95 protein-coding genes, 1 tRNA gene and 21 pseudogenes (1 of these 117 running past the window's edge) are annotated in these 111,855 nt (G+C 61.3%); 64 read left to right on the forward strand and 53 right to left on the reverse strand.

The genetic code is table 11. From position 1 onward, the window contains the following. Positions 1-320: 320 nt before the first annotated feature. The 6 genes and pseudogenes from ACOCMH_RS13665 to ACOCMH_RS13690 all read right to left on the reverse strand — a co-directional run. Positions 321-488 (reverse strand): annotated as a pseudogene (locus ACOCMH_RS13665) (catechol 1,2-dioxygenase); the annotation flags it as partial. 25 nt (positions 489-513) lie between these two features. Then, entirely contained in the window at positions 514-1,431 is a 918-nt protein-coding gene (locus ACOCMH_RS13670; RefSeq protein WP_427308815.1) for an SDR family NAD(P)-dependent oxidoreductase, read from the reverse strand. 36 nt (positions 1,432-1,467) lie between these two features. Continuing rightward, positions 1,468-2,351 (reverse strand): annotated as a pseudogene (locus ACOCMH_RS13675) (alpha/beta fold hydrolase). A gap of 224 nt (positions 2,352-2,575) precedes the next feature. After that, entirely contained in the window at positions 2,576-3,511 is a 936-nt protein-coding gene (locus tag ACOCMH_RS13680) for an MBL fold metallo-hydrolase (RefSeq protein ID WP_427308817.1), read from the reverse strand. Between the two features lie 131 nt (positions 3,512-3,642). Then, positions 3,643-4,518, reverse strand: a pseudogene (locus ACOCMH_RS13685) (ISNCY family transposase); the annotation flags it as partial. A 233-nt stretch (positions 4,519-4,751) separates the two neighbouring features. Then, a pseudogene (locus ACOCMH_RS13690) lies at positions 4,752-5,476 on the reverse strand (SDR family NAD(P)-dependent oxidoreductase). Positions 5,477-5,872: 396 nt separating this feature from the next. On the opposite strand from ACOCMH_RS13690, the gene ACOCMH_RS13695 reads away from it, so the two are divergent. Beyond that, positions 5,873-6,565 carry an MBL fold metallo-hydrolase gene (locus tag ACOCMH_RS13695; RefSeq protein WP_427308819.1) on the forward strand — a complete coding sequence of 231 codons (693 nt, stop codon included), beginning with the start codon at positions 5,873-5,875 and terminating at the stop codon, positions 6,563-6,565. A 781-nt stretch (positions 6,566-7,346) separates the two neighbouring features. Here the strand turns inward: ACOCMH_RS13695 and ACOCMH_RS13700 are convergent. The 5 genes from ACOCMH_RS13700 to ACOCMH_RS13720 form a co-directional block, all read right to left on the reverse strand. Then, positions 7,347-7,781, reverse strand: a complete 435-nt coding sequence (locus ACOCMH_RS13700) for an HU family DNA-binding protein (protein WP_427308821.1) — start codon at positions 7,779-7,781, stop codon at positions 7,347-7,349. A gap of 97 nt (positions 7,782-7,878) precedes the next feature. Next, the gene (locus tag ACOCMH_RS13705) at positions 7,879-8,127 is read right to left on the reverse strand and encodes a hypothetical protein (RefSeq protein ID WP_427308823.1); all 249 of its coding nucleotides are present in this window, start codon (positions 8,125-8,127) and stop codon (positions 7,879-7,881) included. Next, entirely contained in the window at positions 8,124-9,041 is a 918-nt protein-coding gene (locus tag ACOCMH_RS13710) for a tyrosine-type recombinase/integrase (protein WP_427308825.1), read from the reverse strand. The genes ACOCMH_RS13705 and ACOCMH_RS13710 overlap by 4 nt, the downstream gene beginning before the upstream one ends. Positions 9,042-9,131: 90 nt before the next feature. Further along, positions 9,132-9,464, reverse strand: a complete 333-nt coding sequence (locus ACOCMH_RS13715; protein ID WP_427308827.1) for a hypothetical protein — start codon at positions 9,462-9,464, stop codon at positions 9,132-9,134. Continuing rightward, positions 9,461-10,246, reverse strand: a complete 786-nt coding sequence (locus ACOCMH_RS13720) for a DUF6884 domain-containing protein (protein WP_427308829.1) — start codon at positions 10,244-10,246, stop codon at positions 9,461-9,463. The genes ACOCMH_RS13715 and ACOCMH_RS13720 overlap by 4 nt, the downstream gene beginning before the upstream one ends. 546 nt (positions 10,247-10,792) lie before the next feature. Between ACOCMH_RS13720 and phaZ the strand changes: the two genes are divergently transcribed. Then, the gene (gene phaZ / locus ACOCMH_RS13725) at positions 10,793-12,031 is read left to right on the forward strand and encodes a polyhydroxyalkanoate depolymerase (protein WP_427308830.1); all 1,239 of its coding nucleotides are present in this window, start codon (positions 10,793-10,795) and stop codon (positions 12,029-12,031) included. A 185-nt stretch (positions 12,032-12,216) separates the two neighbouring features. Here phaZ and ACOCMH_RS13730 read toward each other — a convergent pair whose 3' ends face one another. The 5 genes and pseudogenes from ACOCMH_RS13730 to ACOCMH_RS13750 form a co-directional block, all read right to left on the reverse strand. Further along, positions 12,217-12,420, reverse strand: a complete 204-nt coding sequence (locus ACOCMH_RS13730) for a cold-shock protein (protein WP_427308832.1) — start codon at positions 12,418-12,420, stop codon at positions 12,217-12,219. 128 nt (positions 12,421-12,548) lie between these two features. Beyond that, positions 12,549-12,958: pseudogene (locus tag ACOCMH_RS13735) on the reverse strand (PHA-granule associated protein 4). Positions 12,959-13,235: 277 nt separating this feature from the next. Then, positions 13,236-13,565: an RES family NAD+ phosphorylase gene (locus tag ACOCMH_RS13740; protein WP_427309219.1), complete on the reverse strand. Its 330-nt coding sequence runs from the start codon at positions 13,563-13,565 to the stop codon at positions 13,236-13,238. A gap of 124 nt (positions 13,566-13,689) precedes the next feature. Continuing rightward, positions 13,690-13,810: pseudogene (locus ACOCMH_RS13745) on the reverse strand (IS5/IS1182 family transposase); the annotation flags it as partial. Further along, positions 13,798-14,430: a TetR/AcrR family transcriptional regulator gene (locus ACOCMH_RS13750; RefSeq protein WP_427308834.1), complete on the reverse strand. Its 633-nt coding sequence runs from the start codon at positions 14,428-14,430 to the stop codon at positions 13,798-13,800. The gene ACOCMH_RS13750 and the pseudogene ACOCMH_RS13745, both read right to left, overlap by 13 nt. A gap of 61 nt (positions 14,431-14,491) precedes the next feature. Between ACOCMH_RS13750 and ACOCMH_RS13755 the strand changes: the two genes are divergently transcribed. The 5 genes from ACOCMH_RS13755 (at position 14,492) to ACOCMH_RS13775 (ending at position 18,331) form a co-directional block, all read left to right on the forward strand. Then, positions 14,492-14,680: a hypothetical protein gene (locus ACOCMH_RS13755; RefSeq protein ID WP_427308836.1), complete on the forward strand. Its 189-nt coding sequence runs from the start codon at positions 14,492-14,494 to the stop codon at positions 14,678-14,680. Between the two features lie 34 nt (positions 14,681-14,714). Continuing rightward, positions 14,715-15,608, forward strand: a complete 894-nt coding sequence (locus tag ACOCMH_RS13760; RefSeq protein WP_427308838.1) for an NAD(P)/FAD-dependent oxidoreductase — start codon at positions 14,715-14,717, stop codon at positions 15,606-15,608. Positions 15,609-15,704: 96 nt separating this feature from the next. Beyond that, complete coding sequence (locus ACOCMH_RS13765) at positions 15,705-16,568, forward strand: class I SAM-dependent methyltransferase (RefSeq protein ID WP_427308840.1); 864 nt, start codon at positions 15,705-15,707, stop codon at positions 16,566-16,568. A gap of 467 nt (positions 16,569-17,035) precedes the next feature. Then, complete coding sequence (locus ACOCMH_RS13770; protein ID WP_427308842.1) at positions 17,036-17,383, forward strand: type II toxin-antitoxin system VapC family toxin; 348 nt, start codon at positions 17,036-17,038, stop codon at positions 17,381-17,383. Between the two features lie 702 nt (positions 17,384-18,085). Then, positions 18,086-18,331: a hypothetical protein gene (locus ACOCMH_RS13775; protein ID WP_427308844.1), complete on the forward strand. Its 246-nt coding sequence runs from the start codon at positions 18,086-18,088 to the stop codon at positions 18,329-18,331. A gap of 137 nt (positions 18,332-18,468) precedes the next feature. Here ACOCMH_RS13775 and ACOCMH_RS13780 read toward each other — a convergent pair whose 3' ends face one another. Next, positions 18,469-18,738 (reverse strand): Txe/YoeB family addiction module toxin, encoded by a 270-nt coding sequence (locus ACOCMH_RS13780; RefSeq protein WP_427308846.1) that lies wholly within the window; start codon positions 18,736-18,738, stop codon positions 18,469-18,471. Further along, positions 18,735-18,998 (reverse strand): type II toxin-antitoxin system Phd/YefM family antitoxin, encoded by a 264-nt coding sequence (locus ACOCMH_RS13785; RefSeq protein WP_427308848.1) that lies wholly within the window; start codon positions 18,996-18,998, stop codon positions 18,735-18,737. The genes ACOCMH_RS13780 and ACOCMH_RS13785 overlap by 4 nt, the downstream gene beginning before the upstream one ends. A gap of 874 nt (positions 18,999-19,872) precedes the next feature. Between ACOCMH_RS13785 and ACOCMH_RS13790 the strand changes: the two genes are divergently transcribed. The 3 genes from ACOCMH_RS13790 (at position 19,873) to ACOCMH_RS13800 (ending at position 24,237) form a co-directional block, all read left to right on the forward strand. Beyond that, positions 19,873-20,523 (forward strand): response regulator, encoded by a 651-nt coding sequence (locus tag ACOCMH_RS13790; protein WP_427308850.1) that lies wholly within the window; start codon positions 19,873-19,875, stop codon positions 20,521-20,523. Next, positions 20,523-23,438, forward strand: coding sequence for an ATP-binding protein (locus ACOCMH_RS13795; protein ID WP_427308852.1), 2,916 nt, complete (start codon positions 20,523-20,525; stop codon positions 23,436-23,438). The genes ACOCMH_RS13790 and ACOCMH_RS13795 overlap by 1 nt, the downstream gene beginning before the upstream one ends. A 301-nt stretch (positions 23,439-23,739) precedes the next feature. Further along, positions 23,740-24,237 (forward strand): glycine zipper domain-containing protein, encoded by a 498-nt coding sequence (locus ACOCMH_RS13800; RefSeq protein WP_427308854.1) that lies wholly within the window; start codon positions 23,740-23,742, stop codon positions 24,235-24,237. A gap of 183 nt (positions 24,238-24,420) precedes the next feature. On the opposite strand, the gene ACOCMH_RS13805 is transcribed toward ACOCMH_RS13800, so the two are convergent. After that, positions 24,421-24,777 carry a hypothetical protein gene (locus tag ACOCMH_RS13805; protein ID WP_427308856.1) on the reverse strand — a complete coding sequence of 119 codons (357 nt, stop codon included), beginning with the start codon at positions 24,775-24,777 and terminating at the stop codon, positions 24,421-24,423. 268 nt (positions 24,778-25,045) lie between these two features. On the opposite strand from ACOCMH_RS13805, the gene ACOCMH_RS13810 reads away from it, so the two are divergent. From ACOCMH_RS13810 to ACOCMH_RS13835, 6 genes are all read left to right on the forward strand, one after another. Beyond that, entirely contained in the window at positions 25,046-25,375 is a 330-nt protein-coding gene (locus tag ACOCMH_RS13810; protein WP_427308857.1) for a hypothetical protein, read from the forward strand. Between the two features lie 53 nt (positions 25,376-25,428). Continuing rightward, positions 25,429-25,923, forward strand: coding sequence for a DUF3302 domain-containing protein (locus ACOCMH_RS13815; RefSeq protein ID WP_427308859.1), 495 nt, complete (start codon positions 25,429-25,431; stop codon positions 25,921-25,923). Next, on the forward strand, positions 25,924-27,102 hold the full coding sequence (locus ACOCMH_RS13820) for an HlyD family secretion protein (RefSeq protein ID WP_427308861.1): 1,179 nt from the start codon (positions 25,924-25,926) through the stop codon (positions 27,100-27,102). Between the two features lie 45 nt (positions 27,103-27,147). Continuing rightward, positions 27,148-28,533, forward strand: a complete 1,386-nt coding sequence (locus tag ACOCMH_RS13825; protein WP_427308863.1) for an efflux transporter outer membrane subunit — start codon at positions 27,148-27,150, stop codon at positions 28,531-28,533. 701 nt (positions 28,534-29,234) lie between these two features. Further along, complete coding sequence (locus ACOCMH_RS13830; protein ID WP_427308865.1) at positions 29,235-29,477, forward strand: antitoxin; 243 nt, start codon at positions 29,235-29,237, stop codon at positions 29,475-29,477. Further along, a complete protein-coding gene (locus ACOCMH_RS13835; protein ID WP_427308867.1) occupies positions 29,474-29,878 on the forward strand; it encodes a type II toxin-antitoxin system VapC family toxin in 405 nt (134 codons plus the stop codon). Before ACOCMH_RS13830 ends, ACOCMH_RS13835 begins: the two co-directional genes overlap by 4 nt. 230 nt (positions 29,879-30,108) lie before the next feature. On the opposite strand, the gene ACOCMH_RS13840 is transcribed toward ACOCMH_RS13835, so the two are convergent. From ACOCMH_RS13840 to ACOCMH_RS13850, 3 genes are all read right to left on the reverse strand, one after another. Further along, the gene (locus ACOCMH_RS13840; RefSeq protein ID WP_427309220.1) at positions 30,109-30,426 is read right to left on the reverse strand and encodes a DUF1294 domain-containing protein; all 318 of its coding nucleotides are present in this window, start codon (positions 30,424-30,426) and stop codon (positions 30,109-30,111) included. After that, the gene (locus ACOCMH_RS13845; RefSeq protein WP_427308868.1) at positions 30,359-30,688 is read right to left on the reverse strand and encodes a cold-shock protein; all 330 of its coding nucleotides are present in this window, start codon (positions 30,686-30,688) and stop codon (positions 30,359-30,361) included. The genes ACOCMH_RS13840 and ACOCMH_RS13845 overlap by 68 nt, the downstream gene beginning before the upstream one ends. A gap of 857 nt (positions 30,689-31,545) precedes the next feature. Beyond that, on the reverse strand, positions 31,546-32,049 hold the full coding sequence (locus tag ACOCMH_RS13850) for a cysteine peptidase family C39 domain-containing protein (protein ID WP_427308870.1): 504 nt from the start codon (positions 32,047-32,049) through the stop codon (positions 31,546-31,548). 264 nt (positions 32,050-32,313) lie between these two features. On the opposite strand from ACOCMH_RS13850, the pseudogene ACOCMH_RS13855 reads away from it, so the two are divergent. The 3 genes and pseudogenes from ACOCMH_RS13855 to ACOCMH_RS13865 all read left to right on the forward strand — a co-directional run. Continuing rightward, positions 32,314-32,410, forward strand: a pseudogene (locus tag ACOCMH_RS13855) (catechol 1,2-dioxygenase); the annotation flags it as partial. A gap of 685 nt (positions 32,411-33,095) precedes the next feature. Continuing rightward, positions 33,096-33,491, forward strand: a complete 396-nt coding sequence (locus ACOCMH_RS13860; RefSeq protein WP_427308872.1) for a PRC-barrel domain-containing protein — start codon at positions 33,096-33,098, stop codon at positions 33,489-33,491. A 147-nt stretch (positions 33,492-33,638) separates the two neighbouring features. Further along, positions 33,639-33,805, forward strand: a pseudogene (locus tag ACOCMH_RS13865) (IS6 family transposase); the annotation flags it as partial. A 166-nt stretch (positions 33,806-33,971) separates the two neighbouring features. Here the strand turns inward: ACOCMH_RS13865 and ACOCMH_RS13870 are convergent. Next, on the reverse strand, positions 33,972-34,472 hold the full coding sequence (locus ACOCMH_RS13870; RefSeq protein WP_427308874.1) for a hypothetical protein: 501 nt from the start codon (positions 34,470-34,472) through the stop codon (positions 33,972-33,974). Between the two features lie 376 nt (positions 34,473-34,848). Continuing rightward, positions 34,849-35,037, reverse strand: a complete 189-nt coding sequence (locus ACOCMH_RS13875; protein WP_427308876.1) for a hypothetical protein — start codon at positions 35,035-35,037, stop codon at positions 34,849-34,851. Between the two features lie 528 nt (positions 35,038-35,565). Between ACOCMH_RS13875 and ACOCMH_RS13880 the strand changes: the two genes are divergently transcribed. After that, positions 35,566-37,164, forward strand: coding sequence for a SagB/ThcOx family dehydrogenase (locus ACOCMH_RS13880; protein WP_427308878.1), 1,599 nt, complete (start codon positions 35,566-35,568; stop codon positions 37,162-37,164). A gap of 542 nt (positions 37,165-37,706) precedes the next feature. Here ACOCMH_RS13880 and ACOCMH_RS13885 read toward each other — a convergent pair. Continuing rightward, positions 37,707-38,024, reverse strand: coding sequence for a hypothetical protein (locus tag ACOCMH_RS13885; RefSeq protein ID WP_427308880.1), 318 nt, complete (start codon positions 38,022-38,024; stop codon positions 37,707-37,709). A gap of 405 nt (positions 38,025-38,429) precedes the next feature. On the opposite strand from ACOCMH_RS13885, the gene ACOCMH_RS13890 reads away from it, so the two are divergent. Beyond that, positions 38,430-38,594, forward strand: coding sequence for a hypothetical protein (locus tag ACOCMH_RS13890; RefSeq protein ID WP_427308882.1), 165 nt, complete (start codon positions 38,430-38,432; stop codon positions 38,592-38,594). On the opposite strand, the pseudogene ACOCMH_RS13895 reads toward ACOCMH_RS13890, so the two are convergent. Then, a pseudogene (locus tag ACOCMH_RS13895) lies at positions 38,586-39,404 on the reverse strand (IS5 family transposase). The gene ACOCMH_RS13890 and the pseudogene ACOCMH_RS13895 sit on opposite strands and share 9 nt — an antisense overlap. 671 nt (positions 39,405-40,075) lie before the next feature. Here ACOCMH_RS13895 and ACOCMH_RS13900 point away from each other — a divergent pair. Both ACOCMH_RS13900 and ACOCMH_RS13905 read left to right on the forward strand, forming a co-directional pair. After that, positions 40,076-40,297: a DUF2188 domain-containing protein gene (locus tag ACOCMH_RS13900; protein ID WP_427308883.1), complete on the forward strand. Its 222-nt coding sequence runs from the start codon at positions 40,076-40,078 to the stop codon at positions 40,295-40,297. 140 nt (positions 40,298-40,437) lie between these two features. Next, on the forward strand, positions 40,438-40,653 hold the full coding sequence (locus ACOCMH_RS13905) for a DUF2188 domain-containing protein (RefSeq protein WP_427308884.1): 216 nt from the start codon (positions 40,438-40,440) through the stop codon (positions 40,651-40,653). Positions 40,654-41,377: 724 nt separating this feature from the next. Here the strand turns inward: ACOCMH_RS13905 and ACOCMH_RS13910 are convergent. Further along, positions 41,378-41,614 (reverse strand): annotated as a pseudogene (locus ACOCMH_RS13910) (ATP-binding protein); the annotation flags it as partial. 31 nt (positions 41,615-41,645) lie between these two features. Continuing rightward, the gene (locus ACOCMH_RS13915; protein WP_427308885.1) at positions 41,646-42,665 is read right to left on the reverse strand and encodes a hypothetical protein; all 1,020 of its coding nucleotides are present in this window, start codon (positions 42,663-42,665) and stop codon (positions 41,646-41,648) included. A 297-nt stretch (positions 42,666-42,962) separates the two neighbouring features. Between ACOCMH_RS13915 and ACOCMH_RS13920 the strand changes: the two genes are divergently transcribed. After that, positions 42,963-43,100 (forward strand): hypothetical protein, encoded by a 138-nt coding sequence (locus ACOCMH_RS13920; protein ID WP_427308886.1) that lies wholly within the window; start codon positions 42,963-42,965, stop codon positions 43,098-43,100. 125 nt (positions 43,101-43,225) lie between these two features. Next, positions 43,226-43,612 (forward strand): hypothetical protein, encoded by a 387-nt coding sequence (locus tag ACOCMH_RS13925; protein WP_427308887.1) that lies wholly within the window; start codon positions 43,226-43,228, stop codon positions 43,610-43,612. A 23-nt stretch (positions 43,613-43,635) separates the two neighbouring features. On the opposite strand, the gene ACOCMH_RS13930 is transcribed toward ACOCMH_RS13925, so the two are convergent. From ACOCMH_RS13930 to ACOCMH_RS13940, 3 genes are read right to left on the reverse strand one after another with little or no spacing between them, the layout of a single operon-like run. Then, positions 43,636-43,812 (reverse strand): hypothetical protein, encoded by a 177-nt coding sequence (locus ACOCMH_RS13930; protein ID WP_427308889.1) that lies wholly within the window; start codon positions 43,810-43,812, stop codon positions 43,636-43,638. Positions 43,813-43,823: 11 nt separating this feature from the next. After that, entirely contained in the window at positions 43,824-44,096 is a 273-nt protein-coding gene (locus ACOCMH_RS13935; protein WP_427308891.1) for a CBS domain-containing protein, read from the reverse strand. A 35-nt stretch (positions 44,097-44,131) separates the two neighbouring features. Beyond that, positions 44,132-44,854 (reverse strand): helix-turn-helix domain-containing protein, encoded by a 723-nt coding sequence (locus tag ACOCMH_RS13940; protein ID WP_427308892.1) that lies wholly within the window; start codon positions 44,852-44,854, stop codon positions 44,132-44,134. A 239-nt stretch (positions 44,855-45,093) separates the two neighbouring features. Between ACOCMH_RS13940 and ACOCMH_RS13945 the strand changes: the two genes are divergently transcribed. Next, entirely contained in the window at positions 45,094-45,507 is a 414-nt protein-coding gene (locus ACOCMH_RS13945; protein WP_427308894.1) for a hypothetical protein, read from the forward strand. A gap of 43 nt (positions 45,508-45,550) precedes the next feature. Here ACOCMH_RS13945 and ppk2 read toward each other — a convergent pair whose 3' ends face one another. Then, on the reverse strand, positions 45,551-46,468 hold the full coding sequence (ppk2, locus tag ACOCMH_RS13950) for a polyphosphate kinase 2 (RefSeq protein ID WP_427308896.1): 918 nt from the start codon (positions 46,466-46,468) through the stop codon (positions 45,551-45,553). A 403-nt stretch (positions 46,469-46,871) separates the two neighbouring features. Between ppk2 and ACOCMH_RS13955 the strand changes: the two are divergent. From ACOCMH_RS13955 to ACOCMH_RS13965, 3 genes and pseudogenes are all read left to right on the forward strand, one after another. After that, positions 46,872-47,925: pseudogene (locus ACOCMH_RS13955) on the forward strand (DUF3300 domain-containing protein). After that, a pseudogene (locus ACOCMH_RS13960) lies at positions 47,922-48,843 on the forward strand (DUF2950 domain-containing protein). Before ACOCMH_RS13955 ends, ACOCMH_RS13960 begins: the two co-directional pseudogenes overlap by 4 nt. A gap of 108 nt (positions 48,844-48,951) precedes the next feature. Beyond that, positions 48,952-49,224: a hypothetical protein gene (locus ACOCMH_RS13965; RefSeq protein ID WP_427308897.1), complete on the forward strand. Its 273-nt coding sequence runs from the start codon at positions 48,952-48,954 to the stop codon at positions 49,222-49,224. 49 nt (positions 49,225-49,273) lie between these two features. On the opposite strand, the gene ACOCMH_RS13970 is transcribed toward ACOCMH_RS13965, so the two are convergent. Continuing rightward, positions 49,274-49,612, reverse strand: coding sequence for a hypothetical protein (locus ACOCMH_RS13970; protein WP_427308899.1), 339 nt, complete (start codon positions 49,610-49,612; stop codon positions 49,274-49,276). A 240-nt stretch (positions 49,613-49,852) separates the two neighbouring features. Here ACOCMH_RS13970 and ACOCMH_RS13975 point away from each other — a divergent pair, with 240 nt between their 5' ends. After that, complete coding sequence (locus ACOCMH_RS13975) at positions 49,853-51,607, forward strand: SulP family inorganic anion transporter (RefSeq protein ID WP_427308901.1); 1,755 nt, start codon at positions 49,853-49,855, stop codon at positions 51,605-51,607. A gap of 33 nt (positions 51,608-51,640) precedes the next feature. On the opposite strand, the gene ACOCMH_RS13980 is transcribed toward ACOCMH_RS13975, so the two are convergent. Then, entirely contained in the window at positions 51,641-52,192 is a 552-nt protein-coding gene (locus ACOCMH_RS13980; RefSeq protein WP_427308903.1) for an N-acetyltransferase family protein, read from the reverse strand. Between the two features lie 367 nt (positions 52,193-52,559). On the opposite strand from ACOCMH_RS13980, the pseudogene ACOCMH_RS13985 reads away from it, so the two are divergent. Next, positions 52,560-53,621 (forward strand): annotated as a pseudogene (locus ACOCMH_RS13985) (AMP-binding protein); the annotation flags it as partial. A gap of 123 nt (positions 53,622-53,744) precedes the next feature. On the opposite strand, the gene cax reads toward ACOCMH_RS13985, so the two are convergent. Together cax and ACOCMH_RS13995 are read right to left on the reverse strand one after the other, a co-directional pair. Then, entirely contained in the window at positions 53,745-54,851 is a 1,107-nt protein-coding gene (gene cax / locus ACOCMH_RS13990) for a calcium/proton exchanger (RefSeq protein WP_427308905.1), read from the reverse strand. Between the two features lie 323 nt (positions 54,852-55,174). Then, positions 55,175-56,353: a hypothetical protein gene (locus ACOCMH_RS13995; protein WP_427308906.1), complete on the reverse strand. Its 1,179-nt coding sequence runs from the start codon at positions 56,351-56,353 to the stop codon at positions 55,175-55,177. Positions 56,354-56,529: 176 nt separating this feature from the next. Here ACOCMH_RS13995 and ACOCMH_RS14000 point away from each other — a divergent pair, with 176 nt between their 5' ends. Beyond that, the gene (locus ACOCMH_RS14000; RefSeq protein WP_427308908.1) at positions 56,530-57,690 is read left to right on the forward strand and encodes an IS30 family transposase; all 1,161 of its coding nucleotides are present in this window, start codon (positions 56,530-56,532) and stop codon (positions 57,688-57,690) included. Here ACOCMH_RS14000 and ACOCMH_RS14005 read toward each other — a convergent pair. After that, positions 57,666-58,040 carry a hypothetical protein gene (locus tag ACOCMH_RS14005; RefSeq protein ID WP_427308910.1) on the reverse strand — a complete coding sequence of 125 codons (375 nt, stop codon included), beginning with the start codon at positions 58,038-58,040 and terminating at the stop codon, positions 57,666-57,668. The two genes, ACOCMH_RS14000 and ACOCMH_RS14005, sit on opposite strands and share 25 nt — an antisense overlap. Here ACOCMH_RS14005 and ACOCMH_RS14010 point away from each other — a divergent pair. Then, a protein-coding gene (locus ACOCMH_RS14010) for an IS3 family transposase (protein WP_427308559.1) occupies positions 58,039-59,408 on the forward strand; the annotation gives its coding sequence in 2 pieces (ribosomal slippage) (positions 58,039-58,522 and positions 58,522-59,408; 1,371 coding nt in all). The genes ACOCMH_RS14005 and ACOCMH_RS14010 overlap by 2 nt on opposite strands. Positions 59,409-59,624: 216 nt before the next feature. Here the strand turns inward: ACOCMH_RS14010 and ACOCMH_RS14015 are convergent. Together ACOCMH_RS14015 and ACOCMH_RS14020 are read right to left on the reverse strand one after the other, a co-directional pair. Continuing rightward, positions 59,625-60,929, reverse strand: coding sequence for an MFS transporter (locus tag ACOCMH_RS14015; protein ID WP_427308912.1), 1,305 nt, complete (start codon positions 60,927-60,929; stop codon positions 59,625-59,627). A 124-nt stretch (positions 60,930-61,053) separates the two neighbouring features. Beyond that, complete coding sequence (locus tag ACOCMH_RS14020; RefSeq protein ID WP_427308914.1) at positions 61,054-61,647, reverse strand: TetR/AcrR family transcriptional regulator; 594 nt, start codon at positions 61,645-61,647, stop codon at positions 61,054-61,056. A gap of 152 nt (positions 61,648-61,799) precedes the next feature. Here ACOCMH_RS14020 and ACOCMH_RS14025 point away from each other — a divergent pair, with 152 nt between their 5' ends. After that, positions 61,800-62,567: an SDR family NAD(P)-dependent oxidoreductase gene (locus tag ACOCMH_RS14025; protein WP_427308915.1), complete on the forward strand. Its 768-nt coding sequence runs from the start codon at positions 61,800-61,802 to the stop codon at positions 62,565-62,567. 36 nt (positions 62,568-62,603) lie between these two features. On the opposite strand, the pseudogene ACOCMH_RS14030 reads toward ACOCMH_RS14025, so the two are convergent. Beyond that, positions 62,604-63,531: pseudogene (locus ACOCMH_RS14030) on the reverse strand (GlxA family transcriptional regulator). Between the two features lie 835 nt (positions 63,532-64,366). Between ACOCMH_RS14030 and ACOCMH_RS14035 the strand changes: the two are divergent. The 3 genes from ACOCMH_RS14035 to ACOCMH_RS14045 all read left to right on the forward strand — a co-directional run bounded on the left by ACOCMH_RS14035 (position 64,367) and on the right by ACOCMH_RS14045 (position 67,890). Further along, positions 64,367-64,597: a hypothetical protein gene (locus ACOCMH_RS14035; protein ID WP_427308916.1), complete on the forward strand. Its 231-nt coding sequence runs from the start codon at positions 64,367-64,369 to the stop codon at positions 64,595-64,597. Beyond that, positions 64,598-66,130 (forward strand): CHAD domain-containing protein, encoded by a 1,533-nt coding sequence (locus ACOCMH_RS14040; protein WP_427308917.1) that lies wholly within the window; start codon positions 64,598-64,600, stop codon positions 66,128-66,130. It abuts the gene before it with no gap. Between the two features lie 599 nt (positions 66,131-66,729). Beyond that, complete coding sequence (locus tag ACOCMH_RS14045; RefSeq protein WP_427308918.1) at positions 66,730-67,890, forward strand: IS30 family transposase; 1,161 nt, start codon at positions 66,730-66,732, stop codon at positions 67,888-67,890. A gap of 214 nt (positions 67,891-68,104) precedes the next feature. Here ACOCMH_RS14045 and ACOCMH_RS14050 read toward each other — a convergent pair whose 3' ends face one another. Continuing rightward, positions 68,105-69,289 (reverse strand): FAD-dependent oxidoreductase, encoded by a 1,185-nt coding sequence (locus tag ACOCMH_RS14050; RefSeq protein WP_427308919.1) that lies wholly within the window; start codon positions 69,287-69,289, stop codon positions 68,105-68,107. Between the two features lie 135 nt (positions 69,290-69,424). Then, positions 69,425-70,402, reverse strand: a complete 978-nt coding sequence (locus ACOCMH_RS14055; protein WP_427308920.1) for an AraC family transcriptional regulator — start codon at positions 70,400-70,402, stop codon at positions 69,425-69,427. 229 nt (positions 70,403-70,631) lie between these two features. Between ACOCMH_RS14055 and ACOCMH_RS14060 the strand changes: the two are divergent. From ACOCMH_RS14060 to ACOCMH_RS14070, 3 genes and pseudogenes are all read left to right on the forward strand, one after another. Further along, a pseudogene (locus ACOCMH_RS14060) lies at positions 70,632-70,877 on the forward strand (chromate transporter); the annotation flags it as partial. A 44-nt stretch (positions 70,878-70,921) separates the two neighbouring features. Further along, complete coding sequence (locus ACOCMH_RS14065; protein ID WP_427308921.1) at positions 70,922-71,479, forward strand: hypothetical protein; 558 nt, start codon at positions 70,922-70,924, stop codon at positions 71,477-71,479. Between the two features lie 246 nt (positions 71,480-71,725). Beyond that, positions 71,726-71,815, forward strand: a pseudogene (locus tag ACOCMH_RS14070) (DUF2188 domain-containing protein); the annotation flags it as partial. Between the two features lie 235 nt (positions 71,816-72,050). On the opposite strand, the gene ACOCMH_RS14075 reads toward ACOCMH_RS14070, so the two are convergent. Then, complete coding sequence (locus ACOCMH_RS14075) at positions 72,051-72,344, reverse strand: hypothetical protein (protein ID WP_427308923.1); 294 nt, start codon at positions 72,342-72,344, stop codon at positions 72,051-72,053. Positions 72,345-72,656: 312 nt separating this feature from the next. Then, positions 72,657-73,004, reverse strand: a pseudogene (locus ACOCMH_RS14080) (cyclase family protein); the annotation flags it as partial. A gap of 330 nt (positions 73,005-73,334) precedes the next feature. Here ACOCMH_RS14080 and ACOCMH_RS14085 point away from each other — a divergent pair. The 4 genes from ACOCMH_RS14085 to ACOCMH_RS14100 all read left to right on the forward strand — a co-directional run bounded on the left by ACOCMH_RS14085 (position 73,335) and on the right by ACOCMH_RS14100 (position 76,087). Further along, positions 73,335-73,970, forward strand: a complete 636-nt coding sequence (locus ACOCMH_RS14085) for a nitroreductase family protein (RefSeq protein WP_427308924.1) — start codon at positions 73,335-73,337, stop codon at positions 73,968-73,970. Positions 73,971-74,155: 185 nt separating this feature from the next. Then, positions 74,156-74,701 carry a carboxymuconolactone decarboxylase family protein gene (locus ACOCMH_RS14090; protein ID WP_427308926.1) on the forward strand — a complete coding sequence of 182 codons (546 nt, stop codon included), beginning with the start codon at positions 74,156-74,158 and terminating at the stop codon, positions 74,699-74,701. Positions 74,702-74,842: 141 nt separating this feature from the next. Next, positions 74,843-75,541, forward strand: coding sequence for a glutathione S-transferase N-terminal domain-containing protein (locus ACOCMH_RS14095; RefSeq protein ID WP_427309222.1), 699 nt, complete (start codon positions 74,843-74,845; stop codon positions 75,539-75,541). Positions 75,542-75,616: 75 nt separating this feature from the next. Then, a complete protein-coding gene (locus ACOCMH_RS14100; protein WP_427308928.1) occupies positions 75,617-76,087 on the forward strand; it encodes a pyridoxamine 5'-phosphate oxidase family protein in 471 nt (156 codons plus the stop codon). A gap of 31 nt (positions 76,088-76,118) precedes the next feature. Here the strand turns inward: ACOCMH_RS14100 and ACOCMH_RS14105 are convergent, their stop codons facing one another. Then, positions 76,119-76,331: a hypothetical protein gene (locus ACOCMH_RS14105; RefSeq protein WP_427309223.1), complete on the reverse strand. Its 213-nt coding sequence runs from the start codon at positions 76,329-76,331 to the stop codon at positions 76,119-76,121. 120 nt (positions 76,332-76,451) lie between these two features. Between ACOCMH_RS14105 and ACOCMH_RS14110 the strand changes: the two genes are divergently transcribed. Continuing rightward, entirely contained in the window at positions 76,452-77,408 is a 957-nt protein-coding gene (locus ACOCMH_RS14110) for an AraC family transcriptional regulator (protein WP_427308930.1), read from the forward strand. A gap of 418 nt (positions 77,409-77,826) precedes the next feature. Here the strand turns inward: ACOCMH_RS14110 and ACOCMH_RS14115 are convergent, their stop codons facing one another. Then, positions 77,827-79,929: a TonB-dependent receptor family protein gene (locus ACOCMH_RS14115; protein ID WP_427308932.1), complete on the reverse strand. Its 2,103-nt coding sequence runs from the start codon at positions 79,927-79,929 to the stop codon at positions 77,827-77,829. Positions 79,930-80,055: 126 nt separating this feature from the next. Here ACOCMH_RS14115 and ACOCMH_RS14120 point away from each other — a divergent pair. Together ACOCMH_RS14120 and ACOCMH_RS14125 are read left to right on the forward strand one after the other, a co-directional pair. Further along, a pseudogene (locus tag ACOCMH_RS14120) lies at positions 80,056-80,874 on the forward strand (IS5 family transposase). Position 80,875: 1 nt separating this feature from the next. Beyond that, on the forward strand, positions 80,876-81,682 hold the full coding sequence (locus ACOCMH_RS14125) for a hypothetical protein (RefSeq protein WP_427308933.1): 807 nt from the start codon (positions 80,876-80,878) through the stop codon (positions 81,680-81,682). A gap of 127 nt (positions 81,683-81,809) precedes the next feature. Here ACOCMH_RS14125 and ACOCMH_RS14130 read toward each other — a convergent pair whose 3' ends face one another. Then, positions 81,810-82,475, reverse strand: a complete 666-nt coding sequence (locus tag ACOCMH_RS14130; protein ID WP_427308935.1) for a L,D-transpeptidase — start codon at positions 82,473-82,475, stop codon at positions 81,810-81,812. Positions 82,476-83,663: 1,188 nt separating this feature from the next. Between ACOCMH_RS14130 and ACOCMH_RS14135 the strand changes: the two genes are divergently transcribed. The 9 genes and pseudogenes from ACOCMH_RS14135 to ACOCMH_RS14175 all read left to right on the forward strand — a co-directional run bounded on the left by ACOCMH_RS14135 (position 83,664) and on the right by ACOCMH_RS14175 (position 100,445). Further along, positions 83,664-84,509, forward strand: a complete 846-nt coding sequence (locus ACOCMH_RS14135) for a hypothetical protein (RefSeq protein WP_427308937.1) — start codon at positions 83,664-83,666, stop codon at positions 84,507-84,509. Between the two features lie 219 nt (positions 84,510-84,728). Next, complete coding sequence (locus tag ACOCMH_RS14140) at positions 84,729-85,040, forward strand: hypothetical protein (protein ID WP_427308938.1); 312 nt, start codon at positions 84,729-84,731, stop codon at positions 85,038-85,040. 65 nt (positions 85,041-85,105) lie between these two features. Then, positions 85,106-90,970, forward strand: a complete 5,865-nt coding sequence (locus ACOCMH_RS14145; protein WP_427308939.1) for a hypothetical protein — start codon at positions 85,106-85,108, stop codon at positions 90,968-90,970. Then, on the forward strand, positions 90,967-95,316 hold the full coding sequence (locus ACOCMH_RS14150) for a hypothetical protein (protein WP_427308940.1): 4,350 nt from the start codon (positions 90,967-90,969) through the stop codon (positions 95,314-95,316). The genes ACOCMH_RS14145 and ACOCMH_RS14150 overlap by 4 nt, the downstream gene beginning before the upstream one ends. Positions 95,317-95,410: 94 nt before the next feature. Next, positions 95,411-95,824: a hypothetical protein gene (locus ACOCMH_RS14155; RefSeq protein WP_427308942.1), complete on the forward strand. Its 414-nt coding sequence runs from the start codon at positions 95,411-95,413 to the stop codon at positions 95,822-95,824. Then, positions 95,808-96,067, forward strand: a pseudogene (locus tag ACOCMH_RS14160) (H-NS histone family protein). The gene ACOCMH_RS14155 and the pseudogene ACOCMH_RS14160 overlap by 17 nt, the downstream one beginning before the upstream one ends. A 160-nt stretch (positions 96,068-96,227) precedes the next feature. Beyond that, positions 96,228-96,722: a MerR family transcriptional regulator gene (locus tag ACOCMH_RS14165; protein WP_427308943.1), complete on the forward strand. Its 495-nt coding sequence runs from the start codon at positions 96,228-96,230 to the stop codon at positions 96,720-96,722. A gap of 2 nt (positions 96,723-96,724) precedes the next feature. Then, positions 96,725-99,802, forward strand: a complete 3,078-nt coding sequence (locus tag ACOCMH_RS14170; RefSeq protein ID WP_427308945.1) for an HsdM family class I SAM-dependent methyltransferase — start codon at positions 96,725-96,727, stop codon at positions 99,800-99,802. Then, complete coding sequence (locus ACOCMH_RS14175) at positions 99,786-100,445, forward strand: hypothetical protein (RefSeq protein ID WP_427308947.1); 660 nt, start codon at positions 99,786-99,788, stop codon at positions 100,443-100,445. Before ACOCMH_RS14170 ends, ACOCMH_RS14175 begins: the two co-directional genes overlap by 17 nt. Here ACOCMH_RS14175 and ACOCMH_RS14180 read toward each other — a convergent pair. After that, positions 100,435-100,593, reverse strand: coding sequence for a hypothetical protein (locus tag ACOCMH_RS14180; protein WP_427308949.1), 159 nt, complete (start codon positions 100,591-100,593; stop codon positions 100,435-100,437). The two genes, ACOCMH_RS14175 and ACOCMH_RS14180, sit on opposite strands and share 11 nt — an antisense overlap. A 467-nt stretch (positions 100,594-101,060) precedes the next feature. Here ACOCMH_RS14180 and ACOCMH_RS14185 point away from each other — a divergent pair, with 467 nt between their 5' ends. Continuing rightward, the gene (locus ACOCMH_RS14185) at positions 101,061-101,276 is read left to right on the forward strand and encodes an IS1096 element passenger TnpR family protein (protein ID WP_427308950.1); all 216 of its coding nucleotides are present in this window, start codon (positions 101,061-101,063) and stop codon (positions 101,274-101,276) included. Positions 101,277-101,523: 247 nt separating this feature from the next. On the opposite strand, the gene ACOCMH_RS14190 is transcribed toward ACOCMH_RS14185, so the two are convergent. After that, positions 101,524-102,246: a hypothetical protein gene (locus ACOCMH_RS14190; protein ID WP_427308951.1), complete on the reverse strand. Its 723-nt coding sequence runs from the start codon at positions 102,244-102,246 to the stop codon at positions 101,524-101,526. 761 nt (positions 102,247-103,007) lie between these two features. Between ACOCMH_RS14190 and ACOCMH_RS14195 the strand changes: the two genes are divergently transcribed. Next, positions 103,008-103,250, forward strand: a complete 243-nt coding sequence (locus ACOCMH_RS14195; protein WP_427308953.1) for a hypothetical protein — start codon at positions 103,008-103,010, stop codon at positions 103,248-103,250. 660 nt (positions 103,251-103,910) lie between these two features. Beyond that, a complete protein-coding gene (locus ACOCMH_RS14200; RefSeq protein ID WP_427308954.1) occupies positions 103,911-105,488 on the forward strand; it encodes a hypothetical protein in 1,578 nt (525 codons plus the stop codon). A gap of 243 nt (positions 105,489-105,731) precedes the next feature. Here ACOCMH_RS14200 and ACOCMH_RS14205 read toward each other — a convergent pair whose 3' ends face one another. From ACOCMH_RS14205 to ACOCMH_RS14220, 4 genes and pseudogenes are all read right to left on the reverse strand, one after another. Then, entirely contained in the window at positions 105,732-106,691 is a 960-nt protein-coding gene (locus ACOCMH_RS14205) for an IS5 family transposase (protein ID WP_427308955.1), read from the reverse strand. A 186-nt stretch (positions 106,692-106,877) separates the two neighbouring features. Then, a pseudogene (locus tag ACOCMH_RS14210) lies at positions 106,878-107,470 on the reverse strand (NYN domain-containing protein); the annotation flags it as partial. Positions 107,471-107,801: 331 nt separating this feature from the next. Beyond that, positions 107,802-108,113 carry a hypothetical protein gene (locus tag ACOCMH_RS14215; protein ID WP_427308957.1) on the reverse strand — a complete coding sequence of 104 codons (312 nt, stop codon included), beginning with the start codon at positions 108,111-108,113 and terminating at the stop codon, positions 107,802-107,804. 97 nt (positions 108,114-108,210) lie between these two features. Further along, the gene (locus tag ACOCMH_RS14220; RefSeq protein WP_427308958.1) at positions 108,211-108,600 is read right to left on the reverse strand and encodes a hypothetical protein; all 390 of its coding nucleotides are present in this window, start codon (positions 108,598-108,600) and stop codon (positions 108,211-108,213) included. Positions 108,601-108,812: 212 nt separating this feature from the next. Between ACOCMH_RS14220 and ACOCMH_RS14225 the strand changes: the two genes are divergently transcribed. The 5 genes and pseudogenes from ACOCMH_RS14225 to ACOCMH_RS14245 form a co-directional block, all read left to right on the forward strand. After that, positions 108,813-109,277 carry a fumarate hydratase gene (locus ACOCMH_RS14225; RefSeq protein ID WP_427308960.1) on the forward strand — a complete coding sequence of 155 codons (465 nt, stop codon included), beginning with the start codon at positions 108,813-108,815 and terminating at the stop codon, positions 109,275-109,277. A 142-nt stretch (positions 109,278-109,419) separates the two neighbouring features. Beyond that, positions 109,420-109,498, forward strand: a tRNA-Ile gene (locus ACOCMH_RS14230). A gap of 450 nt (positions 109,499-109,948) precedes the next feature. Further along, complete coding sequence (locus tag ACOCMH_RS14235; RefSeq protein ID WP_427309225.1) at positions 109,949-110,260, forward strand: H-NS family nucleoid-associated regulatory protein; 312 nt, start codon at positions 109,949-109,951, stop codon at positions 110,258-110,260. Positions 110,261-111,271: 1,011 nt separating this feature from the next. After that, a pseudogene (locus ACOCMH_RS14240) lies at positions 111,272-111,374 on the forward strand (single-stranded DNA-binding protein); the annotation flags it as partial. A gap of 304 nt (positions 111,375-111,678) precedes the next feature. Continuing rightward, on the forward strand, positions 111,679-111,855 hold the beginning of the coding sequence (locus tag ACOCMH_RS14245) for a hypothetical protein (protein WP_427308961.1). It continues 447 nt past the right edge of the window; only the first 177 of its 624 coding nucleotides appear in the window; it begins with the start codon at positions 111,679-111,681; its stop codon lies beyond the right edge, outside the window.

Below are 111,855 nucleotides of genomic sequence, written 5' to 3' on the forward strand. Positions count from 1 at the left end.
GTTCCAACGCTGGCCAAGCCGCATCGGCAGGGGCGCAGGCAGGCCTATGCGCCACATTCCGCGCCTCCGCATGCACCTAGGGTTTCTCCTGAAGCGCCTCCGTACCCCCTTGTTTGGATTGGGTTTGTGGTTGAACGGAGCCGTTGCACGTTGTGGCGGTGACCCACTTCAACCTTGACCATCCATCGAAACCGCCGATAATGCAAACGTTTGCAAAGGAGACAAAACATGGAAATTTTTAGCGAGCGGCAGGCGCCACAAGGCGAGCGTCTGGCGCTGATCATGCTGTTGCGTTGGCCGGTGAATCTACAGCCAGTTTCGCAGCCGCGCAGGTTGCGATCGGGCTGGGTCGGGTCCTGGTTGTCATACAGCCCCACCGGTGACGCCTGCCAGATCTCGACCAGCGCGCCAGGCAACGGCGTGCCATCGGTCGCGCGCACGGTGCCGCTGACCAGCAGCGGCAAGCCCGGCGCGTCGTCCTGCACGACGCCGGCGTTGTAGCTGACCCAAACCTTACTCGATCATCTCAAGCGTCATATCCCACAGCCGCATCGCATTTGCAGGATTGACCGCATAGTGCGCTACGCCACGGTAGTCATCCGGGCGGCGAAACATAATCTCGGCTTCGTTGCAGTCTTCGAAATAATGTCCACCGACATTTTCGAGTAGCGGGGAGGCCGCCAGTAGCACGGATGTCGCTGCACCTTGCGCAGGACTCTTGCGCCGCTCCACCGGCGTGCGCAGGCCTCCGGTGTGCCGCTGGAGGTTGGTCGCGATGGCGCCAGGATTCAGCGCGTTCGCGTAGATCCCGTCGTAGCACCAACGGCGTGTCGCTTCAATCGCCAGGAGTGCGCACGCTGATTTGGACTGGCCGTAAGCGACGAATGGATCGTAGGGCAGAAAATTGAAATGAGGGTCGTCGAAAATCACAGGCGCGAGCAAGTTGCCACTTGAGCTGACGGAGACAATTCGCGCGCCGTGTGCCGCTGTTAATGCGTCGTGCAATCCAATTGTGAGTGCGAAATGGCCGACGAAGTTCGTGGCGTACTGCATTTCCCATCCTTCTCTAGTCCTGAGGAGCGTGGGAAGCGCCATGATTCCAGCATTGTTTATCAAAATGTCCAGGGGTCGGTGCCAGGAGGCGACAAAGTTTCGTACCGACATCTGGTCACTCAGGTCCAAATAGGCCGCCGTCACCTGATGGTTATTGGTCTGGGCCTGCAGGTCCGCGGCAATCCTATTTCCTGCCTCCAGATTACGCACGGCCAAGGTAACTTGAGCGCCGGCGCTGGCGAGCGCGCGTGCGGTGTCAATGCCGATACCCGAGGAGCCACCAGTGATAATGGCGCGCTTGGAGGACAAGTCGACGCCACTCAACACTTCGTCTGCAGTCGAATTGAATCCGAAAGGTGTACGAATCATGGTATTCATCGATGTCTCTGCATTAGCCGTATGCGTCAATAGGCGCTATGATTGGAGAGCCGCCAACAGATCCTCATTGAGTCGCTCCTTGTGGGTTGCTGGTAGCCCATGAGGATCGCCTTCGTAGACAATCAGTTTTGCATTCGGAATCAGTTTGACCGCGGCCTTGGCTGCAGCGTCGAATGGCACGATCTGGTCGTCGCTGCCGTGCAGGAAGAGGGTATGGGCGTTGATTTTCTTCAGATCTTCGGTGTAATCGACTTCAGAGAATTGCTTGACGCAGTCGTAAGCCGCTTCGATCCCGCATTGCATGCCCTGTGCCCAGAACGTGTCGCGTAAGCGCTGGGATACTTTGGCATCTTTGCGGTTGAGGCCGTAGAAGGCCATACTGAGATCTTGGAAAAATTGGGACCGATCGGAGGGTACGGCCTCGCGAATGTCATCAAACACTGACATGGGTAAGCCAGCTGGATTAGCCGCGGATTGCAGCATCAATGGCGGCACGGCAGCTACGAGAACCGCTTTCGCGATACGGCTGGTTCCGCGCTGTCCCATATAGTGGGCAATTTCACCGCTACCCGTAGAATGGCCAACCAATACTGCACCTTTCAAGTCCAAAGCATTGATCAGAGTCGCCAAATCATCCGCATAGGTGTTCATGTTGTTGTTGTTGTTGTTGTTGTTGTTGTTGTTGTGCCAGGGCTGGCCGGATAAACCGTGCCCGCGGCGGTCATGGGCGATTACGCGATAGCCCCTGTCGGCGAGAAAGAACATTTGATCTTCCCAGGCTGCGCCTTGAAGAGGCCAGCCATGACTAAACGCTACTGGGGTGCCGGATCGCAGTCCCCAAAATGAATGCGTGTGCCGTCTTCAGTGATTACATTGTCGGCAGACAATTTGCCAGGAAAGCCGTGATTTGAGGTATTCATACGATATCTCTTATTTAGTGTGGGATCCGGGCGTTTTCGATCCGTCGCGATCTGGCCAGGGAGGCACAGATACCGCGATCGGATCACTGGATGGGAAGGTTTCTCGCAACGCCTCGTCCAAGGCTTCTTCCTGGTGCTGCTCGTCAGTGGGGTGTCCTGCGGACTCTGCAGGATGACCGAGTTCAGGTGCGGGCATCGTGGCCACTTTGCGATCCCCCTTCGATTCACAAGCCGTCAAAGACAAGTTTTGTGAAGAAGTTGCCGTCAATAACAAAGCCTCCGTATTTTGCGTCGTACGCGGAGGTGGGTTTGGTCGCCTGAATTTCTTCGAGGGACTTGCCTTGTTTCTTCATCGCTGCGACCTTATCGCGTATGTCGGCCAACATGGCTCGCCATTGCTTCAAGTCGGTCTTGTTACTGGCCACACCGTGGCCCGGCACGATAATGGTCTTATCAGTGCTGGCCTCGATGGCCTTGTCAGCCCATTTGATGGCATTGTTAATGCTGCCACCATGTTTATTATCGATAAAAGGATAATATGGATGCCAGTACGTATCGCCCAGTATCAGCACGTCAGCTTTCTGGGCATACACCCACAAGTCACCGTCGGTGTGGCCGTTGCCGAAATTCTGCATGTGAAAAGTCTCACCGCCGAATTTAATGGTCTTGCTACCCTTGACCAGGACTGTGGGCCGACCTGCTGCCGGCAACGGCTTGAAAGTGTAATTCCAGTCCTCAACACGGGTTTGTTCCCCCAAATGGTGTGCGGTCTGGGGGGCGCCGACGATTGTCGCGCCAGCCTCATGCATCCAGACGTTGCCGTCCGAATGGTCCCAGTGGTAATGGGTATTCACCAAGTATTTCAGGGGTTCTGGGCCGATCGCGCTCAGGGCAGAAAGGATCTTATCCTTGGACACCGAAATTCCTGAGTCGACGACAAACTTGCCCGCGGGGCTGTTGTAGACGATGATGTTGCCGCCAGAACCGGAGAGCATCGTCAGGTTTCCCCTCAGTTTGTCCGACTTGACCTCGGCCTTAGCAGTGGCCTCATTGATTTTAATGACGGGACTATCTGCTCCGGAAGAAGGCTGCATCGTGAAGAGTCCAATGCACACTAAAGCGGTTCGAGAGGCATATCGCAAAGTCTGCTGATTGTTCATGGCAAGCGCTCCGTCGGATGTGTTCTGTGAGCAACCAGAATAGGCGGGCGGGTGCTAATTGACGCGTTAAATCTTGGTAGGAGTTGTTAGCCATATTGACGGTCCAGTCTCATCGAATTGAGTCTCAGCGCGTTGAAGTCAGCGATGAAGTAGGGCGCAAAGGCGTTGGCGGCGGCCATCGCGCTGATCCTGCGCAGCCGCAGTTCCTTGACCAGCCGGTCCTGCAGCGTGCCGTTCATGCGCCCCACGCGGCCCTTGGCCGGGCTCGAATTGGCACACAGGATGTCGATATTGAGCTCGAACAGCGCGCGCCCGAACTGGGTGTAGCCGCGGCCTTCGGCGCTGTCCTTGGCGTTGACGCGGAAGATGCCGGCCTTGTCGGAATAGAACGCCAGTGGCTTGCCGTGACGCTCGACATAGGCCCGCGTGGCGGTGAAGTACGCCGGCGTCGATTCGGTCGGCACGAACAACAACTGCATCAGCCGGCCCGTGGCATCGTCGACATAGACCTGCAGCGTGCACGCCGGCGCCCGGTCCTCGAACCAGGCGTGGTCGCTGCCATCGATCTGCACCAGCTCGCCCAGGCAGGCGCGGCGGTTGCGCGGCTGGTGCACCTTGGGCGGGCGCAGCTTCCTCGGGACCCAGAAGCCGGCGTCGATCATGATCCGGCGTACCGTCTCGGTGGCCAGGTCGATACCATGGCGCTCCCTGAGCTTCTCGGCCGCTAGGGTCGGACCGAAGTCGGCGTAGCTGTCGCGGATCAGGCCGCGGACGCGCGACTCCAGCCCGGGCGGCAACTGGCGATGACCCGGAGCGCCTTGCCGGCCATTCTGTAAGCCTGGCGCACCTTCGACCTGGTACCGACGAAGCAAGCGCAACGTTTGCCGTGTGCTGAGTCCCAGCCGAGCCGCCGCAATCCCGGTCTTCAGGTGACCGTCTGCCAGGGCCTGCAAGACCTTGAGCCGGTCCAATTGGCGCATCGTCATGGTGATCGTGTCCGATCGCATGGCGGCTCCCTGGCTGGCTCAAGGCCGTACAGGTTACTCGGGTCAACTCGGACATTTGAATCTGGCTATAAACGGACATTAGAATCTGGCGCCAACATCCACTGTCCAGGCGGTTTTGAAAGGTCGTCCCTGCCGCTAAATTCAATCTATGGTCAGCCCTTTTTGTGCGGGGTTGAATGCACCATTCCCACCGCGTGAGACTGATGCATCACAATTTCACCATGCCCATGCCGTCATTGCTCGGCATAGTTCCACAGTAATCCGCCGTCGCTATATAACGTGGCACCCGTGATGTAGTCAGCTTCTTTGCTTGCCAGGAAGGCCGCCAAGCCAGCAACCTCTTCCGGCATGCCCAGCCGACCAAGCGGGATGTTTTCCAGAAGCCTCGTCATTTCGGCGGTATTGCTTTGCAGTTGACGATTCATCGGCGTGCCGATCGCTCCCGGCGCGATGTTGTTGACAGTGATTCCAATCCTCCCTTGCTGGCGCAATAGCTTGTGAAGTGCGGGAATGGCAAATCTTCGTGGACAGAACTGATATTAATGATCTTGCCCCCGGCGCCGGCCTCGCGCCTGTGGCGGGCGAACGCTTGGGCGAGAAAACAAGGTCCTTTCAGGTTTGTGTCCATGACGCGGTCATAGTCGGCCTCGGTCATGTCCAGGAGCCCGGCTCGAATCTCGATCCCGGCATTGTTGACCAGCACGGATAGGTGGCCTGCTACGTTCAGGGCTTCTTCGATCATGTGCCTGGCATCGACAACCTTACTGACATCCCCTGCCACTAACCATGCACTGGCGCCGGCATCGCGAACCGCTTGTGCAGTCTGCTCCGCGCCTTCGTTCAGCGTATGCACGGCCAGCACCACGCCGGCCCCTGCCTGGGCCAGCCGCAAGGCAATCGCGCGGCCGATGCCGCCGTTACTGCCCGTAACGAACGCATTTTGACCTGATAGCTTCATTGGATCTCACTCCCATGTGCCAACCGACGACGGGCGTATGACGGTAGGAGCTACCAGTGTCGCGTTAGTTCGGAACTGCATACGGGTCGTGGTGTGTCCCGCCGCCCTTTCAGATCCGAGAGACCGTAGCGGCCGGCTCCGACGGGCAACCGTGGTATCCCCCTGGGCAAACTCGCGGCACGCCCCAGGTCGGCACCCAGGCACCCGGCTACTACCGGATGAAATTAGGCAAGTTCGAGGTCCGCACTGTCGGACGGCACCGTCAACGTACCGATCGGCAAGCTGCTCAAGCATGCGTCGCACGAGCACATCGCGTCGCTGCAGGCGCGGAGCTACCAGTCCACGGAGCCCGAAACCTCGATCAACGCCTTCCTGATCAACACCGGCCAGCAGCTGGTGCTCGTCGATGCCGGTGCGGGCAGCCTGTTCGGTCCGGGCGTCGGCGGCAAGCTTCCGGACAATATCCGCGCCGCCGGCTACCAGCCCGAGCAGATCGATGCGGTGCTGTTGACTCATATCCACGTGGATCACTCCGGCGGGCTGGCGGTCGACGGCAAGGCCGTGTTCCCGAACGCCGTGGTCTACGTCGACCGCCGCGATGCCGATTTCTGGCTCAACCCCGCCAACGCCGCAAAGGCGGCATCCGGTCAGCGGCATAACTTCGCGCAATCGGAAGCGGTATTCGCGCCATACCTGAAGGCTGGAAAGGTCCGGCCCTTCGACGGGGAGCAGGAACTGTTCCCCGGCATCCGTCCGGTGCGCATGCCGGGCCATACGCCGGGCCACGCGTTCTACGAGATCAGCAGCGAAGGGCAGCGCCTGCAACTGTGGGGCGACACCATCCACGCGCAGTACGTGCAGTTTCCGGAGCCGGGCGTGGCCATCTATTTCGATGTGAATGCCACCGCGGCGGTGAAGATGCGCAAGCGGGCGATGGCTGACGCCGCGGCTAAGGGCTATTGGGTGGGCGCGGCGCATATCTCGTTCCCGGGCCTCGGGCATGTGCGGCGCCAAGGCAAGGGCTACGCATGGGTGCCGGCCGAGTACAGCATGGGACGAGAAAAGGCGGAGGTGGGCGCGTCGCACTGACACCCGCGCCTGGCGCGGCGAATCGAGGGGATGGCGACGATGATGCCGGATGACGGCAGGCGCAAGCCGTCACATCGCTCCCCTCGCCAGTTGCCGACCGCCTCCCCTTGCCGTTCCCCATGGGTCCCGCAAAGCACCATGAATGCAGCACGGTCGTGCTCCGGACAAGCAGGCCTGCAATTGTTGGCACTGGTGTGTCATTGCCAAACAGCACCGAATAGAAATAGGCTATCGAGGCGGCCCCAGTCCGACCAGCACAAAGGAGTTCGATCTGCCCAACCACAAGGCAAAGCCAAAGGCGTGGGGTCGCCTGAGTAGACCGATAGTCGGACGAGGCAAATGCTACACAGTCAACGAGGGACGCCTTCCAGATAAGGCCGTTCCGGCTTGGGAGCAGTCCGTAGTGGGCAGGGCGGCTCGAAGGGCGATTCAGGGGGCGTAAGGCGCTATCTCGGTAGGGGCGATCCTCCGATCGCACCGCGGTTTGTCGCGCCGAACTGCGAACAGAGCAGGGGCCGTGAGAAGAGCTCTTGGATCATGTACTGGCTGCTGCGGGTGGTAACGAACCGCAAGCATGGTCGCTGTAACGCAGATACGGAACCGACTAACAGGGCAAGCGGCCAGACCATGACAGGCCTAAACAATGACGCCACCGTAAGTTGTGGCCTATCATCACCTAGTCTTGCTGCCTTCCACGAGGAAGCGTGAGCAGTTCCGACACACGTTACCAAAGGAAAAGCCTGGCATTGCCAGGCTCTCTGCTTGAGGGGCTGGGCCCGTATTACAGGGCCGCGTCCTTCAGCTTCTTCAGCGGGCGAACCTTTACCTTGACCGACGCCGGCTTGGCCGCGAACCACTGGTCCTGGCCGGTGAATGGATTCTTGCCAAAGCGCTTCTTGGTGGCGGGGACCTGGATGGCCGAAACCTTGAACAGGCCCGGCAGGGTGAACTCGCCCGCGCCCTTCTTGTGGATCGCGCTGACCATGGTGTTCTCCAGATGAGCCAGCACGGTTTGAACGGCCTTCTTGTCCAGCTGGGTCTGCTCGATCAGGTGTGCCAGCAGGCTCGACTTGTTGAAGGTGTCCTTGATCGGCTTCGCGATCGGAGCGCCGTTGGTTGCAGCCTTTTTGGCAGGAGCAGCTTTCTTTGCCGGCGCAGCCTTCTTCGCTGCGGCCTTCGTTGCAGTCTTTGCGACGGGTTTCGCTTTCGTGGCCATAGTTCGTATAGGTTAAAGGTGTGCGTCTGCACAGATTGCGGCGCGGCGCACCGTCGAAGAATATCAAAAGCGGCCACGCATGCAAGTGGATTTTGCCTCAATACGCCTTCGAACGTGCGGCGCGACGGATGCGTGCGGCCGCAGCCCGCGGGCTGTCCGCCACCTGGCTCCAATCATGGTGCCACCAGGCAATGACGGCTGCCGCCGCCGCGGCGTCCCTGGCGCTCAGGACCATATTGACCTCGTCGGCGACGGCAGCCCACCACGCCTCGCCTTCGCGGTCGCTCGCTCTGGGGTCGATCGCGCGTCGATAGATGGCTTTGGCGGCGTCCAGCGGGATGCTCATGGTTGGTCTGCGTCTTCCGATTCGATAGTTGCCGCGATGCGGTCGCAGGTGCGGCGGCTCGCCAGCCCCAGCATGCGGCGGACATTCTCACGGGACAGACCCGCTAGCAGCTGGCGCCGGCAGAAGGTATTACGCAGGGTGCGCGGGCTCGGCTCCGCGCCGGTGAATCCGATGGCTTCAAGCGCTGCGGCCACGATCCGGCCAAAGCTCATATCCGTGATAGGTCGGCCTTCCGGCGTCAGCGTGAAGAGTAGGTCGCCCTCGATGGGCAGTGTCGCACGCCGGGCCAGCCAGGCGCGCAGCAGCTGCACGGCGAATTCTTGCAGATGCACGGTGCGGGCATCCCGCGGCCCATGCGCCGGTACGAAAAGATAGGGCGGACTTGCGTCGAGCTGCAGATCCACCACGCGTGCGGCCCGGGCCTCTGACGCCGTGATGCCTGTCGCGAGAAGGATGGCGACGATCGCGCGCGAGCGCAGGCTGGCCAGGTCCTCGGCAGGCGCCTCCAGGAAGGCCTGCAGGCGCGCATCCTGGGCCGCGTCCAGGTACTGCGGCGTTGGCTCCCGATCAGGCCATCGCTCGGCAGCAAGCAGCGCGGCCGCCGGGTTGTCGTGCCGGACACTGGAAGAGACCAGATGCCGGCACAGGCGATCCAACAGCTTGACGTATCGCACCCGGGTTGCCTGGGAGTAGGACCGCGCCTCGGGGCTCTGCCAGAACGCGTCGATATCGTCGGCGCCGAATGAGGGGATGCTGGCCCCGCGCGAAATGAGGTGCCTGCGGAAGTGCTCGAACATCGCCTGATGCTGGACGATTGAGCGCGCAGCGAAGGGCCGACGATCTGCGCCGGCGGCTTCCCTAGCTTGCCAGTCGCTATAAGCCAAGGTGGGGTTGGTGAGCCAGAGGAGGTCCATTGGTTCCATGCCTGTTGTTATATACTGAAATCGGCTTCGCCCATACCCCTGCCGCCTCCTCGAGGCGGGTAAAGCCTGCAGAGAAGGGCGTCAGAACCGTATCCGACCATACCGGTTGCGCCGTTCCTCGATCCTCGCGCGCGTGCGCGCGTACCGCGGATAGCTGCCGTCGAGCATGTCGGCAATCTTCTGCAAGGCATGGTCTCTGGAGAAGCAGCAGGCGCAAAGGCTTTCGTCTGCGCAAAAGCGCAAGACCTCCTGAAGCAGCTCGTAGCGCCGCTCTGGTGGAAAGCTCAAATTGCCCACCTTCGCCCAAGCACGGAAGCCGGTGTAGGTGAGGGCGAGTAGCTGTGCCGGCTTATCGTGGCCCACTTGGCTCAGTTCGTTGGCCAGGGCTTGAAGTTGGCGATCAAATTCATTCATGCCGGCATCTCCGTCGGATTAGAACGCAGATTGCACACGGCGACCCAGCGTGGATAGACCTTTGTGCGGCCGCCGATGACCTCTTCGACCACGACTTCGGCAGTGGGCCCCCTCGGTCCGTCAAAGAGTGCCAGGACCTGGGCCTCGCGCACGGGCAGATGTGGTGCTGCCCGGTAAACCACGTTGACGGTGGCGCCTGCTTCGATCCAGCCGTAGCGGCGATAGAGTGGGGGGCCGTTGGGATGCTGGCCGATCCGATCGCAAAGCGTCGGTGTTAGGCCGTCGAGGAGGGCGCCGAGCTGGGAGCGCTGCGTGCCGATGCCGCCGGTGGTTTCCTTCAGGTCCGGCAGTGCCACGCCATACCGGCGGGCCAGCGCGGCGTGCATGACGCGGCTGACGCGGCTGACTCGGCTGACTCGGCTGACTCGGCTGGGCCAGTCCTCCGGCCGCAGGTAAATCTGCAGGTCGTTCCACATCTGGTCGGGACGCTGGGGCGTCATGCGCTGATCGTAGGGCACGATCTCGGTGTGCGCCGCCAGAAAGCCGTGGCGGGCGGACAGTATCAGGACGGTCGGTGCCTCATTGCCGCGAACATGTGCCCGGTACGATTCGTACATCACGCCGCGGTATAGGTCGATGGCGCGCGCATCCCGATCGAGTTTCGTGCCCGAGCAGGCCATCAGGAGCAGGGCCGGCTCGCCGGCATCGTTACGGGGTTTGGGGGCGAGGGGCAAGAGGGAAAGCTGAGTGGTCAAAAGCATGGGCGTGGAATCGCGTTGCATGCTTTTCACTTTACAGACCCACCACCAATGTCAAGGCAACCGCGCGCCACCGCTCCGCCGACTGCGCCTGGCCATGGTGCCCACCCAGTCAAACGCTTCCTTATCGAAGGGTACGCAACCTGGTATTGATTGCGTTCACGTCGAATCCCGCCGGATCGAAGATTCCAACGAGCCACGTTCGACCAGTGGTGTCACGTCCGGCAGTTCGATTCGTAGGGTGAGGCAGGCTCTTCAGCATGGTTTACAAGGCCACTGATGGCAACGAGGTCATCTCGACGTCAGCATCCGTTCGTTGGAGCCGTTCTCGGCAAGAATCTTTTCAATCGTGCCGAGCACCTCGGCCGTTTGGATTGCAACGGCTTGGTCGATGGTCTTTGGCGACCCCTGTCCAACGAGATAGACCGTACCCCAGCATTGCCAAGACGACGTATATTGAAACTCAGCCCAGCCCCGTCACTCCACCGTCAGCAGCATTGTTGCCGCGGCTCATGGCGGCAAGGCAACGTCGGGTAGCAATGCCCATTTGGCATTTCCGCTGGAGGTTTCATGCTGCTGTATCAGTTTTTCGAGTACCAGCGCACACTCCTTTCGCCGTTCACCGCCTGGATGAAGAGTTCGGCGAAGGCGTTAAGCGATTCTGACAGCCCGCTGGCTCAACTCCCGGGCGCTTCATGCTTTGCCGCTGCGTATGAAATTTTGTACCGTCTCGGGGACACCTGGGAGAAGCCGACGTTCGGTATCTCCGCAATCCAGCGTGACAACCATGTCATTCCTGTGGTCGAGGAAGTAGTGCTGGACGCGCCGTTTTGCCGCTTGCTGCGCTTTGCAGCCGCCCCTGTCGCGGCCGATGACGCCTTGCAGTCGTCAACGCCGCTACTGGTTTGTGCGCCATTGGCCGGGCATCACGCGGTCATGCTCCGTGACGTCGTGCAGGCATTTCTGCCCGAGCATGTGGTGTATGTGACGGACTGGCAAGATGCGCGCGACGTGCCGATTGCGGAGGGGCCATTCCGCCTTGAGGACTATGTGACGCAAGTACAGAGCTACATCCACTGGATTGGCGCGGAGCCGCTACATGTCCTTGCAGTTTGCCAGGCGACCGTGCCAACTTTGGCCGCGGTTTCCCTGCTGGCGAGTGGGGGTGAGCCGACCCCGACCAGCCTGACTTTGATCGGCGGCCCGGTCGATGCGCGCCGCAATGCCTCGGCCATTGACCGGCTGGTTGCGTGCCACCCCCTTGCGTGGTTTCAACGGAACCTGATCCACACGGTGCCCGATCCCTATCCCGGGGCAGGCCGTGACGTATACCCAAGCTTTCTTCAACTCGCTGGCCTTTGGGGAGCGCAGCCGTGTCGTCTGCTGCAGGTCCATTACGACTACTACTTGGATCTCATGCGGGGTGAGGCCGAACATGCCGCGATGCACCGGCGTATTTTCGAAGCGAATCTAGCCTTGCTTGACATCGCGGCCGAGTTCTACATTGACACCGTCGAGATCGTGTTCCAGGAGTTTCGTTTAGCGCGCGGCGATTGGCGCATACACGGCGAGGCCGTACGACCGCAGGATATTCGCACCACCGCACTGCTGACAATCGAAGGCGATCGGGACACGATTTCCGGCCGCGGCCAGACCCAGGGCGCGCACGATCTATGCCGACGGATCTCCGCCCATGACCAACGGCATGTGATGGCGCGTCAGTGCGGCCATTACGATCTGTTCAGTGGGCCCCGATGGCGCACGGAAGTTTATCCCCACATCCGTGCCATGATCAGAGAGGGAACTTGAGGGCCGCCTCAATGAATAGATGGCGCAGTAGCTCCGCGGGGTGGCCACATAGCCGAAAATCCGGATTGTGGAATCGGGCGGGTACTCACCTGAACGGGCCAGTGGGCAGACCGCATGGGAACGACGTATCTCACGCGCTGGCACGAAAGCTCCAGCGCTGTGCCTGATGGCCAGGGGCGCTGCGCTTATAGTTTGCGGATCTTTGCCGCTTGCAGGCCTTTGGGTCCTTGCTTGACTTCAAATTCGACCTTTGCGCCTTCATCTAACGACCGGTATCCCGAACCTTGGATTTCCGACTGATGGGCAAACAAGTCTGCGCCACCATCATCTGGCGTGATAAATCCAAAACCCTTTTCGTTGTTGAACCACTTCACAATACCAGTCGCCATTTCGTCCTCAAATTTTGGTGAACAAAGGCTTGCTGAAGAGCCCCCTCGGGGTCGCTGCCAAGATATGGCGGAATGCACTACGGCGCAGCGAACTGTCAGCATAGCCGAGGAGAAGCGCATGCTGCATCTTAGGGTTTACCTTTGGGCCAGAGGCCGATGGTGAGACAAGGCAGCAAGACGGCAACTGCGCTCGTGCTTCGCTCACTGGGCCAAACGGTATCGACGTCCCATAGTAAATGCCCAGCCAGGATGTAGTCTCCGAACTTCATGGCCTTTGTCTCCAAGGCCGTCAATTCGACACCGGTCATTGCTTCCAGCGAGAATAAGCAATAAAGATTCGCTGCCGAAACGACACCTTGGGGCGACGCAGGCCTGCAATGAGTGCGGCGAGCGACTGCACAGCGATGTTCTCATGCCTGCGATATGTCACACGTACGCCGATCTTCTGCCCTAAGCGTCCGAGGTCATTAGCATCTTGCCAACCAGACTCATAGTCGAGTTAGACTAGCGCTACCCCCTGAATATCCAAGAGTCTAATGGCTTAACGGGCCTTGCAACGGCCAGTACCGTCCGGTGTGTACTACTCGAAGGGCTGCCTCTGGAAGGGCAGGAGCTGACGCTGCCGCCGCTCGGTGCCACGGCGACGCGGTCCGGCTTTTCGCATCCCCGGCCTTGCCGGCGATCAGTTGTCTTCATCATCGAAGCGGCAGGCCGGTGGAGGAGGTGGTCACGAATCTTGTACCGTTGTCCGTCAGTCTTCTCCCGCTTCAACGGCTCTTTAAAGCTACCTTATTTCGACGGGTGGACTTGCCCATTTAAATACGGGATCTTTGCTCGCTGGGTAGCGACAGGATGCGTGGATCGTGGTCTACCCGTCGAGCGCTTACGATGCGTGCCGCTTCCGCGTCTGGATGCGCGGGATTGAACAGATAGTTAGATGCAAATGGCACAAGCACGCTGGGCACTTTCAGCAGCACGGTCGAACGCGATGCGAGCCATTCTGTGCCTGCGTTTCTGGACCAACTATTGTCGCTTTTCCAGTCTGCGGGGAAGTCCGGGATTTCAGCGACAGGGATGGCGTCGCCTACCTCAATCTGGAGCAGTTGATACTGCTTAGGGAGATCTCCTTTCAGGTGAAGGGAGATTCAGTTTGCGCCTGCTGTAACGGTCGCTGTCCCGACCCTTCTCTGTCGTTCCACTTGGGCCGCCATAGCGGCCGCTATCGTGTGTAAAGCGGCCTCTGCCTGCCCGCGCGGACGGCTTTTGCGCTCATGCAATGGTCTCGCCCATCAGTCGTCCACGCATCATCCATAGGTTGCTCAAGGGCGAACAGCGTATACAACTGCTGCGTGTTCTTCATCGGCCGCGATGGCATCTTTAGATGCCACCGTGCGCGGCGATGAACATGGCGACGGCCGACCGGCAATAGGATTCGATTTCGTTGTCGTCCTCTGCTCTCGCCTCGTCGAAGCGGGCGATAAGCAGGAGATCGGATCCTTTGAAAAGCGCGGCAAACAAGCGGGCGGACTGGCGAGCATCGGGTACATTCAGAATCGCTTTCGCGTGCAACTGACGCAACACCGCCTCGATTTGGGCGATGACATGGGCGGGCCCTGCTTCGTAATGGAGCTTGCTTAACGACTTTTGGTTCGTCTTGTCGGCCAAAACCATGGCTTCGACACTGCGGACGTCCGGGCTCAACAGCGTGCGAAGCAGCGATGACCCCACCGCCATGAGCTGATCTTCGGCCGAACCGTCGACGCCTTCAAAAAGAGCCTGCGGTGCAAACTGCTCGCAGCGGGCCGTCATGGCCGCGCTGAACAGCGCCTCCTTGTTCTCGAAGTGCCGATAGATGCTTAGCTTGGATATCTTCGCCCGCTGGGCGACCTTGTCCATGGTCGTCGCTTGAAAATCCAGTTCCACGAAGAGTTCGCAGGCGGTGTCGACTATCGTTTGGCGAAGCGCCTCGTTGGCGGGCCGGCCGCGCCGGCCTTGGCTGTTTTCGGTCACGACAATTCCGGTACTTGACAGTATTTAAATTCTTGTACTCCGATACCACGGAGTATCGTAAATGTGCAAGCCAACGGTAGGTTTTAACCGGTTGTCCAAATCAGCTTTCCACTGGCCGCCCGGCGATAACGAATGCGGCATTGTCCGGCCGGTCAATACAGCCATGGGCAACTTTCTAGCCAATGCCGAAGCCCTGCTCGCTGACCGTCTCAAGCGCTTATCTCCGGACGTTATTGCGCAACAGGCCTAGCCGCCCCTCTATCCGCAACACGGAGCCCATCACCATGAATGACGTCATCATCATCGGCGGCAGCTTTGCCGGCCTCGCCGCCGCCCTGCAGCTCGGCCGTGCCCGCCGCAAGGTCACCGTTCTCGATACCGGCCGGCCGCGCAACCGCTTTGCCGGCCACTCGCATGGCCTGCTCGGCCACGATCACAAGCCGCCGCTGGACATCCTAGTCGAGGCGCGGCAGCAGCTCGCACGCTATCCAACGATCAGGCTGGTCAATGCCCGGGCCGAGAGCGTGTCTGGCGCCATCGACGATTTCTGCGTCGTCACTGACGATCACGAAAGCCTAAGGGCGCGCCGCCTCATCCTGAGCTATGGCGTAGCCGACCAGATGCCTGATGTTCCGGGCTTTGCCGAAAGCTGGGGCACGTCCATCGTGCCCTGCCCCTATTGCGACGGCTTTGAAGTCGCCGGCCAGCATTGGGGCCTCCTCTGGTCCGGCCCACAGTCGCACCAGTCTGCCAGGCTGTTCCGCGATTGGACTGACAAGTTGACTGTCTTCGCCGATGGTCATGACATTGCGGCCGATATCCAGGCCGATCTGGCGCACCGCAACATACCTGTCGTCGATGGCCGGATCGTCGAGATCGCCCATCACGAGGGCCATATCACCACCGTCAATCTCGATACCCGCCGCAATGTCGCGGTCGACGTCCTGTTCGCTCATCGGAGCAACAAGCCGTCCGCCAGCCTGCATGAATCACTGGGCCTCGCCACGGTCGATACGCCCACTGGCATCGTCCTCAAAGTCGACGAGCGCCGCCAAACCAGCATCCCCGGCATCTACGCCGCTGGCGACCTCGCCACGCCCTTTTTGCCGTCGGTCACCCAGGCATCATCGCAGGGCGCGATGGCGGGTATCTTCGCCCAGCAGTCGATGGTTGTTTGAGAGCACAAATTCCTTTCTCCCGTTGCGTCGTCGCCTTCGATAACTTTGGCGTAGATCGGCGCGGTGAAGGACGGATCGTCGAGTCAAGGAGATGACATGGCAGGCCAAAGTGCAGACCAGGTCGGTGACTGGAATGGTCAAAGCGGGGAGCGCTGGGTCGCCAACCAGGCCCGGCTCGACGCTATGGTGGCGGTGTTCGGCCAGGCCGCGATAGAAGCCGCCGCGCCCGCGACGGTTGAGCGCGTGCTGGACATCGGCTGCGGCGCGGGCGCGTCGAGTCTGGCTCTCGCAGCCCGCGTCGGCGCAGGGGGCCAAGTGCTGGGCGTTGACATATCCGAGCCGCTGATCGGCCGAGCGCGCGCGCTTGCGCAACAGGATACGCCGGCCCTGTTTCAGGTGGCCGACGCCAGCAGCGCAGAGCTGCCCGAGGGCGCGTTCGACATCCTGTTCTCGCGTTTCGGGGTGATGTTCTTCGATGATCCGATAGCGGCGTTCGCCCACATGCGACGCGCGCTCCGGCCGGGCGGGCGGGTCGCTTTCGTCTGCTGGCGCGGCGCGGCCGAGAACGATTGGGTGCGCCTGCCGATGGGCGCGCTCAAGGGTATCGTCCCGCCGAGCGCGCTGCCCGATCCCGAAGCGCCCGGCCCGTTTTCGTTCGGCGACCGGGGGCGCGTGGCAGGCATCCTGACGGCGGCCGGCTTCACCGATATTGCTATCGCCCCCTTCGACGCTTTCGTCCCGTTCGGCGAGGGCGGGACGCGGGACGCTGCGATCGACGACGCGGTGAAGATGACACTCGAGGTCGGCCCGTTGTCGCGTGCGCTCGCTGATCAGCCCGACGACATCCGCGCCCGCGCCTCGGCCGCAGTTCGTGCCGCCTTCGCGGGCCTCCCCGGCGAGCGGTCGGTGATGATCAACGGCGCGGCGTGGATCGTCATGGCACGCAATCCGGTAGGCTGACAGGGATTAAACAGGGAGACGCCCCGCTCGGTGGATTGGGGGTTTTTGGCCGGCCAAATTGATGTGCCTCCAAGCTTGGAAGCCGCCATTAGTAGCAAGAGGCCTCGATGGCGAGGTACAGGCCGCTTCTGGCCGGTCTCGATCCGCTGACCATTTGGGACCGGACTCTGCAGCTTCAGAAGCGACTTCCGACCCGTCTCTGCCGTCCAGCGACTCAACGCCGAACGGCCGGAGTGGTAGATTTTCCGTCAATCGGTAGCGTTAGACTGTCCCCGTGCGCGGCCCGAATGACCGTTCGCGGGCTGCTCAACGGACTGATTATTGCCGATGCCCAGGGGCGGATTATCCGTACACGCACTGGCGCCGGCATGGCTTACCCCGCTGATCGGACCGGTTGATGCCGATTTCGAGTCGGCAGCGGTCACCCAACCTGCGGGACAGGACCGCCCAGGACTGGATGTGTTCGAATGAAATATCTGCTCGATGCTAACGCAGTGATTGCGATGCTCAAGGGAGAGCCGACCATGCTTGAACGACTGCGTGCGCACCTGCCATCCGATTTCGGGCTGCCCTCAATTGTTGCCCATGAGCTGTTCTATGATGCCTACAAGAGTCAGCGGACAGCTGCGAACCTGGCACGCATCGAAGCGTTGCAGTTCGAGGTGGTACCGTTTGATGCTGAGGACGCTCAGCATGCTGGAGAGATTCGCGCCCCGCTGGCGGCGGTCGGTACGCCGATCGGCCCTTATGACGTCTTGATTGCAGGGCAGGCGAGGGCGCGTAACCTGATTCTCGTGACGCACAATATCAGGTAGTTCGCCCGCGTCGCGCAACTGACGGTCGAGGATTGGCATATCGGTCACTGATTCGCACGCTGTCTCCGACCGGGAATCCCGTACTTAGCAATCTCTCTGCTATCCATCAGAGCGATGGCAATGCGCTGGGGCTGCGCATGAGGAACGGGTTCATTCATAAGGTCCAGTTGCGCCTTGGCAGATGCCCACAACGAAGGGCAGGCCACGCGGCGGCTATTTAAACATAACGCCCGTAGTGAAATTTTGCCGGCTGCTGGGGCGTTATATTTGATGGAGAGGCGAGCCGGCTGCGGTTGCAGCCAGTGGCTCACTCCGCCGTCGGCGCGCGGACGCTGGGGGCAGGAGCAAAGTCGAAATGGGCCGCGGCATACATGGCATTGCACGCCCAAACCTCTTCGCCATGCTTATAGAAGGCGACCCATTTGCCGTCGCTGACGCAGAAGGCGCCAGGGAAGACTTCGGCATGGCCGTTCGGACCGTCTAGCGGAAAGGGCGCGTGCGGCGTGGCCCAGTAATGGCCGCGTGGTAGGGGCGCAATCGTCTTTGGCATCTCATCAGGCCCGGTGTGGTGTCACAGGCGAGGCGGTCCCGCCTCGCTATGGCGAAATCGCGGCGCTGTCAATCCTGCAACGGCGTAGCATCACGCAGCGGCATCTTGGTGTAGTCTCGCCAGCCAACTACTCCTGCTATCCGGCAATTCCCATGGCGCGACACCTTCAATTCCTGGCCCGTGCATTCCTCGTCGGCGCCATCATTGTGATCGTCGCCATTGTCTCCCGACAAGTATATCTGCGCAGCGAGGCAGAGCCTGATGTGGCCGATGCGGATGCGGAACCTGCAACATTGATGCTGATTCGCTGCGAGACGATGCACGATCGCCTGCAGAGTGAGCACAATTTCGCTGTAGAGGCAGACACGCGGCCTCGTGCGCGTTGTCGGGAGTCCTGAGTTCGGCGAACGAAGATCTAAAGCACCCAGTGAACAAAGAAAAGCCCGCTGCGAGCGCGGGCTGGAATCCCTTGGGTGAAAGGGAGGAGATGGGAGCGAGTATGAAACCTAGAAGTTGCGTCAGGCGGTTATAGCGCTTACTTGTCGCCGTAGTGAAGCCGACAAGCGATGATGGTCAGTTCATCGTCGTTGGAAAAATACACTAGGCGGTTGCTGTCGTCGATGCGACGCGACCAGTAGCCCGACAGGTTGCCTTTCAGCGGCTCGGGCTTGCCAAGCCCGTCGAACGGTTCGCGTTGGGCGTCCTGGATTAGGGCATGGATGCGCTTGAGAGTTTTCTTGTCTTGGCCCTGCCAATAGACATAGTCCTCCCAAGCATCGGTCATAAAGGTCAGCTGGCGCCTCATTCAGCGTCCGCGTCGATCAGGTCGTGCTTCTCAGCCATGCCAGCGCGGTGCTGCTGAATCGAACGCAGCAGGCGCGCTGCGTTAGCCGGCGAGCTGAGCAAGTGCATTGTTTCCATCCAGCTGTCGTACTGCTCCTGCGACATGATGACCACATTTGGCGCGTCGCGGCGCGTGATGAGCACCGCGTCGTGGTCGTCAATGGCTCGGTCCATGACGGCCTTTAGATTGCTGCGGGCGTCGGAAAAATGGATGGTACGCATACTGCACTCCTCAAATGACTGGTACTATAACTTGTACAAGTATAGCAAATCTGCGTGCAGGAGGTTCGGAGCCACATGGGCATGTAGCTGTCAGTCAGCTATGAGGCCATCTGCGCGGGCGGGATAGCGCAGTGCCGAAATGGTCGCAAGGGGATGTGAGTCTTCTTTCAAACGCACGGCTCCGGCCGACTTTCCGCTAGCGGAAGTCTCATCGACCGACAAGGGCAGCATGCAGTGCAACGTGTCGCATTCATGATTGTTTTTCCTCAACCCGTCACGGACCGTTAGCACTCCGCTCTGCGAATGACCGAAGTTTGGTTGCGAAGCCGCCGTTCCCGATCTCCCTCCGCCCATTCGGCTCAGCTTGAAAGTAGAGGCGCTAGAAACGGGAGAAGAGCCTCCGGCGGGCTGACTTGCAAACAAGCTGCAGGCGTCTCCGCACTGTAGCCGTTCTTCGTGTATCTAGCGGTACTGCACGCATCCCCGCAACAGGCATGTGAACCGCAAGCAACCAAAGTGCTCCCGGCAGTTGCACATCCATCAGTCCTGCAGGCCGCGGCAGTAAGGTTTACCTGGACCGGGCCGTTACCCTGAAGACGCCGTCGGCGCCCTCAGAGGTTTGTGGCCTGTGCGGGCCGTGGGACGATTAGTCAAGCAACTGACCCGATTCGTCAAATGGACGTGTGGGCCAATTGGTAGAATCGCGAGCCCTATTGCAGTGCTGGTCCCCCCGCTGGTCGCGCCACCCCCGGTTCATTCATTGTGCCTTTGAACGAGCGAAGGCATTTCTCGCCTCAAGGCCGGACCATCCATTGCAGGCTGTAGTAGCAGATACCCTCCCGGAGCCGATCCGGGGTGTGGAGAATTAACGCGCATGCCACCACGTACCATATCCGCCGTGATCGCGGACGATCACCCGGTGATTCAACTCGCCGTCAAGACCACGCTGTGCGAGATCCCGAATGTCCAGGTTTCCGCGATGTGCGCTTCCGGCAGGGAGCTGTTCGCTGCCCTGGAGGCGCACCGGCCCGATTTCATTGTTACGGATTTCACTATGGGACGTTCCGACGAGAGCGATGACGGACTTCGCTTGATCCGGCGACTCAGGCAGTCCAGCCCCGATATGCCGATCGTTGTCTTTACGATGCTGACCAACGGCGGTCTGCTCACGCGCATCCAGGAGACCGGTATCGCCGGCATCGTGGGGAAGAACGAGGACCCAGGCATCCTGCGGCAGATCTGCATTGATGCGATCTCCGGTCAGGGCCTGCGCTTGTCGCCGGGGATATCGGCCAGGATGTCGAGCGCCGGCGCGCTGGCAGGCGCAAGCGCCAGCGCGCTGTCGCCGAAGGAGATCGAAGTCGTTCGGATGTTCGCCGCGGGAAGCACCGTCACCGCAATCGCCGGATACCTCCACCGCACCCTGGCAACCGTGGCGACACAGAAGCGCTCGGCCATGCGCAAGCTGAACATCACCAGCAACGCGGACCTCGTCGCGTACGCGCGCGACAACGGTCTGACCTGATGCAGGACACGTTCGAGCCGTCGCCCGACCTCCGCGCCGTTGAGGGGAATCTGCAGCGGGAGCGCCGGGTGTTCTCGCTGGTGATTGTGTTGCTGGGGCTGCTTGCCGTCGCAATCGCCTCCACGGGCGTGTTCGTTCGGCTCAACGGCTCGCTGCGTGCACAGGAGCAGGTGGCCCGCCTGTATGAGCAGGGTGTCGTCGATGCCGTCCTCGAACGCCGAAGCACACTGGCCGCGAGCAACCTGATCCTGGAGCTGCGTGCCAATGGCACGCTTGCGCACTCACCGGACAGCCAGGGCGGTCGCTGCACGCAGATCTTTCCATCCGCGCCGGCCGACTACGTGCTGCAGCAGAGCTGCGACCAGGCGGTTCGCACGCTGATTGCCGCCAGCCAGAGGCCGTCGATCGAAATGATCTCGATCGCCAGCGGTGAGACATATCGTTATGAATCGCCCGATGCATCGGGATCGGCCGCGCGGCCGATGCCGCCGATGCCGCCGGCACTCATCACCAGGACGATCCTCGATCGCTTCCGGAGTCGCGATATCGATGTTCTCCAGGCCGCGAGGGAAAAACGCGTCGAATGGCTGGGCGTCCCGGCCGGTGCGGCAGGCGCCGATCCGGAGATGGTTGGCGCATCGCTGGTCGCGAAGGGCGACACGCTCTACGCGGTCGTGCTGACACGCATCCCGCTGCACGAGCTACTGCGGCCTGCCGGGCCCTACCTGTCGATCCCCGAACCGATCGTGTTCGACAGCCTTGGTACTCCGCTCGTCGCGGCCGGCGCACAGGCCAACACGCAACACCTGGATGCCAGACTGGAAGCGCGGCCGGACGGAATATTCCACTGGGTCCCGGACTATGGCTGGGCAGTGCGCCGCCCGCCACTCGTGGCGGATTTCGGGCACCTGATCTTCGCGCTCCCGATCGGGCATCAGATTCAGGAGATGACGGAGGAACTGATTGTCATCGGCGCAATTACAGCCGTGCTGATTGCATTGCTGTTCGCGATGTACCGCTACTGGAACTATCGCTTCCTGACCGGCACTTATGCGGACGCGGCGCGTGCGCAGCGGCTCTTGCATGAAGCCCGGCTCGCGACCGAAGCGGCCGCCAGGGCCAGGGTGGCCTTCTTCGCGTCGATGAGCCACGAGATTCGCACGCCGCTTGCCTCACTGCTGGGGAACATGGAGCTCGTCGCGATGGGGCCTCTGGAGCCGGAGCAGCGGATGAGGGTGGGCGCGATGCAGGTGTCGGCCGAGGGGTTGCTGCAGATCGTCAACGACGTGCTCGATTTCTCGAAGATCGACGTGGGCGCACTGAGCATCGAGGTACAGTCCGTATCCCTCACAGAGCTGCTCGGCCGCATCGCGATAGCCCATGCCCCGCTTGCCGCGCAGCGCGGACTGGGCTTCCTGGCGGTGTACAGCAGCCGCATTCCCTCGCAGCTCGATCTCGATCCCCTGCGCCTGACCCAGATCGTCAACAACCTGCTTGGCAACGCGTTCAAGTTCACCCAGGCGGGCAAGATCGTCCTGCGCGCGCAATGGCTGGAAGGGAATCTGGAGATCATTGTCGCCGATACCGGCATCGGCATACCGGATGAGTACCAGGACCGGCTCTTCCAGCCGTTCTCCCAGGTCGCCGACAATCGAATCGCCCAGGCGCGGGGAACCGGGCTGGGCCTGTCGATCTGCATGCGGCTGGTGGAACGGATGGGTGGTCGCATCATGCTGGACAGCACCCTGGGCGTGGGAACGCGCGTCATGGTTCGCCTGCCACTGGGCGTGTCCGACGCGGTGCCGCCCCCGTTGCGTCCAGGCTTGCCGCCGAACCGGACGCTGGTGCTATGCCGCGAACCCGAGTGCATCGAGGGATTGCTGAACCATTTCGACTGGGGCGCGTGCCAGCCGTCGGCGCGCTCAAACCTGGATGAGCCCGTGGATGCAGACAGCTATGACTGCCTGCTGGTGACCGAGGCCTTTGATCCTGGGCACGTCATGGCCTGGTGGCCGAAGCCGGCCTTGGTCGTCTGGCTGAAGCAGTTGGGACCTCTGGTTGCGACGACACGGCCGGATGGCGGCCGCGAGGTTTCCAGCTATAGCCTCGCGGGCATCCATGCAGCAGCGCTGGCCGTCATCACCGGAGCACAGCCATCGAAGAGGAGCGAGGAAGGCCCTGTCGTGCGCCCCACATCGCCGCTTGCGGGCCACGCCGTGCTGATCGCGGAAGATAACTTGCTGAACCGGAATCTGCTGCGCGACCAGCTTCGTGCGCTGGGCGCGAGAGTCGTCGTAGCGGGCAACGGCATGGAGGCCATGGCGGCACTGAGCGGGAACCGCGTGGACGCGGTCCTGACCGATATCGACATGCCCGTCATGAACGGCTTCGACCTGCTTCAGGAAATGAGGCACGCCGGCATCGACATCCCCGTCTATGCCGTGAGCGCAAGCGCGTGGCCCGAGGATGTCGCCGAAGGGCGGACGAGGGGATTCACTGGCTATCTGACCAAGCCGGTGTCTCTCGCCGCGCTGGCGTCGGTTCTGGCACGCGGTGACGATGGCGTGCGCCATGAGGAGGTGGAGCAGACAGCCGCATCGCCCGGTGACGATGATCTCCCCGAGTTGCCACGGATTCCTGCCGGGTATGTCGAAGCATTCCTCGCCCAGACCGGAGCGGATCTCGACCAGTACGACGCGATTCGGGCCGCACGGGAAGTGACTGGGCTGGCGCAACTGTTGCACCGCATCGCGGGCGGCCTGGCGGTCGTCGGGCCGTCAGAACTGGCCGAGCTGTGCGAAGACCTGCACGACTACGCCGCGGATGCCGACGGCTGGGACGACGAGATCGAGCTTCAGTCCGCGTATATCGCAAAAGGCCTCAGGCAGTTGTGTGAATGGGTGTCCGCAGCCTAGCAGCATTGCCGGCCCGCCTCTTTCCATTTCCTATGATTGCGATCGCACCCGTGCGCAGTCAGCATTGAGGGGACGGGAACTGACAGTCTTGGCAAGCACCCGTCTTGGGTATTTTCCCAGGCAAGACCTCGCAGTTTGCCCGCCTCTTCGACGGGCATTTCTTCCTTGGCCAGGGACAAGCGGCGCAGCGTCGGCTGCCACCGCCGGATGTCGTCACGCCTGGGCGTGCACCGGTATCACCGGGGCATGACGGACCGACGCCCGTGGGCGCCCCGGACCTGGCACCTCATCAGGAGAGTTAATGAGCAATCGTCCACACTTTGCGCTTGCCGCGTGTACGGCATTTGTTCTGATGTCGGGCGCGGTACCCGGCACGGCGCGGGCTCAGACCATGCTGCAGAAGCCCTGCGCCTATCCGGCGCGAGGGCAATCGGCGTATCAACAGACCCATGACGATGGCGCGTGCTACGGCTGGGCCAGACAGCAGACCGGCATCGATCCGTACCGGGTGGCAAGCGCGCCGGTTCCGGTCATCGTGCCCGGTGGTGCGCGTGTACGCGGCGCGGCGGGCGGCGCTGCTGCCGGCGCTGTGGTGGGCGCGATCGGCGGCGACGCGGGCAAGGGCGCCGCGGCGGGCGCGGCAGTCGGAACCATCGCGGGTGGCGTGGCGCATCGCCAGCAACGCCGCCAGGCCGTTGCCGCCAGTGCACAGGTGCAAGCCAGCAATGACTGGGCCATGACGTCGTACTGGCAAGCCTGGCGGGCCTGCATGACGGGCCGCGGCTACTCGGTGCAGTAAGCGCTGTTGTCAGGTGGACCGTGCTGAAATGGCCGGTCCACGGTGGCTCAGTGCGCCAGCCAGTAGAGCCCTGAAATCCTACAATCGCGATCCACTACAGAACAGCGCAGGCTTGCGCGCTGGCGGTGACGGTCAGGCTCACGCGCGCATCATTGCGCAACAGCACGCACAGGTAGCCGCCCGTCAAATCCTCGGGGGGGGATCATCCGGCCACAGGGGCGGAAGCGGCACCGTGGAGGTATGTTGCGCACCGGCGCCGGCATCGTCCCAGGTGATTGCAATGGGCCGCTCGGGCTTCTTGCCGAGGAAGCAGAACGAAGGCGCGGATTGCGATTGGCGCAACGCGGGCCCGGTCTCGCAATGGCTGGCGCGCACCGCCAGCACATAGTGATCGGTCCGATTGACGGCGACGAGCTTCGTCCATGGCCACGGCTCCTGGAACGGGCTCAAGGTCTCGGCGGTCGGGATTGCGCACCCGGACAGGGCGCTGGCGGCTGCGACGGCGACGAGGCCCGCAACGATAGGGGAAACAGCATTCATTGGGCTCTGCGGGTCGGGCGATCCTGGACTACACCCGAGCGATGTACGACGGGGAACAGGGTAGGTCGGTCACGCCGTGGGGGCTATCAAAGGAATTCGAAAAGCGCTGCCGTACCGAGAGCGGATTCATGCCGCGCGCCCGGACTTTCGAAGTTCTTTGATAGCCGCGACGGGACCGCTGCCATAAGGTGTGAGCCTCATCGAGACGTGACCGGCCGCGCCGGTGCACGTCGTCGGCATCCGAATCCAATCGAAGGAACCTGCAGACATGATTAACAACTGCCGATTGGCCGTCCGGGCCTTTGGCATTGCGCTGCTGATCGCGGGCGCCGGGCAAGCGTATGCACAGCTCCCGCGCGGACTGGAGTCAAAGCGTCTGCGAGATCAGCCCGATACCTGCGCGCAAGCCGGACTTGCCTCGAAGCCCGCGGTCTGCCGCGCTGCCGGCGAGCCCGCCAGCAGCAAGTACAACCTTCTGTACGCAGCCGCTGCGCGAGCGGATGAAGGCGAGGACGAATCACCATCCCACCGGCACGCGGGACACGCGCGCGAAGACGCCTACCGAGGCGGCCCGCGCAACGAGGCAAGCGGCTCTTGACCGGCCCGTGCATTGTGCAATCGAGCGCCAACTCTCCATCTCAAAAAAATTCGATGAAACTGCGCCCCTATCTGCTGGCGGGCATCGGCCTGTTGGCATCGAGCGAATCTGCGTTCGCATCCGTACTCAGTGGCAAGGCCCTGGAGACCGCGGCCAATGCCATCTCCTGGGTGGTTCTGTTCTTCGTGCCGGTGGCAGGGGTCTACCTGTTCTGGATGCTGCATATCTGGCCCGAGAAAGTCGCACATCGCAAGCGCCATCCGCAAAAGGAGGCCATCCATTCGCTATGCCTCCTATCGCTTTTCTTTGGGGGCTTGCTGTGGCCGCTGGCCTGGCTCTGGGCGCACACGAAGCCGGTGTTCTACCGGGCCGCGTACGGCACCGACAAGGCACCGGAAGACGATGACGCGCCAGGCCATGACAAGGTGCCGTCGACGCAGGCAGCGGGACATGGAGTCTCTTACGGGCCGAGGAACATCGTCAACTTGCGGGCATCCACGACTATGGACATCGCCAGCGGCATGCTCGCCGGAAAGGAGCGGATCTGAATGGATGCGTTGCTGCTTGGTGTCTATGCGCTCGCCGTCTGGCTGATTTTCTTCAAGTTCAAATGGCTGCCCTGGAACACGACGTCCATGGTGATTGTGTTCACGATTCCCGTGGTCGCGATGACGGTGCTGGTCCTTACGCTCAACGTGGTGGCCCCGTCTTCCCATGACGTGCGGGTGGTGGGCAAGGTCCTGCAGGTGGTGCCACAGGTCCGCGGCCGCATCGTCGAACTGCCGGCCGAAGGCAACCGGCGCTACAAGAAGGGCGATGTCCTGCTGCGGATCGACCCGACTCCCTATCAGGCCTCGGTCAGGCAACTCGAAGGCAGGCTGATGGCCGACGATGCCGCGCTGGCTGAAGCCGAGGCATCGGCGCGCCAGCTCAGCGAATCGGTGCGCGGCGCGGCGGGACGGGTCAGCACTGTGCAGGCCAGGCTGTCGCTTGCCCGCCATCGGGCCAAGGAGTATGACGCACTACTTGCGGCGGGTGCCGGGACAAAGTTCGACCGGGAAGATGCGCTGACCCGCCAGCGTGAACTGGAAGGCGATCTGGTCAGCGCGCAGGCCACCGAGGATGAGGCCCGGCAGAAGCTGTCGGCCAGAAGCCAGGGGGAGTTTGCCGCCATTGCAACGGCACGCGCGAAGCGGGCGGAAACCGAAGTGATGCTCGAGAACGCCCGATGGGAGCTTGAGCAGACCGTCTACCGGGCGCCCTCCGATGGCAAGGTCGTGAACCTGCAGGTGCGCGTGGGCACCATGCTCGTGCCGTTCCCGTTCTCGCCGGCGTTCAGCTTTGTCGAGGATTCGCAGGAGGTTGTTGCCTTCTACAACCAGAACGAGCTTTACAACGTCAAGGAGGGCGATCTCGCCGAGATCTATCTGCCGACGAATCCGGGAGAGATCATCAAGGCGAAAGTCAATTCGATCGTCTGGGCACAATCGCAAGGCCAGATCGCGCAGGGCGGCATGATCCCGAACACCGGCGCCACCGATGCGGTGCCGAACCGGTTCGCGGTCAAGCTCGATCTGCGCGACCAATCCACCGGGCTGATGCTACCGGTTGGGGCAGTCGGAGCGGGCGCGATCTATACGGAGCATATGAAGATGTTTCACATCATCCGCATGGTCTTCCTGCGCGTCAGTTCCAAGCTGAACTACCTGGTGTTCAAGCTTCACTAAGTTCACTCGATTGAGATTTGCCAGAGATCTGGAAGAGGGAAGTCCGTGTCGTCGTTTCAACTGAAGAAGACTTTGCTGCTGGCGCTTCCGGTCGCCATGCTTTGCGGCTGTGCCCTGCAGACACCGCCCGAGGGCGCGAACCTTCGACGCCAGGCCGTGCCGGCGCTCGAAGGACAGGCCACGTGGGCGAACGCGGCTACGGCCGGCGCCGCCGCAAATGGCTGGCCCGCCACCTTCGACGATGCCGAGCTGCAGCGGCTGGTGCGGGAGGCCATTGCGCACAATGGCGATCTCCGGCTGGCCGCGGTGCGCGTGCAGCAGGCGCAGGCGCTGGTCGCAATCCAGCGCAGCGGTCTGCTCCCGAGCGCAGGCGTGAAGGGCAGGGCGGGCAATTCGGAAACGCAGATCCTGTCAATCGGCGCGAGCTGGGAGATCGACCTCTGGGGACGCATCCGCGCCCAGTCGCGTGCTGCGGAATCGCAATACGCGGCCACGAGGGACGATTATCTCTGGGCCCAGCGCGTGGTCGCAGCGACCACTGCCAGGGCATGGTTCACGCTGATCCAGAACGCGAAGCTGGAGGATCGGCTGCGGCAGACCGCCGCGATTCAGGATGAACTGGTGCGGATCACCGGCCAGCGCGTCGAGATTGGGGTAGCGCCGGAGACCGAGCTGCTGGAAGCGCGGAATACGCTCCGCGCGCAACGCGAAGCGATCGGGAAAGCCGAACTGGCCCGAAGCCAGGCCGCGCAGGCGCTGGAGCTGCTGCTGGGCCACTATCCCGCCGGAGAAATCGCGACCTGGACGGAACTGCCGGCCATGCCCCCCGCCCCGGCTGCGGGCTTGCCTGCGAACCTGGTCGAGCGTCGGCCCGACCTGACGGCGTCGGCGCACCGTGTCGCGGCGGCCTTCGATATGCGGCAGTCGGCGGAGGCAGCGCGCCTGCCGCGCATCTCCATCAGCGCAGCCATCACCGGCATCCGGAGCGACGTATTCCTGCTCAACCAGGCCAGCAGCCCGATCAAGGGACTCAATGGTTCGTTCTTCGCACCGATCTTCACGGGCGGAGAGCTCAAGGCCAGGGGGGAGTACTACAGCGCCGAAGAAAAAGCCGCCCTGATCGCCTATGGCAACACCGTGCTGCAGGCACTGGGCGAGGTGGAGGCGGGACTGCGGGCCGAATCCGGTTATGCCGAGCGCACCAGGCAACTGCGGGAGAGGGTGGATGAGAGCCGTGTACTGGTGCAGCGAGAGCAGGCGCGCGCGAGCATCGGCGCCTCGGATACGCGGAGTCTGCTGAAACAGCGGCAGGCACTCGTGGCCGCCGAGATGGATCTCATCAACGTGCAGGCCGACCATCTCAACCAGCGCATTGCGCTATTGTTGGCGTTGGGCGGTGATTGGAAGGACGAGGCATGCGCCGGTGCATGAAGGGTTTGCGCCTGCCTCGGTTCTTTCGTACCGTCGAGTCCCGGTGCGAGCCGGCCCGCCGTGCGTACAGCGTCGAACGGGTGCCATCGTTCAGGCTTCCGACACGTAGGGCTCGATGACCGATCCTTCGCTTTACCTGTCTTGCGCGTCTTTAGTGATGCAGAACTGACGTAACGTGATCTATATGCGGACGTCCGTTCTTGGGGCGGTGCCGCCTTTTGAATGCCCGCAGGAGGGCATGGGCAATCGTCCGTAGATGGCCGGAAAGCGACGTCGGCGAGTGAAGCACGGGCTCGGCTGTAACGCTGGCCCTATGCGACTTTCGCATGCAACGTTTCGTCCTATGTGCGCCTGAACTAGGGCGGAGCGGGGCGGCCCGCCATGGGCAGCCGTACCATCGGTGGAAACATCGATTGACTGCGGACGAAATAGGGTCCGATTCCTAATTTCGCTTATCCCGCGAACCCTCTGCCGTGGCCAATGAAACTCAGAGCACCAGCCACACCACCCTGGACCCCAACCCCAGGCAACGGTTTGCCAAAGGGGCGTCAACCACCATGGCGCCTCGCTTGCCCGAACGCGATGGAGGGCACAAAAATGTCGTTTTGCGGCATTTGGCTCGCCGCATGCGTGCCAGAGCCGTTGACCGGGGACTTCGGTTGTATAATATCTATATTTTGTAGATACATATGGAGGGTGAAATGGAATTTGCCAAGATCTTCCGCCATGGTGGCTCCCAGGCTGTACGGCTGCCCAAGGATTTCCGATTTGACAGTACGGAAGTCCGTATCCGCCGGCACGGCGCTGCGGTGATCCTGGAACCTGTCCCGCAAGACTGGGCATGGCTGACCCCGCTGATCGGACCGGTTGATGCCGATTTCGAGTCGGCAGCGGTCACCCAACCTGCGGGACAGGACCGCCCTGGACTGGATGTGTTCGAATGAAATATCTGCTCGATGCCAACGCAGTGACAGCGATGCTCAAGGGCGAGCCAAGCATGCTCGAACGACTGCGTGCGCACCTGCCATCCGATTTCGGGTTGCCGTCAATCGTCGCACATGAACTGTTCTATGGTGCCTACAAGAGTCAGCGGGCGGCTGCGAACCTGGCACGCATCGAAGCGTTGCAGTTCGAGGTGGTACCGTTTGATGCCGAGGACGCTCAGCATGCCGGAGAGATTCGCGCGCAGCTGGCGGCCGTCGGTACGTCGATCGGCCCTTATGACGTCTTGATTGCTGGGCAGGCGAGGGCGCGTAACTTGATTCTCGTGACGCACAATATCCGGGAATTCGCCCGCGTCGCGCAACTGACTGTCGAGGATTGGCATACCGGTCACTGTCGTTAATCGCCGCTGCTCGCGTGCCCTTTGCATCAGCTGTCGGCAAGGGCAAACCCTGTACGCTGCAACACAATTCGCGAGCGGTCTTGCGCTTGGTCCGCCTCAGTTGAGAGTATCTGAAGGCCCAACAGCAGGTTCACTCCGGCCCAGCCCTATCCCTCCCTGTCTTCGACGGGGAATCCCGTACGTAGAAAACTAGGTCGCTTCGTTCGCCGCGGTCGTTAAGTGCCACTTCATCAGGCCGCAATGACGTATTGCCAACCCATCATTGCGCCAACATTCCAGGCGACGACACCCCAAAACGCGAGTCGAAACTTCCGCTTACGGCTCTTGTGTCGAAGGAGGTGCTGGGCGGCAAGTGCACCCGGCCAGCCGCCGCATAGCGCGAATAGATGCAAGGTAGCCTCAGGGGTGCGCCAAGCGTTTCGGCTGGCTCGTGTCTTGTCATCTGCATAAGCAAAGAACGTGATGATGCTGGCCAGAAGGCTAACAATGCCGGCCCGTCGAGGGAAATAACCAGCAAAGGCGCCGCCGGTTATGAGCCCCAAGGCCACTACACCGGCGAGTACCGGCAAGAGGCTTGCGTCCGACTGCGGCTTTCGGTGCGCCGACTACTATGGCGACGTTCAGCGGCTGAGCCCGGCCGTCCTTCCCTTTGCCGAACTCGAAGCCCACGCGGTCGCCAGGTTTGGGCGTCACGGTGCGTGTTTGCAGCGCCGTGACGTGGAAGAAGACATCTTTCGTGTCCGTGTGGACGTCGATAAAACCAGATCCCTTGTCTGCATGCCATGTCTTGACCCGACCTGCTTTTTTCATGGTTCTCGTCTGGTGTTGCAGGAGAGATCAAGTTTAAGGGAAGGGGTGAGGCCAAGTTATTGCGGGTTAGGTGGAGTCAGTAGCAACCGTACTCGCCACTCTGTCACTCGTAGTCAGTGGGGTGTTGGCCTGCTGCAACCCGCCTTGTATATCAAATCGGGTAGATTTGCCATGTGCGGGACGCTGCGGCATGACATGAAGAACAACAGGTAGAGAAATGGGTCGCAGGAAAAAGGAGCCGTCATAGCGAGGTATTGATGGATGCGCCATGGTGGGGGTCCTTCGCACTGGCCGTCAGTGCCTACATTGTGTTTCTTGGGGTCTGCCAGCTCTATTCGCGTCGACGCAACCTTGTACAAGGCCGGCCTGGGCCGGCATTCAGTTGCTTGATGGTGCGGCCATTATCGAACGGATTCGCGCACTCGATCAGCGCAGGCAGACGACGTTGCTGGCAATGGCGTTTCGGGGAGACTACCGGACGCCGACATGTGCTGCCTGCGGGATTAAGATGGTTGAGCGGAACGGGCCAACCGGCGCATTCTGGGGTTGCCAAAAATTTTCCCGGTTGCAAGGGCAAGCTGTCCCGCAACGCCTAAGCACCCGATCGATCAAGCTTCGCCGGCGCGCTCCGTTAGGCATGCCGAGAATCGTCGCACTAGAGCAAGCGGATAAGGGAGTCTTTGGCGAACCCACAAGGAAGGCGTGGTCTGCAGCCGCGCCCTAGCGCACTGCGCGCAAGCTCGTTGCGCAGGTGGAAGCGCACCGCCCGATCGCCCTACGGGGCGGCCGGCGCCGACTCAGCCATCCAGGTCTCATGGACGGGATTCGTCGGCTTAGCCGCCGCGCGGACCACATCTTCAGCGGGATGCTTGCTGCACCGGCATAGTGCTCTGAGCGTCGAGGCCAGCAGCCTCTCGCAATGGCGCAACCATGACTGCCCGCAGCATGGTGCCCGGCGATGGATACGGCTGCACGAGTTTCATATCGGTCGACACTGGAGGCGAGAATGCAGGCAGCGCGAAAATGGCATGCCCTCTGGATTGGGCCAGCAGTTCCTCGCGACAAACTTTCTGCACCCCGCCGTTCCACCCCGACAGGGCGATCACATACCGTCCGTGTTCGCAGCGCTGCAGCAAGACGCAGGGCCGGGTCTTGCCCAGCAACAGGATGGCTGGCAGTGAGGTATCTGGAATCTCGTCGAGGTCTCGCGCTACCAAATGGATCGACAAGCCGGCGCGCGTCGCCGCAGCACAGAGCAAAGGCAACGTCACACTCTGCCCCTCCAGCGGCAGTTGCAAGGCTCGGTTCAGCAACAGCATGCAGCCCAACATGGGATCGTCCGCCTCCATCAACTCGCTCATTGTGGCAGGCGGCTCCCGGCGGGCAGTAATAATGTACAGTTCGGAGGCGCCGGGATGCGAACCGGACTTCGTCTTGGGTTGCCGTGTCCGCCGCGATGGCGCCGATTCAACTTACATATTTTCCGGCGGCTCACATGGCGCAAGGCCAGCCGACGCATCTCGCCCGCGCAAATTCCATTTCACCCATGATTTCCCCGGTTTCAGTTGTGTGAACTCTGCTGTGAGCGTAGCGCACTAAGGCGTGCTTGCCCTTCATGCAAACCGATGGGCAACTACTCCTACTTCGATCCGACCCAGAGCGCATTCAACCTGAGGCGTACCATCGTCACCGACAGCGAAGGGCGGTATCGCCTGCGCAGCGAGCGTCAAGGACCTCTGTACGTGGCCGGCGCCCCGGTCGCACAAGGGGAGGCCCGCCTGGACGATACGGCGAACACATCGCCATCACCAGTATCTCGCCGTCATCGGTGCCATTTCCACGTTTCGCACCCCGAAGCGCTTGTCTCGAACGTGGTTTATTGAAGCGGGTGCCGGCGGCGAACTCAACGCGGCGAAGCAACCCGTCGCCTTCAGGTCCACGGAGAAGCCATACCGGCCCATCTGCGCGCACACGCAGGCAACGGCCGAGGCGCACCCGCTCTCAAGGGACTCGCGAAGGGTATAACGATTTGGGGAAGGCGAACGCGTTTGGGGCAAGCCCGAGTGCCGACGGCAGCGGCCGCCGGCCACCCACCTTACACGGCGTCGACGAGCGAGGCAGGCAAGAGCGCCTGGTGGTAGCCCCTCTTCGGTGCCGCGTTCCACCTTCGTTGCCGCCCGCGCACTGTTTGCCTGCGCTCCGGAAATGTCCACGGACGACAATCACCAGCAATGCGGAGGGCTCGTATGTCGCTCGGGCTCTTGCGTCTGGCCATTCCGACACTATTATCGAAGTGGCGGTGGGCATGCGCTGCTGGCCAATGTATCCGGATGCCGGCGTCGCCGGCTGCCGTAGATCATGATCTGCTAACTGATTGCGCCGCAAAGCCGCGAACAAGGTGAAAGCCATGATGCAACGAACGATGACTGTGGCTTCTGCGGGTCTGCTCGCCGGCGCGTTGACCGCTGGCGTGCTGGCCCAGGGGACACCCCAGGCGGTTACAGAAAGACGAGTTGATGTAATCCAGCTGGCAGCCGGGTACCGGGCCTCAAAGATCAACGGAGCCGCCGTTTTCAATCGAAACAAGGACAAGATCGGCACCGTCGACGACCTGATCGTGGCGCCGAATGACCGAAAAAGTGCGTACGCCATCCTCTCGGTGGGAGGTTTTCTGGGTATGGGAAAGCATCTAGTCGCGGTTCCGTTCGACAGTCTCCAGATCAGCAGCAAACAGGTGATTTTGCCGGACGCGACGAAGGAATCCCTCCTCGCATTGCCCGAATTCAAATACGCACCGGACTAGGCTGACCGGTGCCCCTGATCCCGCAGGGAGGCGATCCGGCCACAAGTCTTGCGCGGGCTTTGTCACGTTGGCCAGCGCATAGCGTAAGATCCAGCGACGCAAAAGACAAAATCGCTCTATCACGGCCATCAGTTCCCGGCGGCGGTCATCAGCCAAGCGGTGCGCTGGTACTTTCGCTTTCAACTGAGCCTGCGCGATTCGAAGAATTGCTGTTCGAGCGCGGCGTTGTCCTCCGCTACGAAACGATCCGGCGTTGGTGTCACAAATTCGGCGCGGCCTTTGCGCATCGCGTCAGATCCGCACGCCGCAAGCCTTTAGGACGTCCCCTTGATGGAAGGGAAGACATCACTGCACTTCAAATATGAGCGGGCGAGCGATATATTATAAGGCACGCCATGGAATTCAGACTCACCCCGATAATCTACGGACGAGGTGCGTTTGTTTCTTTTGAGCGGGAACATCCTATCTTCCAAATCATGTTTAGAGCTGCCCCCAAGCTACCCCATAGTCGCGCTTCGCTCCGCCGTTGGTGACGTCGACGATGCGAGGGTAGAATTTCTTGCCGTCACGCCGGTAATGCAGTTCATATTTGTGACCTTTTTGGAAATCATAGGAAATTCTAATCGGCACCAAAGTGAACGAAGATCTGTAAGTTGTTGTGACAGTGGTACCTTTAGGAGGTGCGCCCACATTGTCAGACGATGAACTGGACGAGTAGAAATCCAAAACAATTTGTTGCGGGCCGGGCTTTACTTCGAACTGTGTCCCCTCCATCGACATATCTTTGGTCGAAAACGTGATTCCGGTTTGATAACCAGAAATATCGCGAACAAAGGTCTGTCTGTCCGCCATCAGAATGGAGATGTCCTCCACGGGAAGTTGTTGTCCCTCATAGGTCTTAATTGAACTGGGCGCAGCGCAGCCCACTAACACTGAAACGGTGACGGTGGCGAGAATGGATTCTAGTACCTGGACTTTCATAGTTTGATTCCATTGAACTAACGAAGGCTGCCAGACGAATAATCACGCAGGCGCGTAAGTGCAGCAGTTTTCCATGAGCAGGCTGATTCAATTAAATGATTCCAAAAAGAAACATTTATATCATTGCAGCTATCTCTGGTCAACGCCATCAGGAAATACTAAGGCGAAGAGAAATCTATAAAGCGGATGGAGGAACCCACCACTCACGCTCAGTTGTGAAAGCATCATCAAAGCAAGTTCGACGATCCTAGGATATGTCCAACTCAATGGCTCGACTGTCCGTTCATGGCCGGCAAGCGACTTCGGTCCGCGGCTAGTCTGCTGCGGCCGTGATAAAACGGCTGTTTTCGCGCCGTGGAGATCGGCGCTTCACGGCCTACTTGCTGCTGCGCTTGCCGCCGATGCCGACCTTGCCGCGTCCGACCTTGCGATGCGGCACACAGGGGCGCAGCCTCTTCCTGGAGCTAGCCGTCAACGTGACGTGCTCCGCAGGGTAGCGGGTCGTCCTGTGCAGCGCGGCCTGATAGGCGGGATGGCCCGGATCTATGCGCTTGATAGCTGACATGACTGGCACCTCCTCAGAGGATTCTAGTCCGAAACGGCACGCCGATTCCCGACCCTGCTGAGACGTTCGTTGCGTCTTCCGTCGAACGGCAGGTCCAGGGGTGCAACGACCGTTGGCTATGACCGTTGGCCGGGCAGTTCCTGTGGTGACGCCATCGACTCTTATTGAGCAGTTGATTTTGCTGGTGTATAGCTCCTAGTTAGGTAGCCTATGCAAAAGCGCGCCGCGGCGAATAGCGGGCCACGAGTTGCATGCAGCCGGTCAATCCCGTGCTCAATTTTGGCGGCGAGACAGTTCGCAAGGATCAGAGTAGCGTTTTCCACTTCCGCGCCGATTGTCAACGATTTTGGCGGATATTCTTACATTTTCTTACGAATAAATGCTGCATGGCGATAGGCCCCGAATACCTTCAAAACCACCTAAAGTGCGAATTGAGCCCCCGTCCTATGACGTCGGTAACGACTGCATGACAAGGTGAGCTATTTGATGTGGCAGCGGGGGTGTCTGGCATTCTCGGGCAGAAGGAACATGAGCCGATCTGCGCAAGCGTTGCTTGAGTATCACGAACGCAGCAAGCACCGCGTCAACCGCTACGCTCCAGGCCCCGGTTGGCTCGAGTGGGCAACCCAGCCAGATCCGTTCCGCGCGTTCCAGGGCTCGCCGCGGATTGCCCTGCCACTGGCCGCGGACACCTTGCCCACACGCTACAACGCGTTGCGCTGCGGCGTCCTGCCGCCCGAGCAGAGCTTCAGCCTTCGTACCCTCGCAATCCTGTTTGAGCTTTCGCTCGGCTTGTCAGCGTGGAAAGCCTTTGGCGCTCAGCGGTGGGCACTGCGCTGCAATCCCTCGAGCGGAAATCTGCATCCGACCGAGGGCTATCTTCTTTGTCCTGCCCTGCCCGATCTGCCGGGCGGGGTCTACCATTACCTGAGCCGCGACCACGTCCTTGAACAGCGGGCTGCATTGGATGATCCACGATGGACTGAGGCGTTCCCGGGCGGCGGTATCCTAGTTGGCATCAGCTCGATCCATTGGCGCGAGGCATGGAAATACGGAATGCGCGCCTGGCGCTACTGCCAGCATGACTGCGGCCATGCCATTGCCGCAGTCAGTTACGCGGCAGCGGCTCTCGGATGGCAGACGCGGCTGATCGAGACTGCTGCGGATGATGCCTTGGCCGCATTGCTTGGATTGGATCGCAGCGACGATTTCGGAGCGGCCGAGCGGGAGGTGCCGGATGTCGTGCTGTGGATCGGCGATGCGGAAACACGGCCTGACCCGGAGCGCCTGTGGACCGCTCTCGATAAGGCGCACTGGTACGGCTACGCAAACCAGCTAAGCGCGGGACACGTAAGTTGGCCGGATATCGATTCGGTCGATCGTGCCACGCGCAAGTCTCTGACTAGCGAACCGACCCCGCTGAATCCGGAGCCGCCACTGCGGCCCGCGGCGCCCGCCTTCGACCTGAGCTTTGCCCGGATCGCCCGGCAGCGCCGCAGCGCCACAAGCTTCGATGGCACGGCGCACATTACCGCTACCGCCTTCTTTACAATGCTGGCAAGCCTGCTGGCGCGTCGCGACACGCCACCGTGGAACGCCCTGATGTCTCCTGCTGCGGTGCATCTGGCGCTATTGGTTCACCGCGTGGACGGACTGGAGCCGGGCCTGTACGTGCTGGTGAGAAACGCCGGGGCGCTGCATGGACTCAAGCAGGCTATGCGCCCGGAATGGCTGTGGCAGAGAATCGGACCGGACCATCTGCCACTCTATCTTCTGCTGCCGTACGATTTACGCGCAGTGGCAAAACTGATCTGTTGCCACCAGGATATCGCCGCCGATTCCTACTTCGCGTTGGGCATGCTCGCAAACTTCGAAATCGCCCTGAAGCAGCCATGGCGTTATCGCCATCTATTCTGGGAATGCGGCATTCTCGGCCAGGCACTCTATCTTGAAGCCGAAGCCACCGGAGAGCGCGCCACGGGGATCGGCTGCTTTTTCGACGATGAAATGCATGCCATGCTCGGCATCAAGGATCACACATGGCAGAGCCTGTATCACTTTACCGTTGGCTGCGCCATGGTCGATCAACGCTTGTCGACGCTTGCACCGTATGAAGTTCAGGCTTGACCCGGAAGTGCTGTTCCGGGAAGGCTCCGCCAATCCATCAGCTTTCGGACTCAGCTGGGCAAGGACACCGCAATCCAGGCTTCGGAACTCGTGTGGGTTGCGGGGGCAGAATTGTGGAGGCACGTTGGCGCGCCACACGCGACGGGCCACCGGCGTGTCAGAACTTTCTTGGAGTCTGCGACTATGCATATGGCCAGCGTCCACCGAGCCTTGGCAAGGCAAATCCACCACGTCGGGTGTATGACCGCCGTGGCCGACGACGAGACCGAAATCATCCGCGCGCGAAAGTCCGTTGTCTAGGCGGAGCCGACGCTCGGACGTCCGTGTGCAAGCGTGGCCGCACGTCTGTAGATGGCCGAAGGCGGCCGATCGTCGGTCGCCAGGCTGGCAGGGACCACGGATTACCGCTGCAGACCCGAAGGCGCAATTTGAAGTCTGCCGATGAATGGCGGCTTCCCACGCCGCATCGTGCCTCGCTGCAGCAACCTGTCGGTAACCCCGCCTTACTGCGGGAAACGGATTTAGTATGACTGGGGCGTTTTTCATGCGACTGGAAAAACGGAAATCGTGAGACTGCCTGCACTCGGTTCGACGCCTGAACCTGCTAGCTCGGCCGTCACAATATTCTTGACATCGGTTCTTGTATCGAGATACAGCCAAGTGGTGCACTCGATGCGTTCGATACGAAGACCGTTCGCAACGACTACCCGCTCTACAGCTTCTTCGACCTGGGCATTTCCAGGATCCACATTGCACTGTCGGATCTGCGCCGTCCAGAAGCAGTACTGCGCCTCGAAAAGCTGGCCAGGATTGGGATGCGGGCGCAACTCGTCGCGACATCCCTGCCTGACGTCGAGCAACTCGAAGTCATGCGAGAACTCGCGCCAGCGATTGAGTGCCTCAAGTTTGTAGCCCTCGAATCGAGTCTCAGGGCAGAACTCCAGAAGATCTCCAACATCATAAGCTACTATGCCCCCTCTCAATGTGTAGGCGCATCAGCCGCACCGCCTCGGTACTGTTGTGCATACGAATGGCTTCGACGATACCTTCGTTCTCCACGAGAATAAGCTTCAAGGTTCCCCTTCAAAATAGCGTCCCGCGGGCAACATCACTTACCCATAGATACCCCGGATCGATGCCGAGATTCGGCAGCAGAGGGCATTTGGAATGCAGGACAGGTTCCACATGGAACTTGCAACCGAAGCTGCACGAGACCAAGGCGAGGAGCAATATGGCTCCGCTGACCTTTTAACACGGAGGTAAGAATGTCTGATCCGTTAGTTGCTTCGAAATGGTCCTACGACGAGGTTACCGCGGTGGCAGAAAAAACTATTCGCCTGCTGCTTGAAGAAGGTGATGATGTCCTTGCCCTGCTCCCTCGGAACGAATGGGTCGCGTATGGGGTTTACTTAGAACTCATTTCAAAATGAACTTTCCTCGCGCTGAAGGGTGCGCCAGCAAATGAGGCAACAGGCCAGCTTGAGGAAACCTTCATGAATGTCGGCGCGACGCTCGAAGCGGGTGCGCAGACGGCGGAATGCGTGAAGCCAGGCATGAGTGCGCTCGACGACCCCAGCGGATCTTGCCGAGTCCACTGCCGTGGGGCTGGCCACGCCGCGCGATCGAAGTTGGGATGCCGGCAGCATGAAGCGGTCGACGATACGTGTCGTGATCGTACGCGCGGTCGGCGTAGATTCGGCCACGCTTGCGCAAAGGTCGACCTCGACATCCCCGGATAGCGGGAATCGCGTCGATCAGAGGCAGGAGTTGGGTAATGTCGTTGCGGTTCGCGCCGGTCAGGATGACCGCGATCGGCGTGCCGTTGGCATCGGTGGCGACATGGTGCTTGGAACCGGGTCGCGCGCGATCGGTGGGGTTCGGTCCTGTTTTTGGCCCGCCCCAACCGCTCGAACTGAAGAGGAGTCGATGATGACGCGCGAGAAATCGATGCGATCCGCTGCGCGTAGCTTGGCAAGCAAGATCTCGTGCAGGCGATCCCATACCCCCGCGCTTTGCCAGTCGCGTAGCCGGCGCCAGCAACTGACGCCAGAGCCGCAGCCCATTTCGCTGGGGAGTTCGTTCCAGCGAATGCCGCTTCTCAGCACGAAGAGGATGCCAGTCAATGCGGCCCGGTCCGACACCGGCATGCGACCCGGATACCGGAATCGCCGCGGCTTGGCTGGCGGCAGAAGCGGTTCGATCAGTGCCCACAATTCGTCGTCGATGATCGGCTTGCCCATCCTCTCTGTCCTGTTGTCACAACGGACGAGGTTAACAGGTTCGCCTTGCGGTTAACAGTACCCAACTGCTCTTTTTGAAACAGCTTCTTAGGGTGGACGAAGCTAACTGAAGGCCGGAGAACAAGTGAGGATGACGAGCGTCTCCACCAGTTGGTCCGGCAATTCAGGGAAAAAAGTAGCATTAACTGAAGGTGACATGCCGCTGGAATGCGTACTAGCCCAACAGATTTGTCACCCAAACGCGGTATGAACACCTGAGCCTGTATATACTCCTGTCTCGGGCATCATTGTGCATGATGCCCGACATCCCGTTGACCCCGGGGCCAGCCCGGGGGATTTTTTCCCATTGGGTAGACGACAGCCATACAAGAGCCGGGCCTCTTACCCTCGTCACTATGCGGGTTTCTTCTGTCGGACAGCGCCTGATAGCGCGAGCCCACACAGGCGCAGAGACTGACTGCATCAACCTCCGGAGACAGCCATGTCACCAAGCCCCCACGATTTGGGGGATGTTGACAAGCGCCATCCATGTGACGATCTACGAGTTGGTCTCCGCGAAGCCGTCTGATTCATAGCCCTCGACCACTTGGCCGGGGGCTTTTTCTTGTATCTGACACCGTCGACCAAGCGACGCGCAGAGACTGCCCAATAACTTCGAGGGGGAGACGGCCATGCCAGGCAGTGACGTTCACGTTGTAGCTACCGGGGACCGATGGGCCGTTGTCGTCGACGGAGGACACGGCCGCGAAATTTTTCGCACGCAGGAAGAAGCTATCGCTTCAGGCACGGAAAAGGCCAAGCAGCGAAAGGGGGATCTATTGATCCACGGCCGCGACGGCCAGATCCGGGAGCGAAACTCTTTCGGGAACGGTCCGAGAAACATCAAGGGATGATGCATTGTTCCCATACCCCTCTTTTGGAGGGATATGCTACGCGCAACATAGATGGGCAATATTCCTCCAGCCGAATGCGTTCACCCGTTCGGCTTTTAAGACGCCCGCTCAATGTAGCGGGCACTTTTTTGGGGACAACGATGCAAGCGCGAATCGTTCGCGTTCTGCCTGCAGCCTATGGTTGGACTCTGGAATTGGTGAGCCTCAACATGCAGCCTCAGAGATTCCCGACAATGGAAGCCGCTATTGCTGCCGGCTGGTCATTGGCTAGACGCGAAATGGCCGAGTTGCATATTCTTCGCCACGATGGTGAGGTCCGCTTGCGTAGTGCCATTGGTGGCATGGAGCCGGACTAACTCGCGCCGCGCAGCCAGCATCCTGTGCCAACACTGCACGACCTGCGCCGCATGCTGCTGTGCGAGAACAAATCCGGCCGGCTGACTCTTTAAGTCAAGAACGAGGACTACCGGCTTCTCGCCTCCACGGGTGACGCGCGAAGAGAATATGCAACCGGAATACGAAAGGGCCTCTTGTGGGGAAAATTTCGCGACTCATAATTGCCCCCTTTTCTCGCACAGACGTGATGAATGCACCGCGACGCCCGTCTCCCACCTTGCTCAAGAGGAACATCCTGCTGGCATCAACAAATGATTGGATCCGGCACTACGAAGTGATTCCTACAGCATCTCAAGCTGTTGGACACGGCTAACAGCCACATTGGCGGCCTATTCACTCTCTTATGCGCTCATTATCCATTGGCATGCCAACGCCAACGCGAGGGCGAAACAACTTCTCATTAACGGCTGCGGTGACGCACTCGTCAGAGCAGAATCCCCGGTATCGACGACGAACTGGTTTTGCTATAAGGCAGCCGGACGTCGGCACTCACACCGCTTTTGTGCAGTCTCTCCCTTTGGGATGTGCGTGAATAGGCGCGTGCAGCTTAGTCCACCTAGTTCACGCCTCTCGTCAGAGGAGTCCGGCTAATTCCGGTTCTAAGACGGTCGCGGGGCGACCGAATTAGCTGTTAAGTCGTTGATTTTCTGGAAAACGTAGTCTCACAAATTCCGAATCCTTACATTACCGGCCGGGATCCCGCGGCAGTGACACTGAAAAGGTGGTCTCTGTCCCATCGGATCGCGTTTCGATCGCACCACGGTGGGCCTTGGCGATTTCACTTGCGATATACAGACCTAATCCGAGGCTACCTCTTTGCTCATCTTCACTTCTCGGACGCGGTCCCCGCATCAGAGGGTCGAAGATGCGAGCCAGGGTTGCAGTTCCGATCGCAGCGCCGCTGTTGCTGACGTCGATACGGGTTGGCGCTGGCGCCGAATGCTCCCCGCTCTCAGAGCAGGCTCGCCGCTTCATCGAGCAGGGCGCTGGATGACAGCATGCCGCCACGAGCGAAGCGCACCAGCGCAAAGGATCGCACCAGCGGCGGATCGCCCGGGACGTGTGCGGTAAGCAAGTTGATCTCATGGGCCGGCGCAGCGCTTTCTGGCGCCAGCAGCACATTCATCGCGCTTAGCCGCAGGGGTCTTTGCTCGATAGACAGGAAAGCGCGCGCGTCCGTAAATACCTCGGCCAGGCATTCCAGCTGGCGCTCAAGCGCCCCGGCATCATTACCCAGTTGCGCCAGTTCCTGGTCGTTCTCCGCGACCTGTTCGCGCAGCCTGGCTTGCTCGCCGGGGCCGGCTTCAACCTCGCCCCCGAGCACCGAACGCATGCCGGTGCCTTGCTTCTCGAGCAGGCGCAGGCGCGCCACAAGCAGTGTCCGCTCGCGCTCGAGCACTTCGCGGCGCGACTTGCCGGATGCGAAGCGGGCCAGGCCCTCCAGGGTCAGCTGATCGAACATTCGCTGCACGATTTCCTCGCGCAGAGCCGCTTCGGTAGACGCGATGATTCTGACCTTGTGATCGCTGAAATTGATGGTGGTCTGCGGCACGTCCGAGTGCATGACATCGCCTTCCAGCGCAACACCCAGCGTGCGCCGCTCGGTCATCGCCATCCCGAGCACTGCGTAGGCCTGCGCCGTATCGACGGACTGCTCGAAGAACTCCCGCAGCTCGGGAGACCGGCTGAATCCCAGTTCCACGTCATGGGGCGTCCCGAAAAAGGCGTGGATATAAGGGTCGGTGGCCCAGGCCTGCTTGCTGGCGTCGCGGGGGGCGGGAAGGCCCTGGATGAGTCCTCGCACATAGTCCAGCGCTTGCACCAGCGCAGGCCGGACCCGCTGCTGGTAGCGCGGCACCAGGCGCAAGCGCGGACTCAGGCGGGTCACGCGTTCCGCCAGCTCGGTAATTTCCTGCGACTGGCGCGCAGAGACTTGCGTTTTGCGCCGGCGCATCCACCCCAGGAAACCCATCAGTATGCTCCTGCCTTGTCCCGCATATGTCGCGCGTACAGCTCATCGCCAGGGATCCTGCATGGCCGAGGTGTCGTGGCATGCGCCTCGGGCCCTTCGTCGACACCGGGCCGTGCCGCGATACCGTGTCTCGCTCGCCTGACCAATCTATGATTCATTCACGCAGTCCGCCAGGACTTTGATGCCGAAGCGTACGCATGGCGCTAGTTTGTCACGCATCAAAGTGCGCCCGCCGATCCGCCCTAGCGTATAGGCAGGCAGGCGCGACAGCCGGTGCGCAACGCCAGGGAGACGACCATGAGCGCAATGATGCTGGTGAACATCGACTCGGCGACCACCGACGACGAAATCCGCGACTTCCTTGGTGCGCTACGGGCTGCCGGCGTTCGACGAAATCATCCGCGTGCCCGGGCGACGGCACGCGCCCGGCCGTGACGCTGCATTTCAACGGCGAAGCCGCCACGCTGCGCGGATTGCTGCGGCGCATCAACCACATTTTCTAGAAGCAGCGCAAGGTCGACGCCATGGTGCTGGACGAGCGCTTCGAATAGGGGGCCGCCATGGGAATCCGCTGCCGGCGCGCGGCAGTCGTCGCCGGGCTCGCCGCAGCTATGTCGGCGTGGCCGGCATGGGCTTACTTTGACCACTACCTGTCCGGCACCATCGTCGGCACGCTGGGCAAGGCTCAGTTGAATTCCGCGTGGGACGTCTTTGGCAAGACCATGGACCAGTCCGCTGACGGCGCCAGCGTGGCGTTCAGCCTGCCGGCCGGCAAGCGGCACCGCGCGGTGGAAGGATCGTTCACGCCGCTGCAGACGCGCAAGGACCGCGGCGATGCGTGCCGCCAGGTGCGCAGTGAATTCCGCCGCGCCGGCCAGTCGGAAGCGTGGACCGGGTGGTATTGCAGGGAGCAGGGCGGCTGGAAGTCGCGCAAGCTGCCGGACTGACTAGCGCGGGTTATCAGGGACCGTCAGCGTACAAAGAGCGGATTGCCACCCAGGCCCTCGGCGGCCTGCCCGCGCAGGATGCCGGCCACGCAAGCCCAGTCGGAGCTCATGGCACGGATGGCGTCGTCCAGCGTGACCAGCCCCAGGATCGAATGCCTGTCATTGAGCACCACCAGCTGCCGGATGCCATGGGACAGCATGGTGTTAGTGCCTATCCAACCTGCGCGCCGCGGTGGATGGTGACGACGCCGGTGGTCATGGCCGCTTCCACGCGCATGACATCGCAGGCCATGCCGCTGGCTACGCCCAGTACCACGATGTCGCGCTCGGTGATGATGCCGGCCACGCGGTGGCCGGTGGGCAGGTCGTTAGTGACAAGCAGGATGCCGACGCCGTGGTCGCGCATGCGACTGGCGGCTTCCTTCAATGTGGCCGTGGCGCAGACGTGGAAGAGCTGGCGTGAACAAATCTCCTCGGCTTTCATCGGCTGCTCCGGCTCGACACAATGGCATGGAGGCACTATAGGCACGCGCCCCGGCGGCTCCTTGATGAAACGCAATGCCGCTGCGGACAGCGCCACAGACCCTCCAGCCCGTCGATATCGATCAGGAACACATGCTTGCCTCGCAGGGCGATCAGGCGTTCTTGCTGCAGCCGCGAAAAGGTGCGGCTGACGGTTTCCAGCGTCAGTCCGAGATAGCTGCCGATATCCTCGCGCGTCAGGCGCAGGTGGAAATCCGCGCCGGCCAGCCCGCGCGCCTCCAACCGTCCGCGCACATCGAGCAGGAAGCGGGCCACGTGCTGCTCGGCCCCATGCCCGCCCAGCTGCATCAGCCGTGTGGATTCGCGCACGATCTCGGTGCTCAGCAGGCGGTGGATCTCCTGTTGCAGCGGATGGACTTGCCGGCAGAGCGCTTCGAGCTCGGAGAAGGAAATGTAGCCGGCGACGCAGTCTTCCAGCGCGGTGGCATCGCATTGGTGGCTCTGCGTGCTGATACCGCCCAGCCAGAGAATATCGCCTTGCAGGTAATAGCCGTTGACATGCGCGCGGCCGTCCACGCCTGCGACCACGGTCTTGGCCGAGCCCGCGCGCAGCGCGTAGATGCTGTCGAACGGGTCGCCGGTGCGGAAGATGGCATTGCCCTTGCGCACCAGCCGCCAGCTGGTCATGACGGCGTGCAGCCGAGTCGGGTCGGACTGGCCGGGCGCGTCGCGGGCACGTGGCGGTGGCTTCGCCTGCATGCGAACAGCCGGTGCTGCAACGCATAGCGCACCAGCGCGGCGTCGCTGCGCATATGCAGCAGCATGGGGACCAGCGGCCGGCCGCAGTGGATGCCGGTCCGGGTGGAACCCTCCATTCGACGAGCAAAACATGAAGATGCGGGTACTGATAGGCATGGCCGTGTCCGGGCCATGCCACGGCGACCGGCACGGCCACGGTGACCGCGACCGTGACGCAAATCGACCGCGCAACGCGAAAGGTGACGCTGAAAACGTCCAAAGGCAAGACCAAGCAACTGGTGGTGGGCGAGGAAGCGCGCAATTTCGACCAGCTGCAGGTTGGCGATACCGTCACCGCGCAATACCGCGAGGCCTTGTCGGTCAGCCTGACCAAGAGCACCGATGCGCCATCGGTCAGCGAGCGCTCCTCTGCAGACGTTCCCGCGCCGGGGTGCAAGCCGGACGGCGTGGTGGGCCGTGAGGTCACGGTCGTGGCCGACGTGGTGGCGGTGAACACGGATGCGAAAACGGTGGCGCTGAAAGGCCCGCAGGGCAACCAGCTGGACGTGCTGGTGGACGATCCCGCGCAGCTCAAGGCGGTCAGAAAGGGCGACCGCGTGAAGGTCGTGTACACCGAGGCAATGGCGATCTCGGTGGAGCCGAAGAAGAAGTAGCAGAACGGCCCTGCCGCGCGGCCCTCCCGGCCCGCGCGGCAGGTCAGTGCCGCTCTTCCACGTACCGGTACGGATAGCTCGGTTCGCGATAGCCGCCGGCCTTCTGCCGGGCAGGCAGCTTGACCGGCTTGCTCGGGACCTGCTCGTACGGTATCTGGGCCAGCATGTGTGTGATGATGTTCAGCCGCGCCCGCCGCTTGTCATTGGAGTTTGCCACGTGCCACGGCGCGTAGTCGGTATCGCTGGCGGCAAACATGGCGTCGCGCGCGCGCGAATAGTCATACCAGCGGCTGTACGAACGCAGGTCCATGTCAGTCAGCTTCCACAGCTTCCGCCCGTCCTGGATGCGCGCCTTGAGCCGGCGCGTCTGCTCTTCCTGGCTGACCTCAAGCCAGTACTTGATCAGGATGATGCCGGAATGCACGATGGCGCGCTCGACCAGCGGCGCGGCGCGCAGGAATTCCTCGGCTTGCGTCTCGGTGCAGAAGCCCATTACGCGTTCCACGCCGGCGCGGTTGTACCAGCTGCGATCGAAGATCACGATCTCGCCGGCCGCGGGCAGGTGGGGCAGATAGCGCTGCACGTACATCTGGGTCTTCTCGCGCTCAGTGGGGGCAGGCAAGGCGACCACGCGGAACACGCGCGGGCTGACGCGCTCGGTGATCGCCTTGATGGTACCGCCTTTGCCGGCGCCGTCACGCCCCTCGAACACGATGCACACCTTGATGCCGTGCGCCTGCACCCACTGTTGGAGCTTGACCAGCTCGACATGCAGCGCAAACAGCTGCTTGCGATAGTCCTTTTCGGACAGCCGCTCGCCCTGCTTGCCCGGCTCGCTGCGCTCATCCGCGGCCTCGTTCGCGCCGGTCGCGGTGGTCTCCCCGGGGGGCTCGTGTAATGGCTCGTCGATGTCGTGCTTGTCGTGGCGCTTGCCCTTGCCCTTGCCCTTGCCCTTAGCCATGGTTTCTCCTCCGCCTTGCGATGCCGTGCCCGCAGCCGGGCCAGCCAGGCTGGCCATGAGACTGCGGCGGGAGCGCGGCGCCATGCGATGCCGCCTTCTGATTCCGCCATGCCGCCGCCGACGCATCGTCATCAGGCGCCGCAAGGCAGTCGCTTTCACAATAGAAGCGAAGCCATGCTGCAACGGAATCTGACGCGAATCAATTTTCTATTCTAATTTCCGATAATGCCGGTGGAAGCTGTAAAGCGGTTGAAATCCCATAGTACTACCTTCATATTGCGTATTCAGCATGAACGCGCACGTCAAGCGGCGCGCATTGAAGCGTGCAGCGACAGGTTCCGAAGACGGCATGCGCTGCACGCCCATGCCGCACAAGTGCCGCGCCCGGTCGCGATGAGGGAATATGGCCTTTCTGGTGAAACGGCTGCTTGGTTCGGGCCGGGCATGGCTGCTGGCCGCGCTGATGGCCGTGGCGGCCGGCGCCGGTGCGCAGGGGACGCCGGCGGGCGGCCAAGGGCAGACCCCCACCTTCAAGCCCGAGGAGATCGAGGCGCTCGTCGCGGCGATCGCCCTGTATCCCGACTCGGTGCTGTCGCAGGTCCTGATGGCGTCCACCTATCCGCTGGAGATCGTCCACGCTGCGCGCTGGCTCTAGGCCAATCCCGGCATGAAGGGCGATGCCGCGGTCAAGGCGATGGCTGACCAGCCGTGGGACGTCAGCGTGAAGTCCCTGGTGGCGTTTCCGCAGGCGCTCGAGCGAGCCGGCCGACCCGCAGGTGATCTACGTGCCGGCCTACAACCCCACCGTGGTCTACGGCGCCTGGAGCTATCCGGCCTACCCGCCGTATTACTGGCCGCCGTATCCCGCCTACTATCCGGGCGCGGCGCTTGCAACCGGCCTTGCCTGGGGTGTCGGGCTGGCCGCGGCCGGCGCCATCTTCGGCAATTGCAACTGGGGTGGAGGCGACGTGAATGTCAACGTCAACCGCGCCACCAATATCGACCGCAACTTCGACCGCGCCAAGGTGCAGTCCGGCGGGCGCTGGCAGTGATGCCGGCCACCGCCAGGGCGTGGCCTATCGGGACAATGCCACGCGCGATAAATTCTCACGCGATGTGCCGGGCGCTGACCGCCGCAATCAATTCCGCGGGCGCGAGGGCGGTGCAGGCGGCCGCGGCGAGGTGGCCGACCGTGGCGGGCGCGATCGCGCGGGCGGGCTGGTGGCGGCGAGTGCGCGGCGTTGTCGGACCGGCCCGGCGGCAACCGGGGCGGGCGCGACAATGCTTTCCAGGGCGTGGGCCGTGGCGGTGCGGCGCAGCACGACTGCGACCGCGGCCGGTCCAGCATGCAGTCCGCCGGCGCAAACCGTGGCGGCGGCTTCAGCGGCGGTGGCGGTGGCCATGGCGGCGGTGGCTGCGGCGGCTGGCAGGCGCTAGTGCAGGGACCTCGATCATGACCTCACATCTCGCCCTTGCTTTGCGCAATCCGGCCCGGCACTTGGGCTGGCTGCTGGCCCTGGCACTCGTGCTCGCCATGGCGTACGGGCCGCCGGCGCGCGCGCAAAAGCCTTTCGAATCGGCCGAGGCGGCGATGAACGCCCTTGGCGAAGCCGTTGCCCGCCAGGACGACACCGCCATGAAAGCGCTGCTGGGCACCGATTTCCCCCAGTTGATCCCCCGTCGGCGCCGAAATCCGGCAGAGATTTTTGGACCAGTGGCAGGTCGCGCATGCGATCCAGCCGGTTGACGACAGCCACGCCCGCATCGCCGCGGGCAACGACGGCTGGACCTTGCCGGTCCCGCTGGCAAAAGGCGCCAGGGGGTGGCAGTTCGATACCCGCGCCGGGGTCGAAGAGATGCGCACCCGCCGCGTCGGCCGCAACGAGCTGGCGGTGATGCAGGCCATACTGGCGATCTACGACGCCCAGCGCGAGTATGCCCAGACCGACCACGACGGCGACGGCGTGCTGGTCTACGCGGGCCGGCTGGCGAGCACCGCCGGCAAGCAGGATGGCCTGTACTACCCCACGCGTGACGGCGATCCGCCCAGCCCGCTGGGTGCGGCCTTCCTCACGGCCGGCAAGCGCAATGCCGGGCAGGGCGGCTACTACGGTTACCACTACAAGCTGCTGACCGCGCAGGGCCTGCATGCGCCGGGCGGCGCGTACAACTATGTGGTCAACGGCAACAAGCTCTTCGGCGGCTTTGCGGTGCTCGCATGGCCAGTGAAATATGGCGATACCAGCGTGCAGAGCTTCATGGTCAGCCACGACGGCCAGCTCTACGAACGCGACCTCGGGCCCGACAGCGCAGCCCAGGCCGAGAAGATCCGCTCGTTCGACCCCGGCCCCGGCTGGAGCCGGGTGACGCCATGACGGGCGCCCCCAGGAAGCGCGCGGGCGCTGCGCTGGGAGCGGTGGCCGCGGCAGGCGCGGCGCTGTGGCTGTCGGCCTGCGCGTACCCGGTCGAGGCGGGTGGCGGTGGTGCCCACCACCTATCCAGGCGCACAGCCCAAGCGCTACGACCGCGCTTTTGACGCCGCGGCCGGCGCGCTGCGCGACCAGGGCGTCACGATCCGTGTGGAGGACGCGCCGGCCGGCACCATTTCCGGCAGCCGCAACAACCGGCCGGTCACGGCCAGCGTGCGGCGCCAGGCAGACGGCACGGTGCGGGTGCAGTTCGACGGTGGCGATCCCGACGACCCGGGCCTGATGCAGCGCATCTCGCGCAGCTATGACGCGCGCATGGGGCGTTGAGGCGGCGGCATGCCTCGCTGCGCCAGCGTGCCCGCAACCCCAGATGTGACTACGTGCAGTTGGCCCGGTAGGCTTCCTGCAGCGACTTGCGGCTCTCGTCGCGCTCGATCTTGGGGATGGTGCGGCCCTGCGCAGTCTGGGTGGCGGGACTGGAAGACTGGTAGGAGCGCTGCTTCGAGGTGGCGTTGTACTGCGCCCTCAGCGCCTCGCATTTGGCTCGCCTGGCCTCGTCCGGGTCATCGCTGGCGGCAGCCGGCGGGCGGTAGGGGCTGGCGCCGCTCTGCACGGCATCCGAGATGGCGCCGGCAGCATCCGGCCCCGAGGCATGCTGTGCGCCGGCGCCCAGCGCCAGCAGCGCGGCGGCCAGGCATTGTCTGGATATCGGCATACACGCCCCCCGGGGTGCGATCGGCAACGCCGCGCAGGGCGGTGCCGCCAGGCCGCGGGCACCATTGCCCGATCGCCCGGCCCGACAACCATGATATGTGCCAATGCCCGGATTGCCAGTAACTTGTTCCCGGAGCAGGCGCCGCAACTTGCCGCGTCCGTTGATCCGGCGCAGCATTGACACGCATCCAGCGCCTATAGTCCACGCACGCCGTAGCGCGCTCTAACCAGGGGAGCTCACATGGAGACTCAACCGCTAACCCCGCATGGCAAGCGCAACGCAGGGCGGGAGCCCGGCTGGTGGCGCTGGCTGCCCGGCTTGACCATGCTCAGGACCTACCAGCCCGCGTGGCTGCCGCGCGACCTGGCCGCGGGGCTGGTGCTGACCACCATGCTGGTGCCGGTGGGCATTGCCTATGCCGAGGCTTCAGGCGTGCCCGGCGTGTACGGACTCTATGCCACGATCGTGCCATTGCTGGTCTATGCCTTGTTCGGTCCCAGCCGGATCCTGGTGCTCGGACCCGATTCCGCGCTGGCGGCGCCGATTCTCGCCGTGGTGCTGCAGGTCTCCGCCGGCGATCCCGCGCGCGCGATCCCCGTGGCCAGCATGATGGCGGTCGTCTCGGGCGTGGTCTGCATCGTGATGGGGCTGCTGCGGCTGGGCTTTATCACCGAGCTGTTGTCCAAGCCGATTCGCTACGGCTATATGAATGGCATCGCGCTGACCGTGCTGGTCAGCCAGTTGCCCAAGCTCTTTGCCATCCAGGTAGACGAGGGCGGCCCGCTGCGCGAGATCCTGGCGCTGGGCCGGGCCATCCTGGACGGCCAGACCAACTGGTACAGCTTTGCCGTCGGCGCCGGCAGCCTAGCGCTGATCCTGCTCCTCAAGCGCTTCGAGCGAGTGCCCGGCATCCTGATCGCCGTGGCGGTGGCCACCCTTGCCGTCAGCGTATTCGGCCTGGACCGGGCCGGCGTGAAGGTGCTGGGCCCGATCCCGCAAGGCCTGCCGCGGCTGGCGCTGCCGTGGTTCAGCGGCGCGGACCTGGTCGCGATCGTGCTGGGCGGCTGCGCCGTGGCGCTGATCGCGTTTGCGGATACCAGCGTGCTGTCGCGCACCTTTGCCGCGCGCTACAAGAGCCGGGTCGATCCGAACCAGGAGATGGTGGGCCTGGGCGCCGCCAACCTGGCTGCGGGCTTCTTCCAGGGCTTCCCGATCAGCAGCAGCGCCTCGCGCACGCCCGTGGCCGAGGCCGCCGGCGCGAAGACGCAACTGACCGGCGTGGTCGGAGCGGTGGCGGTGGCCGTGCTGCTGCTGGGGGCGCCCAGCCTGCTGCAGTACCTGCCCAGCAGCGCGCTGGCGGCGGTGGTGATCGCCGCCACGCTCGGCCTGTTCGAGTTCGCCGACCTCAGGCGCATCTATCGCATCCAGCAGTGGGAGTTCTGGCTGTCCATGGTGTGCTTTGCCGCGGTCGCGGTGTTTGGCGCGATACCGGGCATCTGCCTGGCCGTGGTGATTGCCGTGATCGAGTTCCTGTGGGACGGCTGGCGCCCGCATTTTGCCGTGCTCGGCCGTGTCGAGGGCCTGCGCGGCTACCACGACGTGCAACGCTACCCGCATGCGCAACGTATCGAAGGCCTGTTGCTGTTCCGCTGGGATGCGCCGCTGTTCTTCGCCAATGCCGAGCTGTTCCAGGAGCGGCTGGTGGAGGCGGTGGAGGACTCGCCCACGCCGGTGCGCCGCGTGGTGGTGGCCGCCGAGCCCGTGACCAGCGTGGACGTGACCTCGGCCGACATGCTGCGCGAGCTGGCCCGGGCGCTGCACGAGCGTAGCATCGCGCTGCATTTTGCCGAGATGAAGGATCCGGTGCGCGACAAGCTGAGGCGCTTCGAACTGCTGGAGCTGATCGGCGAGAAGAATTTCCACGCCACCGTCGGCAGCGCGGTGGATGCTCACCTCGGCGAGGGTGGGGCAGCGCGGGCACCGCAAACGGGGTGATGGGAAGACGCTCGCACAGGGCGCACTCGGCAGCTATTGCTCGCCGCTCTGCAGCGTCAGAGTGACGACGCGCAGCGTGGCGTCGTCGGGGCAAGGTGTGTCGGCAAATCCCAAGTGCTTCGCCAGTCGTCGCATGGACGTATTCGACGAGAGCACATAGCCTTCCATGTGTCGGTATCCACGGCGCGTGGCCACATCGACCAGTCCTCGCATCAGCTCGCTGGCGAGGCCAAGTCCATGCCAGTTGTCGCTGACCGTTACGGCGAACTCGCAGAGATCGCTGCCCGGCGCGGCAGCGTAGCGAGCACCGCCCACGATGGTCCGCGTGTCGTTCTCGGTGGCGATCGCCACCAAGGCGAACTCGCGCTCTGGCGACGGATGCGTCGCTTGCTCAAGCATGGCCTCCGGCAGTTGTCGCATGGCCGCCATGAAACGGGTATAACGCGCATCGGCGGAAAGCCGGTTGAAGGCCACCAGAAGGCCAGCCTTGTCGTAGTCGCCGATCTCTCGCACCAGAACCTCTCGTCCGTCGCGCAAAGTCACGTTAAATGGGGCGAATGCTGTTGCCGGAGTGCGGTCTTGCATGGCAAATGGCTGTGACGCAAATGGCTGTGACAGTGGAATAGGGCGAGCGGGAATCCCACATTCAAGCGCGGCGCAGACACCTTCACGGAAGGCTTGTTCACTGTGCGGAGGCTGGAGGATTTTCCGGGACGCCTATCCATTTTATAGTAACTCGCTCGTCGTTGTGATGGCGCCTTGCCGCCCCGGGTCGCGAACTTGTTGATACGAGAAGCCCCAGTCATGCCTACGCCAGCCTGGCTGGTCGTTGCCTGTGATTTGGCAATAGTTCATGCGATTTCGCACAGAACAAAGAATAGCGAGTCACTACTGGATCATCAGGACACGCCGTTGCTTCAAACGGTTCACACCGGTCTCGGTGGAGCATTGGATGGATCGTTCTTACATGTTCGACGCCTCATTCTGCCCCAGCGTCACCATGGGACGGGTACCCATTTACAGCAGCACGCCCGAGTGCGCCGCGGCGTCGCAAATGACAGCGTTTACCACGGCTCTGCACGCATACAACGGCCAAGTCTTCAATAACTACGATACGCTGCATGATTTTTCGGTACGGGAGTACCGGACGTTCTGGCGATGCTTCGCGCAGTGGTCGCAGGGACTCGCGTGGTCCGGCAGCATCGAGCCGGTTTGCGTTGGCGACGAGTGCGAGCAAGCATGCTTCTTCCCCATCCGCTCTTCATCATGTTCTCGTCGGGCACGACCGGCAAGCCGAAGTGCATCGTGCACGGTGCTGGCGGCAGCCTGCTCGAGCCTCTGAAGGAGCACCGGCTGCACTGTGACCTGCGGCCCGGCGATCGATTGTACTTTCACACCAGCTGTGCTTGGATGATGTGGAACTGGCAGTTGTCGGCGCTGGCGTGGGGTCGAGATCGTGACCTATGACGGCCCGATCTCAACGGTCGAATCGCTGTGGCGCCTCGTCGCCGAAGAGCGTGTCACCGTGTTCGGCACAAGTCCCGCCTACCTGAAGATGTGCGAGGACGCAGGCTGGTTCCAGGGCGGCAATTTCTCGGCGCGCTGCGCGCGATGATGTCGACCGGGTCCGTCCTGTTCGACGCGCAGTTCGAATGGGTGCGCGATCATGTGAAATCACTGCCCCTGCAGTCGATCTCCGGCGGCACGGACATTCTCGGTTGCTTGTGCTGGGGAATCCGAACCTGCCGGTCTATGCGGGGGAAGCCCAATGCAAGAGCCTTGCGCTCGATGTTCAGGCGTGGAAAAAGGGGCGCGCACCGGCGGGATCGGCGAGCTGGTCTGCGTGAACCCGTTTCCGTCACGGCCGCTCGGTTTTTTCGGCGACCTGGATGGCAAGGGATTTCACTATGCCTATTTCGCCAGCAACGCCGGTGTCTGGTCCCACGGCGATCGCATCGAATTTTCGCCGGAAGGCACGGCGCGGCTGCATGGGCGTTCCGACGGCGTGCTGAATGCGTGCAGCACACGATAGATTTCGCCGGAACCCCGCATGAATGCTAGGGGTGGTCTACCCCGGTAAACTGCACGGGAATCAAAGGGACCCCATTTCACGCAGCTATGACCGCCGCATGGGGCGCTAACGTGGGCTGCAGCAACCCTTGCCAGCATGACGGGCTAGCGCGGCAGGAAGAAAAAAGTAAGGGCGAGGTCGATGTAAACGACCAACAGTTATGCGCCTTTGAACCAGTCGGCGTGGCCGTCGCTCGCCATTTGTGCCGTGACCACGACGGAGAGAATCACAATCAGAACAAGAGCGGGACGAAAGGACAGATCCATCGGGGCTGGCCCCAGAAAGTGGCTTGCCAGCACCCAGCACGGGCGCGACGAACAGCGCCACCTGCACACTTGAACCGACCGCAATGGAAAACGACAGGTCCATCCGGTTCCTGAGAGCTGCTGTAATGGCCGACGCATGCTCGGCGGCGTTGCCGAGGATCGCGACTACGAATGCGCCGACGAAAATGTCGCTCAATGCGTAGTCGCGCATAAGAGGGGCAAGCGAGCCCACCATGATCTCACTCACCCAGGCTGTTCCTGCGGTGGGTGCCGCCAATAATGCCAGCGCACGCCCTGAGGAAGAGGGGTTAGCCTTCATCTCCTCACCTTCGGTGCCAACGTTTCGAGCCTCGTAAGCACTTCGGAACAGCCCAGGGTGCGTGGCCAGCGAGAACAGCAGATACAGCGCATAGACGACAAGAAGTGCGAACGAAATCCAGACGCTGAGCCGGTGCAGCTCTGCAGTCTTTCCCTCTACCGCTTCGAAGGTGGCAGGAAGAATCAGAGCAACGGCAGACAATATCAGCATGGTTGCCTGAGAGCGCGCGCCGCGCGGGCTAAACATTTGCTCCGGATACCGAATGCCGCCGGCAAGCATCGCAGCACCAAACACCAGCAGTAGGTTCCCGACAATGGAACCGACGATGGAGGCTTCCACCACTTCGTGGAGCCCGGCACGCAGGGCGACCAGTGCGATGATAAGTTCCGCTGCATTGCCGAACGTTGCATTGAGCAATCCCCCGACCGCCTCTCCCATGCGGGCCGCCAATTGCTCGGTGGCATGGCCCATGCATCCCGCAAGCGGCAGGATCGCCAGGGAAGACGCAATAAAGATGAGCAGATGTTGATCAGCAGCCAGGAATTCCAACGCGATCGCGATCGGAACGAAAACGAGAAGCAAATTCATCCACAGGGTGACCTCCTTCGCCTTCTCAGTGAGCGTTGTCGAAACTTCGTCCCGTGAGGCCAGAACGTCCTCGTCTCTTCGATCGCCTATTGCTTACCAACGCCACTGCGGCTTTCGCGACCGCAGGGGGAAGTCCCGAGGACAGTGCCAATCTGACTGCGATGGCAACCAGGCGTCCTTCTTCGTAGGTAGGCATACCGAGTGATGCTCCTTCGCGTCGCCGGGGCATGGCTCCGTCGCGCAAGCGTTGGCCCCGTGCCGTCACTCACTCACCGTAGTTGCACTTCCCGCGCAAGCCAGCCATTCTCCATTAGTGAATAAAATCAGGACTGTAGCAGCGCGCGGGCGGCCTGCCTGACGTCGGGCGAGGAGAACCGGAAGACAGCGCGATCCAGCAAGTAGTGGATGAAGCCAGTCGCGAAGCCCAGTGCCAGCAGCGCTGGCACAAAAGGTGAGGAGCGCAGCCAGCGCGCCGCATCGCCGAAAATGCGATCGGCGTAGGTATAGTCGTCGGTCACGGCCTCTACCTCCAGCACGGGTAGCAGCAAGGCGGAGGCGATAGCGAGCACCAGCAGCACTGCCCAGCCGCGTCGATTGACAGGCGCCAGCAACCGTTGCCATTGCGTGGCCGGCGCCTGGTCTCCACCGGAAGCCGTAAGCGAGGCGAGTCCCATTGCCGCACTCCAATGCTGCACGCTCCACAGCACAACGAACAGGAAGGGGTCGCGCGCGAGGAAGGCGAAGAGCACCATGGACGAGACGCCAAGTACGTAGGCCATGCGCGGCGGCGATGCGCGCTGCGAGCGCAGTTCCGCGTAGAGCATCAGAGCGGTCAGGATGACGACGAAGGCGATGCCGCCATCGTGCAACGTGCGCGCGAACACGTCCGTCCAGCCCACGCCCAGTAATGGGTCGATCCAGCGATCCTGGAAGGCGACCGATCCAGCCAAGGCCTCTGCCAGTACAACGAATCCGCCGCCCACGACGAGCGCGAACCACCGATCAAGCCGTCGCGTGGCCGCGTCAGACTTTCGTCCGGCGCGCGCGCGATAGAGGCTAAGCAGCCCGAAATGCTGCGCGGCGAAATGGTAACTCACCAGCAGGTAGTCCAGGACGGCCAACCAGACCACGCGCTCAGTCAGCGGCATGGGCAGCACGCTCTCGGGAGCCAACAGCAGGCCGAAGCAGGCCACGACGATAGCAAACGGGGCCACTACGAAGCGCAGCCGCTGCTTGGCGAGCAGGGGGTGGTAGGCCGGGGTTGCGTAGGCCAACCAGGCCGACGAGACGCGGTGACCGAACCATAGAGGTACCGTGAAAGCAAAGAACAGCCCGTCCACGGGGCTGGCACGCACGTTGTCATGGCCCCAGGCCAGCAGAAGGATCAGGGGGGCTAACCACAGTGCATTCAACACCCAAACGAGATCCCAGGCCGGGCTTTTGATCCAGCACATGGTGTGCGGCTTGGCTTGGGGGTTGCCGCGCAGCTCATCCTTCGCCATGGTGAGAACTCCCAGGAATGCTTGCCCGCCGACAATCCAGCATATGCTCATAAGATTCGCTGAAAGCTACGCGTCCAATCCGAAAGGCGGAGCGGCCGTTCAAGTGTCCGTGATGGTTTGGTTTGCCTGCTGCTGGCAACACACTAAAGGCTTTGCGAGCCTGAGGGGTGCTGCAAATGAAACAAAGACGGCGGATCTACTACTCCGAGACTCAAAAAGCACTAATGTGGGAGCGGTGGCGCAAAGGTGACACGCTTGCGCAGATTACCCGACTGTTCGATCGCTACCACTCATCGATACAAGCGGTGCTCGCGAGGACTGGCGGGATACAGCCAGCGCAACGACACCGCTCCAGGCTGGCCTTGACGCTTGCCGAGCGAGAGGAGATTTCGCGCGCAGTAGTCGCCGGCCGCTCCATCCGATCCGTAGCAGCGCGGCTAGGGCGTGCTCCTTCTACTATCAGCCGCGAGGTCCGGCGAAATGGTGGCAGACAGGGCTATCTGGCGAACCAGGCTGACCAGCTCCCCTGGGAGCGTGCACGGCGCCCAAAGGCATGTAAGCTCGTCAGGAATCGGACACTCGCCCAGGTGGTGGCAAGCAAGCTTCGATTGCAGTGGTCGCCAGAACAGATTGCGGGTTGGCTTAAGCACGTGTATGCGGTCAACAAGGACTATCAGGTGTCGCACGAGACAATCTATCGGAGCCTCTACATCCAGGCCCGTGGTGCGCTTAAAAGAGAGTTGCTGGAACACCTACGGCGTTCTCGAGCCATGCGTAGATCGCGCCAACACACACTGAAGACCGACGACCGTACGAACATCCGAGATGCCGTATCGATCAGTGAACGCCCTGCCACGGCAGAGGATCGCGCGATACCCGGGCACTGGGAAGGCGATTTGCTGTTCGGCAGCGCCAACAGCCAGATTGCAACACTCGTCGAGCGCCAGACCCGGTTCGTGATGCTGGTGAAGCTTGCCAGCAAGGACTCCGAGGCTGTAGTCACCGCCCTGATCAAGCACGCTGGCAAGCTGCCGCAGGAACTGTACAAATCCCTGACTTGGGATCGTGGCACCGAGATGGCTGGTCACAAGCGTTTCACCGTGGCCACGGACATCCAGGTCTACTTCTGCGATCCTCAGCATCCGTGGCAACGCGGCTCCAACGAGAACACGAATGGCCTCTTGAGACAGTACTTCCCGAAAGGCACCGATCTGTCGGTCTATTCGCAAGCCAAGCTCAACGCCATCGCTAGGCGGCTCAACGAACGCCCGCGCAAGACACTAAACTTCGATACACCGGCTGAACGATTCCATCAAGTTGTTGCATCGACCGGTTGAATCCGCAGCAGTTTCCGACACTCGCCGGCGTACGCGGCACGGACGTGACCATCGAGTACGAGCGCCACGACTAGGTCAAGTCCTCGCTGGTGGTCAACGGGCCGGCACCAGTCATCGAGAGCGCGGCGCTGGAAGCCGTTAAGTTCGCCGAGAAGGAAGCCCTCTTCTGGAACACCAAGATCCTGCGGATCTTCCTGCCGACTGTACAGTACTTGGACGAGCAGGACATGGCAGGTCTGGTCAGCAACAAATACCCGGTGATCAGGTAAGCGCGATTCGCCAGGCAGAAAAAGCCGGCGCCATTGAACTGCACCCCAAAAGTTGGACACCAACTTTTGGGGTGTTTTCATGTATAGGTACACCGAGCAGTTCAGGCTGTCGGTCATCAAGGAATATCTGGACGGGCAGGTAGGCGCCAGTACGCTTGCCAAGCGCCATGGAATAGACGACGGCACGGTGCGACGCTGGGTGGCAGCCTATCGGCTGCACGGCAAAGCCAGCCTCAAGCGCAGGTACAAGACCTACAGCGCCGAGTTCAAGCTCTCGGTGCTCGAGCGGATGCGCCGCCAAGGCTTGTCGCATCGGGAAGTGGCGGCGCTGTTCGACATTCGCAATATCGGCGCCATTGGCGTGTGGGAACGCCAGTATGATGCTGGGGGTTTAGAAGCTCTGACGCCTCGGCCTAAGGGACGGCGGCCCAGCAAGATGCCACAACGGACTCCCAAGACAAAGCCATCGCGGTCTTCAGACGACCGTACGCGCACACGCGAGGAACTCCTTGAAGAGTTGAACTACCTGCGCATGGAGAACGCGTACCTAAAAAAGCTCGACGCCTTGGTTCAAGCGAGCAAGACCTCTGCGCAACCCAAAAGGCGCAAATAGTGCTTGAGCTGAGGCAGCAGTTTCCATTGTCCGGTTTGCTGAGGGTGGCGGAGCTGGCGCGCAGCACCTTCTACTACCAGCAGGCGGTGCTCCAGGCCCAGGACAAGTATGCGGAGCTGAAAACGCGCATTCGCGAACTCTTCGCCCGACACATGGGTCGTTATGGCTACCGCCGCATCACAGCGGCGATCCGGCAAACCGGCACGGTCGTCAACCACAAGACGGTTCAGCGGCTCATGCGCGAGATGGGATTGAAGTCGTTGGTCCGGCCAAAGAAATACCGATCCTACAAGGGCATGGTGGGGCGTGTCGCGCCCAACGTTCTGCAACGGCGATTCCACGCCGAACGCGCGAATCGGAAGTGGGTAACCGACGTGACCGAATTCAACGTGGCCGGCGAGAAGCTCTACCTTTCCCCGGTGCTGGACCTGTACAACGGCGAGATCATCGCCTACGAGACTGCCCGCAGGCCCGCCTTTGAGATGGTGAGGAATATGCTGAAGAAGGCGTTCCGCCGCCTCGGCCCGAAGGATCGACCCATACTGCATTCCGATCAGGGCTGGCAGTACCAGATGCCGGCCTATCAGCAAATGCTCAAAAAGCGCAGCGTCCGTCCCAGCATGTCGCGCAAGGGCAATTGTCTGGACAACGCCGCCATGGAAAGCTTCTTCGGCACCCTGAAGTCCGAATTCTTCTACCTGAACAAATTCGCCAGCGTCGAGCAACTACAGCAAGGCCTGGCCCAATACATTCACTACTACAATCACGACCGCATCAAACTCAAACTAAAAGGGCTGAGTCCCGTGAAGTACAGGACTCAGCCCTCTCAAGCCTAGCCAATCACTGTCCAACTTTTTGGGGTCAGTTCACCATGCCGGCTTTTCTCTTGCGCGCAGCAAAGAGCTTCTCCGCACAGACGAACTGCCATTCTCCTGCGGACAGCCGTCTGGGACAGGCCACTATGGGCCGCACACTCATTCAACGGGCCGCATGTCAGCAAGACTCCGCGCATCAGAAGTTCTGAGTCAACCGCTGGCGCCCGCGCCCCATCATCACGCGCGCGCCGGCTTCGTCGCGGCAGCCGCCCTGGAGCGGCTGGCCGCCAGCGCCAGCAGCGCCGCCACCATGCAGGCCGCACCCGCGGCATACAGCGCCGGCGTGTAGGTCAGCAGCAGCGTGCGGCTCATGCCCGCACCAAAGGCCGCCACGGCCGCGCCGATCTGGTGGGCCGCGAAGATCCAGCCGAACACCATCGGCGCGCGTTCGCGCCCGAAGGCCGTTGCCGCCAGCTTGACCGTGGGCGGCACGGTGGCGATCCAGTCCAGCCCGTAGAACATCGCAAACACCGACAGGCCATACAGCGTGAAGGTCGAATGCGGCAGCCAGAACAGCGACAGGCCGCGCAGCGCGTAGTACCAGAACAGCAGCTTGCGGCTGTCGTAACGGTCGGACAGCCAGCCCGACAGGATCGTGCCGACGAAGTCGAACGCGCCCATCATCGCCAGCGCCGAGGCGGCGGGCACCGGGCCCATGCCGAAGTCGCCGCACAGCGCGATGAAGTGGGTCTGGATCAGCCCGTTGGTGCTCAGGCCGCAGATAAAAAAGGTGCCGGCCAGGATCCAGAAAGTCTGGGTGCGGGCGGCATCGCGCAGCACCATGAAGGGCCCGCGCAGGGTGAAGGGTGTGGCGGGCGCGGGGGCGGACGGCACCGGTGCAGCGGGCGGGACTTCGCCAAACGCAGCCAGGCCGACGTCGGCTGGCCGGTTGCGCATCAACCCGAGCACCAGCAGCGCCAGCGCCGCACAGGCCACCAGCACCGGGATCACGGCCACGCGCCAGCCCATATGCTCGATCAGCCAGGCCGCCACCGGCAGGAAAGCCAGCTGCCCCGTGGCCGCACTGGCCGTCAGGATGCCGATCACCAATCCGCGCCGCGCGCTGAACCAGCGGTTGGCCACCACCGCCGCCAGTACCAGCGCGGTCAACCCCGAGCCGACACCCAGCATCAGGCCCCAGGCGAGAAAGAGCTGCCACAGCTCGGTCGAGACCGTGGCCAGCGCCATGCTGCCGGCGATCAGCGCGAGCGCGGCGCAGACCACGTTGCGTAAGCCGAAGCGCTCCATCAGGGTGGCCGAGAACGGTGCCATCAGCCCGAAGAGCGCAAAGCGGAAGGCCAGGATCGACGAGATTTGGTCCGTGCTCCAGCCCATCTCCCTGGTCAGCGGCTTGAGGAAGGCACCGGGCAGGCCGAGCGCGGCCGAGGTGGTGAGCATCACCAGGAAGGTGAGGGTGGCGACCAGCCACGCGTAGTGGATGCCGCGCCGGTCGAGCCGGCTGGAAAGGGCTTGCGCGAACATGGGTGTCTCGGGATCGGTGGGTTGTGGGTTGGGGCGCTAAAAATGAAGACAAAACTGCGCCCACCCGCTGCTGCTGATCGCAGCGGGGGTTAAGTCTGCTTGGGGAAAAAGCGTTGCCGAGGCGCTAGGCGGTACTGCCCAACAGGCGCGTTCGTACCGCCTTCAGCATTTCATCGGAGATGGGATCGCCATCCGTGGCGCGTGCCAGCGTGAGGGCGCCGATCAGCGTCGCCATGCGCACCAGCGCTTCTTCCTGGCGCACTTGCGGGTCATCCGATGCCACGGTCTTTGCCATGCCTTCCGCCATTTCCTTGAAGCCTTCCAGGTAGGCCTGGCGCACGGGCTTGTCGGCCGGTTCGCGCGCGACATCCACGGCCAACGCCGCGGCGGCGCAGCCGACGCCGGGGTGGGAACGATGCGCGGCACTCAAATAGGGCTCAATCAGGCTGGCGAGCATGGCCTTGCGGTCATCGCCGGCGCTGTCAATGCGGCGCGCCCAGCGCGAGTTCGATTCTTCGAAGGCACGCCGGCATGCCTGTGCCGCCAGCTCATCCTTGGACGAGAAATGGCCATAGAAGCCACCATGCGTGAGCCCGGCGTCAGCCATCAGTTCGGCGACGCTGACGCCGTTCAGACCGCGTTCGCGGAACAGCCGCGACGATGCCTGTTCGATCGCTTCGCGGTTCTTTTCGACTTGTTCGCGTGATGCGCGTGCCATGTGAGGTCCTCCTCGAATTCCTGTCTTGACGGCAGTTTAGATGATGATCATACTTTATTCAATAGATGTCAGATATCATCTATTTAATGTGTTGGATTCGTCATGCCGATGCCCGCCAGGCGGTTTCGGTTTCTACTCAGGAGCGATTACTCATGCAGAATCTTTTTGACCTTGGCGGCCGTGTCGCCGTTATCACCGGCTCCACGCGCGGCATGGGCCTGGAAATGGCCCGCGCTCTCGGCGCGGCCGGCGCCGCCGTGGTGGTGTCCGGGCGTGACGGCGAAGCCGCGCGAGCGGTGGCCGGCCAGTTCGAAGCCGAGGGCATTCGCGCCACCGGCATCGCCTGCGACATCGCCGACGTGGACAGCGTGCGCGCGTTCGCGGAGCAGGCGCTGGCTGCCTACGGGCGCGTCGATGCGCTGGTACTGAATGCCGCCGCCAGCGGCACGCCCGGCTCGTTGCTGAGCCAGGGGCCGGAGGTGTTCGATGATGCGATGGCGGGCAACGTGCGCGGCAACCTCGTGCTGGTGAACGCGCTGGCGCCGCAGATGATTGCACGCGGCGATGGCTCGATCACGTTCATGTCCAGCATCGCAGCCAGGCGCGGGTCGGCTTTGCTCGGCATGTACAGCATCACCAAGGCCGCCACCGACCAGGCCGTGCGCAGCCTAGCGCTGGAGCTGGGCCCGTCCGGCATCAATGTGAACGCGATCAACCCGGGACCGGTGCGTACCGAGTTCTCGCGCGAAGCGCTGTGGGGCGACCCTGAGCGCGAGGCGCGGTTGGCTGCCATCAATCCGATGCGCCGGATCGGCGAAGCCAACGATGTGGCAGGGCTGGCGGTGCTGCTGTCGTCGCCCGCCGGCCGTTTTATCAACGGGCAGAGCATCGGCGTGGACGGCGGGTTATCAGTGCAGTAATAGCGAGCCCCGGCGGACCGGGGCTGTCTGACTGGCTTATGCCGCCACTTCGCCGGCGCGCGACGCGCGCCGGATCATCTGCGGCGGCTGCGCATAGGCGCGCAGGAACGCGCGCCGCATGCGCTCCCGATCGCCAAAGCCGGTTTCGCGGGCAATTACATCGACCGGGTGCCGGCCCGACTCCAGCATCAGCCGCGCCGCCTCCAGCCGCAGGTGCTCGACCGCCTTGGCCGGCGACTGCCCGGTCTCCGCGCGGAAAGCGCCGCTGAACTGCCGCGCGCTGAGATTGGCCGCGCCTGCCAGCTGCTCGACCGACAACTCGGTCTGCAGGTGCCGCTTGGCATAGTCCAGCGCGGTCTGGATGCGGTCGGAGCGCGGCTGCATTTCCAGCAAGGCCGAGAACTGCGATTGCCCGCCGGCGCGGCGGTGGTACACCACCAGCTTGCGCGCCACCTGGCGCGCGCAGACGGTGCCGAGGTCCTTTTCGACCAGTGCCAGCGCTAGGTCGATGCACGCCGTCATCCCGGCCGACGTCCACACCGGCCCATCGACGATAAAGATGCGGTCCTCTTCCATTTTTACGTTCGGGTACTCCTGGCGGAAGCGCGCGGCGGAAGTACCAGTGCGTCGTGGCGCGCCTGCCATCGAGAAGCCCCGCTTGGGCGAGGTTGAACGCGCCTGTGCAGGTCGAAGCCATGCGCCTGGACGTGCGCGCCGCGCGCCGCAGGAACGCGATCACGGCTTCCGGCGTTTCAATCATTTCGTTGTCGCCCACGACCAGTACTGTGTCGAACCGGCGCCGCCCGAACGGCTCGGTGGCCACAGAGAATCCCGCCGAAGTCATCACCGGGCCGCCATGCTCGGACAACAGCATCACCTCATAGGTCTTGCTGTCCGAACCGCTTCCCAGCTCATGAATGACTGCTTGTGCAAAGGCATCGGACGAGGCAGTCCCTCCGCCGATCGGCGCCTTAGGGTCCGACTGCTGCCAGTCGTCGGTCACCTTGTCGCCCCGCCGGCGGCAGTTGCGACGACCTTCGCAACGCTGCCCGGCCCGCCCCAGTCCGGGCAGTCTCACGATTTCCGTTTTTCCAGTCTCACTAATTCCGTTTAACGCCGCCTGGCTTTCCGCAATTCCTTTCACTAGACTCGGCGCGGCAGTCATTGCGGCGCACCATCAGATGCGGCCTCGAACGCGTGCAAACGGGCTATGAAGCCGAGTTCCATTGCTAGAATGAATTTTGTCGACGCACCGGAGGGCGTGATGGCATCGTATCAATGTGGCTGTATATCAATCATCACTTCGGTGGAAGAGAAGACAAGGACGAGTGCTCTCTGCACTGTGCCAAGCAGTGCCGAGACAACCCACTTGATACGCACCTAGCTCTGAAAGCAACCTGAAATTCCCGGGAGAGGAAATGGAAAGTGTCAGGCGAGTGGGGTATCACGACTTCAAGGCATTTACAGAGCAACTTGCAAGTGGGAAGTACCAGGGCTTTGTACTCGTCCGACACCATACAGTGACCGGGACAGTCCAAACAGTATTTCGGGCCGGACGGGCGGTTCCGTTGGAGGAAGATGCCTTCGCAAGCGCCGAATTGAAGGCCGCTGCCCTCATTCGAGTCGCAGGAGAAGCCGCATCCCGGCCGCGCCGCAAGTTGTCAGCATGAAGGACAATCAACCTTGCAGTAGGCAGCACAATGGCCAGCCATTGCGGCGTTCCCAGCAACGATAGTTGCCAGGCAGGCACGATCGGCACACGTATCATCGTTGACAAACAACAGAGAGCCACGAACCCTATGTCCAAGACCGTCAAGAAGCGGTACCTGAAAGCGCTCAACCGGAACCTGAAGAAAGAGTCGGCAGGCAGGTTCGACACGCTTTTTGTCTTCTATCCGCTTGGCGCGAAGCCGAAGGACGCCACCGGCGTGACCGCCAGCGGCCCGGCTGATGCCCAGGTCCTGGCCCTCATGGAATCAGTCCAGGCGCGCGTGTTCGCTGAGTTCGAGAACTCAGCAAAGTTCGGATAGATGGAACGCGAACTCAAGCTGGAACTGCTGCAGGACGAGGTCGACCGGCTGATCGACCTGCCGCTGTTTGCCTCCTACTGCGTGGAGCAGCCATACGAAGACAAGCTGGTGAGCACATATTTCGATACGGCCGACCTGTCATTCCACCGGCATCGCGTGTCCCTGCGCGTGCGGCAGGCAGGGGAGCATTATGTGCAGACCCTGAAGACCTCCGGCAAGCGACGTGGAGGCCTGTACGAACGTGAAGAGTTCGAGTCAGCCATTCCCGGGCCCGTGCCCGACCTGGGTGCACTGCAGGGAAGGGTCCCGCAGGACACGGCGCTGGGCGAACTGCTTCGCAACAAGGATCTGGCGGAACGCCTGAATCCCCTCTTTACCACCGAGGTCCACCGCACTGTGGCGTTGTTGCGCCTGCCACAAGGTGCGGAGGTGGAACTGGCACTGGATCGCGGGACGATCCTGTGCGGGGATGCCAAGGCGCCGATCCGCGAGCTGGAGTTGGAGGTCCAGGCCGGCGACCCGGCTGAGCTCTTCGACTTCGCCCTGCAATTGCTCGACGCGGTTCCGATGCGCCTCAGCCGCGCCAGCAAGGGCGATCGCGGCTATGCGCTGGTCGCCGCCGCACCTGCGGAGGCGATTCGAGCCGAGCCGCTCGGGCTTGCCGATGAGGCGTCGGCCGAAACAGTGTTCCAGTGCATTGTGGAGAACTGCCTGACACAAATCTTTGCAAACGAACAAGGCGTGGTCAGCAGCCCCAACCCTGAGAGCGTGCACCAAATGCGTATGGGGCTGCGCCGCCTGCGCGCCGCGCTGGACATCTACCGATCGCTGATTGCCTGTCCGCCTGGGCTCGAGGACGAGATCAAGTGGATTGCCGGCGAGCTGGGCCCAGCGCGTGACTGGGAGGTACTTGCCCACACCACATTGGGCGAAGCATTCGCCGGGGCCCCGGAAGACGTTGGCGCGGATGCTGTGGTGGCCGCAGCGAACGAAGTTGCAGCCAGCGCCCGCAAGCGCGCGGCCGAGGCCGTGAGTTCCGAGCGCTACACCCGGCTAATCCTTGCATTGAACCACTGGCTGATCAGCGCGCAGTGGCTTCTTGGACTAGACGATGCGCAGCGCGCTGGACTCGCCGATCCGGCGATGAAGTTCGCGCTGAACACGCTGCACGAGCGGCACCGCAAGTTGCTCAAGCGCGGCCGAGGAATGGCAAAGCTCGACGTACATCGGCGACATCGCGCACGCATTGCGGCAAAGAAGCTCCGGTATGCGACAGAATTCTTCGAGTCCCTGTTCCCGGCAGGTAAGGTACGACGTTTCCGCCGCCAGCTTTCGCAACTGCAGGATGATCTGGGATGGCGCAACGATATGGCGGTGGCGGATGGCCTGCTGCGCAGCCTTTCGGGCGATGCACCGCAACTGGCCGTCGGCGTCGGTTATGCGCGCGGCTATCTCGTAGGAGGGGTGAACGCGGACCAGAAGCCGCTCCGTCGCCGCTGGAAACGCTTCAAGCAGGCGCGGCGACCCACTTAGGGCGCAGCGGTAAGGACCAAAGCTCGGTAGGCGACTAGAAACCAAATCGACGTAGGGCTGCCGAACGGCGGGCTAGCGGTGGCCGCAATGGGATCCAAACGACCGCGACCGTTTGCAAGGCTGCCCAACGAATGGCGGCGCAGGCTCGACTGCTGCCTGTCGCCAGTGACCTTGTCGCCCCGCCGACGGCGGAGGTCGTGCCGGCCTTCATGTCATCGCAACGCTACCCGTCGCGCCCGAGTCTGGCCAGTCTCATGATTTCCGTTTTTCCAGTCTCACGAAAAGCGCCCTAGTCTCACTAATTCCGTTTTCCCGCACTACTGTGAGGAATCGGAATTCTTGAGACTGCGTTCTCCGAAGAATCAATGACTTAGCGTCCAATTCGGTCCGCGCTCGTTCGGATGAGAACCGGAAATAGCGAGACTGACCTGAATTGAAGCGCGAATTCGTAGGACTGCCCCGCACCGCTCGCTCACTGCCTCTTTGCGGACCCGTCTGAGTCGTTCGCGCACGGCTCAGCGTGCGACCGCAATTTGAGTGCGGATTCAACCGGTCGATGCAACACACTGGAGACTGCGTGAGCAGTGGAGGTGTTGCAAATGAAGCAAAGGCGGCGTATCTACTACACGGAAATCCAGAAGGCGCTGATGTGGGAGCGTTGGAGGAAGGGCGAATCGCTTCAGCATATTGCGCAACTTTTCGATCGTAACCACTCATCCGTACAACGGATTCTGGCGGAAACCGGCGGTATCCAGCCCGCACAACGACATCGTTCCAGGCTGGCGTTGACGCTGTCTGAGCGCGAGGAGATATCTCGCTCAATCGTTGCTGGCCTTTCAATCCGTTCCATAGCAACCCGCCTCGGACGCGCGCCCTCTACCATTAGTCGGGAGCTCACGCGCAATGGTGGCGGTCAGGGCTATCGGGCGAGCCAGGCCGACCAGCTTGCCTGGGAGCGGGCCCGTCGGCCAAAAGTATGTAAGCTCGTCAGGAACCGCGCGCTGGCACGCGTTGTGTCGGACAAGCTGCAGATGCTGTGGTCTCCCGAGCAGATTGCCGGGTGGCTCAAGCATGCGTACGCGGTCAACAAGGACTACAAGGGGTCACACGAGACGATCTATCGTAGCCTTTACATACAGGCCCGCGGCGCGCTCAAAAAGGAGTTGCTGGAGCACCTTCGGCGCTCACGAGCCATGCGTCGTTCGCGCCATCACACACAAAAGACGGACGACCACGGCAGGATTTGTGACACGGTGTCGATCAGTGAACGACCTGCCACAGCCGAGGACCGTGCAATACCGGGTCATTGGGAAGGTGACCTGCTGTGTGGTAGCGAGGGCAGCCAGATCGTGACGCTTGTCGAGCGCCAGACGCGCTACCTTATGCTGGTGAAGATTGCCAGCAAAGACAGTGAGACAGTTGTCAATGCGCTCATCAAGCATGCGTGCAAATTGCCGCAGGAACTCTACAAATCGCTGACCTGGGATAGGGGATCCGAGATGGCGGAACACAAGCGTTTCACTGTGGCCACGGACATCAAGGTGTACTTCTGCGATCCTCAGCATCCGTGGCAGCGCGGCTCGAACGAGAACACCAACGGCCTTCTGAGACAGTACTTCCCCAAAGGTATCGATCTCTCTGTCTACTCGCAAGCCAAGCTCAATGCCGTAGCGCGGCAACTCAATGAACGCCCTCGAAAGACACTAGGTTTCGATACGCCGGCAGAACGATTCCATCAATCCGTTGCGTTGACCGGTTGAATCCGCAGAGCCAAAGCAGTCGCTCGCAGCGCCCCACCTGCCCCGCCGTTCAGGCAGGGAGGTGCCTTCTTGCTGCGCCTGCGCTAGCGACTGGCGTGTAGGCATGCATGAGATATGCGTGACCTCGACGGGGTGATCGAATTCGTCGGCCACCATCGCGAGGACGACAACAAGCTCGAGTCTGCGCGCGGGGAGGTGCGGCTGTACCCCTCTGTCAGGCGCACTGCGCCGAGGGCAATTGACTGCGTAGCGCATCCATCCGCGCGTAGAAGTCGTCCACCTGCCGCTGTGCGGTGCGCCGCATCGTTTCGTTGCGCGCGCCCAGGATGGCCGCGTCTTCCCGCGCCCCCGCCTCGCCGACTTTACGCGAGGTGTCCTGCACAAACTTGCATAAGGGGTAGCGTGTCTCACCGAAGACTCGCAGCGTGGCCTCCACGTCGACGTCGCGGGACAACATCTCCGCCAGCAGCACGGCATCTTCGAGTGCCATCGCGCCGCCTTGTCCCATGAAGGGTGTTGAGGCGTGCGCAGCGTCACCGATCATGATCACACGGCCACGGTGCCAGGGCAGCGGGGCAGCGACCTCCTCCACGGCGGTGTAGAGCACTTCGGCGTCGGCAAAGAGCGCGTCCAGGAACTGGCGCGCCGGGCCGCCGAACTCCGCAAAACGGGCTTGCATCAGCGCCGGCCAATCGGTCCGCTCATACCATTGCCCGGCGGGCTCAGGCAGCGTGCCGAACAAGTACAGTTGGTCATCGCTGATCGGCATGATGCCGAGCCGCTTGCCGGTACCCATCATCATGATCTTTGCGGTGAGGTTCTTCGGTCGTCTGTGCACGCTGCGCCAGACGCCGAGTCCGGTATAGACCGGTTCCAGCGGGCCTGCGACCAGGCGGCGGATCTCCGAGCGAATGCCGTCCGCCCCGACCACAAGATCGTATTGGCCCGAGGTGCCATCGGAGAGTGCAACGGTGACGTGCTCTGCCGTTTTCTGATCGATCCGGACGGCAGTGGTGCCCAAGCGGATATCGACGCGCAGCGCATCGAGTCGGCTAGCGAGGATGCGATGCATTTCGGCCCGGCGGATCCCGACGATCGGCGCAATGTCCGGATGACGGGACGGATAGAAAGTATCGGTGATCGGTTCGCCGCGCTCGTCCAGGTAGATACTACGGCCATCGGCAATGGCAAAGCCACTCGACACGATCTCCGGCAGCACCCCGAGGCTGCCGAGCGCCGCAAGTCCGTTGTGATAGATAAAGATGCCGGAACTTTGGAATCGCCATTCCTGCTGCTTCTCTAGCATCGTCACCCTCACACCAGCCTGTGCCAATGCAATGGCCGCCGCGCAGCCAGCAATGCCACCTCCCACGATCAGCGCGTGTTCTACGTGCTTCATGCCCATGTCTCCTTGTTTGCCAGCGAGGGCGATTGAGCGGAATTATCGGGCGGTGGCCACGCCGCGCTCAACCTCCGGAACGCCGGATTCGGGCACCGATCGTCCGGATCGGCAGCGTGTGGCTGCGCGGAGGCATCAGGGGGCCGATGCGTCGCGCTGATATTGGGCGGGCGATACGCCAATCCAGCGATGGAACGCGCGTGAGAATGCTTTCTCGGATGCATAGCCCGTCGCTTCGGCGACCTCGGCGATCCGTACGCGCGGCTGGCGCAGCCGTTCGGCGGCCAGGTTCATGCGAAATGCCCTCAGGTACTGCATCGGCGGCACGCCCAGCAGCGCACAAAAGCGCTCGGCGAACACCGTGCGCGACAGGTATGCCACGGCGGCGAGCTGGGCGATGCTCCAGTCCTGTTGCGGCGCCTCGTGCATGGCCGCAACCGCACGCGCAATGCCGGGGTCGTCGAGGACGTTCGGCGTGCCCTGGCGCGCGGCGGCGGGCGTGCGCAGATACTCGCCCAGGATATGCACGAGCAGCAGGTCGCCCATGCGTGCCGCGGACAACTGCCAGCCCGGACGCTGGGACAGCGAGTCCTGCACCAGCAGTTCCATCGTGTTTGCCAGCGTGTGCGCCAGCGGAAGCTCGTCGGCACGCAGCACGATCAGCGGTGGCAATTCCGCTGGGATAGCGCCCACGTCAAGCGCGGGCATCCACAGGTGAAGGGAGAACAGTTGCGTGGGTGGGGCGTCCACACTGCCCGTGCCGTCTGCGCCATATGTCAGTTCGATCGGATGGTCGCCATGGCGGCCGATCATGTGCGCCTTCAGCAGATCGGCGAAGGGCACGACGCCCTCACCGGGGTCCCGTGTCGATGACACCGTATGCGGCGTGCCGCGCGGCAGCATGACGATATCGCGCGGACCAATCTCGACAGGCGTGCCGCCATCGGTGCGGATCCAGTACCCGGGCCCGGTACACATACGGATCAGCGCGCCTTCGGTGCCGGCCGAGTGCAACGCCCACGGTGCGTGGAGCCGGAAACTTGCCGTCACGGCGCGTTCGGCCTTGCATGCGGAAAGGATGCGGCTCAGGACGTCATGCGGTCCGGGATTCATCGTCGGGAGAATGGGGCGCGAGGGATGTGGGATTCTAGCTCGGCGTCTTCAATGGCCGACTTCGGTCATTGGCGCGATGAAGGTCAAACGGCAGCAAGTGGCCGACTGCTGTCCCGACGCGGTAGGCCGAACCCGACCCATCTCCGTCATTCGCCAGTTCAGAGTCGAATGGCTGGGGATGGTCGATCAGCGGGCATTCGGCCTCTCCACGCTGGTTGGCCGGTGAGGGGTGAGCGCTCATACGGGCCGGTGGTGGCTATCGTCCCCTTTCACGCTGCGCCAACTGGTGCTGTACTTCGCGCGGCTGGGCACGCTAGGGTTCGGAGGACCAGCCGCGCTGGCCGGCTACATGCGTCGCGACCTCGTGGCCGCCCGCCACTGGATCACGGAGGCCGACTACAAGGAGGGCATCGCGCTCGCGCAACTGGCGCCCGGGCCGCTGGCTGCGCAACTGGCCATCTATCTCGGCTACGTGACATCCCATAGAAGTAGGAGGAGGTGAGACACCACCATCAGGAGATGCCGCACTACGATCGCCGACCCGTCTCGCTCTTCCTTGGGGCGCAGACCCCGCGCACGCAGTATCGATTTCCGTGGCTTAGGTCGTACGTCGGCGCCTATTACGGCGCCTCCGCCGCCTTCACCTTCAAAGAGGGGAAGCCGCGCAGCGACTACGAAAAGGCGTTGCCCGCGCTGCGGACATATTTCACCCTAATCCCAACACGGGAGACCGCAACTTCGATGTCGCTCGAACCACCAGTCTGGAACTGGAATGGTGGATCGTGCATCGGGATGCATGAGCGTTATGGGCCCGATGCGTTGACCAACGCTTGTGCGGAAGCGGCGGCGTCGCTGTACATGGTGGCCGCGAATGCCACGCGCGAACACGGGCGGCTGCGCGCGCAAGCGATGCTGCTTCGCGATGCTCGCGCTGAAGCGGGCGACATGACGGACGCGGACTGGAAAATCATCGAATCGATGCTGCACCAGAGTTATCAGTCGCTTAGCCATGCGGTCTCATCGCTGCCCCGGCGGCTAGCCGGCCGTGAACTGCGAGGCGGGCGTCGATTCGGCTAGTAGGCACTGCTACGTTTCCACCGCAGGGCGATAGTCCGGGCTAAGTGCCGCTAACAAAACCATGTCATCGTCACATGGCCATCCTGCTTTCGCGCCCTACGTGACGATCTGCTCGCCCCCCCGACTCAAACCGCCGCTCTCGGCGCACCAGGGTTATGCATCTCATTAGGAGACAGCCATGCCGAACATCCACGTTGTGCGGCCGATAACGGCTGGAGAAGCGATCCGCGCGGGCACCGACCAGGCGAGAAGGTCGAACTGCTGATCCACGGCTCCGACGGCCAGATTCGGGAACGCAATTCCTTCGGCCACGACCTGCGTGACGTCAAGGGGTGAGGGAAGTCACTTAGTAGCTCGTCGAGCAGGTGTGCCATTCGTTTCGACGAACGGGCGCATCCGGTTCCTGAACGACTGCACGCACGCGCTGGCCGGCCTGACCGTCGACTTACCAGACTGGGACATGATATGAAGCCACTGACCAAGGCGGTAATTCTGCTCGAGCTGCTGCTTGCGCTGGCAGCCGGCGGCGCGGCGTGGCGGCTCAGCGCGCGCCGCCGGTAGCGGGACGATCCTAGAGGGTGTAGCCCTGTTTAATGTACTGAAGCTTTGCACTGGCAAGGGCGTCCGCTCGAAGCTCTCCTGCCTTTTCCCACTCGTGGACAATCTCAAACGCTTCGAGCGGCCTTGAAATGCGGCCGATGTCATTCTTCACAAAGAAGGCGACGACCTCTTTTGGTCTTAGTCCCTGCTCGATGCCGAACTTGCGCAAGGCGACTCTGAGTTTCGGGTCGAGCGACTGTATCTTGATCCCGGCCGTCTCCATAGCCCAACTGTTGCGGCTGATTGCGAGCACATCTTTCAGCATCTCGAACTCCTGGATACCAAGAGGGAAGACCAACGCCCAGCTTCGGCGGTCGGCACCATATCAACGTTTGTCGACGGATGAAAGTTCTTCCCAATATGGTTGCGCTCCGGCGCAAGATCGGCAAGTAAAGGCATCGCAAGGCCGTCGTAAGGCCACACTAGCCTTGGGCACGAGAAAAATCCCGGCCACCAGACGACTCATGCCGAGGGTTAAGGTTCAATAAAGGTTTCCCCCTATATTAGCCTACGGGACGGCATTGCGAAGTGCCGGCGGAAGCGCGGCAGCGCGAGACCCCCTCGATGTGCTTGCGAACATGCTCAGCCGGGCTGTCCAAAGACAGTGGTGATGCAGCGGCAGCAACGGGTGCCGCTTGTCGCCGTCCGGCGTCGGGCGTGCGGGGTAGCGCTCCACCGCGTAGTTGTCGGCAATCAGCGCCGCGATGCCGGCGTCGGTGATCCAGTTCAGCAGCTTGTCATCGCGTCCATCGAGCGCGCAGCAGCTGTGGTGCAGCACGGCTTCATCGGGCTCGCGCTGCATCGACAGCACCACCTCGGCAAAGCCGGTGCGCAGCCGCAGCATGTCGCCGCGTTCGACTTCAACCTTGCCGGCGTCGAGTGCGTGCATCAGGTCGTCGTAGCCGACGTTGCGCAAGTCCATGCCCGAAGGTTTGCATGGTCGGAGTACCGGCGCGACAAGCTCTTGATGATGAAAAGCGATCAATGGCGCCCGCTCCTGCTGCCGCAGGAAATCTCGCGCTCCGGCGGGAAGCGATTTGGATCCGGCCCGGCATGTTCCAGATCTGGTGTCAGCGCATCCGGTATTCCAAGGAAAAGAATTGCTCGCGGCCTATGCGTCGGCCGCCCAATGTGGCGAGGTTGCCTGGTTGCGTTGATCCTTTTGAGCATCTTATTGAGTAAATAGAGTCTCGAAATATGTATCTGGCAGACCTAAAGTGGAGGCTCCTAACCACCTGATGAAAGAGTCATCCCCATGAGCAACGGAACCACCAGGGCCAATGCCGTCATCGAATGCATCCTGAGCCGCAGCGCGGCCAAGTACTACGACCGTGCCGCCACCTTGAGCGACGGCCAAATCCGCGAGCTGGTGCGAATCGGCACCAGCGCGCCGACATCCTTCCACATGCAGAACTGGCGCTTCATCGCCGTACGCACGGCCGCTGCCAAAGCTCGGCTGAGCCCGATCGCTTGGAACCAGCCCCCGATCACCGAAGCAGCCGTTACCTTCATCGTCTGCGGCCAGTTGGCCGATTCCAGCGTAATACCAGATCGCCTGGCGCCACTGGTGGAAGCGGGAGTCATGCCGGCAGAGATGGTGCCGGAATGGGAAATCCCCGCACGCAATCTGTATATGGAGTACCCGCAGCGACAGCGCGACGAGGCAGTACGCACCGCCACCTTCGGTGCGGCGGCGATGATCTACGCGGCCCGCTCGCTGGGCCTGGGTTCGACGCCGATGATTGGTTTCGATGCTGAAGCGGTGCACCGCGAGTTCGGACTGGCCGAAGACGAAGTGCCGGTCCTGCTGTTGTCCGTAGGAGCGGAGCGTCCCGGAAACTGGCCGCAGAAGCCGCGCCTGCCGGTGGCCGATGTGTTGGATTTGGTATAGGTGCGTCGCCGCGGCAGTGATCACGCCGAACGACTAAGCGGCTGCCAGTGAGAGGCAAACATAAGGTACCTCCCGCTTGAAGGCCCGACAGCTTCGACCCCAGACTTGGGCACGAAGTAAGCCGAGGGATGGTTCACACATGGACTTTCCCCAATTAGTGAAACCAGTAACTTACAGAGACTACGATGCCAAGAACCGCTGCTCTAAAGCCGGAACAGGTGCCGGCCGATTCAAAACCGAACCTCGATGCGTTCACCAAGAACATCGGGTTCACCCCAAATATGATGGCGACCTTCGCGCAGAGTCCCATCGCGTTCAACTCATGGGCAACCCTGCTTGGCTCCTTGAGCAAAGCGCTCGACGTGAAGACGCGTGACAGCATCGGCCTCGCTGTCTCCGAAGTGAATGGCTGCAACTACTGCCTGACAGTTCACAGCTTTACGGCCGAGCATATGGCCAAGCTGCCGGCCGATGAAATCATTCTCGCTCGGAAGGGCCATGCCAACGACCCGAAGCGCGACGCCGCCGTCCAGTTTGGGCGCAAAGTCATCGAGGCCCGCGGCAACGTTACTGACGCCGATCTGAAAGCCGTCCGCGAGGCAGGCTACACGGATGCGAACGTGATGGAGATAGTCGCGCTGGTGGCCATGTACTCCCTGACGAACTTCTTCAATAACGTGTTCGATCCCGAGAAGGACTTTCCCGCTGTTACGCCGGCTGGCTCGATCTGAACTCTATCTGGTTGCATAAACGCTCTCCAAGGATTCTGGAAGGTGTCATCTGATGCATCCCTTAACCCGAAAGCCCGGATACACCCAATGGAGATCCATCCGGGCTTTTTGTATGACCCGACAAGTCCCAGGAGAAAGAAGGTGACACTCGATCATCCAATTTTCACGCGCTGGCCGGTGCGGTACCCCGATCGGCTGCAACTCTTTTCCTTACCGACGCCCAACGGAGTGAAGGTCGGCATCATGCTGGAGGAGACAGGCCTTGCCTATGAGCCTCACCGCATCGACATCATGGTGAACGAGAACCACGATCCGGCCTTCCTCGCATTCAATCCCAATGGCAAGATTCCGGCTATCTACGATCCCGACGGGCCGAGCGGCCGCCCGCTGGCGTTGTTCGAATCGGGAGCGATCCTTATCTACCTCGCAGACAAGACCGGCCAGTTCCTCTCCACCGATCCCAACACGCGCTACGAAACGATCCAGTGGCTGATGTGGCAGATGGGCGGTGTCGGGCCGATGTTCGGCCAGGTCGGCTTCTTCAACAAATTTGCCGGCAAAGCCTATGAAGACAAGCGCCCGCGCGACCGCTATGCGACCGAATCAGCTCGGCTGCTCGGGGTCCTCGACGAGCGGCTCGCGGGCCGCGATTGGGTGATGGGCGCTGACTACAGCGTCGCCGATATTTCGCTGCTTGGATGGGTGCGAAACTTGATCGGCTTTTACGAAGCGCGTGAGCTCGTCGGTTTCGACCGCTTTCTTCATGTGCAGGCATGGCTCGATCGGGGCCTCGCGCGCCCAGCCGTTCAAAAGGGATTCAATATTCCGGCTCGCGACTAGCGTGCATGTAGATGGATACGGCACCGGCCGGCGGGCGCATGGATCTGCTCAAATTCTATACAAGCAAGGATATCTATGATTGAAATCACTGCCGACATGGAGGCGATCATCGAGCAGGCGATACTGTCGTTCGTCGCGACAGTCAACGAGGACGGAACGCCCAATCTTTCGCCGAAGGCGTCCTTGACGGTCACGAACGGCGTTCTCTACTTCGCCGATATCGCATCGCCCCGAACGATACTGAACTTGAGGCGTAATCCCGCCATCGAAATTAACGTAGTCGACATCTTCCAGAGACGGGGTTATCGATTCAAGGGCCGCGCGTTGATACTGTCGCCAGGCGATGGCGAGTATTTGATGATCGCCGACTGGGTCTGGGCGGTGAATGGCCCAGAGTATCCCGTCGATCACGTCGTCAAAATCGAAACCTCTTCGATCACTCCGTTGCTGTCTCCAGCCCATGTCTTTGCCCACCCTCCTCGAAGTCAAGACGAAATCAGGAGCACCTACTATCAAAAGTACGGTGTGAAGCCCATCGGAGCATAGGTGCAGGTCCCGCGAAGAACGGCATGCGGCTCTAGGACCGCATCGCTGATCGCCCTGGGTTCATCCAATACCGAAAACTATTTGCCTGACACGCTCGCGACGCGTCCGTGGTCAGGACCCTCGGCGCACCGTTGCCCTCAGTGATCCTGGCAAGGCAGCGGTAGATGGTTGCCGTCGAGCAGCCCGCCCGGTGCGTAACTTCTTCGACGGAGCCGCGCACGCGAAGCAATCCCTTGCCGTCCAGTTCCCTGGACGAGCTTGTGGGCTACGTGTCCGATCAGCTCGAGCACTGAAGCCATGTGGTTCGCGCAAACGGTGTGCAATCGCAATAAGATGCTTGATCGTCTCAAGTTCCCGAGGTCCTATGTCCCAAGTCGACTGGCTGAGCCAGCTCCTGCAAATGATCACCATCACTGGCCGGCTGGAGGTCCGTTGCGCCTACGGTGCGCCATGGCGTGTGGCCTGGCCTCAGTCCGCGGCGCACGAGATTCCCTACCATGTCGTGCTCAAGGGCCGGGCCATTATCGAGAGTCCGGAGACGCAGACGACCATGGAGCTGGTGGGAGGAGATATCGTGCTGTTGCCTCACGGGTCGGAGCACGTGCTGCACGATGGCAGCGGACATGCGCCGGGTCTTACCTACAATCGCCAAGGCTCTGCAGGATGGATGCTCAGCCAGAATAATGGCCGGGGCGAGCATCTGGACCTGTTGTGCGGGCGATTTTTCATCGAGCCACCCCATGATCGGCTGATTCGCAATTATCTACCAACGAATCTAGTGGTACGGGCCATGGACGGTCATGGTGAAGAGGCCATAGGGGCTGCTTCGAACCACCTGGCCAGTCTCGTGGGGCTGATGCGCATGGAGTCCACCAGCGACAAACTGGGCGGATATGCCATGCTCAACGCCCTTACCTCGGCGCTGTTCACACTGGTCCTGCGCGCAGCAAGCGAATCCGAGCAGGCGCCGGCAGGCTTGTTGGCGCTTGCCGGCCATCCGCGACTGGCTCCCGCCGTTTCAGCCATGTTCGCTGATCCGGCGCGACCCTGGAACCTGCCTGATCTGGCCGACTTGTGCAGCATGTCGCGCGCCACCTTCATGCGGCACTTTCAGGACAAGCTGGGGCGCTCGGCTATCGAATTGCTGACTGATATCCGGATGAGCCTGGCCGCCAACGAACTGAAGAAGCCGACGATGACCACCGAGGCCGTGGCCGACTCAATCGGGTATCGATCCGTGGCAGCGTTCCGGCGTGTGTTCACCGACACGATGGGGATGACGCCGGGGCAATGGCGCCGTCTGGCGCGCGAAGGCCAGTAATGCGGTTCGGTTTCGGTGTGCAGCCTTGGAAAAGGCGCTAGACACGCCGGCGCTGGGCGGACGGTCGCAAGCTGCGCGCCGCCCAGCTCGGCCCCCGGGGCCAGGCCCACAAGATCACGACGCAAAAAACAAAGCCCACCTTCAATCCGAACGCGCACCCGTAGGCGGTATCAATCACCGGCAGCTGCGGTAATTCGTCGCACAGCAGCAAGACATGAGTCGCATGTGGTGGACCCCCGCTTAACGGGCGAACGTTCAACGCTAATCCACATGGTCGGAGCAAGAATTCGAGCGTGGCACTGGCCGGGCATCCGTCCTTTACGAATAGCCAAAGCCTCATGGTCACTCCAGTCTGCTGGGGGATTGAGGACTGCGTACGCGTGTTGATGAGTGCTCCGACGAAGGGGCAGCTTGGCCCTCAGAATTTGTACTTCACCCCGGCATAAAAGGCGCGGCCCGTGCCAGGGTAGAAGACAGCAGCGTTGGCCGTTCTGGCATCGGCAACGGTGCTGAAATCGCTGATATAGCGCTTGTCGGACAGATTGCGCGCGTCCACGAACACGGTCAAACCACGCTGGAACTCATAGCTGGCCTGCAGGCCGACCAATACGTAAGCGGGTACCTTCAGTGTATTGGCGTAGTCGACATAGGCGCCGGTGGGGACCCAGTCGATCGTGCCCGCCACACGCAGCCCCGATGGCCGGCTGTAAGCCAATGTCGTACGCAGCACGTGGGTCGGCACGCCCGCGATACGATTATTGCCGTAGACCGGATCATTGTCGAAGCGGAAATCGCTGTAGTTCCAAAGCTGCGACACCGTGACCTTGTCCCCTGAGCTGCCGACGTTGCGCAGCACATCAGCGCTCACGCCCAGCTCGACCCCCTGTAGAATCGTCTTGTTCGCATTGAACGTCGAGGCAGGAACATCGGGGCTAACGGTGTATTGCAATAGTTGGTCCCGCACGAGCGAGCGGTACAGCGTCACATCCCATCCAAAGCGATCCTGCTGGCCGCGCGTGCCGGCCTCCAGCGTCCAGCCGTGTTGCGTGGCCAGTGGCACGAAACGCTGGGTCGTACCAATGGTCTGGTTCAGGTCCGTGAAGTCGGGGATATCGGCGCTGCGCGTGATATCGATGAAGGCCTGCACATCCTTCCTCGGCTCCCAGAGCACGCCAAACTTCGGATTGACGCCGCTGTACGTCGTGCTGTCCGATTTTGGGCGCGGGTTGGTGGGCAGTCCGCCAAAGTCCTGGTACTTCCGTCGATTACGGTATGCCTTGGCGCCGGCCATCAGCGCTACGGTGGGTACGACGTAAAGACGGTCCTCGATGTACGCTTCGTAGTTGTAGGCGTCCTGCGCGGCGTTCAGTGTCTGGGCTCCACGGTCGCCGTTCACGTTGACATACTGTCGTGCATCATTGTTGCCGCCGAAGAACCGCAGGCCGGCGATGACCTGGTTGCGCATGCCACCCACGCTGTAAGTGCCGGCGTAGCGCGGGGCAAAGCCGTATGTCCACGAATCCTGGTCGATCACCTGGAAGATCGGGTGGTACAGGTATTTGTGGATGACCCAGGTATTGAAATCCAGTTGCCCGTTGTCCAGCTTTACGCTGGTCACATTGGCGAGCCGTTCCGTGCGCGTATTGCGGGCCTGATCACCGGCCAGCGCACTGGCCGATGCCTTGCGCGGATCATTGAGCGCATCGTTCAACGTGAGTGCGCCGGGCAGTAACTGATCAACGATATACGCGCCGAAGTAAAAACGTGTCTCAACGGCGGGGCTGAAGCGGTAGCCGAAGTTCGCGTTTAGCTGCTCGTATTGGCCGCGTTCGTGGGCACGATAGCCTTCGGCGTGAGCGACGCTGAGGTTGGCCAGAAGGTCAAAGGCACCGATCTGCCGCGACACCTGGCCGTCGATCCGCGCAGTGCCAAACCTACCGCCATCGGCTCGCACCATGTTGGGTGCCTCGGCAGTCAACGCGGTGGGCGTGGTGAAGTTGATGGCGCCTCCCAGCGTGGTGCCGCCATAGGCCAGCCCGTTGCCGCCCTTGTAGATTTCTGCCGCCGACAGGGCAAGCGGGTCGATCTGGTAAAAATCGCCGCTACCATCGGCGAAATTGGTTGGCACCCCGTCCTGCAGGATTTCGATGCCGCGCGTGTGGAAGCCCCGCGCAATGCCCGAGCCGCGCACCGAGAGCCTCAGCTCCTGGCCATAGCGTTCCTGCACATAGACGCCGGGAACATCCTTAAGCACATCCCTCAGGTCGCTGGCATAGGTGTTCGAATACGACGCGGCATCGACGAATCCAACCGAACCGGCGGATTGAAACAGGGACTGCCGTTGATGGCCGATACCTGGCGCCGTGAGTGAACCTTGCGCTGTTGCCGTGGCGGTCACGGTTGGCAGCGTCGGAATGGTTGCTTCCGCTGTGGGCTCGCTGGACGGTTGTGCGAGTGCGGCGCCTGTAAGCGCGGCTGCCGGCAGTACAGCTACCCGGCGCCACGAATTGGCTCGTTTCATTGTTTTCCTCCCGGCGGACTTCCCGCATTCTGGGGCTAAGAAGCTGTTTCAAAAAGAGCAGTTGGGTACTGTTAACCGCAAGGCGAACCTGTTAACCTCGTCCGTTGTGACAACAGGACAGAGAGGATGGGCAAGCCGATCATCGACGACGAATTGTGGGCACTGATCGAACCGCTTCTGCCGCCAGCCAAGCCGCGGCGATTCCGGTATCCGGGTCGCATGCCGGTGTCGGACCGGGCCGCATTGACTGGCATCCTCTTCGTGCTGAGAAGCGGCATTCGCTGGAACGAACTCCCCAGCGAAATGGGCTGCGGCTCTGGCGTCAGTTGCTGGCGCCGGCTACGCGACTGGCAAAGCGCGGGGGTATGGGATCGCCTGCACGAGATCTTGCTTGCCAAGCTACGCGCAGCGGATCGCATCGATTTCTCGCGCGTCATCATCGACTCCTCTTCAGTTCGAGCGGTTGGGGCGGGCCAAAAACAGGACCGAACCCCACCGATCGCGCGCGACCCGGTTCCAAGCACCATGTCGCCACCGATGCCAACGGCACGCCGATCGCGGTCATCCTGACCGGCGCGAACCGCAACGACATTACCCAACTCCTGCCTCTGATCGACGCGATTCCCGCTATCCGGGGATGTCGAGGTCGACCTTTGCGCAAGCGTGGCCGAATCTACGCCGACCGCGCGTACGATCACGACACGTATCGTCGACCGCTTCATGCTGCCGGCATCCCAACTTCGATCGCGCGGCGTGGCCAGCCCCACGGCAGTGGACTCGGCAAGATCCGCTGGGGTCGTCGAGCGCACTCATGCCTGGCTTCACGCATTCCGCCGTCTGCGCACCCGCTTCGAGCGTCGCGCCGACATTCATGAAGGTTTCCTCAAGCTGGCCTGTTGCCTCATTTGCTGGCGCACCCTTCAGCGCGAGGAAAGTTCATTTTGAAATGAGTTCTAAGGAGGCGGCGGTCTCTTTCTTTCAGCAGTTTCAAGCGCACCTCGTCAGCATCTCGGTCCGCCAGCGAATCGCTATCGTGGTACCCGACGGCCTGCGTGAAGCGGTTGACGCTCAGTTTCTATTGCCTGATGGCGAGTCTATCCTAAGGGCATCTTCATGGCCGAAGACGTCAATCCTGCCAAAGATGGTCGACAGCACCGGGGCGTGGCTGTACCCAGAACATGACTGCGTGTTGTTGGCACCCGTCTTCAGTGTTAAGCCCACATATCAACTTGCCGTGAAAGATATTGTTGGCGCCCTAGAAGAATCCGTGGCGTCTACATCCTTTACGAGCGCCCCTCAGTCACTTCTGCTGTTCGCGGCCGCCAACTATACGCATGCTGCGCAATCTACGCAGTGGGTCTGGAGCTTCCTGTTGGCCCTTATGACTTTGGATATGCTTGCCGCCGGCGCCAGAGGAAAGAAGAAGGAGGCGGTGGTGTTGCTAGTGCAGAAGTATTGCGCACCAGGTGTATCGATCAATCCAAGGCTTGATCTCTTCACAGATCCCCATGACTGCAAATCTAAGGTGGCGGGCATGTACGATCTGCGATCCCAGTACATACACGAAGGTCACGTACCAGCCAACAAGCAGGGATTGCCATCTTTTTTTGATGCTCACAAAACTGCGCTGCAGTCACTTGCGCACATCATTCAAGAGAAGCATTGGCGGCAAGTGAGCATATTGCAGTCGGTTTCCGACGAGAGGAAGGGTTGCGATGATCATTACTTGACGGCTCGATTTCGCATACCCTAAAAGCATGCCGTTAGTTTCAAGATCTTGCGCGCCATGTCGAGGTTCGGACTCTGCTCGAGCCGTCGACGATGGTGACAATTGTGTATAACCGCATGCCTTGACACAGGTCCGCCGTACCAAATAGCTCTTACCAAGGGTACGAGATGACGATCCGCGTGGGCTTGCTCACCCAATCATAGAACTGTTTAGCATTGCCAGGCGCAAGATGAATGCATCCCGCTGAAGGGCCTTCGTTGTCTTTTAGGTTATCCGCGCCTTCATGGATATAAATTCCACGGGCTCCCATTATGAGCACGGCGTAAGTCATATCGACTTGAAATTCGTTGCTGTACTTCTTTTCGAATTTGTCGACACCCATGGTGGCGGTTACGGTCAGATCTTTCGTGTACGCAATCGACGGTGATCCGAGGCACGGAAAGATCGTACCATTGAAATTGAGTGTTCCCTCGCCGTTGAGCTTGAAGTCCACTGAAGCGCGCTGCGTGGCGAGCAGTGTAGCGCGCAGCGGGGCGAAAAGGTCAGCGGCGTTCCCAGGTGTCAACCGAAGTACCGAAGCAGAGGCGGTGATCTCGACAAGGTAAAGCGGCGCGCCTGACGTGTCTGTACCTAGCAGGGGCTTGTAATTTGCAACGTCTGCTTTGGCGACCCGATAAGCTGACAAGCCATCGGATACAGGGCGAAGTACGAAATAGTCGCCGTCCTCAAACATTGCCGCCTGCAATGTCACAGAGGGCGAGCGCGCTTCGAGCTTCACGAATTCGTCGAGAGAAAACGGCCTCAGGATGTCTGTCATGGTCGTACCTTTTGTTCAACTTTGCCGGAGCGGGAAATCGAAGCATAGGAAGAAAATAAAACTATTGCCTCATCCATTAGTATAAATAATTTTTTTATTCAATCCATGGGGCTATTCATCAGTCCAAAACGTCCAGCCATTTCCACCGACCCACGGTTAGCCTTCACCTCGCAGATATGCGTCCCACATCTCTCACGTTTGTAAAGAGGTTTGCCTTATCCATGCCGGTCGACGCCTGGCGGGTTGCTCGCAATATAAACACAGACAATGACGCCCCCTTCGCCCCAGTTCCATCACTGGGCTCTTAATCCTAATACGGACGTCACCGCCTCCTTGCCCAGCAGCGTTACACGCTTCCAGGGCCGAGGCTCTCCACCTGAATTTCTCCCTCATCTTCAATAGTACATCGCAGGCGAGAAGCTCAGCTTGTTGGTATACATTGCACCAAAATCAAAGCTCTCGTAAACGGGGTATCGAGGGCCGACGGGGGCTTGGCAAATACGTGGACTTTACTAGTCGTCGTGGCGGCTATCCATCGCTTGCCCCGTCTCCGTTCCCCTTCATTAGCGCGATATAAAAATATTAACATCAGATATAAAACGTTTAGGATCAACTCATCCTTCTGGAGGATGAGTGCCCTCTCAGCTTCGCGTCTACCCTTATGTAGGAAGACTCCATATCCACGATTTGTTGAGCCAGAGGAAGACCTCGAAATCGTCCCGGTTTGCCGCTATCAGTTCCCATGCTGGATTTTCAACAAACGCGGCATTGGTTCAGCGGCCAAGCGAGAACGTTCGTAGGTGCGCCACAACGCTATCGCGTGGAGTAATCAGTACGAGCCGTCTAGCAGTCTGTTGAAAGTGGCGCCGGAGTAAACAAGGTCCGCCTCGCACTGCGGCAAATCATCGGTCGGTTGCACGGAGATCCTTCTAAAACAGTGCCTCAGTTCATCTTGATGGGGTTTTTTCAACAGCCTGCTAGCTTTGGCTATCCCCGGAACAGAATCATTAATAGCGTATGGATGTTGCTTTAAAGGCGCTTTCGTCGCCGATTATGCGAAACATCGGCTGAGGATTATTCGAGTCTGTTCGTAGAAAACACCCCTATTGCGCCACCGCACCATCGGCGCCGATGCTGTGAACGACTCCGCCACTTATGAGAAGGGCCAACAATAATAAGGAGCGCGTTATGCGACACTTGCTGGGTAGGAGCAAGCGGGTCGAAGACCATGTTCAAGCCACCTACAAAAGCCTGCGGCTCGGCCTAGCGGTGCTGGCAATTGCCCTCCCTGTGCTGCTATGGGCCGTCGGCGCGGGCCTCTATGGCTACGGCCTCACCCCGCTGAGTTCGACGAGCGCCTATTATTTCGCCGCCACGGCGGCACAGTGCAGCCTATTCCCCTTGCGCACCCTCTTCGTGGGTTTCCTGTGCGCGATTAGTGTGGGCCTGTACCTCTACAAGGGCTTCAGCTGGCAGGAGAATCTTGCGCTGAACGCCGCAGGCATCTGCGGTGCGTGCGTGGCCATTTTTCCCGAGCGACTCGGCTCGGACGATGCTGCCCTGTTCGCCGCCTGCCCGGACCTCGCGGCGGTGGCCGCGGCCCAGCGGGGATCACTGCCCGTCCACTACCTGGCCGCTGTCCTGATGTTCGGGTGCCTTGCCTATGTGGGAATCTTTCGCGCCAATGACATGCTTAGATACCTGCCGTTGCAGAAAGACCTTGCGGCCCGTGAGCGTAGGAAGCGTCGCTATGCGCGAACCTACCGTACGATCGGCGGCCTGATGGTGGCGTTTCCGGTCGTCGGATTTGTCCTGAGCTGGGTGATGGACCTCGGGCACACGGTCGTGTTCTGGGTCGAGGCGGCTGGTATCTGGACTTTTGCGTGGTACTGGGTGGCAAAAAGCAAGCAGATGGCTAGATCGACCCGAGGCGAGCGGGAAGTGGCCGCGAAGATGACTGCCGACAGGGTGACAGCCAACACGAGCGTGGCGCTGGATGGCCCACCGTCGCTAGGACGTGAGGAGGCCGGCTAGTTGCGGCTTGGCAGGTCCACATTGGACGTTATCGGCGAGGAAAGATAGCTGCGGCGGGCTTCAGGCTGAAGGTAGATGCCGAACGCAGTTAGGCGGCAATTCAATGCGTACAACCTCGCGAGCCCGAGGCCCCGGCAAATAGGCAGTCCCCTTGCACCAGACCAAGCCATCCGCCAGGCCGCTCACACTCGCATCGTGTATTGGGAGGCATGAGAGAAGATGAAGATCTTTGATTTCGTCCATGCAAGGCCGGCCCGGGAATCTGTAATCTCCACTCCTATCAAGTCGAAGTCGTCTTTTTACAAAACTCTGTCCGACGCGTGGAGTGGCCACTCATGGGTATCCAAAGCTGATGCAGGCGCGGCATTTGATCAGGCGCAGGATACCTTCCGCATGATCGATCCCGACGAATTAACAAATAAGTCACGACTTGGTGGATTCCTTAAAGTCGTCGACATCACCAGATGGCGGATCGCGACCTACGGTTCTCGGCCTAACGGAAATTTGTTGCTCTACGCTCGCCCCGACTAAGCTCGCCGAATAACTGGAGATTTCGTCGTTTTTCAGCGCACAAGGTCCAACTTTGGAGGTGGCTCATGGCGGATCCGGACTGGGACTTCGGGACAGCTCAACAAACCGTTAGCCTTGCCCTAACGGCAACAAGCCAAGCTGACTCGGCCGACGAACTTTTTAAGGTCACCAACTACAAGCTCGGGTGCGTCATCCGGGCCATCAGGCCTCGCGATCATGTCGACCTTCTCTTCCATATCAGGGGCCTGAATTGCGTCGGACTCAGCACGTCAAGAAGGCCGCGTCTCTTGCCGATCAAGGGGGTGCCGCGGCGAAAGCTGCGTGTCATTTTCCCCCCGCAGCATATCGCCGAAGGCTTCAAGCACAAGCCACTCGGAACTGAGGCTTGCGAGACGGCCACCACCTGGGGCCCGATGCCGGTGCGCATGGCTCGACCTTCCCGACTGGTGTTCGTGATCCCAGATCAGATCAACTGGGCGCCCAAACTCAGATTGAGCGAGCTGACCGACTGGACCATGCTGCGGCCCATCGTCCACCGACGGGCGGACATCGGACCGGAAATTGCTGACCAGCTCGCGGCGGCTTTTCCGGGGATGACCGCCCCGGAACTCGAGAAGCTCTCGCTCGACGGCGCGCAGGCGGCAATCGCTGCAGGCCTCGAGGGACCCGCGGAAGGGGAAACCGCCATCGAGATGCCGAGCCGGCTCATCCTCTCGCCTTCAGGCACAGGGAAATGGGTGGTGTCGAAAGACTATCCCGACGCCGGCGCAGCACCGATCTGGACCGCACGTCTCGACAGGACCGGTCGCGGATCTGTTCGCGCCGTATGGTCGACGCGGCTCGAGCCCCATGTCTTTCCGGCCGATCTTGACGAACCGCCGTCCAAGGGCGTCCCGATGCTGTCGCTCAGCCGGCGCCATCATTGGGAAATCGTTGCGCAGACATCAGTCTATGGCCTGCCTGGGCTGCGCCGCCTAGGCGCTGACTCCACGGCCGGCGACGATCTCGTGACAAGCAGCGCCGCCGTTCCCCGCCCAACGGTAGTGCGGCCCGATATGCCCATCGGATTTCTGACCGCAATAGACCTTGGCCATTGCTACGTCAATCGTGACAGCGGCATCGCGCTGGCCACGCCCTTCGAGGATGGCGATCTGAGCGCCAGCGCGCTCGGCGGATTTGCGCACTTCTCGTGGCGGGGCGTCCCCCCGAGCCTGTTCTGGGACGCAAAGGGGGATCCGATCGGCCTCGCGCTCGAGCGGCTCACCTATCGCGGATATCTTGGCCGCGACACGCAAGTCGTGGCAGTCGACAAGGCATATCTCTTCCCGCTCGGCATCCGGGCCTCGCTTATCACGGTGCATGAGCGCGCCATCTATCCCGACCACGCCCAGAACCCGATCTCCTATCTCATCAAGCGGCACTTTATCGTGACGCCCAAGAAGCCGCGCAGCTACCCTGGTCCCTATCAGCCCTTCGGCGGACGGGAGTTCCCACCGCGCCGGGTCGAACTCAAGACGCTGGTGACGCCCGACCTCGCCCCGATCGTCGACATAGAGCTGACGCTTCCCTCTGGGGCCAAGCCCGTCCCCAAGGGGGCGATCTTTTGGCCCCAGGCGATCGAGGGCGATACACCTTCGGATATTATCTTTGAATGGTCCACCGAGGACGCGGCCAGCGTCCGCAGCAAGTTTATCTTCGTTCGCAATGACGTAATCAGCCGCCAGGACGTCATGCGTGCGCTCGTCGACTTTTATAATGTCGAGGACGACGACCGGCGGTCCGCGTGGCTAGGCGGCGCCCGCCATCGCTATGCTCAGCCCAAGCGCGAGGGCGATACCAGCTTCGACAGCACGCGATGGATCCTCGCCGCGCAGGGGCGGCGCGACGGCCCGGACGGCAGCGAACATTTCGCGCGCGACGGACGCATGGAAGGCGCCGACCAGCCGGCGTTCTACCCGCTCATGGAACGCGGCTTCGTCGCCATGCAGAATATCGAGCAAATGCTCGGCCTTCCCCATGGCGAGGTCGAGGTCCGCTATTTCGACGGCTACAAGCGCGACGGCATCGACACAGCGCACCAGATATTCCTGACGCTCGGCCAATCGGCTTTGCCGATGCGATCCTCGGCGCGCGCCGATCGGAGCGGGGGCGTTGCATCGCTCGATCTCGACGTGGCGGCCATCTCGCGTCTGACCGGCCCGGTCGGCGGATCGACCAAGCGCGCGCTCGCGAGCACCCCCCCGGATTTCGGCCAGGCGGTCGCTGGCACATTCGATCCAAGCCAGTTTTTTGGGGACGCAAAGCTCCTAGGCGTCGTGTCCCTCGCCGATATCGTTAGAGGTGCAACCGCCACCCTGTCGCTCGATCAAGCGCCACGACTGCTCGACGAAACTATGCTCGGCGCACGCGCGGAGTTCGTCCTAGTCCAGAGCGTCGCGCGCGGCCTACGCGAGGCGCTCTATGGCGACCCCGATCTTGTCGGCCGCCTCGAGGCCGGGATCGCGAAGGCCGATACGCTCCTCGCCAAATCGAACCTCAATCTCGAGGATGTCTATCTAAGCCTGACGCAGGCCATGGCTCCCTTGCGCGGCAAGCCCTCAGAGGTCCGCAAGCAACTCGACGCGGCAATTAGCGCCAAGACGGCGGAAGAGGTTCGCCCGCCCGTCGATGCCCTCGCGCCGATCCTTCGAAACCTACTCGACGCAGTCGCCGACGTAATCAAGGATCCCGTTCCCGACGCCTTCGAGGAAGTCATCGGGACCGTCCGTCGGACCTTCGAACTCCTTGTCGGCAAGGCCGACAGGGAAATCGGCGATAAGGCGGCTGCGGCATGGTCGGTGATCCTCAAATGGATCGAGGACGCCTTCTGCGCTGCGATCGATGCCGAGGGCTTCGGCACCATCCTTTTCGGAGCCCGCGGTACATTAAGCTGCGCCGAGATTTTCAAGGATCCGGTGGCAGCCCTGCGCGGGCTTACCGAAGGCCTCTACGGGTTTGCATTTGATCAGGCCTGGAAAGGCCTTGTTGAAATCCTCGATCGCGAAGCTGACCTGCGCGCTCGTCTCGATCTGGCGCTCAAGAACCGGCACGCCGCAATTGCGTCGGCTCTCCGAGCCGGCGTCGCCCTCATTGCCGATCGCCTCCAGTCTTACGACCCTCTTCTCGACGATATCCGGACGGTGGTGATCCAACAGGCTTTCCTCGATGGGCTTGCCGGCGATCTCGCCAAAATCGTGACGCCGCCGGGCGGCACGATGTCGCCCAAGGAAGCGCTTACCTTCGCGACTGGCGTAGTCGACACGCTCCCCACCGAGGCGACCCGGGCGATCAAAGTCCGACTCGCTGACCTGCTTCCCGCGGTTCATGCAATCGCCACCGAAGATCCGCGCGCGCTGCTCGACGAACTCTCCCCCCTTGTTGGAACCCGCCTCGAGCGCACCGTCCTCGCGCCCCTCATGGACGAGGCGAACGCGCTAGCCGCACGCTTAAAGACGCTTGTCGAGAGGGCCGCGAGCGCTGCCTTCTCGCGGGCCGTCGCCATCGTCGTCAGCCTGTTCGACTCGGTGCTCAAGAGCAGCGAGATCGCGGCCATTGCCAAGGCCGGGCGGCGCGTGCAAGGCGTGTGCGACGCCGTCGGTCCGGCCGCCAAACACATCGGCGACGGCATCCTTGCGGCAAGCGTCGACCTTGATGCGGCTGCACGCGCGGTCAAGACTGCTGCGGGACAGATTCAGATTCCGCCAGACCCGATCGGATTGCCACTTCGCGCGGCGCTCGCCGTCATCATTTCGGCCACCGAAGAAGTGCTCGAAGCGATCACGCGCCTCGACGCGGAGCGGCAGAGGCTCGCACAAGCGGCGGACACGGCCTGTGCGCTGACGCGCGACTATCTCGATCCGCTGGCCGCCATCGTTCGCCTGCGCCGGTCGGTGACGGACAGCCTCGTCGAGATCGCCCGCGGCTGCGAGGCAATCGAGAAGCAATTTTCGTACGGCAATCCGATCGCGGCAGAACAGGCCGCGCTCAACGAGATCGTCAAGCAATGCGCCGCGCTCTCGCGCGGCTTGACGGGCATCGACGCGCTCGCCGGCCCGCAACCACTTCTGGATGCCGCGATCGCGCAGATCAAAGAGGCGGCTATCGGGCCCAAGGACTATTTCGACAGGCTCGACGCCGCCATCCAAGAGGCCGCGCGCGATGCAGCCGCGCTACGGGGCGAACTCTCTGGCGCGATCGCGTCCAACCGGCTTCGGGCGCTTCTCGACCGGGAGGTCAAGGCGTTCCAACAGGCACTCGATGGCCGCCTCGCCGCCTTCTTGATGCAGAGCGTCGGCTTTACTTCCGACACTCTGACTGCGATGGACAAGGCCGTCGCGACCGTCCTCTCTCCCTTAATGGCGGCGTTGCTTCCTATCTACAGCCTTGCCGAGACGGTGTTTGCGCTCATTCTCGATACCAAGCTCCCCAACGAGATCCTCGACAAGGTCTACCGGCTAGCGCTCGGCGGCGACGAAAAAATCAATACGCTGGCCGCTGCGCGCCAAGACGTGGCGCTTGAGGAAGGCGAAATCAACGCCATCGCCGACAATCCCGATGTCGCGACGGTCTCGGCGCTGATCGACCGGTATCGCCGTCACGAAGGCGCTCTCAACAAGGCTGTCGCCGCGGTCGAGGCGCTTGGCCTTACGGATGTCGGGCAAACGCTGACCGAGGCTTTGCGCCAGGAACTTAAACGTATTGAAGAAGAGGTCCGCGCGCTCATCCTGCAGCTTGTACCCACCAAGCTCCAGACGCGCTATTTCTGGCCGACCGCGCTCAAACGCTTTCCTGATTCGAAGGATGGCTGGATCTTCAAGCCGACCGACGATCCGCCGCCCCCCAAGCTCCCGAGCGATCCGCCGCTTGGTCATCCCGCGGCAAAGGCCGGATTTAACTGGCATCTGTGGATCGATGGCCGCTTTTCATTCGACGTCGTGACGGGGAAGCGCGAGATCGAGATCACCGGCGCCCTGCGGCCATTCGAACTGCGGCTCCTCGGAGCAGATTTCTGGATGCTGACCATCTCCTTCGAGGAGACGCGCTTCACCTCCGTCAACGGCGCGGCGCCCGACCTTGCGGTCGAGGTCAAGGCCGTGACGATCGGCACGTACCTCAAATTCGTGGAGAAACTGCAGCAATGGCTTACGCCTCAGGGCAGCGGCTTCTATCTTCGCGCTGCCGAGAACTTCCCGGGGCTCGAGGTCGGCTATGTCTATGATGCCGGTATCATCCAGATCGGCTCGCTGCAGTTCATCAACGTCGCCTTCTGCGTTGCCGCCATCCTTCCATTCTCGGCGGACAGCGTCTCGAAGGGCCGCGCCCTGTTCCTCTTCGCGCTCGCAAGCCGGGACCGCCCATTTCTCATTTCAAGCCCGCCTTATGGCGGTGGCGGCTGGGTCAGCATCACCTGTAGCACCGATGGCATCGAGGCCATCGATCTCGCCTTCGTGTTCGGCGGCGTCGCGGCGATCAAATTCGGTCCGCTCGACGCGCAAGGGCGGATCGTGGCGGGGATTCGCGTCCAGAGCCTCACGACCACCGATGGCAAGAAGGCGCATGTCATCACCGCGCTCTTTGAGGCGGTCGGCGAGGGCAGCATCGCTTGCTTCTCGATCAGCGCCAGCCTCCGGGTCGCGCTCACTCAGACGACAGGCGGCGCTCTCTTCGGCGAGACCACCTACAGCTTCTCCTTCAAGGTCGGCTTCGTGCGCTTAAGCTACAGCGTTTCGGCGCGCTACCGGCTGAGCAATGGTAGCGACCCGCAGGCGCTTGGCCTTTCCTCGCTATTGGCCGCGGCGCCGGCCCTCATCAGCACCCGAGTACCGGTCAAGGAAACGCAATGGCAATCCTATCGTGCACTCTTTGACCTTGATCTCCTGGAGGCAGCATGACCACGCAAACCCGGACCGTCGGTGCCGAGTTGCTAGCGATTCCCGACGGCGCAGACATCAATATGCTTCGGATCGGCATCCAGGTAACACCAAGCGCCAACATCGCAGGTGCCATCGCGATCGACAGCTGGCTAGGGGAGATTGCGCGCCTTGCCGAGCGCATGCGCATCCGCATCGGGACCCTAGTTGCGGGCCAGGTCACCGAGCTGAGGTCCGTGCCCGCGCGCTCGCAACTCGGTACGTTCTTCCAACCAAGCCAATATTACAATGGCAAGACGCGGCGCGATGCTGCGAGTGCGATGTGGCGGGACATATTCAAGCCCGTGGGCTTTACCGCGCTCATGGACGCGATCGAGTCCATGAGCGCCGAGCCCGCGAAGCCGCCCCCCGTCGCCTCCTCGCGCGTCGCCGATCTCCAGGTATTTCTCGACAAGCTCTCGCTGTGGCGCGAGGCGCGGCTGCCTCTTGGTCGAACCGAACTCGCGCGCGACCTCAAGGGGCTCGCCCAGCGCATCGCAGGCTGGATGGCAGCCGGACCCAACCCGCTTGCCGCGCCCTTGGCCGTTTCACTTGTTGATCCGATGGCAGCGCGCGCTGAGCAGCTTGACCGTCTGGAACGCGGCATCGACCATCTGCTCGCTCAAGGGGACGATCCGGCCGCGCACGCCCTCGTCTTTGCCGCCGAGTTCGAGGCCGAGATCGCGACTATGTTCCGCGACCATTGGACGAGGCTCTTCGGCGCGACCGAACCCGAGCCGCCCGTCGAAGAGCCGAACACGACGGACTGGGGCGCCAAGCCCGAGGAAGCGGCCGGGCGCAAGCTTAGCGCGCTCCTCGCGCTCCCGACCCTGACCCATTATCTTGGCCTTGGCGTCCAGGTCGAGATCCCGCGCTCCAGCCTTGAGGGACTTACAACCGGCGCAATCGCGGCCGAGTTCGTCGACGAGGCGGGGAATCGGGTCGGCGGCGAGACGGCCTGGACCGCTTTTGACCTCGACGGCAGCTATTTTGGGCCGGCGCCCAATCCGGATGCTACCGCTTCAGCCGGCCTCTTTCGCCAGGGCTATCTCAACCTCGGCGCGACGATAAACGGCAGCCAGCCACGTTTCGTGCTGAGCGCTGACGATGCGGTCAATACCCTCCATGACCTAGTCCAGGCGGCGGAGAATAAGGAAAGTCCCGACCTCAAACGCTATCGACGCGGCCTCGCGCTCTACGACCGCGCGACTGCGCAGCGGCTCGAGGAGGCAGAGAAGCGAGCGACGAGCGGCCCCATAACCGTCAACTATGTCGACGACATGCTTGCCGGGGTCAGACCCGATTTCGGGATTGCGAAGCGCGGTGCCGCCAGCCTCGCCATCGCCCCGGAGCGGTGGCGGCCGGTGACGGCAAGGACGATAACATGCGTGCATGACGAGCTCGATCCGGCGTTCTACGCTGAGCCACTGATTGCCCAGCTTGCGCCGCGCGACCACGGATATGCGCTCGCCATCACCGAACATAAGGACGGCAAGATCAGCTGCGAGGACGAACTTATGGTGTGGGCCGGCGAGAGCCTCGCCGTACACGTCCAGCGGCCGAGCGATCCTGCCCCTACCGTCGATCCCGCGCGCGACCTTGCCTTGCAACTGACCTATAGGCTACCGGATCCCAAGACCGGCGTGACGATGCCGCCGCTGCGCGAAAAGACCGGCTATGCCTGCGGGTGTCGGCTCGTTTATGTGAACGGGTCCGGCCCCCTCTTCGACGAGGCGGCCCAAAGCTATGCGCACGACGCATCGATCGTGATCGGCGACCCCCAGGGCAGACCCTATCTCTTCCCGTCAGCGCCGCTTCCGCCGCCCGACGTCCATCTCGGCTGGGACGATCCTATTGTCCTTGCGAACGACCCGAAGATGGAGACCGCCGGCGAGGCGAACGAGATCCTCGTGCTTCGCGACGGGACGGGATTGGCGAGGCGGTTCGTGACACCGCCGCGCGGAAGCTTCGATGGTGCCGAGCAACAGAGGCTCTTCGACGCGCCCTCGCTCCACGACGACCGGCCGCTCGGGGCCTTCGCAGGGAGTAAGGCAGGGCTTTGGCTCTTCGATGAAGACGGGCGGTTTCCCGAGGCTCGTTTCGGGCGATCGCTTGGGAGCATCCGCTTCGTCGACGGCGATATGCTAATGCCGGTCACCCTGGACGGCCGGCGGCGTCCCGGCATCAAGATTGGCAGCCCGGACTATATGGAGATCAAATATCGCCAGTCCCGCGGTACTGTCGCGATCCTCGGACGGCGGCGGGCACCGGCCTCGCCCACTGCATCGTTCTTCCCCGATACAAATGGTGCTCGTCTCGTAGCATCGATTGAGCGCCGCTCGGTCCTCGGAAGCGGCATGCCTTTCGCGACCGCCGAGCGCGACTTCTGGAAGAGCCCGCAAGGGCCGGCCGACGCGCTCCCCATCATCGTCGACATTGTGCCCACCGCGGAACCCGCCTCGTTCGCCGCCGCCCGCGAGATTGCGATCCGCGACGTCGACGGCAGGTCCGTCAACCTCCCCTATCTCAAGGCCCAATTGCCCAAGGGCGAGACCTATCGGCTGACTCTTGCCGGCGAGACGAGGCTTGGCGATGGTGGAGCGGTTGCGCTGACGCTCGTCCACGCCGTCCGGAAACCTCTGCGAAGCCCCGATTTCATCCCCAAGGAAACGCCAGACGAAATGCCCGGCTCGACTGGGATTGGCCTTCACGCTGTCAGCGTCACCGTCGCGAACGATGATCCGGGCGTTACGCCAGCCGGCGCGCTCGAGACCTGGTCCCAGAAGGTCCAGCGCTATGAGGCGAGCGGCATTGACATGCGCTGCTGGCCGAGCGAGGAGGGTGGGACGACGACCTTCTTCACCGGCCGGGTTGATATCGATCGCAAGTCGACCGGCAATATGCGCTGCGAAGCGGTCTGGCACGAATTCAACGAAGGGACGGTCAGCCGCGCCGCAGACGGTCGCTGGATGCGGAACATCGCATCGGAAACCGCCCAATTGTTCGCGCTCGAGGTCGAGCGACGGGGCAGCGAGGGACGGATCGACCTGCTGCGCTCGGCGCCCCAGCTCGGATCGTCGAACCTCGGGGCGCAACGGCATGCAAGCGTCACCGGCAAGCCAGGCGAACTGCGTATGCTCGCCCACGCCTTCCGGGACGGGCGCGCCCGTGCGCTCTCAGTCAAGATGGTCGCGACTTCGGCCTTCACCGCGTTCTATCCCGAGGCGCCCGACCCGCCCGCGCCGGGCGAATGGATCGGCCGCTACGACGTCGAATCTTCCCGCTTCGCAGCAGCGCCGACGGTCTGGATAGACTGTACCTTCCGGCCGCCGCCGCCCCGCATAGACCGCGTGCTCCCGCTCTTCTCCTGGGGCCAGATCCCCGGGCAGCGAGAAAGCAGCCGCCGTCTCGCCCATGTGCGCATCATCCTCGATGAAGGCTGGTACGCCTCGGGCGAGGACGAGCGCCTCGGCGTGGTCCTCCTTGGCGAAGACGACCCGAAGACCGTTTGCGACTATGAGGAGGGCCGCCTCGCGCCTTATCATCGCTTCATCAGCCAAGCGGGCGCCGACCCAGCACGCCAGGGCGCGCCCGTCCCCCTGCGCCTTAGCCACCATCATTTCCGCGATGCGCCACCGCCCGTCGATGCGGCCCTCTTCCTAGGCAATGGCGACGGCGTCCCCCTGCTCGACCCTTCGCTCGTGTCCGGCATCGCACCGCTCTCCGTCAAGATCCTGCCTTTTGCGCCGCGCTTCAGCGAGGAGGAGGGGCTGTATTGCGATCTCCAGCTCGATATCGGCCCGGCATACCTCCCGTTCGTTCGCCTCGGGCTCGTGCGCTACCAGGCCCATGCCGTCGACCATCTCCGCCTGTCGCATCCCATCGCCTATGATGTGCAGCTCCTTCCCGAGCGGCGTCTGTGGGTGGAGGTGCGCAAGGGCGCGGGCAAACGGACGGTGGTGATCGAAGGGCCCGGTTTTGAGGTTCCCGCGCTCGGCCAGGCGTCGCACAAGCCCAATGCGCTGCGACTTTCCCTGCTCAAGTGGGATGCGGCAAGCGTCGGATGGCGGCAGCACGCCGTCATAGGCGACGGCCTTGCTCCGGAGATCGATCCGCTCTCCAGTGGCTATCGCTGGCGAAAGGACTTCGACCTGCCGCTCGTGGGCAACGACGCGCAGTCGTTCATGCTCGTCGCCGAAGAATATGAGCTACTGCCTCAGGACTATCCGACCGGCGTCTATCAAAATGGCGAGTCGCTGTTCGACGAAATCGACGGCGAACGTTTGAGCTATGCCTGTATCCAACCCCTCTTCTACCCCCGAACCTGACGACTCGCCCCCCCACAGGTCGACATCTTGCAGTCACCCTTGTCCGCGCCCCGGGGCGCGACCTTCGCAAAGCCGTCGACCGTCGCAAGCCGCCTTGGCTATCGAGGCTTTTCCGTCGACAGCAGCCGCGCCCCGCTCCCTCGAACAGCTGACGACGCGGCGCGCGGCCGCCGACGCCGCCGAGCGGAAAGCGGCCACCGACCTGGCCACCGTGCAGACGGAACTCACCGCGGCGCAGCGCCGGGCCGAGCGCGCGGAAGCCGAAGCGGCGCTGGCGCGCCAGCTGCTGGCAGAATTACGGCTAGCGCGGCGCGAGCGGGGGGAGGGGGCTAGCGCCGAGCGACGGCGGCGCAAGGCCGGCGGCCCGGCCCCTTCCGTCAGCGACACATCAAGCGACACACCAAGCGAACCGCCAGCCGAAGTCCAGAGGGCGAGCGCCCCGAGCCCGGATGACGGCGGCGACAGCATCGATAGCAGCGACAACGAACACGATGACAGCAAAGCCTGAGCGGGCGGCAGCGATCCGCTGGATCCAGGCCGAGATGGCGACTATGGGTTGACCATGGAGGAGCTGGCAGCGGCGGGGTGCTTCGATCCGCCGCCCCCGCCGCCCCCACTCTCGAGCCGCCGCCGGTGGTCTGCTACCGCAATGCCGCGGGGCCGAGTTGGGACGCGACCGGCGAGATGCCGGACTGGCTGCAGCGGGCGGTCAAATGCGGGGCAAACCGTTGAGTTTTCCCGGGTCGGATAGGGGCCGTACTCCTTGTGATAGCGGATTCCCTTTATCTTTTGAGCCCTCCCTTGCCAGCGCAACAACTTCGAGGCTAACGAGCCGGCCCCCAAAAGAACGGGCGCGATGCCCGTTTTTGTGCAAAAATAGGGTATTAAACCCGATCTAGAGAGCACGCCGGATGCACTTTGTCAGCACACGCGACGCTGTTCGCTTGACAGGCCTGTCGACAGAGCAACTTCGCGAATGGACAAGCCGGCGCGAACTGATCCCCGCCGATATCAAGCCCAAGGGACACGGCTCACCTGCGCGCTTTACCTGGCAGACCATCCTGCTGTTGCGCTTGGCGGTTGTACTGCGCGATCGTTTCAAAGTGGAGCTCCAGGTGCATAGGGAGCTTTTTGCGGATCTTAGGACCGCCTTGGGCTCCCTATCGTTTGTATCCCTTTGGGGTAAGGCGCTTCTCTTGCAAGGGGGCGCGGATTGGCAGTTAGTCAGCCGGGAAACCGCCACTCCGGACATTGACTGCGTTGTTTTGTGGCTAGATCCTCACCTCAAACTACTTTCCGAAGGTTTTTCCTTGCCACCGCCGAGCACTTCTACGCAATTCTCCCTGTTTCCCGCTATGGGCGTAGTCAGTGACGGCCGCGGAGTTGGCTCGATGAGGCGCGGGTAGCCATGAGCAGTTTTGCGTTTACAAAAGCGCTCAAGGCAACCGGGTACCTGCTCGCGTCTGGTGATGCCGCGCCCGGCCTCGTGCGCCCAGGCCAAAACGTCTCGCCTCAAATACGACCCGCGTTCTCGGATCGTAGCGTCGGTCTTCGGGCGGATGCGGTGTTTTCGGCACACAGAGCCCCGGCCGCCATTTTTAAAGATGCCGGCAATACCGTCCCTACGGATAGTGAGATTGCCGGATGGCATGAGGCCGCGTGGAACATCGGCGTTGCGCCACTGCTATGGATCATCACCCCAACTGATGTCCGCCTATACGATTGCTATTCTTCGCCGAATAGAGAGGGCTCTGACCAGATTGCGACGAAGCCAATCGACGTTTTTCCTCTCGGTGCCGATGACAAGTTAGAAATACTAGATGCGATGTGCGGTCGTTTCGCGACCGAGACAGGCGCCTTCTGGTCGAGTCCGATCGGGAAGGGCATTGATCGACGCCATCGAGTAGATCGTGTTCTGCTTGCCGAAATCAATGCGCTAGAAGAGCGGTTGACCCTGGTATCACCTGTGTCGGGGAAACGGCTGGTGGATGCTCGTGCCGAAATCAAAGCTTCGCGAGACTTCGCGCAACGACTCATTGGTCGCTGCATTTTTACCGCCTACCTGATTGATCGCGGCATCGCTCAGCCATTTCTGCCCCAAGATTTTCCGAGAGATGTTGCCGCCTTGTTCGCGTCTGTTGAACAGGCTTTCGGCCTTTTCAAGTGGCTGCGCACTACCTTTAACGGTGACCTCTTTCCGATGGATGATCCTGGCGCGGAACATCAGCGTCTCGGGGAGGCGCATCTGACGCTACTACGGGATTTCATTGAGGGTCGTAGCCTCGTATCTGGCCAAGGGCGTTTGTTCCGCTTTCGGTTCGACGCAATACCTGTCGATCTGGTTAGCTCAATTTATCAACAGTTCGCGCGGTCAAGTGCGGCCGAAGAAGCGCATATCCAAGGGCTGCATTACACGCCCGTCGAATTGGTTCATCTAACGCTGGACCCCGTATTCGAGGGGCTGCCTGGTACGGCTCGAGTAATGGACCCAACGTGTGGGTCGGGGGCTTTTCTCGTCGAAGCGTTTCGCCGCCTAGTTTGGAAGAAAACGCAGGGCGCAACGGCAACCCGCGCCTTGGTGCGCGAGGTTCTCTATAAGCAGCTCTATGGCATCGACATAAATCGATCAGCCTTGGGTATTGCAGCCTTTAGTTTGTACCTCGCTGCACTTGAGCTCGATGAAGAGCCCGTAGCGAATATCTCCGACTTAAAGTTCGACCGATTGATCGGGGTTACCCTATTTGAGGCAGACACGCTTGCAGACGACTTGCCAGCGCCCCTAATGACGGAGCCTTTTGATGCGATCGTGGGCAATCCGCCATGGACATTCGTGCGGCGGGATATGCCGCAGCGCAAGCGCAAAGCGAACGATGACGAAAGTACTCGTCCACGTCGTAGCCCGGACCAGGAATTCCTATGGAAGGCTGCGCAACTGGCCGGCGATTCGGGTCGCATCGGCATGATCATGAAGGCGTCGCCCTTCTTCTCGAAGGACATACACGCCCTAAATGCTCGGGGAGCTTTGCTTCGCAAGCTGAAGCCAGCAGCCTTGGTCAACCTTTCCGCGTTGCGAAAGGAAGACCTGTTCCCTGATGCGGTTGGGCCAGCGCTGCTGTTCTTTGCGCGTTGTACTTTGCTTGAAGATGGTGATCGCATTCTTGTCGGGTCGATACCATGGACGCCCGATTTTCGGCGCAATGGCGTGTTTCATGTAGGCCCAGGCGAGTTGAAGAGCGTGTCTCTGTCGCGTGTCCTGCGCACGCCCTCCATGCTCAAAGCGGCGAGCTTCGGCACCGTGCGTGATGGCTGGTTGGTCGAGAAGCTGGAACGGCGGTTTCCTACTCTGGCGCAGATTCTCGATGACGCCAACTTGACTAAGCGAGGCCAAGGTTTCCAGCTGTTGGGGGGCGACATAAATGAGCCACCGTCGAGCTACTACAGGCTGAAGGTCCTTACCACTGATGCATATACGCCACTGCGTATCCACGACCACCAGTTGGCATACTTCGATCATGGCAATCTGCATCGTGTACGGGACCCGGACATCTTTAAAGGCCCTCTATTGATTTGCCCCAAGGGCGCATTCTCGCGATCGATCGCGTTGGGGCGCTATAGCGCTGCATTCAGTCCGCGCGGCTTGCTCTACAACAAGAGTTTCTTTGGCATCTCCTTTATCGGCAAACGGCCGGAAGCGGCCAAAGTACTTTGCGCCATCCTCAATTCGAGTGTGGTTACCTTCCAACTTGCATTTGCAGGAGGCGTGTGGGGCTTGGAGAGGCCAACGGTCGAGCCGGGCGACATCATGTCTTTACGGATGCCTGATTTGTCGTGCGTAGATGCTATGTCATTGCAGGCAGTGCTTGAGGCAGAGGAAGCCGTCGCCAACGAACCCGAAAATCCAGCGCACCTTGCGATCCTTGATGCGGCGGTCTGTGAGCTCTACGACCTTGATAGAGCGGAGGCCGCACTGGTGAACGAAAGCGTCATGCGCGCTCGTATGTTCTTGTTTGACAGTCGCGAGCAGCGAATGGCTTTTATCAAGACGCCTCCGCCAGAAACACTGACGTCATATGCAGGCCAGGTTGTCAACACAGTTAACGCGTTTCTGCGTGCGCGCGGCAAACGACACCTAGAGGCGGTGATCTACCCTCGACGCGTCGCGCGCGGCGACGTGGCCGACGGTGTACCGGGCATAACGGCAGTGAGATTTGCCATGGTGGCGGGCGCACCTGAGGATCATCCAGTCGTCCACCAGGGGACCGAGGATGAAGTCGAGCGGCTATCTAAGATTCTTCGGGGGCAAGGGGGAGTTGGTGTTCCGCCCTACCTGAATGAGCGTCGGCAACTGCGTGTGTACCATGACAATGACTTGTTCGTGTTGAAACCATCGGAGGTTCGGTACTGGACGCAAGCCGCAGGACTTAACGATGCGGATGTCATCTTGGCTGACCATTGGGTCAAGGAGCGCCATGCGTCTGTTGCCTGATGCTCCGATTGGACGTCCGTCGTTCGAGATGTCCGAAGACGAAATTGCTACCGTCGTGGATTTGCTTTGCCGTAGCGCGGCAGAAGCGCAAACCTTGGTGACGAGTGGAATGCTCGAGGTACCTATTACCCTCCACGTACGCAAGGCGGCACTCCGGATCAAGAAGCAACTTGGCCTTACCAATCTTGAGATTGGTGGGGAATTCGAGGTGCTGGATCTAAGCACCGACGATCCCGAGGTACTCGGCCGTATCGATATCATTCTGCGCTTTCTTCACCAGTTCGGCGATGAGGATGCCTACCTGGCCGTTGAGTGCAAGCGCGTCGCGCACGGAGACACGGCGCTCAATCGCCGGTACGTGACGCATGGGGTCGACCGGTTTGTGACAGGCCAGTATGCAACAGGGCACCACTGGGGGATGATGCTTGGGTACGTGCTCAAGTTGCCGGCCGCCAGCGTAGTTACGAATATTGACGGCCGCATTCGTAGTGCTTATGGAGACGAAGCAAAGCTCACCGTGCTGAATGCGCATCCGCTCTCATTGGCTATGCACGCAGGCAAGTTGGAGCAAGGTAGCCAAGGACACGTCATCCGCTTGCTTCACATATTCGTCGGCATGACCCCGGCGGCTGCTATTTCCTAACCCGCTGCTTCGCAAAATAAATGTCCAACACCAGGAAGAAGGGAGCGCCGATGACCCGAGTGAAGCCATTGACGACGACGTCAGCCAGGAAGTTGAGAACAGCCGGCGACTGCTCGGCGCTCATCGCTTCGGTCTTGGCCCCGAACATCCACACTTTGAGTCGGGCGCCAGCCGCCGCGCGATCACGCTACCAAGTCGGGGCCACGCGGACGGAGTGGAAGAGGCTACCTGGTCGCCTCGCAGGCCCGCCCGTCAGCCGGACCCATGGGGCCAGGCACAAAATTCTGCAAAATCCGGGAACAAATTTTTGCAAATCGACGACGTCGGTTTGCACAATATTGCGGAAAACGTGTCCCTGAAAGACGCCGCCCTTTATGTGAGAGGTTCGGACCGCGCCATCAACCAAAACCGCCAGCCGGGTCGCCTCTATGCACTCGTGCTGCCGGGGCGCGAGCGAGGGTTCCGCTATCCGTCGAGGCGTTCCGCCCGTTGCCGTCGGCGGCCTAACGTGAGGCAACATGGAAGCCCAACGAAGGAGGACGCATACAAGGAGACCGCGCCAAAGCAGGGTCGGACGACCGGGACCGCTGCTGAGAGCCCGATGAGGCACCTACAATGCGCGCATGGCGTCTGATCCCGCGCCGGCGGCTTCCGTCCTTCAACTTCGAATTGCTCTGCGCGCCTGAGCCCGCCTGTTTGGTGACGCGTCCTCGTTCCCAGCATTGGACGCTCGGGCAATTGCATCATGTCATCCAGGTCGTCATGGGCTGGGCCGACGAACATCTGCACACGTTCAGCATTTCGTGGCAGGCGTTACGGCGACGCACATAAAGGCGTCCTGCAGTTCCGCACCGTGGCAAACGAACTGCCGCTGGCCGCATTTCATCTCCGCGAACACGAAGGCTTTGTCTACGTGTATGACTTCAACGCGTGGTGGTGCCACGAGATACGGATGGAGCAGCGTATGCTAGGGTGATCGTACCTTTCGTGCGAAATGTGGCGGTGATCAACCGGGGAGCCGCATGCAGCAAAGTCCTCCACCTTCCCCCATCAGGCACGACTAGCGATGTTGCAAAGCTCAATGGACCATACGTGCTTTAGATTCCTGCCACTCCACATACGAAATTGCTATTCGGGTAGGTGTAGAAAGCATGAAGCTGAGTATTAAGAGCAGTAGGATCTGCTGCTGCCCCAGCTTTATTAGCAATGGCCGCGGTGGTAGCTCATTCTCCAATGCGACTATTGCCTCGTCAACGGTTAGTCGTTCTTTGGTCTCGTTGTCGCTACCACTACCATTTGTTGTACCTTCAGTGTAGATTTTCATCCTTCTGAGGAGTTTTCTAGCGCTTTCAGCTTTAGCCAGCTCAAACTCCTCCTTGAGTTGGAAAAGGATCTTTTGTGCATCTGCGCATCGAAGTCGGTCAGATTCAGTACTAGCGCATGCTGGGCTTCTAATAGCCTCATGGAGAACCTGTAGAGCTGGTGCCGCGCGCTGCATTACGCTGACACCATTTGTCCATTCCATGTCAAAGCTGTGGGAAATAATTGCCATGGCCAAGGATATCCCCGACACAATAGCCGACAAATCAGAAAGGAACTTGGCTCGTTTTCTACCGACGTCATCGGAATTGCGATAGTATGCGATTCGTTCTTTGGTCAAAAACAACAAAGTCGGAATAAGAGTAGCAGCTGCATAACCGATGGCGCGGTCTCGTCCCTGTTCCAGCTCATAGAAGATCCATATTAACAGTGTCGTGACCGTTACACTAAATACAATCGGCTTCCATAGCCTAGTTTTCATGATCGATATCCTTATGGATCGGATATCGGCAAGAAAGCTCTAAATTTTATAGTATTCTGGCAGCTATACCGGCGTTTTCCGGCAGGCGCAAGGCATGGTCTCGTTCAGCGACGTCTCTTCCCGCCGCCCCCACGCGACAGTCGTCGAACAGGATGAAGGCTGGCTCGGAGAACCATTCTCGCCGGCTGCCTCAAGGTTTTGCCATGAGGGCACAAGAACAACAAGGGGATAACAATTTTTTCAAACCAGCCGTCTTGCTGGATGGTCCACCGACCGTTTTATTTAACATAACGTCAGATCAGCGATTTTTTGCTGTGCGCTGGGGTGTTATGTTGATTGAGAGGCCAGCCGCCTGCGTCGCAGCCAGTCGCTCAGTCCGCCGTCGGCGCGCTGACGCTGGAGGCAGGATCAAAGTCGAAATGGGCCGCGGCATACATGGCATTGCACGCCCAAACCTCTTCTCCTTGCCTATAGAAGGCGACCCATTTGCCGTCGCTGACGCAGTGGGCGCCAGGGAAGACTTCGGCATGGCCGTTCGGACTGTCCAGCGGAAAGGGCGGGTGCGGCGTGGCCCAGTAATGGCCGCGCGGTAGGGGGGCGATAGTCTTTGGCATCTCATCAGGCCAGATGTGGTGTCACAGGCGGCGAGCCTCGCTATGGCGAAATGGAGGCGCTGTCAATCCTGCAACGGGCGTAGCATCACGCCGCGACATCCTGGTGTAGTCTCGCCACCTAACTACTCCTGCTATCCGGCAATTTCCATGGCGCGACACCTTCAATTCTTGGCCCGGACCTTCTGCGTCGGCGCCATCATTGTGATCGTCGCCATTGTCTCCCGACAAGTATATCTGCGCAGCGCCGAAGAGGCTGTAGCCGATGCGGGTGCGGAACCCGCGACATTGATGTTGATTCGCTGCGAGACGATGCACGACCGTCTGCGGATTGAGCACAGTTTAGCTGTAGAGGCTGACACGCGGCCGCATGCGCGTTGTCGGGAATCCTGAGTTCAGCGAATCTCGATGCTGCCGGCCGTTCACTCTCTGCTGGTCCGGCGGCTGTTGCAGGATATTGGGCTAGCATCGCTAGCGTTCCTACAGGCCAATGCCAGCAGATCCCTCTGCGCTCGCCCAGACGCCACCACCCCATGCCGGTGGTTGGACGAAGACCTAAAACCAAGCGAACAAAGAAAAGCCCGCTGCAAGGGCGGGCTCGAATCCCCTCGGTGAAAGGGAGTAGACTGGGTGAGTATAAACCCTAATAAAAAATCTTCCAGAGCCTGACAGAAGCCCGTCGGGTGGTGCCAATCCGATACTTTTACGATAATGAAACTATGAAAAGGCGATGAACGGTGCAATGAACGGCCGTCGTCTACTGCTCATCTCATTGCGACCCGCTACTGTCACTCAGGGGATCAGAAAGCGGTCCTTCAACGCCGGAGTTAGGCCGCTTCATCCACTCCCCCTTACTTACCCGCCAGGGGAGGTAGATTGATCAAGACCGTACGCTTGTAACGTCTTCGACACCGAAGTCAGAGGTACCGCACGCCGTACCGAATACACTCATGGAATGCCTCACGTAAAGCCTGTTATATAGGATATTTCTTCTGAACATATCGTTCATTGCAACGAATTTATTTTAGCTAAAAGAATACAATAATGGGAAAGATGTCTCGACTCAAGCGAGAGCGCAGGCTTTCGAAGCAGCAGGCCGAAAACGAAAAAGGATTTTCTGGATCAGCCGAACTCGATGCACTCATGCGACCCGCAAAGCCCGAGCGCGCAGCAGCATTGATTCGATCGCTTCTCGACGGTTTTCCGGGTTCCATGGATGAGCAAGTTGTCACTTACTTGGCAAAGAACGCCAGGGAAATCCATGTCAAAGAAATGTTGGGAGTTATCTCGCTACGTCAACTTTTTAGAGCTGGAAAGCCTTTGGTCGAGAGTTCCGCATTTAGTGATTTTTTGGCGGTCCAATGCCTAAGTCGACTCATTGATTCGTATTTCGACAAAACGGCAATTTACCCGCCCACATTGGTCGGTATATTTGAATGGGGTATAGATGGCCTTCACAAATATGCCCTTGATCAAGCACGTCAGTTAGCAAGAGTTGCGATGACCATTGCGGACTGGTGCGTGAGAGAAGGCCATTCCAAAGTAACTGTTATCGATTCACCGCTTGGCGGAACTGTGCCGGCGCAGGTGATAGGGAAAGTGCTCGAAACCGAAGGAATCGCAGTACAACTGATGGAGTTTTTATCTCCTCGACTACCTAGGCATTCAGAAAAATATTCTATTCGCGAGGCAGCTGAAAGTTTTGCAAAGAAAATTCAAGGAGATAATTCTCCAGTATTCTATCCAGATGAGATGATCTCTGGCTCACGGTTTCTGAATCTGTATCGAGCCTTACATAAGAAGCTAGGTGATCGACTTATACCAATTGCGCTGGAGGTGCACAGTTGGAACACCACCACCAGGGATACGGCTGAAAAGACTGCTAAAGCGGTAGCTGAACTCCGCGAAGAGACTGCAGGCACAGCTAGTTCTCTGGTCCATTTTCGCTTCCCGCCCTCGCGCCGATTAACGATCGACGCAGGACTGCCTTTTATTCCTAACAGCCCCTTCTACTGGGGCGAAGTTGACACGCTTGCCGGAAAGCGAAAAGTAAATTTGGTCTTTGACCTGATCAACGAACTACGCGCTATCAGCGATGCTTTCAAGCGTCCTGATTCAGAGGAAATTCTCACGCTTCACCGATTGTGGAGCTATGATACCAATGGCAAGATCATTCTCGGAAACCTACCCCACCTGCAGAATGTGCTGCCACGTGTGGCCTCGCAGATAAGTTGGTCAAGGATCGAGGGCGCGGCACGCACATCTTTTGCGCATGAGTATATGGGGAAGCAACCCGTTATCACCAAAGACCACGCAATTGAACGCCTCCTTTGGCTGAAAAAGGAGATCGTTCGAGATTTGGATCCAGAGGGTTTTGAAAATGGCAAACCAACGGAGGCACACCTGTTCACGAATGCCTTGCAGACTCTGTTTGACTTTGGTGCATTTGGGCGTCGTCTACCGCGCCCCAAGAATCGCGACTACTGCGAATACACTCTCGCCTACGCGATGCCTCTCGCAGCTATTAACGCAAAGCTCGTCTCTTTGGTCATCAAGGAAGTGGGCACCCTAAGAAGACACCTATCCGAAATCGCCAAAACAAGCGAAGCGTCAATTGATTTAACAACTTAATCCGGTCTATAGTGATCGTAGGCGGAGGCGTTGCCGGTCTACGCCTCTTGCCTACCTCCACCATCGTTCCCCTCGACCTCCGATAGGTTCAATTACTCTTTCCGTCGCACAAAGTTACTCCTCAATGCGCATGGAAGAGTTGCTTACCTAGACATTGCCAATACGTGCAATCAATGACGCGCTCGAGTAGGCGTTGTTGCATAAATCGAGATTGAAAACAGAGGCTCCTCGGTGATGCTGAACTCAGGCGATGCGGACGGATTGCGGGCGAGCGAGCGCGACCATGCGGTTGAGCACCCCCGCACGGATGGCCACTTCGGTGGCCTGCGACCCGATTTCGCGTGCCCACAGACTGTGTCCCGTCAGCGTCTTGAGGCGGAACATCAGGGTCTCGGCCAGCGAGCGCCGGTGATAGCCGCTGGCGGCTTTCCATTCGTGTCGACTGCTCTTCTCGATGACATCGATCGCCTCGTTACGCCAGGCTGCGCCCGGCGTACTTTCAGACCAAGGCTTCGCTCCATCGCGTGGTGGAATCGAGGGCTGTGCACCTCGCGCGGCAATCTCCGCGTGGCACGGCTTACTGTCGTAAGCGCCGTCGCGTCCGATGGTATCGATCGGCGTATCAGCAGGGATCTGATCGAGCAGGTCGGCCAACACTTCGCCATCGCCAACGTCCTGGTGGCTCATCAGTGCAGCACAGATTTGGCCGGTGTTCGCGTCCATGGCGAGATGGACCTTGCGCCAGGTCCGTCGCTTGGACCAACCGTGCTTGCGAACCTTCCACTCGCCTTCGCCGTAAAGCTTCAGCCCAGTGCTATCGATCACCAGATGCAGCGGCTCGCCGGTACGCGAGACGGGCAGCACGACGTTCAGATTCCGCGCGCGGCGGCTCAATGTCGTGTAGTTCGGCACTGGCAAGGTTGGGAAGGCCAGGATGCGCAAGCTCTGCGCGAAGCCTTGCAGCGCACGCAGCGGCAGGTGGAACACCTGCTTGAGAGCGAGCAGACCCTGGATCAGCGCATCCGTATAGACGAGCGGGTGGCCACGCTTGGGAGACTGGGCTTTAGCCGGCGGCACGAGCAAGCTCTCCTCGACCCACATCGTGACATCTCCTCGGGCTATCAGCCCCTTGTTGTACTGCGCCCAGTTCTTGACGCGGTAGACCCCCTTGGGCTCGGCTTGCTGTCGGTTGTCCTTGCGCATCGTCCCGGAAAAAGTCCAAGACACTACGCAACTTCGTCAGAAGTTAACAGAGCCAGCGTTCCAGCCGTTGCGCGTAAACGTCAGCCCAACCGAACCCGGATTTATGCAACAACGCCGCTCGAGTATGTTGCCGACCGTCGGCATATGGCCGGTAGCCGCCCTTTGTCTGGCCTGCCGCTACCGGTCTCACTTAGGTTTCAGGTACAGCTGCTTCTGAGTTTGACCTGGCGGAGTGCGCTCTTCTGTCACGAAGATGTCCTGGCGCGATCTCACCAGCTCGGATAGTTTCTTGAACCCATAGACCCTTGGGTCAAAGTCCGGTTGCAGCTTCGTAAGGTAGCTCCCGAAGGTACCAAGGTGCGCCCATCCATTCTCGTCCGATGACTGATCAAGCGCGGAAAGCATGAAATCCTGCGGAAAGCTCGGCACTGGCGCTTTGGCTACGGTGTTTGCGGGCGTTACTATGGGCACCTCTACGGGTTCAGGTTTGGCCGCAGCAGCGGGTATGGCCGCGGCCGGAGCGGGTCGGAGTAACTCCGTGAGCACGAATTTGTTGCAGGCATTTCGAAAGGCATCAGGCGTCTTCTGCTCTCCAAAGCCCACCACGACCAATCCCTCTTCCCAAACCGAGTCGCCAGCCCGGTAAAGTCGCTGTCGCTCGTCACCAGGCAAAAGCCATCGAAGCGCCGGGTATAGAGCAAATCCATTGCGTCGATGATAAGGGTGCCGTCGGTTGCGTTCTTTCCGGAGGTGTATGCGAACTGCTTCACCGGCTTGAACGTAGCATTGTGGGCGATTTCGGTCGTGCTTCGCGAAGGGTGTGTTGCGATTCTCCAACGCAGAAGTCTTCCGAAACCGGCGCCTCCGACCGTCCACTTCTGGCTGCCGGGTACTGCCGTTGCGCTTCCGCCAACCCTGGTGACCAATGGGTTCGCGGCAGCCCAGCGGGCCAGGAAGCGCGTGCGCCGGCGTTGACGAGACGCGGAGATAAGGCACTTGCCGGTAAGGCGGGCAATCAACCGCTGATCGCTCAAATAAATAGCCGCCCGGTAGGCGGCTCAGTATCTAAGGCGGCGGCTGCGCTCCCCCTCGCTGGAGAGAGACATCAACTTAGCCTAGGAATGACACCACTGCAGTCGACGTCGTGCCATCCTCGAATCGGACCGTCACTTGGTCATACTGACGGCCTTCCACATCCTTGGTGAAAAGGAACGGGCGGCACGTCCCTTTCATCGGGCCGGCGGCACGCTTCACTGAAACATCGAGCAAAAGGATCTTTGGATTGATTCCCTGCGGCACTGCCTCCAGTACAGCTACCTCGTCAATGGCGCTGTAGACCAGCACCGAACCGTGAACATAGAGCTGATTTGGCTGCTCTTTACCGTTGATCTGTGCGGCGACTCCCACGCTACAGCTGTCCATCCTCTTCTCCTTCTCCGTTGATAAATTGTGCTTAACCAGCAGGAATGATACTCAACTCAGGGCGCGAGAATGTCTCTGCCTGTGGCGTTGTCCAGCGCTAACACTTGTTCCGATACTGCTGGCGGACGTTGCGATGTTGCTGCTTCAAATTGTCGAGCCATTGGGGACCGTTCGGTTGCCGCATGGCAGCTTCGAGAGATTTGGCCTGGCTCGCCAGCGAAGTGCATAGAGCCGAATTGTGTGCCTGCTGTTGTTCTTCTGCGACCTGTGCCTGCGCCATCTGCATTTGATACGGGCCGTTTTCGGTTGCGCGACGCTGAAGTAATTCGTTCTCCTGTTCCTTGACATGGGCGCTTCTTCCAACGATCGAAACGGTCCCTCCCGAAGCCCCAGTGATATCGATGTACCCTGCAGGGCAGTACCGATCTTGGGTGTACAGAATGCTCTTGCCGTTCCGGCATTTCGTTGCATAGGAGGGTGTGGTCATTACCAGAAGGAGCGAAGCAGCGAGGACTCGTAGCATTCAAAATGAATTTTTGTTGTTTTGGGCTAACCTACCACATACTCGTGAGGCGCGCTGCAGCATCCGGAAGGCGCGGCTTGCGGTGGTTAGACGGGCCATAGAGATAGCGACAGCCACTATTAGTCAGACCACTCCTGCGGTTATACTCCGCGCTTTCCACTCAAAGAATAACCGACATGGTCGCAAAAGCTAAATCAACGACTCGGGTCAGTGCAGCGGCAAAAAGCAAGCCTGCTGCAAAGAAGGCGGCAGTCCCAACGAAAAAAGCCAGTGTGCTTGCCCGTGAAGCCCAGGCAGCGAAAAAACGCTTGCTGAAGCTACGCGCCGACACGAAGAAGGCCATCGAGGCGGCAAAGCGGGAGGTCGCCCAAGCCGTGGAAGCGGCAAAGTCGGCCGCCCGTTTTGAAAAGCAAGCGGCGAAGGACAAACTCGTAGCAAAAAAGGCCAGGGCAGTAGCCGCCAAGAAGGCGACCGCAAAGAAGGCAGCCCCCTCGAAGGCAACGCGGAAGCAGACCGGGACCGTTAGCAAGGTCGCAGCCAAGAATGCGCCGAAGAAGCCTGCCGTGAAGGCAGTGACGAAGCCGCGGGCCTCGGCGAAGAAAGCGGTCCCTGCTGCAGCGTCGCCTGAAGTGTCGGCATAATCTCCGCCGGATCGATCGGGAGGCAACGCTGCGAACCGGTGGATTGATGCGAGATGGGGCGGCATTGCTGCGCCCCCATTTGGCTCTACGGGCCGAAGACTGCAAGCGCGACGCTGAAGCGTCACCCAGTTCCAGTTTGATTGGGCCTCTAGCTCATGCCTGGTTAGAGCAGCGGGCTCATAACCCGTTGGTGCCGTGTTCGATTCACGGGAGGCCCACCAATCCCCTTTGCCATGCAACCCCCCGGGACGTCTCGAATCGCTTTCGATAGCAGCTGCGTACCCGTTTCTGCGAAGCTCTGACCAGCATCATTCAGGGAGGCTGTACGTCCAAACCAGGGCGTCATCGACCGCGCTCATCAAAAATTGATTGCTGTCGAACTGCCGAACGTATTTCGGGCATGAATCCTTGAGCCAATTCGTACGGGTTCACTGGGGGGAAAGCATGCGCATCGTGTGTCCATTGTCCGCGTCCCCTCCTATAGCTCTTAACGCGGAGCGCACTGATCGTCGTATGGAGCCGCAGACCGGTGCTGTCCTTTGTCGCTAAGTCATTCTGCGCGCGTTCTCAATGTTCATGTGCCGAGATGGTAGAAGTTATTGTGTGCCAAAAGCAAAATCAGCTATAAACTACCTCCCATGTTCATCCACGAGCGGAAAGGAAAACAGCAAATGGCAACTTACAAAGAACTGATTGCTCAGAAGGCAGCTCTCGAAGCTCATCTGGAAGAGGTACGTGCCAATGAAGTTTCATCGGTCATCGAACAGATTCAGAACCTGATGGCGGAGTACGGGCTGACTGTCGATGACATTACCAAGCGCCGTCGCGGTCGTCCTGCTGGAAGTGGCGCAGGCAAAGCGAAAGCGGCGCTGCCCCCGAAGTACCGGGATCCGAAAACCGGCAATACTTGGTCTGGCCGTGGCCGGAAACCAGCCTGGCTGGGGAAAAACCCTAATCGGTACTTGATTCAAGAAGAGGGGTAAGACTGGCTTCGCACGTCGTGCAGCATCGATTACGACCCCCCTGCGTGCAGGGGTTTTTCTTTTTTGAGTGTAAGCGATATGTCTTTTGAAGCGACTTACACTGACATCACGCTCGCCCGGCGAGACTCCCCGCAAAGGCCTACGAATTGTCGTCGGGACGGCTGAGCCCGTGCGATGGGGTGAGAGGCTATTTCGCTAGTAGCGCGACAAAGCCGCGGCGCGACTTTGGTCTCATACAGCTGGCCGTGTCAATCATTACGCCGACCGCCAACCAGGGTAGAGCAGCATCACTGCCGTCATTCTGAGGGTTCTTCTTTGCTTCCGGCACCCATCCACTAGTGTGCCCTAAGGACGCGCACCAACTCTTAGTCTTCACGACCATCCGGACCTGCCACAGGCATTGAAGGTCATCGCGGCCGTGGCGGTGCAGACCATCTGCCAGGCGGCCATAAGCCGGCACCGGCAAGCTTGCCACGCAGTGGAATGCTATGCGGCGTACGCCTCGACCGCGCTGACGCGCAAGAAAGCATGGCGCTCGTCGCCCACACTACGCGGCAAACCATCGAGGAGAATAAAACTTCGCTGGCTACAGAGCGGGAGGCACAAGCCGCCACCACACAGTCCGAAGCGGGACGGCCTAACATGGCTTAATCAGCACATGCCTCGAGTGAGAAGAAAGGTTATCAATGGATGGACAAATGTTCAAGCTTCGAGCGGTGAGAAACTTGCGAATGTTGCGAGAATTGATTAGGATTAGACTATCTTTCATCCGGCGTCGTCTTCGACATGTGTTCCTATTCCAGTGTGGCCGACCTGGCCCGCCGCATGCGCATCGCTCCGGACACCCTGCTTGAGCGCTTGCGCGAAGCCGGCGTTCAGAAAGCTGATGCGCAGTCACCCGTGCTCGACGCCGATGTCGCGGCGCTGAGTGCGCTGTATCGCCAGTTGCTGGGACCGCGCGCGATCGAAATCGAAGCCGAGGTCGACGCCGCGCCGCCGCAGACGGCAGCCTTGCGGAGCCGCGTCATCCTGGTGGGCAATTTGGGGGCGGACCCCGAGACGCGTTACATGCCATCGGGCGACGCAGTCACCAACCTTCGGCTCGCCACCACCGATCGCTACCTGAAGTCCGTGCTGCGCGTCATGGAGGTGGGCCGTGTCACCCGGCAGGCGCGCGGTCATCTGCTGCTGGAAATGCTCCGGGGTTGCGTGCCGGCGAAGCTGGCATGGATCGGGCGTTTGATCCTGCGCACAAGTCTGCGCACCCTGAAGGCCAAGTCTGCTCGCGTACTGCGGCGCCAATCGCTGTTCAGGAGCTTTGCCGCGCAGCACCACCTGTCCTGCCACTGGGCGGATCAGAAAGCAGCCATTCATCCAGCCTTCGCGCCCCCGGCCGCCGTCATCTGATGGAGTTTGCTATGACACCGCAAGTTTTCTTTTCGACCGGCGCCGCGCGCGGCGTTCCCCTGGTGGAAAAATTGGTCCACGACATCGACGAGCAACTGGAACATGCCATCGACGCCGGCGAGCGCGCCCGCGTGATGGCGATCGTGCGCCAGTGCCTGACGGCCACGCTCGCCAGCCAGGCGCCTGCC

The sequence above is a fragment of the Cupriavidus sp. H39 genome (genome assembly GCF_050271075.1).
GTDB classification, from domain to species: Bacteria; Pseudomonadota; Gammaproteobacteria; order Burkholderiales; family Burkholderiaceae; genus Cupriavidus; species Cupriavidus necator_B.

Excerpts from the sequence above, each read along its gene's own strand:
- ACOCMH_RS13670 (WP_427308815.1), bottom strand. The coding sequence starts at position 1,431 with ATGAATACCATGATTCGTACACCTTTCGGATTCAATTCGACTGCAGAC.
- ACOCMH_RS13680 (WP_427308817.1), bottom strand. The coding sequence starts at position 3,511 with ATGAACAATCAGCAGACTTTGCGATATGCCTCTCGAACCGCTTTAGTG.
- ACOCMH_RS13700 (WP_427308821.1), bottom strand. The coding sequence starts at position 7,781 with ATGGCCACGAAAGCGAAACCCGTCGCAAAGACTGCAACGAAGGCCGCA.
- ACOCMH_RS13705 (WP_427308823.1), bottom strand. The coding sequence starts at position 8,127 with ATGAGCATCCCGCTGGACGCCGCCAAAGCCATCTATCGACGCGCGATC.
- ACOCMH_RS13710 (WP_427308825.1), bottom strand. The coding sequence starts at position 9,041 with ATGGACCTCCTCTGGCTCACCAACCCCACCTTGGCTTATAGCGACTGG.
- ACOCMH_RS13715 (WP_427308827.1), bottom strand. The coding sequence starts at position 9,464 with ATGAATGAATTTGATCGCCAACTTCAAGCCCTGGCCAACGAACTGAGC.
- ACOCMH_RS13720 (WP_427308829.1), bottom strand. The coding sequence starts at position 10,246 with ATGCAACGCGATTCCACGCCCATGCTTTTGACCACTCAGCTTTCCCTC.
- phaZ (WP_427308830.1), top strand. The coding sequence starts at position 10,793 with ATGCTGCTGTATCAGTTTTTCGAGTACCAGCGCACACTCCTTTCGCCG.
- ACOCMH_RS13730 (WP_427308832.1), bottom strand. The coding sequence starts at position 12,420 with ATGGCGACTGGTATTGTGAAGTGGTTCAACAACGAAAAGGGTTTTGGA.
- ACOCMH_RS13755 (WP_427308836.1), top strand. The coding sequence starts at position 14,492 with ATGTGCAAGCCAACGGTAGGTTTTAACCGGTTGTCCAAATCAGCTTTC.
- ACOCMH_RS13760 (WP_427308838.1), top strand. The coding sequence starts at position 14,715 with ATGAATGACGTCATCATCATCGGCGGCAGCTTTGCCGGCCTCGCCGCC.
- ACOCMH_RS13765 (WP_427308840.1), top strand. The coding sequence starts at position 15,705 with ATGGCAGGCCAAAGTGCAGACCAGGTCGGTGACTGGAATGGTCAAAGC.
- ACOCMH_RS13770 (WP_427308842.1), top strand. The coding sequence starts at position 17,036 with ATGAAATATCTGCTCGATGCTAACGCAGTGATTGCGATGCTCAAGGGA.
- ACOCMH_RS13775 (WP_427308844.1), top strand. The coding sequence starts at position 18,086 with ATGGCGCGACACCTTCAATTCCTGGCCCGTGCATTCCTCGTCGGCGCC.
- ACOCMH_RS13780 (WP_427308846.1), bottom strand. The coding sequence starts at position 18,738 with ATGAGGCGCCAGCTGACCTTTATGACCGATGCTTGGGAGGACTATGTC.
- ACOCMH_RS13785 (WP_427308848.1), bottom strand. The coding sequence starts at position 18,998 with ATGCGTACCATCCATTTTTCCGACGCCCGCAGCAATCTAAAGGCCGTC.
- ACOCMH_RS13790 (WP_427308850.1), top strand. The coding sequence starts at position 19,873 with ATGCCACCACGTACCATATCCGCCGTGATCGCGGACGATCACCCGGTG.
- ACOCMH_RS13795 (WP_427308852.1), top strand. The coding sequence starts at position 20,523 with ATGCAGGACACGTTCGAGCCGTCGCCCGACCTCCGCGCCGTTGAGGGG.
- ACOCMH_RS13800 (WP_427308854.1), top strand. The coding sequence starts at position 23,740 with ATGAGCAATCGTCCACACTTTGCGCTTGCCGCGTGTACGGCATTTGTT.
- ACOCMH_RS13805 (WP_427308856.1), bottom strand. The coding sequence starts at position 24,777 with ATGAATGCTGTTTCCCCTATCGTTGCGGGCCTCGTCGCCGTCGCAGCC.
- ACOCMH_RS13810 (WP_427308857.1), top strand. The coding sequence starts at position 25,046 with ATGATTAACAACTGCCGATTGGCCGTCCGGGCCTTTGGCATTGCGCTG.
- ACOCMH_RS13815 (WP_427308859.1), top strand. The coding sequence starts at position 25,429 with ATGAAACTGCGCCCCTATCTGCTGGCGGGCATCGGCCTGTTGGCATCG.
- ACOCMH_RS13820 (WP_427308861.1), top strand. The coding sequence starts at position 25,924 with ATGGATGCGTTGCTGCTTGGTGTCTATGCGCTCGCCGTCTGGCTGATT.
- ACOCMH_RS13830 (WP_427308865.1), top strand. The coding sequence starts at position 29,235 with ATGGAATTTGCCAAGATCTTCCGCCATGGTGGCTCCCAGGCTGTACGG.
- ACOCMH_RS13835 (WP_427308867.1), top strand. The coding sequence starts at position 29,474 with ATGAAATATCTGCTCGATGCCAACGCAGTGACAGCGATGCTCAAGGGC.
- ACOCMH_RS13845 (WP_427308868.1), bottom strand. The coding sequence starts at position 30,688 with ATGAAAAAAGCAGGTCGGGTCAAGACATGGCATGCAGACAAGGGATCT.
- ACOCMH_RS13850 (WP_427308870.1), bottom strand. The coding sequence starts at position 32,049 with ATGAGCGAGTTGATGGAGGCGGACGATCCCATGTTGGGCTGCATGCTG.
- ACOCMH_RS13860 (WP_427308872.1), top strand. The coding sequence starts at position 33,096 with ATGATGCAACGAACGATGACTGTGGCTTCTGCGGGTCTGCTCGCCGGC.
- ACOCMH_RS13870 (WP_427308874.1), bottom strand. The coding sequence starts at position 34,472 with ATGAAAGTCCAGGTACTAGAATCCATTCTCGCCACCGTCACCGTTTCA.
- ACOCMH_RS13875 (WP_427308876.1), bottom strand. The coding sequence starts at position 35,037 with ATGTCAGCTATCAAGCGCATAGATCCGGGCCATCCCGCCTATCAGGCC.
- ACOCMH_RS13880 (WP_427308878.1), top strand. The coding sequence starts at position 35,566 with ATGAGCCGATCTGCGCAAGCGTTGCTTGAGTATCACGAACGCAGCAAG.
- ACOCMH_RS13890 (WP_427308882.1), top strand. The coding sequence starts at position 38,430 with ATGTCTGATCCGTTAGTTGCTTCGAAATGGTCCTACGACGAGGTTACC.
- ACOCMH_RS13900 (WP_427308883.1), top strand. The coding sequence starts at position 40,076 with ATGCCAGGCAGTGACGTTCACGTTGTAGCTACCGGGGACCGATGGGCC.
- ACOCMH_RS13905 (WP_427308884.1), top strand. The coding sequence starts at position 40,438 with ATGCAAGCGCGAATCGTTCGCGTTCTGCCTGCAGCCTATGGTTGGACT.
- ACOCMH_RS13915 (WP_427308885.1), bottom strand. The coding sequence starts at position 42,665 with ATGGGTTTCCTGGGGTGGATGCGCCGGCGCAAAACGCAAGTCTCTGCG.
- ACOCMH_RS13920 (WP_427308886.1), top strand. The coding sequence starts at position 42,963 with ATGAGCGCAATGATGCTGGTGAACATCGACTCGGCGACCACCGACGAC.
- ACOCMH_RS13925 (WP_427308887.1), top strand. The coding sequence starts at position 43,226 with ATGGGAATCCGCTGCCGGCGCGCGGCAGTCGTCGCCGGGCTCGCCGCA.
- ACOCMH_RS13930 (WP_427308889.1), bottom strand. The coding sequence starts at position 43,812 with ATGCTGTCCCATGGCATCCGGCAGCTGGTGGTGCTCAATGACAGGCAT.
- ACOCMH_RS13935 (WP_427308891.1), bottom strand. The coding sequence starts at position 44,096 with ATGAAAGCCGAGGAGATTTGTTCACGCCAGCTCTTCCACGTCTGCGCC.
- ACOCMH_RS13940 (WP_427308892.1), bottom strand. The coding sequence starts at position 44,854 with ATGCAGGCGAAGCCACCGCCACGTGCCCGCGACGCGCCCGGCCAGTCC.
- ppk2 (WP_427308896.1), bottom strand. The coding sequence starts at position 46,468 with ATGGCTAAGGGCAAGGGCAAGGGCAAGGGCAAGCGCCACGACAAGCAC.
- ACOCMH_RS13970 (WP_427308899.1), bottom strand. The coding sequence starts at position 49,612 with ATGCCGATATCCAGACAATGCCTGGCCGCCGCGCTGCTGGCGCTGGGC.
- ACOCMH_RS13975 (WP_427308901.1), top strand. The coding sequence starts at position 49,853 with ATGGAGACTCAACCGCTAACCCCGCATGGCAAGCGCAACGCAGGGCGG.
- ACOCMH_RS13980 (WP_427308903.1), bottom strand. The coding sequence starts at position 52,192 with ATGCAAGACCGCACTCCGGCAACAGCATTCGCCCCATTTAACGTGACT.
- cax (WP_427308905.1), bottom strand. The coding sequence starts at position 54,851 with ATGAATTTGCTTCTCGTTTTCGTTCCGATCGCGATCGCGTTGGAATTC.
- ACOCMH_RS13995 (WP_427308906.1), bottom strand. The coding sequence starts at position 56,353 with ATGGCGAAGGATGAGCTGCGCGGCAACCCCCAAGCCAAGCCGCACACC.
- ACOCMH_RS14000 (WP_427308908.1), top strand. The coding sequence starts at position 56,530 with ATGAAACAAAGACGGCGGATCTACTACTCCGAGACTCAAAAAGCACTA.
- ACOCMH_RS14005 (WP_427308910.1), bottom strand. The coding sequence starts at position 58,040 with ATGAAAACACCCCAAAAGTTGGTGTCCAACTTTTGGGGTGCAGTTCAA.
- ACOCMH_RS14015 (WP_427308912.1), bottom strand. The coding sequence starts at position 60,929 with ATGTTCGCGCAAGCCCTTTCCAGCCGGCTCGACCGGCGCGGCATCCAC.
- ACOCMH_RS14020 (WP_427308914.1), bottom strand. The coding sequence starts at position 61,647 with ATGGCACGCGCATCACGCGAACAAGTCGAAAAGAACCGCGAAGCGATC.
- ACOCMH_RS14025 (WP_427308915.1), top strand. The coding sequence starts at position 61,800 with ATGCAGAATCTTTTTGACCTTGGCGGCCGTGTCGCCGTTATCACCGGC.
- ACOCMH_RS14035 (WP_427308916.1), top strand. The coding sequence starts at position 64,367 with ATGTCCAAGACCGTCAAGAAGCGGTACCTGAAAGCGCTCAACCGGAAC.
- ACOCMH_RS14040 (WP_427308917.1), top strand. The coding sequence starts at position 64,598 with ATGGAACGCGAACTCAAGCTGGAACTGCTGCAGGACGAGGTCGACCGG.
- ACOCMH_RS14045 (WP_427308918.1), top strand. The coding sequence starts at position 66,730 with ATGAAGCAAAGGCGGCGTATCTACTACACGGAAATCCAGAAGGCGCTG.
- ACOCMH_RS14050 (WP_427308919.1), bottom strand. The coding sequence starts at position 69,289 with ATGAAGCACGTAGAACACGCGCTGATCGTGGGAGGTGGCATTGCTGGC.
- ACOCMH_RS14055 (WP_427308920.1), bottom strand. The coding sequence starts at position 70,402 with ATGAATCCCGGACCGCATGACGTCCTGAGCCGCATCCTTTCCGCATGC.
- ACOCMH_RS14065 (WP_427308921.1), top strand. The coding sequence starts at position 70,922 with ATGCCGCACTACGATCGCCGACCCGTCTCGCTCTTCCTTGGGGCGCAG.
- ACOCMH_RS14075 (WP_427308923.1), bottom strand. The coding sequence starts at position 72,344 with ATGCTGAAAGATGTGCTCGCAATCAGCCGCAACAGTTGGGCTATGGAG.
- ACOCMH_RS14085 (WP_427308924.1), top strand. The coding sequence starts at position 73,335 with ATGAGCAACGGAACCACCAGGGCCAATGCCGTCATCGAATGCATCCTG.
- ACOCMH_RS14090 (WP_427308926.1), top strand. The coding sequence starts at position 74,156 with ATGCCAAGAACCGCTGCTCTAAAGCCGGAACAGGTGCCGGCCGATTCA.
- ACOCMH_RS14100 (WP_427308928.1), top strand. The coding sequence starts at position 75,617 with ATGATTGAAATCACTGCCGACATGGAGGCGATCATCGAGCAGGCGATA.
- ACOCMH_RS14110 (WP_427308930.1), top strand. The coding sequence starts at position 76,452 with ATGTCCCAAGTCGACTGGCTGAGCCAGCTCCTGCAAATGATCACCATC.
- ACOCMH_RS14115 (WP_427308932.1), bottom strand. The coding sequence starts at position 79,929 with ATGAAACGAGCCAATTCGTGGCGCCGGGTAGCTGTACTGCCGGCAGCC.
- ACOCMH_RS14125 (WP_427308933.1), top strand. The coding sequence starts at position 80,876 with ATGAGTTCTAAGGAGGCGGCGGTCTCTTTCTTTCAGCAGTTTCAAGCG.
- ACOCMH_RS14130 (WP_427308935.1), bottom strand. The coding sequence starts at position 82,475 with ATGACAGACATCCTGAGGCCGTTTTCTCTCGACGAATTCGTGAAGCTC.
- ACOCMH_RS14135 (WP_427308937.1), top strand. The coding sequence starts at position 83,664 with ATGCGACACTTGCTGGGTAGGAGCAAGCGGGTCGAAGACCATGTTCAA.
- ACOCMH_RS14140 (WP_427308938.1), top strand. The coding sequence starts at position 84,729 with ATGAAGATCTTTGATTTCGTCCATGCAAGGCCGGCCCGGGAATCTGTA.
- ACOCMH_RS14145 (WP_427308939.1), top strand. The coding sequence starts at position 85,106 with ATGGCGGATCCGGACTGGGACTTCGGGACAGCTCAACAAACCGTTAGC.
- ACOCMH_RS14150 (WP_427308940.1), top strand. The coding sequence starts at position 90,967 with ATGACCACGCAAACCCGGACCGTCGGTGCCGAGTTGCTAGCGATTCCC.
- ACOCMH_RS14165 (WP_427308943.1), top strand. The coding sequence starts at position 96,228 with ATGCACTTTGTCAGCACACGCGACGCTGTTCGCTTGACAGGCCTGTCG.
- ACOCMH_RS14170 (WP_427308945.1), top strand. The coding sequence starts at position 96,725 with ATGAGCAGTTTTGCGTTTACAAAAGCGCTCAAGGCAACCGGGTACCTG.
- ACOCMH_RS14175 (WP_427308947.1), top strand. The coding sequence starts at position 99,786 with ATGCGTCTGTTGCCTGATGCTCCGATTGGACGTCCGTCGTTCGAGATG.
- ACOCMH_RS14180 (WP_427308949.1), bottom strand. The coding sequence starts at position 100,593 with ATGTTCGGGGCCAAGACCGAAGCGATGAGCGCCGAGCAGTCGCCGGCT.
- ACOCMH_RS14185 (WP_427308950.1), top strand. The coding sequence starts at position 101,061 with ATGCGCGCATGGCGTCTGATCCCGCGCCGGCGGCTTCCGTCCTTCAAC.
- ACOCMH_RS14190 (WP_427308951.1), bottom strand. The coding sequence starts at position 102,246 with ATGAAAACTAGGCTATGGAAGCCGATTGTATTTAGTGTAACGGTCACG.
- ACOCMH_RS14195 (WP_427308953.1), top strand. The coding sequence starts at position 103,008 with ATGGCGCGACACCTTCAATTCTTGGCCCGGACCTTCTGCGTCGGCGCC.
- ACOCMH_RS14200 (WP_427308954.1), top strand. The coding sequence starts at position 103,911 with ATGTCTCGACTCAAGCGAGAGCGCAGGCTTTCGAAGCAGCAGGCCGAA.
- ACOCMH_RS14205 (WP_427308955.1), bottom strand. The coding sequence starts at position 106,691 with ATGCGCAAGGACAACCGACAGCAAGCCGAGCCCAAGGGGGTCTACCGC.
- ACOCMH_RS14215 (WP_427308957.1), bottom strand. The coding sequence starts at position 108,113 with ATGGACAGCTGTAGCGTGGGAGTCGCCGCACAGATCAACGGTAAAGAG.
- ACOCMH_RS14220 (WP_427308958.1), bottom strand. The coding sequence starts at position 108,600 with ATGACCACACCCTCCTATGCAACGAAATGCCGGAACGGCAAGAGCATT.
- ACOCMH_RS14225 (WP_427308960.1), top strand. The coding sequence starts at position 108,813 with ATGGTCGCAAAAGCTAAATCAACGACTCGGGTCAGTGCAGCGGCAAAA.
- ACOCMH_RS14235 (WP_427309225.1), top strand. The coding sequence starts at position 109,949 with ATGGCAACTTACAAAGAACTGATTGCTCAGAAGGCAGCTCTCGAAGCT.